99 protein-coding genes and 9 tRNA genes (2 of these 108 only partly in view) are annotated in these 115,343 nt (G+C 37.9%); 26 read left to right on the top strand and 82 right to left on the bottom strand.

The features are described from left to right. From ALLST_RS11145 to ALLST_RS0108205, 3 genes are all read right to left on the bottom strand, one after another. Window positions 1-795: the 5' portion of a trypsin-like peptidase domain-containing protein gene (locus tag ALLST_RS11145; RefSeq protein WP_019893679.1), read on the bottom strand. It extends 519 nt beyond the left edge of the window; 795 of the gene's 1,314 nt are visible here — the first part of the coding sequence; the start codon lies at window positions 793-795; its stop codon lies off the left edge, out of view. A 33-nt stretch (window positions 796-828) separates the two neighbouring features. Beyond that, window positions 829-972 carry a transposase gene (locus ALLST_RS11835; protein WP_211215134.1) on the bottom strand — a complete coding sequence of 48 codons (144 nt, stop codon included), beginning with the start codon at window positions 970-972 and terminating at the stop codon, window positions 829-831. 687 nt (window positions 973-1,659) lie between these two features. Next, a complete protein-coding gene (locus tag ALLST_RS0108205; RefSeq protein ID WP_019893684.1) occupies window positions 1,660-2,358 on the bottom strand; it encodes a hypothetical protein in 699 nt (232 codons plus the stop codon). A gap of 271 nt (window positions 2,359-2,629) precedes the next feature. Between ALLST_RS0108205 and ALLST_RS0108210 the strand changes: the two genes are divergently transcribed. Next, the gene (locus tag ALLST_RS0108210; protein ID WP_019893685.1) at window positions 2,630-3,235 is read left to right on the top strand and encodes a helix-turn-helix domain-containing protein; all 606 of its coding nucleotides are present in this window, start codon (window positions 2,630-2,632) and stop codon (window positions 3,233-3,235) included. 176 nt (window positions 3,236-3,411) lie between these two features. On the opposite strand, the gene ALLST_RS0108220 is transcribed toward ALLST_RS0108210, so the two are convergent. Then, a complete protein-coding gene (locus tag ALLST_RS0108220; protein WP_019893687.1) occupies window positions 3,412-4,602 on the bottom strand; it encodes a MupG family TIM beta-alpha barrel fold protein in 1,191 nt (396 codons plus the stop codon). A gap of 310 nt (window positions 4,603-4,912) precedes the next feature. Here ALLST_RS0108220 and ALLST_RS0108225 point away from each other — a divergent pair, with 310 nt between their 5' ends. After that, entirely contained in the window at window positions 4,913-5,704 is a 792-nt protein-coding gene (locus ALLST_RS0108225) for a threonine/serine exporter family protein (RefSeq protein ID WP_019893688.1), read from the top strand. Window position 5,705: 1 nt separating this feature from the next. After that, a complete protein-coding gene (locus ALLST_RS10560; protein ID WP_019893689.1) occupies window positions 5,706-6,314 on the top strand; it encodes a threonine/serine exporter family protein in 609 nt (202 codons plus the stop codon). Window positions 6,315-6,388: 74 nt separating this feature from the next. On the opposite strand, the gene ALLST_RS0108235 is transcribed toward ALLST_RS10560, so the two are convergent. The 8 genes from ALLST_RS0108235 to ALLST_RS0108270 form a co-directional block, all read right to left on the bottom strand. Further along, on the bottom strand, window positions 6,389-7,720 hold the full coding sequence (locus ALLST_RS0108235) for an MATE family efflux transporter (protein ID WP_019893690.1): 1,332 nt from the start codon (window positions 7,718-7,720) through the stop codon (window positions 6,389-6,391). Between the two features lie 228 nt (window positions 7,721-7,948). Continuing rightward, window positions 7,949-8,776, bottom strand: coding sequence for a histidinol-phosphatase (locus ALLST_RS0108240; protein ID WP_019893691.1), 828 nt, complete (start codon window positions 8,774-8,776; stop codon window positions 7,949-7,951). A 170-nt stretch (window positions 8,777-8,946) separates the two neighbouring features. After that, window positions 8,947-9,789, bottom strand: coding sequence for a DegV family protein (locus ALLST_RS0108245; RefSeq protein ID WP_019893692.1), 843 nt, complete (start codon window positions 9,787-9,789; stop codon window positions 8,947-8,949). A 237-nt stretch (window positions 9,790-10,026) separates the two neighbouring features. After that, window positions 10,027-11,280: a glycoside hydrolase family 140 protein gene (locus tag ALLST_RS0108250; protein ID WP_019893693.1), complete on the bottom strand. Its 1,254-nt coding sequence runs from the start codon at window positions 11,278-11,280 to the stop codon at window positions 10,027-10,029. Continuing rightward, window positions 11,255-12,757, bottom strand: a complete 1,503-nt coding sequence (locus ALLST_RS0108255) for an FGGY-family carbohydrate kinase (protein ID WP_019893694.1) — start codon at window positions 12,755-12,757, stop codon at window positions 11,255-11,257. Before ALLST_RS0108255 ends, ALLST_RS0108250 begins: the two co-directional genes overlap by 26 nt. Next, complete coding sequence (locus tag ALLST_RS0108260; RefSeq protein ID WP_019893695.1) at window positions 12,754-13,680, bottom strand: transketolase family protein; 927 nt, start codon at window positions 13,678-13,680, stop codon at window positions 12,754-12,756. Before ALLST_RS0108260 ends, ALLST_RS0108255 begins: the two co-directional genes overlap by 4 nt. Beyond that, window positions 13,677-14,495 carry a transketolase gene (locus ALLST_RS0108265; protein ID WP_019893696.1) on the bottom strand — a complete coding sequence of 273 codons (819 nt, stop codon included), beginning with the start codon at window positions 14,493-14,495 and terminating at the stop codon, window positions 13,677-13,679. Before ALLST_RS0108265 ends, ALLST_RS0108260 begins: the two co-directional genes overlap by 4 nt. A gap of 21 nt (window positions 14,496-14,516) precedes the next feature. Then, the gene (locus ALLST_RS0108270; protein WP_019893697.1) at window positions 14,517-15,917 is read right to left on the bottom strand and encodes an L-fucose/L-arabinose isomerase family protein; all 1,401 of its coding nucleotides are present in this window, start codon (window positions 15,915-15,917) and stop codon (window positions 14,517-14,519) included. Between the two features lie 148 nt (window positions 15,918-16,065). On the opposite strand from ALLST_RS0108270, the gene ALLST_RS0108275 reads away from it, so the two are divergent. Further along, window positions 16,066-17,064: a LacI family DNA-binding transcriptional regulator gene (locus ALLST_RS0108275; protein WP_019893698.1), complete on the top strand. Its 999-nt coding sequence runs from the start codon at window positions 16,066-16,068 to the stop codon at window positions 17,062-17,064. Window positions 17,065-17,159: 95 nt separating this feature from the next. Here the strand turns inward: ALLST_RS0108275 and ALLST_RS0108280 are convergent, their stop codons facing one another. From ALLST_RS0108280 to ALLST_RS10570, 7 genes are all read right to left on the bottom strand, one after another. Beyond that, window positions 17,160-17,984 (bottom strand): PRD domain-containing protein, encoded by an 825-nt coding sequence (locus ALLST_RS0108280; RefSeq protein WP_019893699.1) that lies wholly within the window; start codon window positions 17,982-17,984, stop codon window positions 17,160-17,162. A gap of 123 nt (window positions 17,985-18,107) precedes the next feature. Next, on the bottom strand, window positions 18,108-19,553 hold the full coding sequence (locus ALLST_RS0108285) for a family 43 glycosylhydrolase (RefSeq protein ID WP_019893700.1): 1,446 nt from the start codon (window positions 19,551-19,553) through the stop codon (window positions 18,108-18,110). Further along, window positions 19,553-20,011 carry a PTS sugar transporter subunit IIA gene (locus tag ALLST_RS0108290; protein WP_019893703.1) on the bottom strand — a complete coding sequence of 153 codons (459 nt, stop codon included), beginning with the start codon at window positions 20,009-20,011 and terminating at the stop codon, window positions 19,553-19,555. Before ALLST_RS0108290 ends, ALLST_RS0108285 begins: the two co-directional genes overlap by 1 nt. Window positions 20,012-20,075: 64 nt before the next feature. Continuing rightward, complete coding sequence (locus ALLST_RS0108295; RefSeq protein ID WP_019893705.1) at window positions 20,076-20,999, bottom strand: alpha/beta hydrolase; 924 nt, start codon at window positions 20,997-20,999, stop codon at window positions 20,076-20,078. 21 nt (window positions 21,000-21,020) lie between these two features. Then, entirely contained in the window at window positions 21,021-23,528 is a 2,508-nt protein-coding gene (locus ALLST_RS10565) for a hypothetical protein (RefSeq protein WP_019893706.1), read from the bottom strand. A 74-nt stretch (window positions 23,529-23,602) separates the two neighbouring features. Then, window positions 23,603-25,027, bottom strand: coding sequence for a PTS transporter subunit EIIC (locus ALLST_RS0108305; RefSeq protein WP_019893708.1), 1,425 nt, complete (start codon window positions 25,025-25,027; stop codon window positions 23,603-23,605). Window positions 25,028-25,628: 601 nt separating this feature from the next. After that, entirely contained in the window at window positions 25,629-26,474 is an 846-nt protein-coding gene (locus ALLST_RS10570) for a glycoside hydrolase family 25 protein (protein WP_019893709.1), read from the bottom strand. A 291-nt stretch (window positions 26,475-26,765) separates the two neighbouring features. Between ALLST_RS10570 and ALLST_RS0108315 the strand changes: the two genes are divergently transcribed. After that, complete coding sequence (locus tag ALLST_RS0108315; RefSeq protein WP_019893710.1) at window positions 26,766-26,984, top strand: FeoA family protein; 219 nt, start codon at window positions 26,766-26,768, stop codon at window positions 26,982-26,984. A gap of 63 nt (window positions 26,985-27,047) precedes the next feature. Further along, on the top strand, window positions 27,048-29,048 hold the full coding sequence (gene feoB, locus ALLST_RS0108320; RefSeq protein WP_019893711.1) for a ferrous iron transporter B: 2,001 nt from the start codon (window positions 27,048-27,050) through the stop codon (window positions 29,046-29,048). Between the two features lie 435 nt (window positions 29,049-29,483). Here the strand turns inward: feoB and ALLST_RS0108330 are convergent, their stop codons facing one another. The 22 genes from ALLST_RS0108330 to ALLST_RS0108440 form a co-directional block, all read right to left on the bottom strand. Further along, entirely contained in the window at window positions 29,484-32,783 is a 3,300-nt protein-coding gene (locus ALLST_RS0108330; RefSeq protein ID WP_019893713.1) for a DEAD/DEAH box helicase family protein, read from the bottom strand. A 46-nt stretch (window positions 32,784-32,829) separates the two neighbouring features. Next, on the bottom strand, window positions 32,830-33,900 hold the full coding sequence (locus ALLST_RS0108335) for a restriction endonuclease subunit S (protein WP_019893716.1): 1,071 nt from the start codon (window positions 33,898-33,900) through the stop codon (window positions 32,830-32,832). 33 nt (window positions 33,901-33,933) lie between these two features. Continuing rightward, a complete protein-coding gene (gene xerA / locus ALLST_RS0108340) occupies window positions 33,934-34,902 on the bottom strand; it encodes a site-specific tyrosine recombinase/integron integrase (RefSeq protein ID WP_019893717.1) in 969 nt (322 codons plus the stop codon). Between the two features lie 43 nt (window positions 34,903-34,945). Beyond that, complete coding sequence (locus ALLST_RS0108345; protein ID WP_019893718.1) at window positions 34,946-35,407, bottom strand: hypothetical protein; 462 nt, start codon at window positions 35,405-35,407, stop codon at window positions 34,946-34,948. Continuing rightward, window positions 35,407-35,868 carry a DUF3990 domain-containing protein gene (locus ALLST_RS0108350; protein ID WP_019893719.1) on the bottom strand — a complete coding sequence of 154 codons (462 nt, stop codon included), beginning with the start codon at window positions 35,866-35,868 and terminating at the stop codon, window positions 35,407-35,409. The genes ALLST_RS0108345 and ALLST_RS0108350 overlap by 1 nt, the downstream gene beginning before the upstream one ends. A 16-nt stretch (window positions 35,869-35,884) precedes the next feature. Then, window positions 35,885-37,021 (bottom strand): restriction endonuclease subunit S, encoded by a 1,137-nt coding sequence (locus ALLST_RS0108355; protein ID WP_019893720.1) that lies wholly within the window; start codon window positions 37,019-37,021, stop codon window positions 35,885-35,887. A 48-nt stretch (window positions 37,022-37,069) separates the two neighbouring features. Further along, a complete protein-coding gene (locus tag ALLST_RS0108360; protein WP_019893721.1) occupies window positions 37,070-38,572 on the bottom strand; it encodes a class I SAM-dependent DNA methyltransferase in 1,503 nt (500 codons plus the stop codon). A gap of 832 nt (window positions 38,573-39,404) precedes the next feature. After that, on the bottom strand, window positions 39,405-39,710 hold the full coding sequence (locus ALLST_RS0108370) for a type II toxin-antitoxin system RelB family anti-toxin (protein WP_019893723.1): 306 nt from the start codon (window positions 39,708-39,710) through the stop codon (window positions 39,405-39,407). Further along, window positions 39,703-40,056: a type II toxin-antitoxin system RelE/ParE family toxin gene (locus ALLST_RS0108375; RefSeq protein WP_019893724.1), complete on the bottom strand. Its 354-nt coding sequence runs from the start codon at window positions 40,054-40,056 to the stop codon at window positions 39,703-39,705. Before ALLST_RS0108375 ends, ALLST_RS0108370 begins: the two co-directional genes overlap by 8 nt. A 502-nt stretch (window positions 40,057-40,558) precedes the next feature. After that, on the bottom strand, window positions 40,559-40,786 hold the full coding sequence (locus ALLST_RS10850; RefSeq protein WP_245553769.1) for a type II toxin-antitoxin system HicB family antitoxin: 228 nt from the start codon (window positions 40,784-40,786) through the stop codon (window positions 40,559-40,561). Window positions 40,787-40,867: 81 nt separating this feature from the next. Further along, window positions 40,868-42,175, bottom strand: a complete 1,308-nt coding sequence (gene guaA / locus ALLST_RS0108385) for a glutamine-hydrolyzing GMP synthase (protein WP_019893725.1) — start codon at window positions 42,173-42,175, stop codon at window positions 40,868-40,870. Window positions 42,176-42,440: 265 nt separating this feature from the next. Next, window positions 42,441-43,289 carry a nucleotidyl transferase AbiEii/AbiGii toxin family protein gene (locus ALLST_RS0108390; protein WP_019893726.1) on the bottom strand — a complete coding sequence of 283 codons (849 nt, stop codon included), beginning with the start codon at window positions 43,287-43,289 and terminating at the stop codon, window positions 42,441-42,443. Next, window positions 43,289-43,867, bottom strand: coding sequence for a type IV toxin-antitoxin system AbiEi family antitoxin domain-containing protein (locus ALLST_RS0108395; protein ID WP_026472860.1), 579 nt, complete (start codon window positions 43,865-43,867; stop codon window positions 43,289-43,291). The genes ALLST_RS0108390 and ALLST_RS0108395 overlap by 1 nt, the downstream gene beginning before the upstream one ends. Before the next feature lie 177 nt (window positions 43,868-44,044). Beyond that, entirely contained in the window at window positions 44,045-45,586 is a 1,542-nt protein-coding gene (gene guaA / locus ALLST_RS0108400) for a glutamine-hydrolyzing GMP synthase (protein ID WP_019893729.1), read from the bottom strand. 158 nt (window positions 45,587-45,744) lie between these two features. After that, window positions 45,745-46,296: a GNAT family N-acetyltransferase gene (locus tag ALLST_RS10580; RefSeq protein ID WP_019893731.1), complete on the bottom strand. Its 552-nt coding sequence runs from the start codon at window positions 46,294-46,296 to the stop codon at window positions 45,745-45,747. After that, complete coding sequence (gene tsaD, locus ALLST_RS0108410; RefSeq protein WP_019893732.1) at window positions 46,293-47,294, bottom strand: tRNA (adenosine(37)-N6)-threonylcarbamoyltransferase complex transferase subunit TsaD; 1,002 nt, start codon at window positions 47,292-47,294, stop codon at window positions 46,293-46,295. Before tsaD ends, ALLST_RS10580 begins: the two co-directional genes overlap by 4 nt. A 51-nt stretch (window positions 47,295-47,345) precedes the next feature. Next, the gene (gene rimI / locus ALLST_RS0108415) at window positions 47,346-47,783 is read right to left on the bottom strand and encodes a ribosomal protein S18-alanine N-acetyltransferase (protein WP_019893733.1); all 438 of its coding nucleotides are present in this window, start codon (window positions 47,781-47,783) and stop codon (window positions 47,346-47,348) included. After that, on the bottom strand, window positions 47,780-48,376 hold the full coding sequence (tsaB, locus tag ALLST_RS0108420) for a tRNA (adenosine(37)-N6)-threonylcarbamoyltransferase complex dimerization subunit type 1 TsaB (RefSeq protein ID WP_026472861.1): 597 nt from the start codon (window positions 48,374-48,376) through the stop codon (window positions 47,780-47,782). The genes rimI and tsaB overlap by 4 nt, the downstream gene beginning before the upstream one ends. A 2-nt stretch (window positions 48,377-48,378) precedes the next feature. Then, window positions 48,379-48,828, bottom strand: a complete 450-nt coding sequence (tsaE, locus tag ALLST_RS0108425) for a tRNA (adenosine(37)-N6)-threonylcarbamoyltransferase complex ATPase subunit type 1 TsaE (protein ID WP_019893735.1) — start codon at window positions 48,826-48,828, stop codon at window positions 48,379-48,381. Between the two features lie 119 nt (window positions 48,829-48,947). Further along, a complete protein-coding gene (locus ALLST_RS0108430) occupies window positions 48,948-50,372 on the bottom strand; it encodes a replication-associated recombination protein A (RefSeq protein WP_019893736.1) in 1,425 nt (474 codons plus the stop codon). A gap of 135 nt (window positions 50,373-50,507) precedes the next feature. Then, complete coding sequence (locus tag ALLST_RS0108435) at window positions 50,508-51,602, bottom strand: TFIIB-type zinc ribbon-containing protein (RefSeq protein WP_019893737.1); 1,095 nt, start codon at window positions 51,600-51,602, stop codon at window positions 50,508-50,510. Continuing rightward, window positions 51,602-52,375, bottom strand: a complete 774-nt coding sequence (locus tag ALLST_RS0108440; RefSeq protein WP_019893738.1) for a TPM domain-containing protein — start codon at window positions 52,373-52,375, stop codon at window positions 51,602-51,604. The genes ALLST_RS0108435 and ALLST_RS0108440 overlap by 1 nt, the downstream gene beginning before the upstream one ends. Window positions 52,376-52,605: 230 nt before the next feature. Between ALLST_RS0108440 and ALLST_RS0108445 the strand changes: the two genes are divergently transcribed. Further along, complete coding sequence (locus ALLST_RS0108445; RefSeq protein WP_019893739.1) at window positions 52,606-53,307, top strand: transposase; 702 nt, start codon at window positions 52,606-52,608, stop codon at window positions 53,305-53,307. Further along, entirely contained in the window at window positions 53,307-54,332 is a 1,026-nt protein-coding gene (locus ALLST_RS0108450; protein WP_019893740.1) for an IS3 family transposase, read from the top strand. Before ALLST_RS0108445 ends, ALLST_RS0108450 begins: the two co-directional genes overlap by 1 nt. A gap of 310 nt (window positions 54,333-54,642) precedes the next feature. Here ALLST_RS0108450 and tnpC read toward each other — a convergent pair whose 3' ends face one another. The 5 genes from tnpC to ALLST_RS0108475 all read right to left on the bottom strand — a co-directional run bounded on the left by tnpC (window position 54,643) and on the right by ALLST_RS0108475 (window position 61,889). After that, window positions 54,643-56,424, bottom strand: a complete 1,782-nt coding sequence (gene tnpC, locus ALLST_RS0108455; protein ID WP_019893741.1) for an IS66 family transposase — start codon at window positions 56,422-56,424, stop codon at window positions 54,643-54,645. 132 nt (window positions 56,425-56,556) lie between these two features. Then, entirely contained in the window at window positions 56,557-56,937 is a 381-nt protein-coding gene (tnpB, locus tag ALLST_RS10585; protein WP_019892745.1) for an IS66 family insertion sequence element accessory protein TnpB, read from the bottom strand. A gap of 261 nt (window positions 56,938-57,198) precedes the next feature. Then, window positions 57,199-58,503 (bottom strand): hypothetical protein, encoded by a 1,305-nt coding sequence (locus ALLST_RS11600; RefSeq protein ID WP_019893742.1) that lies wholly within the window; start codon window positions 58,501-58,503, stop codon window positions 57,199-57,201. A gap of 161 nt (window positions 58,504-58,664) precedes the next feature. Then, window positions 58,665-60,002, bottom strand: a complete 1,338-nt coding sequence (locus tag ALLST_RS0108470; RefSeq protein ID WP_019893745.1) for a transglutaminase domain-containing protein — start codon at window positions 60,000-60,002, stop codon at window positions 58,665-58,667. Between the two features lie 189 nt (window positions 60,003-60,191). Next, a complete protein-coding gene (locus tag ALLST_RS0108475) occupies window positions 60,192-61,889 on the bottom strand; it encodes a M3 family oligoendopeptidase (protein ID WP_019893746.1) in 1,698 nt (565 codons plus the stop codon). 166 nt (window positions 61,890-62,055) lie between these two features. Here ALLST_RS0108475 and ALLST_RS0108480 point away from each other — a divergent pair, with 166 nt between their 5' ends. Then, window positions 62,056-63,561 (top strand): carboxypeptidase M32, encoded by a 1,506-nt coding sequence (locus ALLST_RS0108480; protein ID WP_019893747.1) that lies wholly within the window; start codon window positions 62,056-62,058, stop codon window positions 63,559-63,561. A gap of 122 nt (window positions 63,562-63,683) precedes the next feature. Here the strand turns inward: ALLST_RS0108480 and ALLST_RS0108485 are convergent, their stop codons facing one another. The 12 genes from ALLST_RS0108485 to ALLST_RS0108555 form a co-directional block, all read right to left on the bottom strand. Next, on the bottom strand, window positions 63,684-64,295 hold the full coding sequence (locus tag ALLST_RS0108485) for a cytidylate kinase-like family protein (protein WP_019893748.1): 612 nt from the start codon (window positions 64,293-64,295) through the stop codon (window positions 63,684-63,686). Between the two features lie 228 nt (window positions 64,296-64,523). Beyond that, a complete protein-coding gene (gene pyrE / locus ALLST_RS0108490; protein WP_019893749.1) occupies window positions 64,524-65,204 on the bottom strand; it encodes an orotate phosphoribosyltransferase in 681 nt (226 codons plus the stop codon). 315 nt (window positions 65,205-65,519) lie between these two features. Continuing rightward, window positions 65,520-67,187, bottom strand: coding sequence for a C39 family peptidase (locus tag ALLST_RS11150; RefSeq protein WP_019893753.1), 1,668 nt, complete (start codon window positions 67,185-67,187; stop codon window positions 65,520-65,522). A gap of 245 nt (window positions 67,188-67,432) precedes the next feature. Beyond that, window positions 67,433-68,005: a formate/nitrite transporter family protein gene (locus tag ALLST_RS11155; protein WP_019893757.1), complete on the bottom strand. Its 573-nt coding sequence runs from the start codon at window positions 68,003-68,005 to the stop codon at window positions 67,433-67,435. Between the two features lie 8 nt (window positions 68,006-68,013). Further along, complete coding sequence (gene pyrF / locus ALLST_RS0108520; RefSeq protein WP_019893759.1) at window positions 68,014-68,712, bottom strand: orotidine-5'-phosphate decarboxylase; 699 nt, start codon at window positions 68,710-68,712, stop codon at window positions 68,014-68,016. A gap of 160 nt (window positions 68,713-68,872) precedes the next feature. Then, window positions 68,873-69,787: a dihydroorotate dehydrogenase gene (locus ALLST_RS0108525; RefSeq protein WP_019893760.1), complete on the bottom strand. Its 915-nt coding sequence runs from the start codon at window positions 69,785-69,787 to the stop codon at window positions 68,873-68,875. Continuing rightward, window positions 69,787-70,521: a dihydroorotate dehydrogenase electron transfer subunit gene (locus tag ALLST_RS0108530; RefSeq protein ID WP_019893761.1), complete on the bottom strand. Its 735-nt coding sequence runs from the start codon at window positions 70,519-70,521 to the stop codon at window positions 69,787-69,789. The genes ALLST_RS0108525 and ALLST_RS0108530 overlap by 1 nt, the downstream gene beginning before the upstream one ends. Before the next feature lie 3 nt (window positions 70,522-70,524). Next, a complete protein-coding gene (carB, locus tag ALLST_RS0108535) occupies window positions 70,525-73,734 on the bottom strand; it encodes a carbamoyl-phosphate synthase large subunit (RefSeq protein WP_019893762.1) in 3,210 nt (1,069 codons plus the stop codon). After that, entirely contained in the window at window positions 73,727-74,803 is a 1,077-nt protein-coding gene (gene carA, locus ALLST_RS10605; RefSeq protein ID WP_019893763.1) for a glutamine-hydrolyzing carbamoyl-phosphate synthase small subunit, read from the bottom strand. The genes carB and carA overlap by 8 nt, the downstream gene beginning before the upstream one ends. A 65-nt stretch (window positions 74,804-74,868) precedes the next feature. Beyond that, entirely contained in the window at window positions 74,869-76,149 is a 1,281-nt protein-coding gene (locus tag ALLST_RS0108545) for a dihydroorotase (protein WP_019893764.1), read from the bottom strand. Beyond that, window positions 76,146-77,057 carry an aspartate carbamoyltransferase catalytic subunit gene (locus ALLST_RS0108550; RefSeq protein WP_019893765.1) on the bottom strand — a complete coding sequence of 304 codons (912 nt, stop codon included), beginning with the start codon at window positions 77,055-77,057 and terminating at the stop codon, window positions 76,146-76,148. Before ALLST_RS0108550 ends, ALLST_RS0108545 begins: the two co-directional genes overlap by 4 nt. A gap of 331 nt (window positions 77,058-77,388) precedes the next feature. Then, the gene (locus ALLST_RS0108555) at window positions 77,389-78,384 is read right to left on the bottom strand and encodes a DNA/RNA non-specific endonuclease (protein ID WP_019893766.1); all 996 of its coding nucleotides are present in this window, start codon (window positions 78,382-78,384) and stop codon (window positions 77,389-77,391) included. 232 nt (window positions 78,385-78,616) lie between these two features. On the opposite strand from ALLST_RS0108555, the gene ALLST_RS0108560 reads away from it, so the two are divergent. The 3 genes from ALLST_RS0108560 (at window position 78,617) to ALLST_RS10610 (ending at window position 81,416) form a co-directional block, all read left to right on the top strand. Beyond that, window positions 78,617-79,444: a Cof-type HAD-IIB family hydrolase gene (locus ALLST_RS0108560; RefSeq protein ID WP_019893767.1), complete on the top strand. Its 828-nt coding sequence runs from the start codon at window positions 78,617-78,619 to the stop codon at window positions 79,442-79,444. A 261-nt stretch (window positions 79,445-79,705) separates the two neighbouring features. Further along, on the top strand, window positions 79,706-80,170 hold the full coding sequence (locus tag ALLST_RS0108565; protein ID WP_019893768.1) for a CBS domain-containing protein: 465 nt from the start codon (window positions 79,706-79,708) through the stop codon (window positions 80,168-80,170). Window positions 80,171-80,285: 115 nt separating this feature from the next. Beyond that, window positions 80,286-81,416, top strand: a complete 1,131-nt coding sequence (locus tag ALLST_RS10610; protein WP_019893770.1) for a transporter associated domain-containing protein — start codon at window positions 80,286-80,288, stop codon at window positions 81,414-81,416. A 44-nt stretch (window positions 81,417-81,460) separates the two neighbouring features. Here ALLST_RS10610 and ALLST_RS0108575 read toward each other — a convergent pair whose 3' ends face one another. From ALLST_RS0108575 to ALLST_RS0108610, 8 genes are all read right to left on the bottom strand, one after another. Beyond that, on the bottom strand, window positions 81,461-82,852 hold the full coding sequence (locus ALLST_RS0108575) for an MATE family efflux transporter (protein ID WP_019893771.1): 1,392 nt from the start codon (window positions 82,850-82,852) through the stop codon (window positions 81,461-81,463). Window positions 82,853-83,101: 249 nt separating this feature from the next. Further along, window positions 83,102-83,758 carry a glucose-6-phosphate isomerase family protein gene (locus ALLST_RS11160; RefSeq protein WP_019893773.1) on the bottom strand — a complete coding sequence of 219 codons (657 nt, stop codon included), beginning with the start codon at window positions 83,756-83,758 and terminating at the stop codon, window positions 83,102-83,104. Between the two features lie 18 nt (window positions 83,759-83,776). After that, window positions 83,777-84,346, bottom strand: a complete 570-nt coding sequence (locus tag ALLST_RS0108585) for an MnmM family RNA methyltransferase (RefSeq protein ID WP_019893774.1) — start codon at window positions 84,344-84,346, stop codon at window positions 83,777-83,779. 80 nt (window positions 84,347-84,426) lie between these two features. Next, complete coding sequence (gene rmuC / locus ALLST_RS10620; RefSeq protein ID WP_019893775.1) at window positions 84,427-85,407, bottom strand: DNA recombination protein RmuC; 981 nt, start codon at window positions 85,405-85,407, stop codon at window positions 84,427-84,429. Window positions 85,408-85,433: 26 nt separating this feature from the next. Then, entirely contained in the window at window positions 85,434-86,810 is a 1,377-nt protein-coding gene (locus ALLST_RS0108595) for a CCA tRNA nucleotidyltransferase (RefSeq protein WP_169336061.1), read from the bottom strand. Between the two features lie 127 nt (window positions 86,811-86,937). Then, on the bottom strand, window positions 86,938-87,735 hold the full coding sequence (locus tag ALLST_RS0108600) for an enhanced serine sensitivity protein SseB C-terminal domain-containing protein (protein WP_019893778.1): 798 nt from the start codon (window positions 87,733-87,735) through the stop codon (window positions 86,938-86,940). Continuing rightward, the gene (locus ALLST_RS0108605) at window positions 87,735-89,060 is read right to left on the bottom strand and encodes a TldD/PmbA family protein (protein ID WP_019893779.1); all 1,326 of its coding nucleotides are present in this window, start codon (window positions 89,058-89,060) and stop codon (window positions 87,735-87,737) included. The genes ALLST_RS0108600 and ALLST_RS0108605 overlap by 1 nt, the downstream gene beginning before the upstream one ends. Then, a complete protein-coding gene (locus ALLST_RS0108610; protein ID WP_019893780.1) occupies window positions 89,053-90,447 on the bottom strand; it encodes a TldD/PmbA family protein in 1,395 nt (464 codons plus the stop codon). The genes ALLST_RS0108605 and ALLST_RS0108610 overlap by 8 nt, the downstream gene beginning before the upstream one ends. Window positions 90,448-90,697: 250 nt before the next feature. On the opposite strand from ALLST_RS0108610, the gene ALLST_RS0108615 reads away from it, so the two are divergent. The 7 genes from ALLST_RS0108615 to ALLST_RS0108655 all read left to right on the top strand — a co-directional run bounded on the left by ALLST_RS0108615 (window position 90,698) and on the right by ALLST_RS0108655 (window position 93,622). Continuing rightward, a tRNA-Arg gene (locus ALLST_RS0108615) sits at window positions 90,698-90,774 on the top strand. 3 nt (window positions 90,775-90,777) lie between these two features. Beyond that, window positions 90,778-90,854 (top strand) — tRNA-Pro (locus ALLST_RS0108620). A 15-nt stretch (window positions 90,855-90,869) separates the two neighbouring features. Continuing rightward, window positions 90,870-90,946: transfer RNA gene (locus ALLST_RS0108625), tRNA-Met, on the top strand. A gap of 3 nt (window positions 90,947-90,949) precedes the next feature. Beyond that, window positions 90,950-91,026: transfer RNA gene (locus tag ALLST_RS0108630), tRNA-Ile, on the top strand. A gap of 1,233 nt (window positions 91,027-92,259) precedes the next feature. After that, window positions 92,260-92,493, top strand: coding sequence for a type II toxin-antitoxin system RelB family antitoxin (gene relB / locus ALLST_RS0108645; RefSeq protein ID WP_019893783.1), 234 nt, complete (start codon window positions 92,260-92,262; stop codon window positions 92,491-92,493). Between the two features lie 478 nt (window positions 92,494-92,971). Next, complete coding sequence (locus ALLST_RS0108650; RefSeq protein WP_019893784.1) at window positions 92,972-93,352, top strand: hypothetical protein; 381 nt, start codon at window positions 92,972-92,974, stop codon at window positions 93,350-93,352. A gap of 12 nt (window positions 93,353-93,364) precedes the next feature. Next, on the top strand, window positions 93,365-93,622 hold the full coding sequence (locus tag ALLST_RS0108655) for a hypothetical protein (protein WP_019893785.1): 258 nt from the start codon (window positions 93,365-93,367) through the stop codon (window positions 93,620-93,622). A 473-nt stretch (window positions 93,623-94,095) separates the two neighbouring features. Here ALLST_RS0108655 and ALLST_RS0108660 read toward each other — a convergent pair. Next, a tRNA-Phe gene (locus ALLST_RS0108660) sits at window positions 94,096-94,171 on the bottom strand. 1 nt (window position 94,172) lies between these two features. After that, window positions 94,173-94,249, bottom strand: a tRNA-Met gene (locus ALLST_RS0108665). A gap of 299 nt (window positions 94,250-94,548) precedes the next feature. Here ALLST_RS0108665 and ALLST_RS0108670 point away from each other — a divergent pair. From ALLST_RS0108670 to ALLST_RS0108680, 3 genes are all read left to right on the top strand, one after another. Continuing rightward, window positions 94,549-94,625, top strand: a tRNA-Pro gene (locus ALLST_RS0108670). Window positions 94,626-94,647: 22 nt separating this feature from the next. Continuing rightward, window positions 94,648-94,724: transfer RNA gene (locus tag ALLST_RS0108675), tRNA-Met, on the top strand. A gap of 5 nt (window positions 94,725-94,729) precedes the next feature. Then, window positions 94,730-94,820: transfer RNA gene (locus tag ALLST_RS0108680), tRNA-Ser, on the top strand. Window positions 94,821-95,143: 323 nt separating this feature from the next. Here the strand turns inward: ALLST_RS0108680 and ALLST_RS0108690 are convergent. The 10 genes from ALLST_RS0108690 to ALLST_RS0108735 all read right to left on the bottom strand — a co-directional run bounded on the left by ALLST_RS0108690 (window position 95,144) and on the right by ALLST_RS0108735 (window position 106,220). Then, a complete protein-coding gene (locus ALLST_RS0108690) occupies window positions 95,144-96,511 on the bottom strand; it encodes an MATE family efflux transporter (protein ID WP_019893788.1) in 1,368 nt (455 codons plus the stop codon). Between the two features lie 221 nt (window positions 96,512-96,732). Further along, window positions 96,733-97,491 carry an HAD-IIB family hydrolase gene (locus ALLST_RS0108695; RefSeq protein ID WP_019893789.1) on the bottom strand — a complete coding sequence of 253 codons (759 nt, stop codon included), beginning with the start codon at window positions 97,489-97,491 and terminating at the stop codon, window positions 96,733-96,735. 113 nt (window positions 97,492-97,604) lie between these two features. Further along, the gene (locus ALLST_RS0108700; RefSeq protein WP_019893791.1) at window positions 97,605-98,102 is read right to left on the bottom strand and encodes a dCTP deaminase/dUTPase family protein; all 498 of its coding nucleotides are present in this window, start codon (window positions 98,100-98,102) and stop codon (window positions 97,605-97,607) included. 17 nt (window positions 98,103-98,119) lie between these two features. Continuing rightward, the gene (gene rimO, locus ALLST_RS0108705) at window positions 98,120-99,406 is read right to left on the bottom strand and encodes a 30S ribosomal protein S12 methylthiotransferase RimO (RefSeq protein ID WP_019893792.1); all 1,287 of its coding nucleotides are present in this window, start codon (window positions 99,404-99,406) and stop codon (window positions 98,120-98,122) included. A gap of 179 nt (window positions 99,407-99,585) precedes the next feature. Next, complete coding sequence (locus ALLST_RS0108710; protein ID WP_019893794.1) at window positions 99,586-100,554, bottom strand: 3'-5' exoribonuclease YhaM family protein; 969 nt, start codon at window positions 100,552-100,554, stop codon at window positions 99,586-99,588. Further along, a complete protein-coding gene (locus tag ALLST_RS0108715; RefSeq protein ID WP_019893795.1) occupies window positions 100,551-102,515 on the bottom strand; it encodes a glycosyltransferase in 1,965 nt (654 codons plus the stop codon). The genes ALLST_RS0108710 and ALLST_RS0108715 overlap by 4 nt, the downstream gene beginning before the upstream one ends. 231 nt (window positions 102,516-102,746) lie before the next feature. After that, a complete protein-coding gene (locus ALLST_RS0108720; RefSeq protein ID WP_019893796.1) occupies window positions 102,747-103,793 on the bottom strand; it encodes a lysylphosphatidylglycerol synthase transmembrane domain-containing protein in 1,047 nt (348 codons plus the stop codon). Further along, window positions 103,780-104,853 (bottom strand): glycosyltransferase family 4 protein, encoded by a 1,074-nt coding sequence (locus ALLST_RS0108725; protein ID WP_019893797.1) that lies wholly within the window; start codon window positions 104,851-104,853, stop codon window positions 103,780-103,782. The genes ALLST_RS0108720 and ALLST_RS0108725 overlap by 14 nt, the downstream gene beginning before the upstream one ends. A 381-nt stretch (window positions 104,854-105,234) precedes the next feature. Then, window positions 105,235-105,633 (bottom strand): PTS sugar transporter subunit IIA domain-containing protein, encoded by a 399-nt coding sequence (locus ALLST_RS0108730; protein WP_019893798.1) that lies wholly within the window; start codon window positions 105,631-105,633, stop codon window positions 105,235-105,237. Further along, window positions 105,633-106,220, bottom strand: coding sequence for a hypothetical protein (locus ALLST_RS0108735; protein ID WP_019893799.1), 588 nt, complete (start codon window positions 106,218-106,220; stop codon window positions 105,633-105,635). The genes ALLST_RS0108730 and ALLST_RS0108735 overlap by 1 nt, the downstream gene beginning before the upstream one ends. A gap of 320 nt (window positions 106,221-106,540) precedes the next feature. Between ALLST_RS0108735 and ALLST_RS10625 the strand changes: the two genes are divergently transcribed. Beyond that, on the top strand, window positions 106,541-106,969 hold the full coding sequence (locus ALLST_RS10625) for a PaaI family thioesterase (protein ID WP_019893800.1): 429 nt from the start codon (window positions 106,541-106,543) through the stop codon (window positions 106,967-106,969). A 202-nt stretch (window positions 106,970-107,171) separates the two neighbouring features. Beyond that, a complete protein-coding gene (locus tag ALLST_RS0108745; RefSeq protein ID WP_019893801.1) occupies window positions 107,172-108,914 on the top strand; it encodes a hypothetical protein in 1,743 nt (580 codons plus the stop codon). Between the two features lie 108 nt (window positions 108,915-109,022). Here the strand turns inward: ALLST_RS0108745 and ALLST_RS0108750 are convergent, their stop codons facing one another. Both ALLST_RS0108750 and ALLST_RS0108755 read right to left on the bottom strand, forming a co-directional pair. Then, window positions 109,023-109,391 carry a BlaI/MecI/CopY family transcriptional regulator gene (locus tag ALLST_RS0108750; protein ID WP_026472864.1) on the bottom strand — a complete coding sequence of 123 codons (369 nt, stop codon included), beginning with the start codon at window positions 109,389-109,391 and terminating at the stop codon, window positions 109,023-109,025. A 143-nt stretch (window positions 109,392-109,534) separates the two neighbouring features. Then, window positions 109,535-110,311: an AIM24 family protein gene (locus ALLST_RS0108755; RefSeq protein ID WP_019893803.1), complete on the bottom strand. Its 777-nt coding sequence runs from the start codon at window positions 110,309-110,311 to the stop codon at window positions 109,535-109,537. Between the two features lie 283 nt (window positions 110,312-110,594). On the opposite strand from ALLST_RS0108755, the gene nrdG reads away from it, so the two are divergent. Beyond that, on the top strand, window positions 110,595-111,131 hold the full coding sequence (nrdG, locus tag ALLST_RS0108760) for an anaerobic ribonucleoside-triphosphate reductase activating protein (RefSeq protein ID WP_019893805.1): 537 nt from the start codon (window positions 110,595-110,597) through the stop codon (window positions 111,129-111,131). Between the two features lie 5 nt (window positions 111,132-111,136). Next, window positions 111,137-111,484, top strand: a complete 348-nt coding sequence (locus tag ALLST_RS0108765; RefSeq protein ID WP_019893807.1) for a hypothetical protein — start codon at window positions 111,137-111,139, stop codon at window positions 111,482-111,484. Between the two features lie 30 nt (window positions 111,485-111,514). On the opposite strand, the gene ALLST_RS0108770 is transcribed toward ALLST_RS0108765, so the two are convergent. Together ALLST_RS0108770 and ALLST_RS0108775 are read right to left on the bottom strand one after the other, a co-directional pair. Then, a complete protein-coding gene (locus ALLST_RS0108770; protein ID WP_019893809.1) occupies window positions 111,515-114,565 on the bottom strand; it encodes a heavy metal translocating P-type ATPase in 3,051 nt (1,016 codons plus the stop codon). 195 nt (window positions 114,566-114,760) lie between these two features. Further along, a protein-coding gene (locus tag ALLST_RS0108775; RefSeq protein WP_019893810.1) for an extracellular solute-binding protein crosses the window boundary here: on the bottom strand, window positions 114,761-115,343 show its 3' portion. It continues 1,328 nt past the right edge of the window; only the last 583 of its 1,911 coding nucleotides appear in the window; its start codon lies off the right edge, out of view — the gene reads right to left on this strand; its stop codon occupies window positions 114,761-114,763.

Here is a 115,343-nt window from a genome sequence, read left to right on the forward strand (position 1 = left end):
ATTAAAGACACCCACCGCTTTATTGTTGGCTAAAATCGGGGATCCTGATTGTCCGGGCACTCCATATACAGACAAAATCAATAACGATGGATTCATCATCTCAATTCGACCTGTTGATTTAGCCAGTGCGCGCCCATCAACAGGGGAGGTTGAAGAGAACAAATCACTTGTATAACCCACCATCTCAACATTTTGTTTAGGCTTTGCTGGCGAGGCTAATTTTAATGGCGTCGCATAGCGAGAAAGATCGATCTCTGTTTCGATAATTCCTAAATCTTCTTCATAATGATCATTGGCTTCAAAACCTTTGCTGATCACAATATCCATCGCACTATTCGCACTTGAAATCGTGGTCCCATCGGCAAATGTAATATCGATGCGTTTAACATAGCCACCTTGATTTTCGTGGTCATATAAACAATGGGCACTCGTTAATAACGTATGGTTAGACACAATAAAGGCGTTGCCATAGTAGGCAAAGGCGGAACTAGAATCGGAATAAACAAGTTCTAAAGAAACACAAGAATGGTATGGTGCAAGTGTTGGTGTAGTGATGATTTCCCGTTGATCCACAAATTCGAAATCTGCTTCATCTGTATATATGGCAGGCGGATTCAAAATATTCTCATCCAATTCGTCTTGTTGCGCTAAAGTCTTGCGAATCCCTTGTTCCTCGCCAAAGGAGGTCGGCTGCTCTTTTGCTTGAATGGGCATTGGAAGGACAAAATCCATACTACAAACTAGCGCTAGGACAATGGTCCATGAATATAATTTAAATCGTCGTATTGCAAACATATGATGAACACTCCTTTTCTTGTATTGCTCTATTCATAAAATTTTTAGGTTGCATAATCCCACTTCCTTTAGGAGGGGAAGGGAACAACCGATCTCTTGTGATTTGATATATCTTTGAATGGTCGCGTATGATACTTCTTCTATACTACAAGCAAAATATCCACCCGACCAAAATATATGTTTTTTCTAATATCTCTTGGAAAGAAAATTATTATATTTCTGCCACAAATTCTTCCATGATCGATAATCGAAATAAAATCTAAAATAGATCAATAATAATGTGAACAGGTATACGAACTGGGATCGATTTAGAAAACGAGTCCTATATGTTTTCAATAAAGTTCCTTATAGTTCGGAACCGATAAAAAGAAATAGCAGAAAAAGCAATGAAGAAATAGGTTGAATTCTTCGCTATAAAATGTTTGAGTCTTAGAAAGACCTCATGAAAATTTACAGGGCATGGTTATCTAAATCTCAACAAATTTTAGAGTCTCTAATTAAAAGGCATCAACTTTCATGCTTAGTCGATGCCTGCTAACGATAGTTAGTTTAAATGATTTGATTAGAAAAATTAACATAACTTAATTTGAGATTTTTTGTGAATAATTCAGGTTTTACATATTTCAAAACATGCGTTTTTTATAAATGTATAGCAGTTTGTCAATTATTCTTAGCAAACTTAAACAACAAATTGATAATAGATACTTCTTATTTTCGATTAGATATATTAAGGACACTAGAAAAATTCCTGCAATTGCACAACGAAATTTATATTTATTTATTTCTACAAAAATCTCTCCCTTAATTCTAAGATATTTTTGTAGATAAAAATCAATTATGATTAATACTGCAGTTATCAAAAGCTTAAAATGGTTTACTTCCATACCACCATGACCCTATCTTGTTATAACTATGGTACATCGTTTTATTCTTTACTGTAAAATTAACTTTGCTATCTTGATAACGATACGCTATTTGAGGCCATGATGCTTCACCAAACTGTACTGGATCTTTTGTTCGATACAATTTGTATGAAAAATTTCCTGAACAATAATATCCAGCCGTTAGAGAACCCAAACCAACAGCTCCAGCCCAATTGCTAATTACGCCTGCGATACTTGGTAAAGCAAGACCAGTAAGTGAAGCTACTGCAATTACTCCGCCAATTACTGTTGCAATAGCACTGATACTATTCACAACTTCATCAAAAGAAATGCTTTGAGTTGTCATATAAATAGGTGTATAAGCACCAGTTGCATGTTGGAGGTTGCTTTCTACTAAGCTTGAGTCAACAAATTGTTCAAATTTTAAATTGATATCTTTTCCATTTAAAGTGGCTGTTTTGTCTTTTCTGTCATAGACAAAAACATTTTTTTCACCTTTCTCAGTGAAAGATTCATAAATAATGAAATCATTATCAATATTTGTATTAAAAGTCATTGATTCCCCAAGGATTTTTAATTCTTCTGTTTTATTGAAACCAATAGCGTTTACTGAACTTTCTGAAACCGTTGAAATCATTGATAATGATAAACACAAAGCGTACATAAACATTTTTTTCATATAGATACATCTATCCTCCTTTATTCATTTATGTCCACGTGAAATACAAAGTGAAAATATCGTAAATAAAGCATTACTATTATTTATCATTTTATCATACTTATATTTGATTAAAAGTTTTGTTTCTATAATTGATAAACATTTTGAAACAAAAAAATAATTTTCGCAAAGTGTAAAAGTAAATTCCACTCAATAGACAGTGGATTTTACTCTTACAATCTATCATTCTGTGATTGTCTACCCCCTCTGTAACTTAACGGAGGTAACGATCATGGCTAAACAAGCACATCTCACTCTTGAAGAACGCAAAATCATTGAAGTTGGTTTAAACAACGGCTCCACTCGAAAATCCATTGTCGATACTCTAGGCAAAGACAAATCAACAATCTGTAAGGAAGTTAAAAGACATACCGTAAAAAAGCCATACAAGTCCTCATTCGGCCGAACAAAAGGAACTTACGATTGTATCCATATCAGCCAGTGTGGATTCAATCATTACTGTCCAGAGGCTTGTAAAGAAAAGAAAGTGCCTATCCCCTGCAAGAGCAGAGTTCGCGCGGTTGGTGTGTGTAATGGCTGCAAATTCCAAAGAACGTGTAAACTCGACAAGTGTTTTTACTCAGCCGAACAAGCTGACTCTGAATATAAATACACACTGTCAGACAGCCGGCTAGGCGTGAACATGACTTCATCACAAGCGAATCAGATGGCTGAAACTGTAAAAGAATGCCTGAACCGAAATGTTGCTCCTTATGTCATCATTCAACAACATCCTGAACTTGGAATCTGCGAAAAAACGCTTTACAACTACATTGAACAAGGCGTTCTTCCTGGTGTAATGAACCTGGATTTACATAAAAAAGTTTCATGGAAATAAGATTATAGAAAAATAGCGAAGAAATAGACTGAACTTTTCGCTGTAAAATGTTTGAAGTTTAGAAAGACCTCATGAAAATTTAAAAGCAAGGTTATCTAAACCCCAACCAATTTTAAAGTTCAAAAAAAGCCACACATTTGCGTGTGGCTGATCTTTCACTTTGCGAAAAATACTCATTATTTCACTTCTAAAGAGAACAAATCGTTTCCTTTTAATTCATCTAAGATAAAGAGTTCTTCGGCAACGATATGTCCAACTAAGTTTCTTTGACCATCGTTTTCCATCGGTTTCATGACGATTTGAACTTCACCACCATAATGACGGCAATTATCATTAACGATCACGACATCCCCTTTTTCAAAGAATGGTTTTTCGACTGGACGAACATCAATTGTTTTTCCTTTACATAAGAAGCGTGGGAAACGAGAACGTAACATATAGTTCAAAGAGTCCCCAGAAACGCTATGTAATGGGAAATCAAATAACATTTCTTTTTCCAGATCGCTGACGCCTTCTTCTAAAACCATTGTTAAAGGAATACGTGTTAAATCGCCAGAAGGTAAAATTTTTCTCACTGCTGCAAGCATGGCATCTTCTTCCACATTTGGATCATAAGATTCTAAATGGAAATAGATTTTATTCATCATGTTTTGAATTGCATCTAATTCTGCCTCGGAAGCAAATGCGTTTCCGATCAATGCTTCATCCACTGATTTTAAGGCAACCATATGTTTTAATTGCGTTTCAATTGGGATATTTCGATGTTCTTCAACTGTAGGTAATCCATCCGATACTGGCCATGGTCCATGTGTTCCTTTTTCTTGGGAGCTCATAAACATTGCTACTGGATAATCAGCAAGTTGGAGGTTTTCTTCTTTTACATCTTCTAATGCTGGGCAAGTATAACGTTGTGGATAGAAGTTATGACAAGTGCAAATGTTTTTAGGATTTCCTCCATTGGCAACGGCATTGTCGATAACACCTTTCATGTAGGTGTTGAATTCGATCATAATGCCTTCATTGTTATTGACGAGGATTGCATCCCGTTCGTCATAGAAAGGGGCATCCATGCGTAAAACATCGATTCCCATTTCTTTAAACACGGATAGGTCATCTGCTTTAGCACCCATCATTTCAAAGAATGCGGAATTGACATCTCCATCTACTTCAAAGCCATAGCGATGCGCAATTGTTGTGAAGTTTTTAAAGTAATTAATGATTTCTTCTTTGGTTCCTTGGACGGAGAATAAAGAAGTGAACGCTTTTGTAAAACCACGTTCGCTTGCCATCTTTAAATAAGATTCAATATCTTCTAAACTTTCTTGTTCTGGATATAAAGAAAGACCTAAACGAATTTTTTGACTCATATTCAATTTTCCTTCTCTTTCTATAGGTTCTTTTCTGCATCATCATTTCGATTTTGTTCCCTTTGTGATGCCTTGTTCGAACACTCATTGCTTTCAGTATAACGAACGAGCCTCTATATTTTAACCCCTTTCACCACAATCTCCATATACCGATTTTTTTATTTTTTTTAGCGACCCTACCTTTTATTCGTTCTTTCTTTTAGATGAAATCTCATTTTTGTTTACAATTCAGATACATATTTGGATTGAATTCCGTATAATTGATACGCACCAACGATTATTCAAATCGTGATTTTATGAGGGTTTTTACATGGAAATTTCTACACCAACTGCCTCTGAACTTGCGCGCACTAAAGCGCAAGAAGGGGTATGTGCTATTTTACGTGCTGGAACACTTTTAATGAGTAGTGGTGCAGAAGTCTATCGTGTGGAAGAGACGATGACCCGCCTTGGTCATGCGATTCCTGGCGTTGATTCCTGCATTGCTTATGTCACTGTTACAGGCATCATTTGTTCTATTGAATATCAAGGACAAACGGTCACCCGCATTGCGCGTATGAAAGATTCAAAACGCAATCTGTCCATCGTCAATGCGATTAATGATTTATCCCGCAAATCTGAACTTCATCATTATTCAGCAGCCGAGATTAATGAACATCTCAATCAAATCGATAACTTACCCAACTACTCCGACTTCACAACCGCTTTATGGGGTGCAATCGGGGCTGCCGGGTTTGTGATTTTCTTTGGAGGAACGCTGATTGAAATGGTCTTTGTCTTCGGAATCGGCTTAATTACCCGTTATTTATCGGTCCTTCTCGATCGATTAGCAATCAACCCTTTTATCGTCAATGCCTCTTTATCGCTCATCATTGCGATTCTTTCAGTGATTGCCCATCTCATTTATCCACCTTGCAATGTGAATACAATGATCATTTCCTCCATCATGTTGTTGGTTCCTGGACTGATGATCACTAATGCTTTACGAGACTCCGTTATGGGCGAACCACTCTCAGCACTTGTTTTATTAACAGAATCAGTATTAGTCGCTTGTGCCATTGCCCTTGGCGCAATTGCCGGCTTGTTTATCATGGGGTACTAAAATGGATGCGCTATTTTACCAATTAATCTGGAAAGGTTTGATCGGAGCACTTCTCCCTTCCATCGGCTTTGGCGTTTTGTTTAACGTCCGTGGCACTTCCTTATTATTAGCCGGACTAACCGGCGGCATTGGCGGATTCATGTATCAGCTGTGTTTGTATTGTGGCTTTAATGATTCCATTGCCAATTTCATCGCTGCTGTCGCTTTAAGTATTTGTGGCGAAATCTTTGCGCGAAAAATGAAAACAACTGTTTCAACATTTACTGCCGTTGCCTTGATCCCTTTAGTTCCTGGTGGTGGTGCTTATGAAATGATGGTCTATTTCTCGCAAGGAAATACTCTTGCCGGTTTAATGAAAGGCGTTCATGTCTTATCTGTTTCCGGCATGCTTTGTCTTGGCATTTTGAGCGTTTCAACAATTACCCGCTTTTTCTTCTATTCCAAAAGAAAACTCGCCACGACAAGTGAACGTCTACAACAAAAAATAGCTTTAGGACAAACAAAATCTAAAACATCCATGCAAGAGATCGAAATCCCTATCGATTATTCTTTGCAAAGTGATTTTGAACAAAAAGAGTTATTGAACCCCGACAAAACGACAAAACCTTAACGATTAATCTATACAAAAACGCCACTCTCTTCTATTGAAAAGAAGTGGCGTTTTTATTTGGATTCTATTTTTCTTTAGAAATAAGAATAGCGTTTTCTCATGCCAAAAAGGAAGGCTAGACTGACAACTAAAGCAAGTGCTTCGGCTACAACCGTTGCACTCCAAATTCCATTTATGCCAAATAATTGCGGCATAATCAAAATCGATCCAACTTGGAACACAAATGTTCGCAACAAAGAGATCAATGCCGAAACTGGACCGTTGTTTAAAGCGGTAAAGAATCCTGAGGCAAAAATATTCATTCCTGCCATTAAGAATCCTAAACAATAAATACGGATCGCCATTTCGCACATTTCCATCAAGTGATCTGAATACGAAACGAATATTGCACTCAATTGCCAAGATCCCATGTAAGCCAGACTTACCGTCATAACCGAGAAAATAGCGATCAACGAAATCGATTTGACCAATAAGTTTTTTAACTCTTTAGGCTTTTTCGCACCATATTGATAGCCAACGCAAGGGGCAATGGCCATCGAATATCCTAAAAAGACAGAGGCGAAAAGGAATGATAAATACTGAATGACGCCATAAACGACAACCCCATCCGGTCCTGCCATTTTCATCAAAGACAAGTTATATAAAAGAACAATTAAGTTCATCGAAACAGTTGAAACCATTTCGCTCAAACCATTAAAGCTTGCTTTCCCTAATTCTTTAAAGCGCCATTTAAATTTCGTGAAATGGATATCCGCTTCTTGATGTTTCCAAAACCACCAAGTTGGAATCGTTGCCCCAATTATCCAGTTCATTCCCGTTGCTAAAGCAGCGCCAAAAACGCCCATTTGGAAGACACCCACAAAAACGTAGTCCAAAATCATATTGGATAGCCCCGTAATAATCGTAATGCATAAACCTAACTTTGCTTTTCCTACAACAATCAAAAAAGATTGATAGCTATTCGATAAATACATAAACATTTGCATCGCCAACAATGGGACACCATAAGCAATACAACCGGGAATCAAATCTTCCGTTGCTCCAACTAAATGACAAATCGGAACAATCATCGCAATCGTAATCGCCGAAACGACAATCGCTAAAATGACTTCGAACACCATAATCATGGTGAAGTACTCACATGCTAATTCTTTCTTTTGTTCGCCTAGTGTTTTAGAAACAAGCGCTGTTCCCCCGGTTCCAAACATAAAACCGAATGCCCCAAGCAAACCAACTGCTGGCCAAATTAAGTTTAGTGAAGTAAATGCGTCTTTCCCTGCTAAGTTAGAAACAAAAAATCCATCTACGATCGTGTAGAGGGACATGAAGACCATCATCACAACACTCGGAAATGTGAATCGCAATAATTTCGAGTATGTAAAATGGTCAGAAATTTTAAGCTCCATATTGAGATTCCCCTTTCTTTCTTCATTTTGTGCTCTTACAAGATCTTCTTATCTAAAATCGAACACAAAATCAAGCCATTCAAAAATAGTCGCTTTCCTAGTCTAACATTTCCAACGATTAAGACAATCCCTAATTGTAGGCATTTTTACCTTATTTAAGCCTTAATCATAAAAAAGACCTGAATCAATCTAAACGATTTGCTTCAAGTCTATTTTGTTTTGTTCATTCTATTTTTCGTAGGATTCAATGGGTTCGCAAACAAATCCATCCTTCGTTAATTTCATTAATGAATGAAATCCCACTTCTTTAGCTCGTTGAATGCACTCATCCATTGCACAATCCAAATACTCGCGATTATGGCAATCTGTATCGATCACCAATTTAGCATGATGATTAGCCATATACTTTAACAGCTGAGGTGCAGGATAGGGAGTCAGACGATTTTTCCTAGCGATTGCACCAGTATTCATCTCGAAGATGAATCCTTGATCAATTCCTTTTTGAATCGCATGAAAGGCACACTCTAAATACCAAGGATCATCGAATTTAAAATAAGTTTCTTGTTCATTGAACTTTGTGATCAAATCAATATGGCCCACGATATCAAAATGTTGCTCATCCATCATATCTTCGATACTTTGATAATAAGCTTTGACCATTTTTTGAATATCGCCATCATAAAATTCATCCCGAATTTGTTCGAATATTTCCGGAGTCTCATCGATCGGAATTGCACGATCCCCTTTTTTCATATAATGGACACTGCCAATTTTATAATCGAAATCTGCATCTTCAAATGGCGCCATGCTGTCTTGTTCAATGCCTAAATAGATTTCGATTTGATCTTTGTATTGTTCTTTCGCCGCAAGAACTTCTTGTTTATATTGCTTTTGATGTTCTGCACTCATTGAAGTAGGAGCAAGGGGTTTATTCGTTCCGTGCCCCGAAAAACCAAGTGTTGTAAAACCTTTTGAAATGGCGCTCTGAACCATTTCTTCTACGCTGTCTTTGCCATGGTCCAAACAAGTATGGGTATGTAAGTTTTGTTTCAACATATCGCTTGTCCTCTTCTTTCTATGTATATAGAAAGTAACAAGTCCAAGCCCAAAACAAAAGTATTTTCATTTTGTTTTCTGAAATTTGTTACATTTTCGTCGTAAAAAAATCCGAAGAGAAACACATTCCCTTCGGATGATTCCCTATAAATTTATGAAATGAGCGCGTTTTACATTTCAATTGCTTGGAAGGCCATGCAGCCTTCACCACCATGAACCATAAACATCGCATCTAGTACTTGAACAACAATATTCATGTTTGGATATTTGGCTTGATACCAATCTTTTGCTTTTTGAGCGACTTGTGGATTATTGGCATGTGTAATATACAATGTCCAATTTTCATTCATTCCTTTTGATTCCAGGAAGCGATCAAATGATTCAAAAACTTTTTTCCAAGTCCGGGCAACACCATGTACTTTCAATGTACCTTCATCGCCAATAACAGCAAGAGGCATCACTTTTAATAAGTTTCCAGCAACGGCAGCAGATTTAGGTAAGCGTCCACCACGAACAACATGATTTAAATCTAAAACGCAAACACCACTTGCGACGTGTTTTGTCGCTTTCGTTAAAGCCTCAACAATTTGATCGAGTGTGCAACCTGCATCACGCATTTCTAGTGCTTTTAAAACCATATGTTGATGCGTTCCACAAAGTGTCGTACTGTCAAATACAGTCACTCGAGATGGGTCATCACAACTTTCTTTGGCCATCAATGCCGATTGATGTGTCCCCGACATTTTATCCGTAATTGTAATATCTAAAATTTGATCGTCTGGATTTTTTAAAATCTCATTATATAATTCCATCTTTTCACCAACAGAAGGTTGTGAAGTAGAAAGTTTAACTGCATCTTTTGTTAATTCAGTGAAATTTTTAGAATCAATTTCTTCGTAATCACGATAGCTGTTTTGGTCTGCTACGACATGTAAAGGTAAAGAGTTAAACCCTTTTTCTAGCGCTTGTTCTTGAGAAAATAATGAAGATGAATCCGTAATGATTTTAATCATAACTGTCCTCCCTGCATGAAATATATTCGTGGTTTTTATAGTCAATTGATCTAGTATTCAAAACTAGATATATCCTACCAATACATTGCATATTAAGCAAATGTAAAAAACGACCATAAAGAAAGAACATGCAATTTTCTGTCTTCGTGAACCAAACCCCAAAAAAAAGCACCCAATATCTTGGATCAAACTCCAGACTTGGTTGCTTTATTACTATATATAGGAATAAAAATAAAATTATTTTGAACTTAACTTACCGATATATAATGCATCCTCACTAAATGGATGCATAGAAATACAAGTGAGAAGTCCTTTTTTCTCTACAGACAAATCAGCTACATTTTTATATTTCAAATCAATTGCAATAAATTCATAGTCTTGATCTAAGTTCAAACGAACTCGTGTATTACAAGGGACATAGATCAGTAATTCCCCTTTTTGATCCTTAGCGACACGAATATCTGTTGTTGCATTATCCAACATATCTTGTCTTGGAGTAATGGAACGTTCTTTCATTATTCGTGCCAAGAAACCGTAATCCCACGCCCCAGGAAAACTCATTGCTTCTTGCCATGTTTTTGGTCGGTCAAATCCTTCTCCTAAAAGGGATCCAAACTCTTTTTTCGTCTTGTGCCAGCTGTAAATTCCCGCAGCTCCATAAGTTACCCCAGCGCTAGCTCCAGATAACACACTGACCCATGCAGCACGACGAACATCATATTGCTTCCATCGTCCATATTGATTTCCTGAATAACCCATTTCTTCATAACAAGGTTCTGAGTTGATCAAAGGTTTCACCAGTGGATATTCTTTTTGCATTTTTTCGCTTAACGAATATGGCATTGTTAAATCTTTTGCGTTATGACCACTTTGATAAAAGCGAATATCGATTAACTCTTCCAATTCTTTTGGAATGTAGGAATAACGTCCTTTAATATGCGTCGTGAACAAATGCTTTGGCGCAAGTTTTCTTAGTTCTCTAGCTGTTTCAATATAGTACTTTTCTGTTTGTTCTGATGGAAAATCAGTATCCCCACTCACAATATAGATTGGATCTAAATCGGAGAATGTTTCATGTACTTTCTTGACATATGGCTTGATAAATTCAAAAGGCAGAATTCCTTTTTTGAACATATTGCTTGCCCATGTTCCTGGGACGTAATTACACCACATCACGACAAGGGCTAATTCAAACCCTTCTTCTTTTGCTTGAAGAAGCATTTCTTTTGCGTGTTCGAAATAAGAATCATTCAAACACATTGGATCATCATCGATAAATGGTTTCCAATCTAACTCCGTTGCGGATGCATCCCATTGTGGAAGAATGTTAATTTGAAGGGTATTGAATCCCTGCATTTTTCTTTTTTCTAGATAATAGTCCCATTCTTCATCTGTGATATTTGTAAATGCGGACCAACAAGTATCTGCTAAGTAGAAAAACGGTTTTCCGTCTTTGAGAAAGTTTTTATGATCGTTTGTAATCGTCAACATGAAAAGCTCCCTTTTTCCTTTCTTTTTGAACTCTTTCAATAGCATCGTACCATCTTTCCATCCGCACTCTCCATAGTTCATTGGACATTCGAGGCACATATTCAATGTAATCTCGATGGACAAAAAGACGTTCTTTCGAATACAGACCTGCACTCATCCCCGCAAGATATGCAACACCAATTGCGGAAAGTTCTTCTTGTTTGCTGACACGAACAGTACTGCGTGCCATATCTGATAAAAACTGCATCAAATATTTATTTTTAGTTGGTCCACCATCTACTTTCACTTCCCGTAAAGGTAAATGACTATCACTTGCCATTGCATTAAGAATTTCTACAATTTGATAATCAATACTTTCTAATCCTGCTTTAACTAATTCTTTTTTTGTGGTTGTGCGACTCATTCCTGTTAACATTGCTCTTGCATTTTCGTTCCAATAAGGGGCTGACAAGCCCGAAAAAGCTGGAACTAAAATTGTTTCGTCATGAGGATTTGCTTCCAATGCGTATTGTTCAGATTGGGCACTGTTATCAATAAGTCCCAAATCATCTAACATCCAAGTAATCACTGCTCCACTATAGTTAATGTTTCCTTCAAAAACATAATTTGTTTGACCGTCGATTTGCCAAGCTAGGGAGGTTGTTAATCCTTGTTTACTTTCTTGATACTCACTTCCGATATTCATCATGATCGAGCTTCCCGTACCAAAAGTTGTTTTTACATTTCCTTTTTCATGACACCCTTGTCCAAATAAAGCCGCATGAGAATCTCCCATTACGGCATGAATTGAAACAGAATGAGGTAATACGCCATCTAAATCCGTCATGCCAAAATTGGCATTAGAATCACAAACTTCTGGTAACCATTTTGGATCGATTCCAAAACGTTGACATAATGAATCGGACCATTGCAGCTTATGAATATCAAACAATTGTGTTCTAGAGGCATTTGATACATCTGTCTTGAATTGACCTGTCAGTTTATAGACAACCCAAGTATCTATTGTTCCAAAATGAAGATCCTCTCGATTTTGAAGATCTAATGTATCTAAATACCATCGTATTTTACTAGCCGGGAAATATGCCGAAAGCACTAGCCCACTTGTTTTGCGAACTTGTTCTGCCTCCTCTTCACTGAAGTTTAGATTTTCCAAAGTCGAAGCAGATCGGCTGCATTGCCAAACGATTGCATCGGCTAAAGGCGTTCCTTGTCCATCAAAGAGAACAGTTGTTTCTCGTTGGTTAGAAATACCAATTGTCACAATATTTTCCGGATCAATTTTTGCTTTTTCGATCACATTTCGGCTTGATTCGATGACGTTATGATAGATCTCCTCTAAGTTATGAGAAACATAACCATTCTCATCAATCAGTTGTTTATGTTTACAATCTGCACGGGCGATGATTTGACCCTCTTGATCAAAAAGAACAGCTTTTGTCCCTTGAGTACTTTGATCAATGCCTAATACGTATTTCATAACGCATTTCTCACTGCCTTTTCAATGCCATCTGCATCTAAGCCATAATATTGAAATACCTCTTTATTCGTTCCTGAAATCAAATGTTCATCTGGCAAATAAATTTCAATCAGCTTTTTTGGTAAATGATGGCAAAGTGTTTGCGCCACGCGACTTCCCAGTCCACCATATTGCGAATGTTCTTCTACAGACACCACTAAATCAACATCTTTAGCTTGTTCAAGGAGTGTTGCTTCATCAAATGGTTTCAAACAATACATATCGATGACACCTGTGGAAATTCCGTCTTTGTTTAAACGCGCCGCTGCTTCTTTCGCATAGAAAACCATTTCGCCATTTGCGACAATTAAAACTTTACTTCCCGAACAAAGAACATTCGCTTTGTTAAGAACAAAATCAAGATTTCCTTCATATACATCTGGAGAAGCACTACGTGATACACGAATATACGCAGGTTGATCATCTTTGAGCAATTCTTGCACTAAACAACGAGTTAATTGAGCATCACTTGGGCTATAAACACGCATTCCTGTTAACGCACCCATTGCTGCATAATCTTGGCAAGAATGGTGCGTCATTCCTAGTGCACCATAGCTGACACCACCAGAAATCCCAATGAGTTTTACATTCGTTTGCGAGTAGGCAACATCGACTTTACATTGTTCATAACTGCGCGTCGTTAAAAAACTAGCTGGAGAAGCGGCAAACACTTGTTTATGACAAGAAGCAAGACCTGCAGCAATACCAACAAGGTTTTGTTCCGCAATCCCCACTTCAACAAATTGATTTGGATATGCATTTGCAAATGGAGTTAAACTTGCCGATCCACGCGAGTCGGAACAAGCCACGAACAGATTGGCATTATTTTGGGCTTCTTCGATTAATACATCACAGATGACTTGACGATTGCTTTGCGTACTCATGCTAATACCTCCTCAATTTCGGACATTGCTTGTTTATATTCTTCTTCACTCATTACTCCATGGTGCCATTTCACCTGATTTTCCATAAAGGAAACGCCTTTTCCTTTCACAGTATGAGCAATGACTAAAGTTGGTTTTCCTTTTACTGTTCTTGCTTTTTGATAAGCAGAAACTAGTTGACCGCAATCATTTCCATCTTGGACTTCGATTACATTCCAACCAAATGCAACAGCTTTATCGTGAACGGATGCAGTAGACATTACTTCATCCGTTGTTCCAGAAATCTGTAATCCATTTAAATCAAGTGTTGCGCAAAGATTATCGAGTTTATATTGGCTTGCCGCCATAAACGCTTCCCAGTTAGATCCTTCTGCCAGTTCTCCATCGCCCAAAACAACATAAGTGCGAAAATCTTTACGATCTCTTTTTGCTGCAATCGCCATCCCAACGGCAATAGATAAACCATGGCCAAGAGATCCAGAATTGATTTCAACCCCATTTATATCCGTGTTTGGATGTCCGATAAATGCAGATTGATACTGAGAGAATGTTTCAATCGCTTCACGACGATCAAAAAAACCTTTCATTCCTAGAACTGCATACAGTGCATCCGCACAATGACCTTTACTTAATAAGAAGCGATCTCGGTTATCATCTTTAAAATTTTCTGGTGTCACATTCATTTCCGCATTATAAAGAACATTTAAAATATCAATGACAGACAAATCCCCACCAATGTGTCCTGCCTTGGACAGCCACATCATTTCAAGAATATCTTTTCTGAGCTCATAGCTTTTTCTTGTCAATTCATTCATTTTCAATCCCTCTTTTATGCTTTATTCGCCACGGATATATGCACGAATTTCTTCTTCATTATCATCATAGAGATCAGCTTGAACGCCGATGTATTTACATGCTTCATATAAAACTGGAACAACATCCTTATGAATACCCACACAATGATGGATATAAGGGCCTTCTACGATTTTTGCTTCAAGACGTTTCCAATTTTTTACCTCAACCCACATGTACGTGCCTTTTGTATAAGGACCTTCAATCCCTTTAGCATTCCCCATTAACATGGAATATTCTCCATTATCGCCATCAAAGCGACATAGTGTTAATTCACCCAATTTTGCTGGTGCTTCAACAGCTCCTGGATGATCAAACGCGAGTGGGTATCCGATTGTAGGTTTACAAGAAGCACAAGAAATTGGCCATGGCCCACAATGCTGTAATAATTCACCGTTTTCATTATCTGGATGACGAACTGTCCAATCCGCAAAAAACGTCCGGTTATCGTTCATCCCCGCAGCTTCTGCCATGATCGCTGTAATTGCACCATGGATATCCGTTTCACAAACAACAGGGAATCCTTCTTCATTTAATAAGCTATTTGCGGCACATGGCATGATCCCGATCTCTTGTTGTAACGCATTCCAACACTGAATTGCGCCTGCACAACAGCCATATTGATCTGCTAGATGACGGATAGCCCATTTTAAACGTGCGATTTGTTCTAATGCTTCATCTTTCACTTGAACACAAAAATGGTCACGGCAGTATTCAATGATTTGATCCACTTCCTCTTGATCGGCTTTTTTCATCGTTGCTGTCAATTCTGCTAGTGGAATTGGTGAAAGTTGAATATTAAATCTTTCGAGTAATTCCCCTTCATTACACATCGTGCTCCAAAAATCGAATGGTCTTGGTCCAATTTGTAAAATACGAATATTACGGAACGCTTTAACTACGTTACAAACTGCTAAGAAATTTTTGATTCCCCGCTCAAATTCCGGATTCTCTAAATTGCAGTTGCAAAGATAAGTGAATGGCACTTTGAAGCGACGTAAAACTTTTCCAGTAGCAAACAACCCACATTGGCTATCTCGTAAGCGAATTCCTTTTTCATCCGGACGTTCATCGCGTGGTCCCCAAAGAAGCACAGGAACATTCAATTCTTTCGCTAATCTTGCCACCTCATATTCCGTTCCAAAATTGCCATGAGGAAAGAACAAACCATCAATTTTTTCTTCTTTAAACTTTTGCGCAATCGCAATTCGATCTTGATCATCATGGAGTAGTCCATCACTTGCGATATCATCAATGTCGACAAATTCAACTCCTAATTCCTGAAGACGATTTCGCGTTTTATTCGCGTATTCTTCCGCTGCTGGTGCGGAAAAAATTGAACGTCTTGTTGGAGCAAGTCCAATTCTTACAACTGCATGTTTCATCTTGGTTGTTTCCTTTCTTTTGAATAAATTCAATTTATTGTTCAATAATGTTTCGATATTTCTTTTTTTTATTTGCGATTTGAATACTGCTCTTCTATGATTTTCATGACATTAACCCACATTCATCTGAAAATAAGGAGTAATTTTCATGCGCGTCACTGCTAAACAAATTGCAAATAAACTTGGAGTTTCTGCTGCAGCGGTCTCTATGGCCTTGAATAACAAAGACGGCGTTAGCGATGTACTGCGGCATACTATAATCAATACAGCACGTGAAATGGGATATGACTTTTCGAGAATCGAAGCTAAACACAATCCATCAAAATCAATTGCTCTAGTCTTTTGTTACAAAAATTTCATTTTTGATCCGCCTTTTTTTAACGAGCTTGTCAAAAACCTGGAATTTGAACTTAAGAAATGTGGTTATAATTTGATCACCCATCGAATTCATGACGACGATAATCTTGAGTATGAAATTAAAGTGATTAATCAACTTCGTTACGCAGGAATTTTTCTTTTAGGAACCACGTTATCCTTACATGAACTAGAACCATTTTTAACCATCAAAGAGCCTATGGTTTTGTTAGATACATTTTTTTCTAGCATCGATTTGAATAGCGTGACAATCAACAATACTGCGATTGCTTTTAGTGCGACTGATTATTTGATCACAAAGCAACATTGCCAACCTGGCTATCTACAATCTTGCCAGCAGATTGTCAATTTCGAAGAACGCTCTTCTGGTTTCTATCAATGCATACGCAAACATCACTTTTCTCCCTCACAAAGCATCGTTCATTCGTTATCACCCACTATTGAAGGTGCTTATACTGATATGTTGAAATTGATCGATCAAAAAGCTCCACTTGCCTCTTGTTATTTCGCGGATAATGATGCGATTGCCATCGGAGCAATCAAAGCTTTTAAGGAACGTGGCTATCAAATCCCTGATGACATTGCGATCATAGGAATGGATAATTTACCAATTTCCTCTTTAATTGATCCTTCTTTAACGACATATCAAATTCCTAAAAACCACATGGCTTCTGTATCCGTTCAAATCTTGTTAAATCTAATACAAACCCATGACAAGAACACCACACGCGTCATGATTAATGGTCATTTGATTCGAAGGGAGTCTGCTTAGCCTTCCTTTCCCTTAAAAAAGGTAAAAGAAAACCCGAATCGACATAAAAACGCAATTATCTTGCTTTTTATGAGATTCGGGTGATGCCTTTTCAGTTACATTCCTTCACTCGCAATCATTCGATTGAGATGGATTAATAAGTAGAGCAATTCATCTTTAGAAGGTTCTACTTTTAACGCTGCTGTAATATATATTTTTAATTTATTTAATGTAGATTGAAGTCTAAGATTAGTCGCATAGACTTTATCAAACATCTTGGCATTTTCCACACTTGTTTTATTCAACGTATTGGTTCTTTTTAACAAATATTTCAAATGGGTAACAAAACGTGAATAGTTATATTCCTCACGGTCGATAATCATATTCAATTCACTTTCAATGATATCGGTAATGTCCTCAACAAAACGGTCAATTTCATTTCGTTCTGGATTTTTCACATCTTGACTCGCATTCACAAAGTGAAGGGCAATTGTCGCAGCTTCGCTTCGAGGAAGCTTTACTTCCGTTTTTTTACGAATCATATCTACAGCCCACATGCCCATTTTGTACTCTTTTTCATACATATGCGGTATTTCATGACTCATTGGGTTACTGAGAATCAGCCCCTTTTTCGTATTCTCTATCGCAAAATGAATATGATCACAAAGAGAGAACAGGAAGGAAGGTTTTACTTCCATTTTTAAATACTGTTGTCCTTTTTGTACAATCAAGCGGGTGATTTCAAGAACCTCTTCAGGAACTTCATCAAGTAATGAGACATAATGAGCAGATATGTTATAGAAAGTCTGATCAATATCTTTCAAAGCCACTTCGTGAGGCGTCTTTTCAAAACCAACACCCTTACCCATTACGATTACTTCGAATCCATTGTCATCTAAACAAACCGCAACGTTATTGTTAATATTGCGAATTGCTTTCATGTTCTTACACTCCTTCTATATTGAGATCATCTACAGGATACCGACTTGAGAAAGCGCTGTCAATGCATTATCTTAAGTTGATCAACTTAATTATTCACTATAATTTATGCTTTACTTAATTTTTTACTTAATTTTTGCCTTGAATACAATTTCAAACAAATCTAATTTGCCATCTTCTGCAGTTTCAAAATAGACTTCTGCTTTTGATTTAGAATATGGTTGATCTGCCCAGAACACAACAGGAATTGGGCTTGCTTGAATTTGAATGCTCGCAAACGGCTCGGCAGTTGGCGTGGCTTTTATGTACAATTTAGATTTTTGATTTGCTCGTACTTTCACACCGATATATGTATCCTGTTGCATTTCAAAATAACGATAACCAACTTGAGTCCCTTTAGCAAAACAAGAAACATAGCCTATTTTGTTTTCAAGGAGAATTTGAGGCCGGCTCAAATCTTTAAATTTTTCATCTTGTCTTCCAGCGCCATTCGGACCAACTAAATAACAAGTAATGTAGGCTGGATAACTTTGCGTCGTTGGAAGTGGTTTGCCATATAAGCCTTGACTCGTCATCATCGCCTGATCAAATGTTCCGTCAGGATTACGGTATAGTCTTTCTGCGACTCCTTGTCGCTGATATTGCGTATCTTTCGTATGACGATGGCCAAAAACATAAAAATCATTTCCTATTTTTTCAATAGATCCATGGTTGTTTCCATAATCGAATTGAGGTTCTTCACTAACCCCTAGATTTCCGTTGGAATGTAACACACCTTTATATTCGAAACCACGATCAGGATAGCGCGACATTGCATAGCAGAGTTCATGACCATTCGAGCTAGAATAAATCGCATAATACCAGCCATCGAATTTTCTCATTGATGAAGCCTCAAAAAACTCATGTCCTTCAAAACCAGTTCCTGGAGCATTCGATTCTCCTGGAAGTAGAGGTTTTGGATTCCCTTTAATCGTCAGCATATCTTCTTCAAGCTCAGCAACCATACTTCCCTTTGTATTTATAGCAAGTTCTTCTTTAATTCCCTCTGCTTTCATCTTCGCTTGAATCCGTTTGGCTACTTCTTGTGTAAAAGAGAATCCAGAATAGAGATAAATCTTTTCATCATCATCTTTAAAAACCCCTGGATCGAAACAATTCGTATCCCCTTCGCGATCGGACCATTCGGTTCCATCTGGATAATGTACGGTTCCGTAATATGTAAATGGTCCTTCAGGACAATCAGCGCTTGCAACAGATATATATTTAGAATCATCCAACCCATAATACAAATAATACTTACCTTTGTTTTCAACCACGTCTGGTGCGAACATTCTGCGTTTTTTTGTTTCATTGTGTGGATCATCTTTGGCATCATACGACATACCATGGCAAGTCCAATCAGACAAATCTTCTAATGGTGCCGACCATACAGTATAGTGAGCTTCACAATAATTATCCCCACCATATCGATCGTGCGAGCCGTAGATATAGAGTCGATCATTAAAAATATGCGGTTCACCATCTGGAACAAATTCCCATGATGGTAAATATGGATTATAAATTGGATTCATCACAATATTTTTTCCCCTGTTACACATTTTCTTTCATCCACTTCAATCGCTTTATCATAGCCTGCTGTCATAACGACCATTGTAATTAAATTGTAACCTGCTTCTTCCATTGCTTCTTTATCCACTTGAACCAATGGTTCGCCTGCTTTAACTTTATCTCCTTGGCTGACGAAAATTTCAAATCCTTTTCCATTCAAATTAACAGTCTCCAGGCCAATATGGACTAAACACTCCACTCCATCTTTATTTTTAATTCCCACTGCATGTCCTGTTGGAAACATCGTGACAATTCTGCCAGAAATTGGAGCACAAATTGTATTGGATGAAGGTTTAACTGCAAATCCATCTCCCATAAGTTTCATAGAAAACGTTGGATCTGGTACTTGTTCGATTGGAACTAAAGTTCCATCCACAGGACTAACCACTTTGAATTCTTCTTTTTTAAAAAAATTAAACATAAGTTTTTACCTTCCTTGTCGTTGTTCGATTGTTGGTCTCAAAAATGATTGTTCATTTTTCTTTCTATTTGTTGAAGGGTGAATCCTCGTGCGGTGCTGGAACTCCTTTAGAGCATTCTCCATACATATTTTCCGGACGATCGATATAAGGTGTTAACCATTCTTCACATAAATCAAACCATGTTTTGACATGACTGTTTATATGGGAATCTTTCCGTGCTGTTGTGCGATCAGAAAGAGCAAGTCCGTGTTCCCCTCGCTCATAAATATGCAATTCAAATGGAATGTTTTCTTTTTCCAAACCACATGCTACTTCAAGTGCTTGAGCAACCGGAACCAACTGATCTTCACCCGTGTGCCAAATAAACATCGGTGGAGTGGTCTTTTGATTAAAGTATTGAACAGGATCGAATGCTTTCACCACTTCTTCATCTGGCTGATCACTACCAAATACACGTTCATTACTCGTCAGACCATTTTCAGTTCCTCCAAATCCCTTATCTCCTGGTTTGGAAACTGGGAACTGGGTTGCGCCATAGCAGTCGATACACAAATCGACTTTTCTTTGTTCTGGGGTTGTATTTGTTGCCTCATTAAGCCATTCCTGATGCCATCTTGAAGCAGCACTTAGAGCCAAATGGCCACCCGCTGAGAATCCACAAACGATTACGTTACTCAAATCAATATATTCTTCATCGCCATGTTTTCTTAACCACGCAATCGCTTGCATTGCATCAATCAAAGCTTGATGTGGCACATTTTGTACGCGATCGTAGCTTGTATACCAAAGAACTGCCGCATGCAAGCCAATGGAATTGAATTTCAAAGCAATCGGTTCTGCTTCACGATCAGAGGTGAACGCATATCCACCACCTGGGATGACTAAGACAACTGGCCGTTTTTTGTTTATATTATATTCTTTTGAATTCCACAAAAAGTAAGTTTCTAAATACGCAGTATCGTTAAGCACAATATTTTCATGTTTCATTTGCATTATCCTCCTATTCACTTATTCAACCGCAAAAATTGCAATTTCATCTTGGATTCCTACTGGATCCAATGCGATGAATTGCGAGAACGAATCTCGTTGTGCTCTCGCTAGAGTATTGATCACATCAATTCGAATATGATTGATGCCTTGTTTTGCACTCTGAGAAAGATCAAATGTATAGGGTGGAACAATTTTCGTATCGACTTGTTGACCATTCATCCAAATATCGACAATTTCACTAACCTCTCGTAGATCGATCGCAATATTCGTCTGATCTAAATCTAGATCAAATTCATAGCGGATTGTCCCTGAAAAGTTTTGTAGAAGTTTAGACAAATCTTTCAATCCATTCTCTATTGTTAAAGTTGTAAATTCACATTCGGTATACGCTTTTGTTTTGATCTGCAGATTTTGAACTTGAACATCTATCTGATCTTTCAACTTTCCTGCTTTTTGTTCAAAATTTGTATTCTCCATCGTTGCCAATACCACCAATCCATACGGATCAACATGCAACTGGACGATTTGAATTCCTCCTTGTTGTGTTGATTGAATTGGATATATTTTATTGTTCATCGCATCATATTGAACTAAAGGTTTAATTGTTGAAATTTGAATGGTGCAATCGATCGGTTGATCTAGGCTTGTATTTTGGAATACATACAAATCTCCATCTTCTTGCACTTGATGCATAAAACTTAAATGGTAATTTGGTTGATCCAATTTAACTTCTTTATAGTTCTCAAATTCTGTTGCTAGTGTGTTTAAATCTTCTTTTTTAACTCGACGAACTAAATGCCGGTTGGTTGAAAGCCATTGTTTGATTTGAGGCGAATGTCCATCACAATCCAAAACGAGTAGCACGTCATAGTCATAGCCATTGATTGTATAGATGTTGTTTTGCACTTTTGCCTGGAACAAGTGCTGTTCGCTAATAATATCAGCGCCAATTTGATTGTTTTCTAAGACTTTAAGCACAGTATCCAACTGCATCGTTTCGCCATTCCATTCCGCATCTGCCGTATATAAAACCCCTACTTTGGCATAAGAGTAGCCCGTGCTCATTAAAGCGCATAAACGAGAGGCATATTCACTCCATTTATGGAAATACGGATATTGCGGGTTGTTTCCTTGTGCATAAAAATGAGGTGGGCAATCCCAATCCGGGAATGCTTTAGGATCAAATGCATGAGGAACAATCCAATTCACGCCATGAACGATCATGTGATCCGTAATCCATTTCATCATTTTCAAACCTTCAACCCAGCCATAAGCGCCAAAGGCTTCACACATTAAACGCTTGTTCTTTCTTGGATCCAATTTAGCGCAACTTGCTCCAAGCTTTAATAATGTGTAGTGATAAAAACTACCATTAGCTCCACCTGTCGCAAATGAAGTATGTTGATAATCCATTCCCGGCACGATTTGACCGCCAATAATATCCACACCCGCATAACTTTGACCTGATTGTGCTTTAAAGAAATGACCTGGTCCATAACCCAATCGCTGATGTGCATGATTATCTTCAATTACATGGCCGATATAATCAACATGATGTTGCGAACACCAGTTGCCAATTCGTTGGCTAAAGTGTTGCGCATATAGATCAGTCACAACATCCATATAAAGAGCTCGATTGATTCCAACTTTTTTGCCTTTTCCAAAAAACAAATCAATTAAATCTTCCCACGCAAATCCTCTATGCATCAATTCTTGTTCAACCAGGTCGTTCCATGGCAAAGGCATATCAGTTCGGCCTATGATGTTTTCATTTCCTTTTGCATTTCCAAAACGAGGCTCATCACTGAAGAATCCTTCAATTGTTTTTCCAAATTCATGCCCATAGCGCTTGAAGTGAGGTTCATAAACTTCTTGAATCAAACAATCCACTGCGTCAGGATTCATCATATCCAAATGATCTTTTGTAGCATCTTCTAATCCTGCAAATGTACGAAAGAAAATAAACAAACTCACTTCACTTGCCGAATCGACATCCAACGTCAGTAAACCATTGTCGACTTGATCCGTAACATCCATTACAGAGGTTGGATCATATGCACCAGATTTAGAAACATCATGGCGTGTCTGTAACACTTTAAATAAAGTATCATTAACATGGCGTTTATCTTTCATCATCGTTCTGCCATCGACAAAAGGCTCAATAAATACTTGAGAATGATTCATACTGACTTTGAAATCCAAGCGTCTCATAGCCAAATATTGCTTTTTATATCGATCTGGAACTTTATGGTTCGCACTTCCTGTTGGAAATGTCACATCATCTAAAATCCAAAATGTCATTCCTTTTTGTTTTGCTTGTTCTAGGATAAAATCTACAGTTTTCCACCAACCCTCGCCGACAAAATCCGGGTGAGGCCGTGATTCAATGCAAAAATGATTGATCTTTTGTTCTTGCATCTTGATCAAATAGTCTTCAAGTACTTCTTTTGATTCACCATGTTGCCAAAAGAACGGGTAAATATTGGAAGGATTTGTTTGATTCAAGTTCTGTTGGATTGATTTCACGTTATTGTCCCTTCTTTCTGAATGGAAAATAAGGTTCAAGAAAATTCTCGAACCTTATTTCTATTTAAATCGATTTAAGCTGCCGCTTTTTTGTTTCTTTTGAAAGAGATTTTTTTGCCGTCATCAACAAAACCGATAACCAAACCTACAGCTAATGCAACAACGAAAGCAACTGCACAAGCGATTGCGGCGTTAATGAAGTTAGAACCAGGTCCACCAGCGTATTGTAAAATAGTCAAGAAATTAGATGCACCTAATGTGTAAACTGCAACACCCATTAAGCCACCAACTAATCCGCCAGCAAAACCACCAACAATTTGGCAAATCATCGCTTTTTTATTGACTAATAATTCAGTGAATAATGTTGGTTCAGAAATACCACCAACGATAAGTGTAATTGCATTCCCTGCAGCCATTTCTTTTTGTTGACCTTTAGTTCGTAAGAAGAAGGCAACTGTCATTCCCATTAAAGCGTAGTTAGCGATATTTGATCCTGCCAAAACAACTGGATCAAATCCCAAAGTTGAAATATTAATTAAAGCAATTTGAATCACTGCGATATGCATTCCAGTAGCAACCATAAATGGCCAGAATGCAGCAATAAGAGCAACAGCAAGTGGGCCAGCAGCAGAATATAGCCAAGAAATTAATGAAGAAAGACCCATACCAATAATGTTACCAATTGGCGCTAATGCACAAAGCATTAATGGTACCATTACAACTAAAGTGCAGAATGGAGTACCAATAACTTTGATGCTTTTGAACATGTGTTTTTGGAAGAAACCAAATACATATTTGAAAACCCAAATTGTGATAAGCGTTGGCAAAATGCTATTTGCATAGTTGTTTAACTGCATTGGGATTAATCCAAATACTTTAAATGGTTCTCCCGTAGTTACGATATTGATAATGTTTGGATCAACAAGCAACAACCCCAGTAACAAAGCGAGAGCAATATTAGTATTTAATTTTTTTGCACATCCATAAGCCGCAAAGACTGGCATAAAGTAAAGTCCGGCATTTCCGACAATATAAAGTGTTTGCATTAAAGGATGCGTTTCCGGTAAGACATTCATTAACGATGGTCCAAGGATAGCGTAGAACATCTTAAAGAACCCTGCACCCATCATGATTGGTAACAATGGCGCAATAGATCCAGAAACATAGTCCAGCACTTTATTTGGAATTTGTTTTAACGTTAATTTTTCTTTTGGAGCATCTAAATTTTCATCGATAGCATCAGCAAGACCTACTCCAGCAACCGAGCAGAATTCTGGATATACATCAGATACATGTTGACCAATGATGATCTGAAATTGTTCTCCAGAGAATTGTGCACCTAACGCACCTTCAATTTTTTTCACCGCATCGATATCGACTAAACTTTTATCTTTTAAATTCAGGCGAAGACGAGTCATGCAATGAACAGCAGAGACAATATTGTCTTTACCACCAACGTTAGCAATGATTTGATTGCTAAACTCAGTATATTTACCCATATTTTCCTCTTTCTAATTTCCAGCCCATGTTGGGCAATTATATTTTTATTTCATTCTTTAGAACAATTTGCTTAAAAAAGTTTTTATCGTTCTCGCTGGCGCCTTGCAATCCTGGATAAAAATAAAAACCTGATCTTTGTTGAAAGCACAGTTATTCTGTCCCTTTCAACAAAAATCAGGTTAAGCCTTTTCGTTACAATCCTGTTTTATTGAATAAAATAATAAATCATTTTTAAATCTCTTCAGCAACGCTCAGAAGTAACTAACAAGCTAGCCTTCCGCATTTCATTCTTGAAGACACATTTAGAATATCTATTTACGAAAGCGTTGTCAATATCCATTTAAACAAATATTTTTGATTCTGCTTTGGCCGCAAAGTGTAAAGAGGTGACAAGTTTGTACTACCTCTCTCCACAACGCCTACATAGGAGTATGTTAAAGTTCAAGCTATTTACCAGTTCTCACTAAATCGTATTCAAGAGGATTGTTCAAACCAGGTCTATCCTCTTTTCTTTTCTCCTACCTATTCAACGTCAAAAAAATCCTAGACAATCAAGAACACCACTTCTTCATTGTTCTAGGATTCATTTTTGTTTTCTATTTATTGAGCTTGAAAATCTGTGCGCATTAAATTCAAATCCACATGATGATCATCAATTCCCGGAATTTCTCCTGTATCTGAATATTGCCAAATATCTAAATCACAATACTGCGGTGATTCAGTTTCGTATTCTGCATACCAAATTGGCCATCGTTCGGTGAGTCCCGCACTTTCATAGATCGGATACAATTGTGGATTTGCATAAAGCATCCCTTTGTATCCATTCTGTTCAATATGCTCTAAAAATCTTTGCGCTTGTAAAATGAGTTCTTCATTACTTAAATTATGACCTCGCGCCTCTGGATCTGCTGGTAATTCAAAATCATAAACAATCGGCAATTCTAAAGGCATGCCTTGTAGTTTGGATAACACATAATCTGCTTCTTCGATCACTTCTTGTTCGGTTACTGCTTGAGAAAAGAAATAGACCCCAACATCCATCCCGACGGATTTTGCGCCATTTAAATTTGCGGCAAATGTTTCATCTTCATAGATTTCACCTGTCACATACCCACGCGCACCTACACGAATAAACGCATATTCAACTTGTGCTTCTTTAACCGTTTGCCAATCAATCACTTTTTGAAATTGCGATACATCAATTCCAAAGCGCGTTAACTTAGCGAGATCTTCTGTTGAACAAGCTTTTTGATATCCTGCTTCGACAAGGGATTGTTGTTGTTGTTCTGATTGCGGAAGTTGGGCTGGTTCATGTTTCAAATCAAACACCCATCCCACTGCAGAAAACAAACCATAAAGCATAAAAACAGGGATACTCATCACCAGCAACAATCGTCCAATTTTGATATTTCTTCTTTTTTTACGTCTACGTTTAGACTTTGCCATTTAAGTTCTCCTGTCTTTTAAATTTCAAAACTTTGTTTTCGAACACAATTATGGATATTTTAGCCGATTTAAATTCAATCACAAAGTTCATCTCGCCTAAAACCTCAGACAAATCGACAAATCAAAACGAAATATAATCCCTATAGTCTTCATAATAATCAAAAGCACATCGACTCCATCTTCAACTCGAGATCTCATTTAACTTCATTATTGGTATTGACAACCCCTATTAAAAAGATGTATCATGCCTGCAGTTAGATTAGACTAACTGCTAAACTTAAAAACGAGGTGATGATTGTGAAATTAATAGATGCTATTGAAGGTCAGGAATATGTAATTCAAGATATCGAAACAGATGATGAAGAATTAGATGCTTTCCTATTTTCCTTAGGATGTTATAGTGGCGAAACAATAACAGTTGTATCCCATATCAAAAGTGGATGCGTAGTTTCTATTAAAGACGCTCGTTATACAATCGACAACCAACTTGCCGATGCAATTGTGATTTAATCACAATTATTTTTTTGGCCATTAAGTTAGTCATAACTAACAAGAGAAATGAGGAGGGGCAACATGAGAATTGCACTTACTGGCAACCCAAACTCAGGAAAAACCACAATGTACAATGCCTTAACCGGCAGTAACGAAAAAGTGGGAAACTGGGCTGGAGTCACTGTTTCAAAGAAAGAACAAAAAATTAAAAACGCTTATTGTAACAACCAAGAATTAATCGCTGTCGATTTACCTGGAGCATATTCAATGTCTCCATTCACAAGCGAAGAAAGCATCACGAGTACTTATGTCAAAAAAGAAAATCCTGATGTCATTATCAATATCGTAGATGCAACGAATTTAAGTCGAAGTCTATTTTTCACAACCCAATTATTAGAACTGGGCATCCCTATGGTTGTCGCATTAAACAAAAGTGATATCAATTCCAAGAAAGAGACAACAATCAATGTTGCAGAATTATCTAAACAATTAGGGTGTCCTGTCATTGAAACGATCTCTACGTCCAAGCAAGGTTTAAATGAGTTGATTCAAGCTGCTACAAAACAATCCACTCAAAAACAAACAGCTCCCTTTCATCAAAAAGAAATTGATTTAACGAATAAAAACGAAGTCGAAAACGCAGACCGAGAACGGTTTTCTTTTGTAAATGATATCGTCAAGAAAGTCGAACACCGAAAGATTCAAACAAAAGATAAAAACATCAACGATAAAATCGATGCGATCTTAACGAATAAATGGCTCGGTATTCCAATCTTCGCTGTTGTAATGTATCTCGTTTTTGAAATCTCTCAAGTTTGGATTGGTACTCCAATCGCTGATTGGCTAGTTGCCTATTTAGAAATGTTCCAAGCTTGGGTTGGTGACTTACTGGCCAATGCAAATCCATTATTATCCGCATTATTAGTGGACGGTATTATCGGTGGTGTAATTGCCGTTATTGGATTCTTACCTCTTGTTATGGTGATGTATTTCTTAATCGCTCTTCTTGAAGATTGCGGTTATATGTCAAGAGTTGCGGTTGTCCTCGATCCAATCTTCAAAAAAGTTGGATTATCCGGTAAATCCGTTATTCCTTTCGTCATTTCAATTGGTTGTGCTGTTCCTGGAATTATGGCCAGCCGTACCATTCGTAACGAAAGAGAACGTCGAGCGACAGCAATGTTAGCCCCATTTATGCCTTGTGGAGCAAAAATCCCTGTCATTTCCCTATTTGCCGGTGCCTTCTTCAATAATGCCGGTTGGGTAAGTACACTCATGTATTTCACTGGGATTGTTCTCATTTTCCTTGGGGCATTATTAATCAATAAGATCACAGGATATAAAGCAAGAAAATCTTTCTTTATTATCGAGCTTCCTGACTATAAAATCCCTTCTTTATGGCAAGCTTTTAAATCCATGTGTAACCGTGGATGGGCCTATATCGTAAAAGCCGCGACCATCATCTTATTGTGTAATACTGCCGTGCAAATTATGCAGACATTTACTTGGAGCTTCACCGTAGCTGAAACTGCAGATGCTTCTATTCTTGCTACAATTGCTACTCCATTCTCTTATCTCTTATTCCCAATTGTTGGCGTATTAAGCTGGCAACTTGCTGCAGCTGCAGTAACTGGATTTATCGCAAAAGAAAATGTTGTAGGGACTTTAGCCGTATGCTTTGTCGGTCTAGAAAACTTAATTGATACAGAAGAACTTGTTTTAATGCAAGGTGCTGGTCAAGAAGTTGCGGGTATTATTGCCATCACAAAAATAGCCGCATTAGCTTACTTAATGTTCAACTTATACACACCACCATGCTTTGCAGCAATCGGTGCGATGAGATCCGAAATGAAAAGCTCTAAATGGGTTTGGGGCGGAATCGGATTACAATTCGGTGTTGGATATACAGTTGCTTATTTCGTTTATACAATCGGAACCTTATTCACTGCTCCAGAAACATTAAACACAGTAGGTGCTTTAGTTGGTTTATTCATCGTTGCTATTTTTGTCATCACTATTTCCGTGTTGATTAAAAATGCGAACAAAAAAGTAAAAGAAGAATATGCTTTAACAAGCAAATAGGATTGTGACATTATGTTAGAAAATTTAATCATCATCCTGATCGTTGCCGTCATTGTTTGTTCAATTTTGTACTATTTGAACAAAGCAAAAAAGCAAGGACATAAGTGCGTTGGCTGCCCTTATGGCAAACAATGCTCTAAAAAATGTTGTTCTTCAAAACAACAATAATCCCCCAATAAACAATTCCATTTCCATAATCAAACGTTATTTCTACAAGTCAAAATTTATATCTAGTCGTCCGAAGGAGTTTTCTCCTTCGGATTTTTTGATTTCGTAATCAGAAAAATCTTGTTGTAAGTCATGTTTTACTCAGCATGTCAGGCAAGCTAATCATGCGTCATTTAAAACGACAGAAAGAAGCAGCATTAAAAAACAGCGAAGAATCCATCTAAATTCTTCGCTGCACATATTTCCTATACAATACGCTTTAAAAATTTATTCATCACCAAGGGCATTTTTGTTGATACTATTGATTACACTTTGAATGCCACTCCACAAGGTAATGTTATCGCCAAATAGCTCAACAACATTTCCTTGATCAGTAAAAGGAGAATCTTGTAAAACAGACAAATCTTTCATCATTCCGTTACGCACAATGAACTCTACAATTTGGTTTACAAAGTAGATTTGATGGCTGTTCATTTCTCTTTCATCCAAATATTTTGAGAACGCCTCTTTTGCGGCATTCATATCCAAGCCCACAATTTCGCGTACAAATTCACCTAATGGTTTTTCTCCCACTTCGGAATAATAATCTTGTTTGGTCCCGAGCTGATTCCAGATCATGTCTTCGAGTGCATCCATATCCGTTTCATCTAAAGGTTTATTTTCCTTTAGTTTCAAGATCACTGGATTATTTTCCTGATGTTCTTTGATATAGAATTCAAGCTTATCTTTATAATTTTGTAAATCATCATTTTCTAATTCCGATTCATGCCAATCGATCGATAAAATATCGTCCTCATAATCTGTTTCATAAATTCTTCCTTGCTTAGGAATATATTTGATCAAATCACGAAGACTCTTTCGAATGATTTCAAAATCATCCAGGTCACTTTCTTCTACATAATTTGTATGCAAGATTTTCTCTAGAAGTGGTGACTGCGCTTGAATTTCCGGAATATTAGCAACACTCGCAATCCCCTTCACTTTTTTTACCAAATCGGTTTTATGTCTAGAATATTTTTTCTGCATTAAATGAGCCAATTCAATTCCATACATTAATGCATCAAAACGCTCCGCATTGATCTCATCTTCATCCGGTTTAATCAATGGTGCAAGTTCATTTTTTACATCTATACAATTTTCATAAGTCAAACCATTATAGTTTTCTGGCTTCGAATATAAATCTACATATTTGATGTGTTGTCTAACATCAAACTTTTTCTGATCCAATTCTTTTACCTTGTCCACCATTTCTGCAACTAATTGTTGTCTCCATGCTTTGAGCTCTTCGGTTTGATAAGCCAAGTCTTGCAGTTTATAGGCAATTTGGAATTTCAAATCAAAGATTGCTCCCTGTAAAGCGATCGTATTCGCATAGGCTTTACCTTTATTCATTCTGAAAAATTCAAAGTTCCCACAGAAATCAAAGATATAAAACTCTTTTTTATCCTGACCATCGATCAGTCCCGGACATAAGCGCGTTCCTCTTCCGATCATTTGCCAGAATTTTGCTTTACTCATGACCTTTTTAAAGAAGACAAGATTAACGACTTCCGGAACATCAATTCCGGTATCGAGCATATCGACAGAAATTGCAATCTGTGGTAGTTTGTTTGCCTCCGAAAACTCATCAATAGCACTTTGGGCATACTTGATTTGATTGTCGATCACTTTTGCATAACCGAGCAACTCCGGATATTCTTTATTGAATACCTCCAGTATTTTCTCAGCATGCTTATGGTTCTTGGCAAAGATAATCGTCTTTCCTATTTTTTGGCCATAATTGATTTTGATCCCATAATCAAAGAGAATCTTCAATACTTTTCTAATCGTATCTTCATTAAATACCCATGTATTCAATGCAGAAGATTCGATTGATTCCGGCAGATTCCCGTTTTCATCCGTAAAGGTATTTTCATATTCTTCTTGTTCGTCTTCAGACAATTGATCCCAGGCAATACCTTGCGATATAAACTTCAAATTCGTCTCAACTGAAAGGAAATCAACTAAATATCCATCTTTTACCGCTTGGGCAAGTTCATACCCATACGTAGGATCGCCATCATTGAGTTCAAATAAAGAATATGTATTTTTATCAATTTCATCTTTAGGCGTAGCCGTCAGACCGACAATTGGCGCATCAAAATAGTTAAAAATATCTTTGTACTTGTTATAAATCGATCTGTGCGCCTCATCACAAATGATCAAATCAAAGTGACCACAAGTGAATAATTTTTTATCCTCATATTGAACATCATCAATGCATCCAATCATCGTTTGATACGTAGAAAAAACGGCAGACGCATTACAATTTGTCTTATCTTCCACTAAGTTTGTCGTCGATAAGTCGGGAAGCATATTGCCAAAACTTCTTTTTGCTTGGGTAACTAATGAATTTCGGTCCGCCAAGAATAAGATATTCTTGATCCAACCTTCTTTTAAAAGTACATCGACAAGGCCAATGACTGTTCTTGTCTTACCAGAACCCGTTGCCATAACGAGTAATGCTTTTCTTTTATTTTTTTGATCGAAAGTTTCACAAGTCGCACGAATTGCTTCTTCTTGATAGTATCGACCCGCAATATCTTTGTTGATATTGATAAAATTCAAATGAGATCGCGTTCTCATTAAATTGAAATACTTTTCCAAGTCTCTCTTTGAATAAATCGAAGACACTTTTCGTTCTGGATAATGATTATCGATAATTCTTGTCTCGAAACCATTCGTCAAGAAAATAACCGGTCTGCGCCCATATTGTTTTTCTAAAATATCGGCATATAAAGTCGCTTGTTGTCTACCTTTGGAAGGATCTGCGCATGTTCTTTTCGCTTCAACAACTGCTAACGGTTTTTGCATGTCATCATACAAAACATAATCCGCATATCCTACTCCTGATGAATTTGGCATTCCTGTCAGGCGAACTTCATTGAGCCAGTCTTTATCTTTTACCCATCCCGCATCCATCAGCAATGCATCGATAAATAATTCTCGTGTGCTATATTCAGATAAATCTAGAGGTTTTGTGACATAAGTTTCTTGTTGTTGTGCCCTACGCTTACTCAGTTCTTCTTTTAAAGATTTATTTTCTTCAATCAATGCCTTCAAATCAATTTCCGGATTTGCTTGTGGAACAGCTAGCACATCATCTTGTTCTAGAAGCATTGGATCAAATTCTCGTTCTTCATAATCGCTTCCATAACAATAGGCAATCCAGTCTGTGAAATAGAAGAGGTACTTCAGGCAGACTTCTGCGATTTTTTTAGCCTTTTCTCCACTATTATGAGCCGCATCATTTCCATAGGTACGAATGAATTCCAAACGTCTATATAAATCCCTATCAATAATGTTTCTAAATGAATCACAACTCATTAGAGTATGTAAATTGTCTTTATAAGGAAGTGTTAATTCATCATCAACGGAATACATCCACTTAATCGCTGCTTCCATCGCCCTACGACAATTCATAATGCAAGTATTGCTGTCGATCCTATATGTTTTTTCCGCAACAATCGCTATATCAATAAAACTTTTAAATTCATCTTCTTTTTTCAAGTAATCAAAGTTTGTCATAGTGCACCTCACTTTCCTTATTTATTCACATTTATATCCCATTACATTATATCCTTGAAACGCTAACTTTTGATTTGTAAGTTTCTATAACAAATTCCGCGAATTGATTTTGAAGTTCTATTGGTGGAACAATAATCTTTAATTCACTAAGTATTTTCAGATTTATATTTTTTTGTGCTGACTCTGGAGCTTGTGCTTCAAGTATTTCTTGAAAGAATGAAAACCAAAAATGAATAAATATATTATTAGTTTTCTTATTAGCAATAAAACCCACTACGCTATCAGGAAAACAAGCATCAAATTCCAATATAGCGGTCTTGGCAATATTAGCCGCAATTGTAATACAAAGAGTCCCTTTATCCCACATTTTACTCTGCTTTAAGCCTAGCTCTGAATAGGTAGAATTATATGAAGAAATATATAATTCAGCATTAGCTATATCGCCTGTCTGAATCAATGGATAGTTACCACCTAATAATTTAGGGTCATTCCTTGGTCTGTGTTTAGATACACCACGACCAAACTCACCCAAATCAGGCAAAGTTGCTTCAGGTTGATCATAAGAGTTTAATACCGGATCTCCAAACATCTCGACAAATCGACTCTTAACTAAATTATCCAATTTGGTAAGTTGCTGTTTCCGATCCTCTATAGCATCTTTTGCATATGCCAGAATAGAAGCCACTCTTTTTTGCTCTACTAGTGTAGGAAATGGTACTTCAATATTATCAAAATCTTTTTTTACAATATGCTTCATAGTTGCCCCGTGCATCTTAGACAACATATTTTCAAGATTATATTGAACTGCATAAACAAAATATTGTTTGTCCACCTCAACTTTGTCGAATACCACTTTAAAAATATGCTGATTCAACAAAGCTTTACCTCTATCCCAAATATGCACACCGAGGCTAGCGGACCATGAGATGAGGACATCACCATCATTAATTTCAATTTTTGCTGGGTAGTCCCCTTTATAATAATTCTGTTGATAACTTGTACCCGTCAAATCTTGAATGCGTACGATAGGCAAGCCTTCCTTGCACCAATCGTCAGGTTTGAAAGCATAGCCGTTTATATATGTAGCTATATCACCCAGTCTTTTTGTTTCTACCATTTATCCCCGTAAATCCGAATTCGTTTTTCGATTTTACGCAATGAATTTTTGATGAGACATTTTTACATTTGCTTGATTTACAATTGCATATTGCATGGTTGTATCAATCTGAGAGTGACCCAAGAGTCTTTGTACTTGCTCAATTGGCATACCTTTATCGATTGCTCTTGTTGCCATTGTTCTCCGAAATTTATGAGGGTGTATTTTCCCCATATTTAGCTTTCTTCCAAGTGCGCGAATTCGGATTTCCACTCCACTAATTTTCAATCGTTCATGTGGTGCATCTAATGTGACAAAAAGAGCGGGATTATTATCGTTTCTCTTACTTAAATAATTTAACAAATGAATTTTAGACTTAGCATCGAAATATACTTTGCGTTCTTTATCGCCTTTACCAAATACAACGCATTCTCGTGCTTCAAAATCAACATCAGATATATTCAGATTTACCAACTCACCAACTCGTATCCCTGTAGAATACAGCAAATCAATCATTGCTAGATCTCGAGGACATTGACAGTTATCCCTTATCAATTCAATAGCCTCGTCGGATATAATTTCTTTTACAGGTTGTTTCGTTTTAATTTTGTGAATTCGTCTCATTGGACTTTTTAAAATATAGTCTTCTTCTTCAAGCCACGAAAAAAAACTAGAAATATTTCGTCTTACATTATCCACTGTCGCTTTACTGCAATTATTGATTTTTTGATACTCAACAAGATATCTTCTAATCTCTTCTGTTGTTATCTTTCTCACAGGAGTTTTAATAATTTGAAGCAGTCTAGCTACTGTTGCACTATAGTATTGGATCGTTCGTTCTGAACACCCTTCGATACGTTTTGCATCTAAGAACAGCTGCAAGTATTCATCATTTGATGTTTCTTCTTTTTGTATTGTATTTTCCGAAAATGTCTGAAGTAAAACTTCCTGTAATTTCTTCATCTGTGAAACATTCAAATAATCCGCCATCTCGTTAATAATCATTACAATTTTCTCTTCCATGTTGATACCTCTTCTATCGATATCAACATCCTACACCTATTATTTAAATCACCTTTTTTTCTAAGTAACACTCGAGCAGATATGATGGATTTTCGTAATACATACTGCTGTTATAATCATCAATTTTGTCACTGAGAAAAGAGTTATAAACTTCGATTAGCGCGTCGATCACATCAATTTTTTCGTATTCTGCTACAGCTTTTATCAATCTCTTATATACTTTTCCGATGTCCCAATGGGATGGTATCGAGTATTTGCATTCTTTGACATTATCAAATGTTCCTAAAGGTATTTTTGCTTCTTGAATAAAATCTTCACTTATGCGATCTATATTATCGCTATGGTAAACATCCGCTAGTTCATAAATTTTTGAGATATTTTCTTTGCTCAATGCGTTGACTATATCTTTTCTTCTATTTTTCGTCACTCTAGCTATGTAATCGATCAAGGAGCAGGTAAAGAACAGATCGTTATCTTTTGTAGATTCTCTTCCAATATCTTGCATTACACAACCTCCTCAAACCCTCTATAGTTCAAGCATTTTAATGCTTCTTTCGTACAAAAATTGATTTGATGTGTCGGATACTTAAATTTTGCCAATACCCAGAATTGTTCTCTTGTTATGCTTCCATCCATATAATCGGAGATGTAATTATAAATTTGATCATCGGCCATTGCTCCAATCACAATATCGTATGTATGTGTCTTTCCACTTCTACAATCTATGATGAAATCTAACCATTCATCTGTCATTTCTCGGAATTCTTTTATTCGTAACTTAGAATTCAAGCGAACATCATAAGTGGATACAATTTTTGTATCATAACGTTTAGCCCATCTCTGCGCCTGTTCTTTGATGATGGTGCAATAAAATCCGTTTCCAAAGTCCTTTGTATTTCTTCCAATTCTAATTTCTGGGTTTTTAACTGGAGTATATCCGCCATGGTAAACCGTCATTATCGCCATTGAAATACTCCCTTCATTAGCCAAAATATTCTTGCATCAGACTATCAAAAAGCAATTGTGTTTTATCTAAAGCTGCTTGAATTGCAACTTTTGATTTGTCTACTAGGGCAACAAAGTCTGCAAATTCATTCTGCAATGTAAAAGGCGCAAATGGGACTTCAAAATTTTTAATCTTTGAGAGGCTGAGATTTTTCTGACGAACGCCTTGTCTTTCCTGCAAGAAAATCGGTTTCATAATATCAAACAAATAGTATAACCAAACAACGTTATATCCCTGCTTTGGATTTAAATTTGCACATGCTTGGTTGGAGCTCGAATCCTCAGTTAATATTCCCATTTTTAAGGCTGCCGTATCGTACATTCCAATCATCAAAGTCCCCTTGTTAAATAATTTTGCAGATGATTGTTGCAGTGCTGTCTCAGAAATATGTTCTAATGAATCTGGTAGATATAGTGAGTTTAATTCACCAGCACTATACCAACGAACACTCCCTTCAAAATACTCTAATTTTGCTCTGGTCGGTGTCCCACCACTTGTTAACACACCAATTTCCTCAACTTTTACCAAGTTGCTTTTATTATATTTTGGATCACCAAACATCTCGACAAATCGACTCTTAATTAATTCATCTAACTTTTGAAGCTCATATTGATAAGAAGAAATAATATTTTTCATCACATCAATAATTGATGATATACGTTGTTGTTCTTCTAATGAAATATCTGGCAATTCAAGTGATGAAAGAACATCTATTTTAATCCCTTTGATAGTTGCTCCTCGTGCTTTTGAGTTTAAATACCTGTTTTTTCCTTGAAGAAATTTGCATAAGTATTCTTTATTCCAAATATTTTCGTCAATACCAATAAGCGAAATAATGTCTTGGCTAGTTGACATGTCGACTGTATTAATCGCAACTTTTCCCACCCCGACTCGAGTACCTACCATAACTGAGAACGCCGGGACTATTTTCGCTGCACTTTCCATAATGGCTTTTTCGGTTATCCAATCAACAGCATTTGATTCATCAATATTCCCGCCATTTAGTGCTATTGTTGTAATCCATGGAATCTTACCGTTGAAATATTCTGCATTTCCCTTTGCTGGTGTTCCACCAGATTGAAATTTACATATTTCACCTAATTTAACTCCCATACTTTATCGCCAAAAATCCGAATTTACCATTCAGATTTTTCCTCCTTTCTATCCTTTTAGAAGCGCTTTGAGTTCTTCTAAATTCTTCTCAATTTCTTTGTTTAACGCTTCAATATCTGCAAGAATTTCACTTGTAGGTGGATATTCTACTTTTTCATAAACAACTTCTTTGTATTTATTGATAGAAAGATCGTAGTCATTCTCCACAATTTCTTGTTTATCCACTAAGAAGCTTTGTTCTGTTCTCTTTCGTTCTACTTCTTGATCTAAGTGATTAAATCTTTCGATAATATCTGGAATATCATTTTCATTGACTGGGGATCTCTTATCGTCTAATGAATATCCATCAGCTTTCATATCGTAAAACCAGACTTTGTCTGTTCCACCATGGCCTGTTTTCGTAAAGATTAAAATTCCTGTGGATACTCCGGCATAAGGTTTGAATACCCCAGAAGGCATTGAGATGACTGCTTCTAGTCTATTGTCTTCAATAATGGCTTGTCTGATTTGTTTATGGGCTTTACTGGATCCGAATAATACGCCATCTGGAACAATGCAGGCGCATCGGCCACCAATTTTTAACATTCTGATAAATAAAGCTAAGAACAAGAGTTCTGTTTTCTTTGTTTTCGCGACTTTCAACAAATTAGAAGAGACTGAATCCGCATCTAATGTCCCTTTAAATGGTGGGTTAGCTAGAATTAAAGAATATTGGTCTATATCGCCATTTTGGTCAGATAAACTATCTCGATATTCGATGATTGGAGATTCTACCCCATGCGTCATCATATTCATTGCGCCAATACGAAGCATCGTTCTGTCCATGTCAAATCCATGGAACATATGTTTCATATAATGTTCTCTATTTTCTTTATTCATCAAAATGTCGTTACGACATGTTTCTCTTAAATAATCACTTGCACCAACTAAAAAACCACCTGTACCACATGCTGGGTCACAAATTGTTTCTTGTGGAGTTGGTTTCATCAACTCCACCATCATGCGAATAATGTGTCTTGGTGTTCTGAATTGCCCGTTTCGTCCGGCTGTAGAAATCTTAGACAATAAATATTCGTATACATCACCACGAATATCAATTCCTGTGGATTTTCCCATTAGGGCATAAATGTCATCTAAAGAAGAAACAACTTTCGATAAGACAAGTGGTGTTGGTAATTTAAAGATCGCATCGTCCATATATTTTGAATACGCACTATTTTTGTCTTCGTGTAGGTTCTTAATAAATGGAAAGACCCATTCTTGAACGGTTTCGTACATTTTTGTTGCGGGTAAATCTCTAAATGTAGACCATTTTAATTGTTGTCCATCAATTGTTCTTTCCCCGATCATGACTTGATCTGAAAAAATACTTTTGAATGGCAAACCTAACATTGCACATTCTCTTGCGTTTTTATTGTCTGTATCATCCAAGTCATGGATGAACATTAAATAAGTAATTTGTTCAATGACTTCAAGAGGGTTGGTTAAGCCACCAGCGGCAAACACATCCCATAAACTATCAATTTTATTTTTTAATTCACCTGTAATCATTACTCGTTCTCCTCATTCCTCATAGATGAAACTGCTCTGTTCTCACTCCATTAAATGATTTCATACTTTAAATCGCTTTTTTACTCATATTTGGATACCTCTTCATTATTTGGCTTTTTGTGATTTGATCCATATTCTTTCTGATTTGTTCATACCAACCAAAAATACTCATCTGCTCTATTTCATCATCTGCATCTTCCAAAAGAAAAGCGCACAAAAGCCCAAAATAAACATAGATAGTATCTCGATCTCAATGACATCATGAATGTCACAATCGTAGACATTGCATAGTTTTGTCATATTTTCTAATGTAATCCAAACTTCAAGCAGTTAAAATCCAGTTTTTGTTTTCTAAAAAAATCAAATACTGCAATGATCTTAACTAAAGATTTAAATCACCATTCTAATTTTGAATAATCATACTTATAATAGACCATTTCTATCTGAACTCATATGAGTACTTTCACTTATTAGTGAATTCTCCTGATAGTTCGTTGTTCAATGAACATGATTTTTTGTATTTATCGTGTTCAATAGATTGGGAGCTTATCACATCTCGATTGAGTTATTTCAAGTATCTACTAAAAGGGAACTTATCATCCCTTCGGATTTTTTAATTCAAAAGACAAATCCCAAACAGTTTTACTTAGAACCATAATAATTATCAAATTGGATATTTTCTAATTACAAGAGTGGTGAGGCTTATCTTCCTGTTTACATTAGGCAGCAATGCAGTACCGATTGGAATCAGCGAAGTAAAAAAAATAGGACCACAAATGGCCCTTCATATTATCTTCTATTTATATTTTGCACTTATGCATTAAACGCAAAATTATCTTATTGACACTTTTTCCTTTTGATCAAGAGGAATAAACTCAAGTTTTAATCGCATTCCCATCCCTGCAGCTAAACGTTTCAGCATTTCTATACTTGGATTTCTCGTTCCATTTTCAATTCTGCTGATATCTGCCTGAGTAATGCCCGTTGCCTCGGAAAGATCCTTTTGTGTCATTTTTAAACTTTTTCTTGCCTCGATCATTGCATTGATAATGTCATATTCAGGCTCAAGTGCATCATACTCTGCTTTCAGTTCAGGATCTTTTAACAATTGTTCCTTATAATCATTATAATTAACCATGTCTATATCTCCTTTCGTAGTCTTTCTTATAATTGATTGCTCTAGCAATTTCACTCGGAGGTGTTTTTTGAGTTTTCTTTACAAATCCATTCGTAATGACCGCTTTGTTCCCAACAAAGAAGAAATAAAAAACTCGTGTAATATCTGAACCTTGCTGTGTCCTCAATTCAAAAATCCCATCCTTTATAGCTTTTGAATAAGGAGACCTCAAGTCATTACCATGTTGTTCAAGTAAATCAATCGAACGGATCACTCTAGCAGTCATTTTCTTATCTAATTTAGAAATAAACTCTGCTACTGGGCAATCCCCATTTTCTTTACTATAAAATTCAATGCATATACTCATTGCCTTTCCTCTAACTAAATTGTATGTTGCATACGACATATTTGTCAAAAAATTATGATCACTTTATGCATTTCACCAAATCGTATCTCGTATCATGATCACACTAAACATATAAAGAACTTACTTACTTCCTAAAATCATTTTAAAAACCATCTTTAAAAGCACCCAATAGATGTCAAAAATCGTTATCAATATCCGTAGTTTTCTCATCTCCTTTTCTGGTCCATTTTTCGTTTCCATTATTTAAGTTTTTACATTCGTATTAACAACAGTCGATAATATAATCAGAAACACCTTTTCATACATCCAAGGAAATTTGCTCATTCATCAGTTATTCCATGATAGATGTTACCGCTCGTATAACTGCGGCTACTTTCTTTATAAACATTTACTTAGAAAATTTTTCATCATTTCTAGAAAGAAGATATAGAGAATTCTGATCTATGCTCATTCCCTCTCTTTGAGCATGTTCTGCTAGAGATCTACGCAGATTTTTTGAAATTCACAATTTAAACTGCCCAGAATAATTTTCTAAACTATCTGGTTTATGTATCTCGACACCTTCATCTAACGTTACTTCATCCCATGCTTTTTTGGCACCCAAGGCATTTTCTAACGCGATCTCTATTGTTTCACCGCAAGTTATGTAGCCGGCAACTCTGGATAAGAAACCACAAATCCGTCTTCTTCTTTGTCTTCTACAATTTTCATGCGATAGGATATCATGCATCTTCCACTCTCTATAAAACACAAAAAAAAGCCCCGGAAGGCCTTATATAAGGTTTTCCGAGACTTGTAAAACTATTTTAACTTATTCCCACTCAATTGTTCCACATGGTTTTGGTGTTAAGTCGTAACATACGCGGTTAACACCTTCAACTTCGTTTAAAATTCGGTTAGTAATTTTATTTAAAATCGCAAAATCAATTGGTTCAATTGAAGCAGTCATTGCATCAATTGTATTCACGGCACGAATGATAACTGGGTATTCAAAGCAACGAGCATTGTTTTTAACACCAACAGATTTAAAGTTAGGAACGATTGTGAAGTATTGCCATACTTTTTGATCTAATCCAGCATTCGCAAATTCTTCACGAAGAATCGCGTCAGATTCACGTACTGCTTCCAAACGATCTTTAGTAATTTCACCTAAACATCTTACCCCTAAACCAGGTCCTGGGAATGGTTGACGGAATACCATATCATGAGGTAAACCTAATTCTAATCCACACGCTCTTACTTCATCTTTAAATAAGTAGTAAAGTGGTTCAACTAATTCAAACTTCATATCTTCAGGTAATCCACCAACGTTATGGTGTGATTTTACAACTTTGGCAGTTTTTGTACCTGATTCAACAATATCAGGGTAAATTGTTCCTTGCGCTAAGAAATCAATACCTTCTAATTTACGTGCTTCTTCTTCGAATACACGAATAAATTCCGCACCAATAATTTTACGTTTTGCTTCTGGATCAGCTACACCTTCTAATTTTGATAAGAAGCGTTCGCTTGCATCCACATAAACTAAGTTAGCATCTAATTGGTTTTTGAATACTTCTACTACGCTTTCGGATTCACCTTTACGCATTAAACCATGGTTTACGTGAACACATACTAATTGTTTACCAATTGCTTTAATTAATAATGCTGCAACGACACTACTATCAACACCACCAGATAATGCTAATAATACTTTCTTATCGCCCACTTGTTGACGGATCAATTCTACTTGATCTTCAACAAAGTTTTTCATGTTCCAGTTTGCTTCAGCATGGCATTCATCAAAAATAAAATGTTTGATGATTTCTTTCATTTCAGCTTCATCACTTGGCCATTCTTTTAATGTATTTGCACATTTTGCTTGCGCATAATCAACAGCCAATACAGGTAAACCTAATTCATACACAAAATCATTAACCGTAATTGCTTCACCGTTAACGATATTTAATGGGCCGCCGTTAATAATAATCCCTTTAACGTTATTTAATTTATTAAATTCATCAGCAGTAATATCATGTGCTTTGATTTCACTGTAGACACCCAAATCACGGATAGCACGTGCTAATGTTGTGTTCTCACTATTGCCTAAATCTAAGATTAAAATCATATCTTGCTTCATAGTTTTTCCTCCAACCAATGATTACCATTAAATAATATATTAAAAAACAAAATTTTAAAATTTATATTCATTATTCGAATTCAATTTTGTGTACTTTTAAATCCATGCAACATATACATTATATGGTTATTTATACAATTATTTCCTGTATTATTTTATATCCCAAATCATTTATGTATATTATATACTCATTTTGGAGTCACTGTGAGTACATATTGAGTACAAACCATTTCATTCTAACAATACATACAATTAAAATATTGTTTCACTCAATTTCTAACATTTGACTCATCAATTGTTTTATTATTTCTAAATTTGTAGAAAACTCAATATGACTCGCATATTTATATTTGCGACAATAATTCTTCCATAAATTCTGCAATGTTGAATCTTCACTTATTGAGCATAATATTTCTTCATAATGCTCTAATACAGAAAGTGTCTCTCTTTTTCTACATGTTTTATCAAATGCCAATGATAAATCATTATAGTTTATTGAACCGTTATAACGATCAAATAAAGTCGTTACATCATAAAAATCACGCATACGTGTATTTAACAATCCTCTAGAAAGAATTGTTTGGATTTTTTCTGCAAGTATTGTCTCTAAATTATATGACCACAGTTGTATTGATTTGTCTTCCAACAACAACGGATATTCATATCTTATTTCTCTAGGTGTAATCACATCACCTGTTGATATATCTATTTTGATTGGCACTATTAAATTTTCTAATTTTGCATCCATATGAATTCTTATTCCTGGATACTCCATATTGTCCATGATGTCAGATACATCATTTAAGATAAATTCAATGTGATCATCAAGAGAAATATCTTTAATTTCATTTACAATCCTTGTGGTTTCTTCTTTGGTTAAATCAAAATTACGTATTGTTGTATCAATATCCATAGTCGATCGCATCGATATACCAATCATAGAAGTAACCAAAATTCCTCCCTTAACAATGAAATCGTCTTTATATTTAGAATACGTTATTCTTTCAAGAAAACGCTCCATCATATAAATACGTAACAAAGTTATAGGATCCGATCCATTTTGTTTGGCAACATTTTTAATTCTACCTTTTATTTGTGCTGGAGTTAGATACATTACAATAAAACCTCCATATATTGTCTAATTATCTTTTCAATTCGAAATGCTTTTGCATACACCATTAAACGATTAAGATCCTTATCACTTCTTTTTAAATAAGTTTTAATCGCCATATTAAAATCCTGAATTTCGAAATTACGTCTACTTCTCACTAAATCACAAATTGTTCTTTCCAAATCATACATTGGGATTTCATGGCCAAATCGATTTGTGATTGTAGTCTTTCCTAAATCTAAAAGTTCCTTTTTAACTGTATAAACCTTATAACCAGAGTTTGTTAAAGCAGAAGGGTTATATCCACTATAAATTGTAATGCAATGCACAAAAGGTTCTCGATCAATCAGACCATAATAATATAAGGCATCATCATGAGAAATAACTCCTTTTGGGCAACGCTGTGACAAAACATAAGCTTCATCTTCCAACACATCTTTTGAAATATAAATACCTGGGCCAACTTTTTCCATACAATTCCTTTTTATAAAATTATAAATAGACTGTCTCGATACATTCGCATTCTTTAATTTTTTAACATTCAAAACCTCATTTTTTTTAGAATCCATTACTCCTTCCATACTCTCACCGCCTTTTACATTCTTGCTAATATTATACTTTATATTAGTAAAAATGTAAATCGACTTCAATTTATTTAATTATTCATATCCAATAATTTATGTGTTCATTTTGTACTCACGGTCAAAAACAGCATATAAAAAAAGTCCTTATATAAAGGACTTTTGATGTTTATTGAATTATTCGAACTCAATTGTTCCTGGGGGTTTAGAAGTAATGTCGTAAAGTACGCGGTTTACGTGAGATACTTCGTTGATGATACGATCAGAAACACGTCCTAATACATCAAATGGAATTTTAGCCCAGTCAGCTGTCATTCCGTCGATTGATGTTACCGCACGAATGGCTACGGCATAGTCATATGTTCTCTGGTCACCCATAACCCCTACAGAACGCATATTGGTTAATGCAGTGAAGTATTGCCAGATGTCTTCTTCTAAGCCAGCTTTTGCAATTTCTTCACGTAAAATAGCATCGGATTCACGAACGATTTCTAATTTTTCGTCTGTGATATCGCCAATGACACGGATTCCTAAACCTGGTCCTGGGAATGGTTGTCTCCAAACCATTTCGTGTGGAAGACCAAGTTCTTCACCAAGGGCACGAACTTCGTCTTTGAATAATGTATTCAAAGGTTCAATCAGTTTGAATTCCATATCTTTTGGTAAAGCCCCAACGTTATGGTGAGATTTAATTGTTTGTGCGGAATTTGTTCCGGATTCAATGACGTCAGTGTACAGAGTACCTTGCGCAAGCCATTTTACGTTACCGTCTTTGACAATTTTCTTTGTTTCTTCGTCAAATGTATAAACGAATTCGTTACCAATAATTTTACGTTTCTGTTCTGGATCACTAACTCCTGCTAGTTTTTTCATGAAACGATCTTTCGCATCAATTTTAACTAAATTGATGTTCATATTGCGTCCGAATGTTTCCATTACAGATTCAGCTTCGCCTTTACGTAACAGACCATGGTCAATGAACATTGCGATTAATTGATCTCCAATTGCTTCATGTAAAAGTGCAGCAACGACAGAGGAGTCAACTCCACCGGAAAGACCAAGTAATACTTTATCTTTACCAACTTGTTCTTTGATTTTTTGTTTTTGTGTTTCGATGAAGTCATGCATTGTCCAGTTTGCTTCGGCTTTGCATACTTTGAAGACGAAGTTTTTCAATACATCATTTCCATATTCGGAGTGACGTACTTCTGGGTGGAACTGTAATGCATATAAGTTCTTTTCCACGTTTTGAACTACCGCAAATGGGCAAGTTTCACTTTTGGCGATGAATTCAAAACCTGGAGCAAGTTCACTAACAAGGTCTCCATGGGACATCCATACAGTTTGTTTTTCTGGAAGATCGTTAAATAACAAGTTATCTGTTTTTACTTCAATTTCTGTACGTCCGTATTCTTTATAGTTACTGGATACAACTTTCCCGCCAAGGTTATGCATCATCATCTGCATTCCGTAACAAATCCCTAATACTGGAATTCCGGATTCATAAATTGCAGGGTCGCAATGTGGTGCATTTTCAGCATAAACAGAATTTGGACCACCAGAGAAAACAATCCCTTTGACATCGCCAAGAGCTTTGATTTCTTCAAGGGTCATCGTATTTGGGTGAAGTTCGGAGTATACACCGAATTCACGAATTCGTCTGGCAATCAGCTGGTTGTACTGAGAACCAAAATCCAAGACAACAATTTTATCTGGCATCTATTACCTCTCTCATCTTTCTACTCTCATCTTTCGATGATTTTTTATTTCATCATGCCTTGCGTTTTTTTGAAAAGTATCACTTTGGATAAACGACTTTTCGTTTAAAACAAGTAAGGATGATTGAAATTCTCAATAAATTCTTCTTTCTTATCAAACTAATCAACGTTTGTTTCAAAGTTTTTTCTAACTTCAGCAAACGTTTTTCGCCATGGTGTTGTCGTTGGGTTAATCACTTTGACTAACCACGCCACATCATGAAAAGCGTCATGTTTAAATCCTGCATTTTTTAATAAACCGAATTCTTCAAAACCATGTTTGGCTTGATAAGCAAGACTTTCTTGATTGGTTGCGGTTGTACAACTAATCAATCGACAAATACCCATTTCCTTTAAAATCGCCTCGAGCTTTTCATATAAAACATGCGTTAAGCCGTAATGATTTCCTTGGGCAAAATAAATCGTCAATTCTGCATCATATTGATATGCATCTCTTGCTAAAAACTTATGGGCATAACCAAATCCGATAATTTTGCCTTCATATTCAGCAACTAAATATGGATAAGACTTTGCCATCGCAATTTGTTTGGCACAAAACTCTTCATAGTCAGGACATGTCCATGAAAAATTCGCTACAGAATGCTCAATATAATAACAAAAGATCGCATAAACTGCGTCTAAATCTTCTGGTTTTAAAAATCGAACCGTCATTGTATTTCCATTCCTGCATCTGCCCCTAAAGACAAGTCAGATCGGCGACCATTGTTCCATGCAATTTCCCCGGCAATCGCAATCATCGTCGCATTGTCCGTACAACATTTCATCGGTGGCACGTTGAAATCCATATCTGGATGTTGAGCGGCAAGTTCTTGGACTTTTTCGCGCAGTCTGCTGTTGGCAGATACGCCCCCGCCGACGATCATTTGTTTAACTTCCGGATGATTTTTGATCGCTTTACGTACTTTTGAGAAGATTTCTTCTAATGCTGTTTCTTGGAAAGAAGCGGCTAAATCTTCCATCGTCCACGTTTCATTTTGTCTTTCCATGCGTTTAACAAACTGTAAAACACCCGACTTCAAACCCGAGAACGAGAAATCATATTCTCCTTGGGCTTTTGGCTGAGGAAGTTTATAAATAGGTTTTCCCAGTTTGGCGAGTTTATCAATTTTAGGTCCTCCTGGATAACCAAGGTTTAAAACACGAGCAACTTTGTCATATGCTTCTCCAATCGCATCATCTTGTGTTTCCCCTAAAACATCAAAGCTATTTTCATCTTTCATATAGATCAGTTCGGAGTTTCCTCCAGATACTAATAAAGCTAAAAGTGGAAATTGTAATGTTGTGTCGAGTTTATTGGCATAGATATGTCCGGCCAAGTGGTTTACACCTACGAGTGGAATATTGTAAAGCATCGACAATGTTTTCGCGGCTTGCACGCCAACATGAAGACAACCGATCAATCCTGGTCCTTGCGTCACGGAGATCAAATCGATATCATCCCATGTCAGTCCCGATTGACGAATGGCCTGATCAATGACAACCGACACATTTTCAACATGTAGACGGCTAGCCACTTCCGGTACAACACCTCCAAATTGAGTGTGCGTATCAATCTGGGAAGAGACGATGCTCGATAAAACTTCTGTTTGATCTTTGACTACGGCAGCAGCTGTTTCATCACAACTACTTTCAATCGCAAATACTATCATTTCTTCACCTATTTCTTTTACCTATCGTTTTTGCACGATATTGATTTCTATTTAAAAGCCTATCCCCATCAAAATTGCATCTTCGCCATCCGAATAATAGCGTTTGACTACATTGATCGGGCTAAAACCAAATTTTTCATATAAAGCAATTGCTGCTTGATTGGACTTACGCACTTCAAGTGTCATCGTTTCACACTCTTGGGCGCGAGCGATCTCGATTAAATGCTTTAATAAGATAGAACCTTTATTTTGTTTGCGATATTGTGGAGCAATCGCAATATTCGCCAATTGGGCTTGTTCAAAGGTAATCCATAAATGCGCATAGCCAATCATCGTTTGATCTTGATCATCGATGAAAACATATGGCGTTGAAAAAGGATTTCCTTCTAATTCATAACGTAAAGAATCTAAAGTCCAAGGATCACTAAAACATTGTTGTTCCAATGCTTCAACTTGTTCGAGATCCTCTAATCGCATCGTTCGAATCATACTTTATAGCTATCGTTTTCTTTCATATACGCCGGAACGAGAGCATGAACGTTTTCTACAGCTTGGGCAAGTGGCAATAAATCGGCAACGTTTTGCACAAAATTGCTTGCCTTTGCTACTTGATCTACCAATTCTCCTTCGCCATATAATTGACCTGGATGTTCATCCAAGAAGCTTGTTACTTCTTCAATTGGTAAAATTCCCATCCAAGTTGTGTTTCCCGCTTCAATATGTCCGACATAAGCACGGCCACCTCTTGCATCTAAAATGACATTTGCTTGTGGTACAACGCCGGCATACAGTTGTAATGTTGAAATTGTTTTGACTGTCACATCGGCTTGTGTTCCTAATAATTTGGCGGTTGTCATCGCTAGGCGAAGTCCAGTATAAGAACCTGGACCATCGGTAATCACAACTTCTTGAATATCAGCTAATGTCCAGCCGACTTGATCCAATAATGTTTGTAGTTCTACAAACATCGTTTCACTTTGTTTTTTAAACGCTTCTTTGACGACGCTTGCTACAACTTGACCATCTTGGCATAAAACCAAAATCAAGTTTTTCCACGCCGTATCCATAAACAAACTTTTCACGTTTATTCCCATCCTTCCAACACAGCTTGTGCATTTTTACCGGTTGCTTCCATGATCACTTCTCGTGAAGTCTCACCAGTTTCGCGAATTGAGATCGCAATGTGATCCGCTGGGATTTGTTGGGCAATGTAATTTGACCATTCCACAACACACAATCCTTCTTCAAAGCATTCTTCAAAACCAAGATCTTGGTTGCCATCTTCTAGACGATAAGCGTCCATGTGGTAAAGCATGCTGCCATCTTGTGTGCGGTATGATTTCATAATTGTAAACGTTGGTGAATTAATTGTTCGTTTAACCCCTAACGCTTTGCCAAAAAAGCGTGTCCAGGCTGTTTTTCCGGCCCCTAGATCGCCATCGAGCGTGATCGTCATCGTTTTACCTTTTAAACGATCCGCCATTTTTTGGGCAAAAGCTTCTGTATCTGAAAGGGAATTTAAAATCAGTTTCATGTGTTTAATTCCTTTCTCTTCTTCATGTGAATATTGATCTTTTTATTTTAAAGTTAAATCTTAAATTTGTTGATGAGTAATGATAAAAGCACGCTTCAAGCGCTTTCGCATATTTCTTATTAATGCAAATTTTCTTTTTTCTGTGGTGCTTTTCCTTGTAAACGATCTTGGCGCAGTTGTGCTTTAATCGCTTGGATTTGTTGCATGCGTCTAGCGACCTTCGCTTCACTGCCTTGATCGCCCGGATGATAATAGCTATGTCCAATTAATTTAGATGGTAAACAATCCATATCCGTCATGCTGTATACATAATCGTGCGAATATTCATAACCTTGGTTATAGCCAAGATCCTCCATCACTTTTGTCGGTGCATTGCAAATCTGTAGTGGCACTGGTTCTTCAAATGTATCTCGCACATCTTCTAATGCCGCAAAATAAGCTGTTTCTAATGCATTACTTTTAGGCGCTAGCGCAAGATACGTGACGGCATGAACTAAATGGACGCTGCATTCTGGCATTCCTAAATAAGTGCACGCTTGATAAGCCGCCACACAAATTTCTAAAGCGCGTGAATCGGCCATTCCCACATCTTCACTGGCCATGCGCACTAAACGCCTTGCGACATAAAGAGGGTCTTCGCCCCCTTCTAAAATTCTTGTTAGCCAATAGATACAAGCATTCACATCACTATTGCGCATTGATTTATGTAAAGCGGAGATCAGATCAAAATGAGCATCTCCCTTTTTATCGTAAAGCAATGTTCGTTTTCCTAAAACTTGTTTGATCATTTGATCGTCGACATGAATTCCCTTGACATCTTCGATAGAATTCAAAATGATCATTTCTAATGTATTGAGGGCCAATCTTGCATCACCATGGGCATATTGAGCAATCGCATACAGTTGCTGTTCACTGATCTGAATCGTTTTATGAGCAAACCCTTTTGGCGATTCAATCGCTTTTTTCAATAGAGCTTCGATATCTTCGATCTGCAACGGTTTTAATACGCAAACGCGACATCTAGAAAGCAAGGCCGAGTTCACCTCAAAGCTAGGATTTTCCGTAGTTGCGCCAATAAGGACGATGCTTCCTTTTTCGACATAAGGTAAAAAAGCATCTTGTTGCATTTTATTGAAGCGATGAATTTCATCGATAAACACAATCGTCCGCTCCCCCGATTTGCGCATCATTTCGGCCTCGGACATCACGGATTTAATCTCTTTGATGCCTGATTGGACAGCCGAAAAATTGATGAAATGACTTTTCGTTTGCGCCGCAATGATACTGGCTAGTGTCGTTTTGCCTACGCCAGGTGGGCCCCAGAAAATCATGGAGGGCACAATATCTTTTTCGATCATATTCCACAATAAAGATCCTGGCGCAATCAAGTGTTGTTGACCAAAATATTCTTCCAAACAAGATGGGCGCATACGATCGGCTAGTGGACGCAAAAGGGTAGATCTTTCCTCAATCTCGTCAAGTTTTTGTTGATTTGGCTGTGATAGATTCTCATCAAAAGAATCGAATAAAGAAGTCTGTTTCATATTTCTTTCCATTATACGGCAATTTAAAAAAGGATGCTTACCCTTGTTGATCTGCAAATCGCTCAAGTCATTTTTAAGCGTAAAAAAAGCCGTTTTTCGGTTTCTTCCCTACTCACGGCTTGTTCTATTTTTTCTTTATAACAGCATAAATCCCGCAAAAATCAATGCTTCAATCACCACACAAGCCAATAGCGAGCGCGTAATGAAATAGCGGTTGCGTTTTTTCTTGTCGATGGGAATATTGCCGACGATTTTACCCGTTTGACCATTAATGGCGATCAGCTTATCTTCATCATGGTCATAATCCATAAATAACAAGTAAACCGGACATAACGTATAGTTTGCCCCTTGTAAGACTGGTTTAATTTGTGCATTCGTGATTTGCAACATTTCATATCCAGCCATCGTATCCGTCATCGATTGTTGATACGTCACTTGGGCTCGTTCATTTGAGACTTCAAATGTCTTTCGTTCATCTAAATCATAACGTTGGGCTAAAAAGCCGGGTAAATATCCGGGATTGTACTGCACCATTTTTGAATAATCGAATGGTTCAAGCGCATCCATCGCATCCTTTGGCGTTTTGGAAGAAGCGATCACCGGAATTCGATCAAATGCTTGTTTGCCTTTGCGATCAATTTGGTAAACAAAGTGATCGGTAACGATCCAATCTCCGATTGTATGCGTCATTGTACGTTCCCCTTGCGCTTGAATAAATCCTGAAAGATTTAAATCAAACATCCAGAACGGTAAGTAAATGCCTTTGATCTTTTCGATCACATTTGCCTTGGAATATTCTGGTGGATAGAACGGTTTTGTTTGGATATATTGCTCGTAAAGATCCTCGATTTGTTTTTTATCCACTTCAAAAGGGATCACCATTTGCGGTTTAAATTTCCCACTTGCTTGTTGGTCAATCACCATTGGTGTTTGGCAAAATACACATTTTGAAGCGATTGCATCTTTATCCGTCACTAATTCCGCTCCACAATGCGGACAAGAGAAAACGACTAAATCCTCTTGAATGTCCGTTGAATCATCCGTCGCTTGCGCAAACCCTGCATCTTTTGCCTTACGTCCTTGATCTGCATCATGGTCATGATCATGAAGATTGGCGTGATCGGCGTATTCATCCATTTCATATTCTGTTCCACAAAATGGACAGCGCAGTTTGCCTAGTTCTGGTTCAAAGCGAAGTTCACCACCACAGACTTTACATTTATATTCCATTAGAAATGACCTCCACTTCCCACGTGGCCGCCTCCGCCACCTCCACTAGAGCTACTACTTGTATCAGCTTTAGGAACGGGCACACGAGTTTGATACGTCCGGATGAGTTGCTCATCTTTTGCTTCTAATTGAACGGGATCACAATAATCATCCGCTGTAGTTTTCTCTTTCTTATCTTGATGAAGATGCATTTTTGAATAAGTCATCATTGCCGCAATTAAAACAGCAAAGACAATGCCAAAGATGGACATCCCCATATAGAGTCCCTTGTTGAGTATGATATTGGTAAAAAATCCATATTTTTTAGTCGCTTTTGCGAGATGACGATCTACACGATTTAAAAAAGTATCCATCGATTCGCCAAATTCCTCATCCGCTAAATCATCCTCGACAGCGGAACTAATATCATCTGTATCTGATTGATCAAAATACTTTAAAGTTTCCGGTCCATAACCATCTACCCAATACGAGCGGTCGGACATATCGATGCAATAGCCAATATAGCCATCGGCAAAATTTTGTTCGCCATAACTTTCAATATAGTCTCTGGCATATACATCCGAATCGCCGACATAGTAGGTCGTCAACATCAAAACATTGATGTCATAATCTTGCGCAATTTGATTTGCTTTTTGATCCAATTCTCTTTCTTCTTCGCTTGTTAATAAGTCTGCATCATCGATCACATGGGAGGTTGCCGCTTGGATTGGCATTGGCCCCACAAATAAGACCATGAGCATCATCGAAAAAATAAGGGTTAAAAATCTTTTCATACTTCGTTATCTTTGCGATTTGAATCTTCGCAACTTTCTGTTTCCATTATAAGCAAAACCTATTTTAATTTTATGAAGTTTAGAAAAATGTAATTTTTCTCTTTTGTTATTTTTAAAAATAAGGGCGTGTTCTTCATCTAAAAAAACTCTTTTTGTCTTTCTGATAAGCTCCCAATCTATTGAACACGATAAATACAAAAAATCATGTTCATTGATAGGGGGCTTTTCTTATGGGAAGAAAATCAATATATTCTCAAGAATTTAAAATGAAATGCGTTCAAGATCATATCGATGGTTTACCTTATTCACAGATCATTAAAGAGAATGGACTTTCTAAAAATGATTTAAAAATGCTTAGAACATGGGTGACTAAGTATCTTCGAAGTGGATCATCTGCTTTAGAATCTGTTTCTACTAAATCAAACTATTCGGATGATCTTAAACAAATGGCTGTTCAAGATTATTTAAGTAATGAGGCATCTTATCTAAAGATTGCCACTAAATATGGAATTTCATCTGAAAGTGTTCTCCGGAATTGGGTATTAGCGCATAATATTGGTTTGCAGACGGAGGAAACCAACATGAAACGCAATGAAGTCGAACAAAAAACACTAAAAAGAAGGAAAGCTAAGAAATTTTCGCTAGCGCAGAAAGAGGAAGCGATTAAATGGTGTATTGACCATGACCGTAATTATCACGAAACTGCGGATAAATACGGATGTTCTTATCAGCAGATTTATTCTTGGTGCTCTAAAGCAGAAAACAAAGGTATTGAGGCGCTTGAAGATAACCGTGGCAAGAGAAAATCACAGGAACTTTTGAGTAGTAAAGAACTGCTGTTAAAGGAAAATGAACAGCTCAAGAAAGAAAATGAAATGCTTAGAAGGCAGGCTGAACTGTTAAAAAAATTGAATCTGAAAGGAAGGTGGTGATGGGAAGATTGCCAAAATGGCAGCGCATAGCAGAACAACAGAAACTACGCATTCGCAAATATGAAGTGATTAAAGAATGCCATGAAGAAAACAGATGGAGCATCAAATGGATGTGTCAAGTTCTAGAAATCAGTAGAGGATCATATTATGCCTGGTGTAACCGAAAAACTTCAGCTAGAGAACTGGAGAACACCAAGTTGCTTGAAACAATCCGCACTATACATAGAGAGAATAATGGGCTTTTTGGATATAGAGAAATGACTTTGTATTTGAAGAACGAATATGGAATTAAAGTAAACTCAAAACGAGTTCGCAGACTTTTGCGTCTAAATAATCTTCCTAGTAGTTACAGAAGAAAAGCAAGATACCAATGGAGAAGATCAAGGAGAAGATCTAATCCTGATCAAACTGCTGAAAACGTATTGAATCGTAAGTTTCAAACAGATTATCCAAACCAGGTGTGGTGCACAGATGTGACAGAAATCAAAGTACCTGGAACATCAAAAAAAGTTTACATCAGTACAATCTTAGATCTATACGACCGATATCCTATTGCGTGGAGTTTCAGTGTAAATAACGATAGCCAGATGGTTTCAGAGATGATGGAAAAAGCTTTTATGAAATATCCTGAAGGATGCAAAATTTTTCATTCCGATCGAGGAGTATTCTACACAAGAGCTGCATTTCAGGAAGATTTGAAGAAACGTGGAATTACGAGTTCAATGTCCCGCGTGTCCCGCTGCATTGATAATGGGCCAATGGAAGGTTTTCAAGGACATATTAAAGATATGTGTAGGGTATTACACCCCAACGTGCGCAGTGTATCCGAAATGAAAGAAGCTTTGGAGATGACATATCAGTTTTATATAGATAAGTATCCGCAAGCACGGTTTGAGGGAAAAACATCGGGTCAAATCAGAAAAGAAGCGATATCAGGGATGATTCGACAATATCCGATCAAACAGAATAATCGTATTAAGCAGTTCTGGGCAAAGATTGAAAATAAAAAGAGTCAAAACGCATAATGAGCCACTTAGAAAAGCGATAATTAAATATTGAAAAAGGTGGAGTGATTTAAATCACCTTCGGTGGGACCAGCCTACGCGGCTGGAGCGCGGCTCGCTCTGCTCTAGAAGTGGATTCCTTCCGTAAGCCTACTCGCACTATAGCCTCTCACAGAACCCGGTACCTGCCAAGGCACGCTACGCTTTTCTCCTTGTCAGGTACCGGAACCCGTGAGATTGTTTCGTTGCGAGGTAAGCGTCAAATGAATGACGTGTGTTATTAGAATAAAAGGCGCTGTATTCTGTTTGTAGCTAAACAGAATACAGCGCCTTAATTATTTGACTGAAGATATAAGTTTTCAGGAAGATTTTTAGAGTATGGAACTAACTCTTCCACTACTTTCTGTGGAATTTGCTCTTCTTTGTAATACTTCAATGTATTCAAAACGTGTTCTAGGTACATGAATGGGTTTAATCCATTCATTTTAGCTGATTCTAGCAGTGTCATATACCCAGCAGCCGATTCTGCTCCGCTGACACTGTTCGAGAACAAGAAATTCTTTCTTGCGATCACGAAACTCTTTATTTTTCTTTCGGCTAAATTATTATCGATCGGATAAATGCCATTTTCTATGTATCTCGCTAATTCTTCTTTACGCTCCAAGAAGTATGTTGCAGCTTTATGGGCTTTCGTTTTCTCTTCGAATCCTTCTGCTACAATTTCAACTTCTTGCACTAACTTTTCAAAACGAGGATTGCTTAGCTTTTTTCTAGCTTGTGTTCTCTGTTCAGTTGAACAATCGGAAAAGTTATTCTCGATTTGATACAGTTCTGCGATTTGTTTTAAAATGGCAACTAAACGATTTAAAGACTCATGTTCTTGAAGGAAGGCTTGAGCTTTTTCCGGAATATCATCGGAATTTTTATACGCATTCAAAATCTTTTTCAATTGGGCATAATCATCCCTACAGTTAACGGCATCATAAAAGTACCGTCTTGCATGTGCCAAACAAGATAGTTTTGTGCATCCTGGATAGGATCTGTAGCCTTGCAGTCCATCTGTCATGAGTGCGCCGGTAAAATCTGTCCCAAGCATACTTATGATAAATTCTTTTTTTCGACTTTCATTGAACTGGTAAAGAACCATTTGTTGTTGTGCATATTCTCCACTAACTCCACAGATCATATAGGAAGTCGATCGGTCTTTTAAGGCAAGACACTGTAGCGGTGTTTCATCCATATGGATGACATTTTGCTTCACTAGATCCTGATTGATCTGTTCGCAGATGGGGATTAGATATTGTTCATAGCACGTCTGTAAAATATTACTCATTGTCTGTCTAGACAGATCTACTCCCAAAGCAGAGGCGTCCTTTTCAAGGCGGTATAACGGTGTGCCCATCATGAATTTTTCATAAGCGAGTCCGGCAACAAGAGAAGTTGTGGCAATGCTCTTGTCAATGAGATCTGGTTCTTTCGGTTGAGCTTTGATGATCATCGATTTTCCGTTTTCATCTGTACATCCTGCCGGACAAACCTTTTTTTCCAGTTTGATTTTTCTGATTAGGTATTGAGCTGGTTGGTATTCAATAACGGTTTTTTCCGAATAATCTAAATGGGACATCTTTCTGCCACAGAATGGGCAGAGAGTGTTTTCATCGAGTTGAATAACATCGATGATATCGGGTTCGTGGTTTCTGCAGTCTTTTCTTGGTTTGTTTTTCTTAACGGCATCTAGCTTTTTCAGATCGTTTAATTGGTTGTCCAACTTTTTTCGATGATTTTGGACTTTAGCTAAAACTTCGCGATACTGTTCTTCAGTAATCTCACAGGCTTCACGTTTTTCGTTCAAGAATTCGATTGTGTCTTTTTCCAAATCAGTTGGTTCTAAGGTATCTAAGTCAAAGAGTCTGAGTTGAATGTTTTCAGTTTTTGCGGCAAAAAGAGCGTTTTGGAGATAATTATTGAGCTCTTTTCTGCCTTGAGATTCGCAGACTGTATCAATAAGTAAATTCACGACATCGTTTTTGTCCATGTCTTTTGTTTGTTCACGAATCTGAGTCGCTATGTTAGTTCGGATTTTTTGTTTAATTTCAGGATCTATTCTTACCATAACTGTATTATATCTTATTTATGCATAATATGAAACTTAATAAGATATTATATTAAATTTAAGTATGTTAAATATGTGTTTTTTCATATGTATATAGTTCTTGTCAAAAACCCAGCAGAGTGGCCTGCTGGGTTAAATGTATTTTGGTTTTTGAGGTAAAAATTGAGGGTCTGGCACAATTGTCATTCCGGATAGTAGAGCTTGTAACTGTGATGAGCTGATTGTTTGATATTGATTTATTTCAGTAAAAGGCCATTTTAAATGAGATCTAGCTAGACGTTTATAGACCAACCAGTAACCATTGCCATCATGGAGGATTCCTTTCATTTTATCTTTGGTTCGGTTAGTAAAAAGATACAAAGAACCATCCGTTGGATCTAGGTGATAAATTCCCTGAATGATAGAAGCATAACCATCAATCCCTTTACGAAGATCGGCTGGGTTATTCACTAGAATAATGTTTTTGACTTTGGAGAAATCTATTCCAAGATCTAAATAGCCGAAATCATTCATAATAAAAAGCCCCCTGAGATAACTGATCGAATTATCTCAAAAGGCTATTCATCTTAATACCCGTCATTCATTTGACGCTTACGTTGCGAGCGAGGCGACGGAAGGAAATAAACACCTACACTTTATTAAAAAAGAAGATCTGTCCATTTAAAATGAATCAGATCTTTTATATAAATAAACTATAATTTTTTTATTTTTCCTGTGTTTAATTGACGGGTAGCGTCACATTCCTTTCGTTGGACAAAAAGAGTTTTCATCATTTTAAATTTCGCTTCGTGGCCAGAACACTAAGTTTGTTGGCGGTGTATCATAGAAAACATTGATCGTGTCGGTATGACAAACGTAGTAATAATTTCCAATTTTTTCGTATTTCGCATTGCCATTTTCAACTTCCATGTCCCATTTAAAATCCATGATTCTCTCACTTGCGGCGCGGAAGTAATGCGTATGTTTTAAGATTTTTCCATGCATAAGGTTTTGGGCGGCATTGCCGACTGTCATTTCTTCATAAGCATTGGATGGATCTTCACTATACAAATAGCTTGTTGTATCCCCTTGGAATGAACTATCCACTACAACACCAGCAACTGCTTGGATTTTCACCCGTCCAGTTTGAGTTCGATAATACAAAGCCGCTCCATCTAAACGGTTATTGTTAATCCCTGCTGCCAATTGAATTCTTTTTCGCGCTGGATAAAATGCCAAAACTGATCCTGGTTGCATATCTTGCGTCAAAATTGTCGTTTCATTCACGTTTGAATAACCCACCAAGCGGCCATTTTGGAATAAGAACACGCGATTGCCAAACTGTTTGGACAAAGAATTGATTAATGTTGTGAGTTCATTTCCTTTTTCTAAAAGGGAATCCATCGTCAATTCGCCTTTTTGTTGAAGAAGGGAGTTACGATAATCTGTCGCTAATTTTTCAAGTTCATAGGCTACATTTTGTGTTGGCGCATCTACGGCCAAGCCATACCAGCCAATACCTTCTAATTTCCAGCCGAGTTGGCCAAGTTGTTTATTTTCATTGGCATCACTTGTATAGTTATGCGAACCTGTTTTCGCATTAGGGTTATATTGGCGATAAATTGGAACTGATTGTTGTGAAGCATCTGCTGAATACCAACCGACACCTTCAAGTTTCCAACCCACACTTTGTAAAACGTTCACTTCATTTTGATCCGTAGTGTAATGGTGATCCCCGGCATTTTCGTTATATAAGCGATGAACTGGATAATTTGAACTTTCTGGGGCATACCAACCAATTCCTTCAAAATCCCAACCGGCTGCAATCAATCCATCTTTTTCATTACGGTCTGCGGTATAGAAATGTTCTCCTGAATTTGGGTTATATAAACGGAAAACCCCAACCCCACTTGCTTGGGTTAAATCGGCAGGAGAATTAGGATCACGATTGCTGATGACAATATCACTTTCTTCGATCCATTCTTCTGATTCAGCGATTGTTTGGGTTTGTACTTCTTGTGCAAAAACAGGCACGTTCAACATCATCGTTGAAGTCAAAAACGCGAGTGTTAATGCAGACATTTTTTTATTGATCTTCATCTCAATTCTCCTAACTCATTTATATGCCTGATTTTAAAAATTTGTTTCTTCAAGAATACCTTGTTTTTTAATTTTTCGATAATAATTAGACTCCATTGGCTATCATTTTATGATTGTCTATGTATTTTGCACATTGAATCGGATCATTGACTCAAAAATCTCTATTCATTCCAATCTAGATAAATCGCAAAAACTCCGGTTTGATCTTGCTTCACACTTTGCAAAGTGTCCCAATTGAGACTGTCATCATAAAGGGCATATTCATTGAGCACCTCACTGGCAATCTCTTGCATCCTTTCAAAAACCGCTGGATCAACCACTTTAATGTTTACCCATCTTGAAGAATGATCATTTAATTCCATCCACAACCAATCTCGCGCTTGGTTTTCTGTCTGGATGACAAGACCATTTCGATAGAACACATTTGCATCCAAAGCATTTTCCTGCGGCAAATCTGGTGCTAACAACAAGCTCACTTCGGCACTGCGTAATTGCATCATGTCTTGCCAGGTCAAATTCGTGAATGCCTCTTTCAAACCCGAAAAATCGGCCTGTTCATCGTGATCTAAACTGACTGGATCGTTATATGTCACATCCGTGTAATACCAATGACCATCAATTTGAATCGCATTCCATGCATGGCGATAACCTGAATCCCATTGCATGATTTGTTGGGCATTTAAAGATTGCAGTTGGCTCATTCCTTGTTGATAACCCGCCTTGTCTTCATATGCACTGCCCGTAATCACCACGCAATCCATTCCTAAGCCATCCGCTAAATATTTATAGGCTAGTGCATAGCCATCGCAAACGGCTTGTCGTTCCACAAGTGCGCCATACAAATTATGCTCATGCGCTGCTTGGGGTTGATACGTGATGGTATCGACTAAATAATCGTTCATCAACACGGAACATTCATATTCACCACGACCATGCCAATCTTGAATAATCGAATTTCGTAATTGGCGTAGTTGTTCAATGCGTTGCGGTATCGTTAAACCATCATCATATTCAATGTAGTTTGGATGGAAGACTTTCACTTCTTGGGTCAGGGGTGAGTATTCATAATTTTGTTGATCAGCCAAAAAGAACAACTCCGGATCCGCTAATTTCAAACGCTGATATAATTCCGAGATTTCATCAAGTTGAATTGGCTGGTTTAACTCGATTTCGCTTTGCCCCGCTTTCATGCCATCTACAAGTGTTTGAGCGACTTGTTTTTGGGCATCACTTAAATTTCGTATGTAAAGATCGTTTTGATAATCCAATATTCCCACTTGTTTGGCATCCACTGCAGTAGGCTGGTTTTGCGTTGCTTGTTCAAAACTTACCTGTTCACTGGGAATGATCGCTTCTTGTTGTCCAGAATTTTGATCCAAGAGTGCGGCAACGAAAGGAATTTTCTTGAAAAACAAGCCAACGCCTACAATAACGAATAATAAGACAAACAAACTGATCCGTTTGACCGTTCGTTTTAACCTTCTTTTCTTTTTCTTCATTGGCTTCTCCTTTCTCTTGCGCGTTTTGACTTTGCGTTATGAATCGTAATGATTTCTTATTTCCATTTTATACGATGATCCAAATAAGAGATCCTAAGAATTTTGAATGATTTTCTAAACATCTAAAGCCAAAAAAACGCGAAGGATCACAAATAGATCACGCTTCGCGTTTTACTTCAATTTCAATGCTTATTCTTCAACATCGTGTGCTTCAAACCATGCTTTGACATCTTGCATCGTCTGTTTTAAGCATCCTTTTTCAAAAGGAACGATATTTTTAGAAATTGTGACGAGTTCTTTAAACGTTTTCGTTCCTCCACATTTAGCCATTGCGACATAATCATCAAAGACTGTTTCATCATGACGTTGCATGCGACTCCAAATCTGTAAAGCGACGACTTGCGCTAATGTGTAATCGATATAGTAGAACGGCATCATAAAGATGTGCAATTGGCGCATCCACCAGCCACCGCGTTCAAGAACGTCGATATCTTGGTAGTCTTTTTGTGGTAAGTATTGTTGTTCTAATTCACGCCAACAAGCCATTCGTTGGTCATGATTCCATGTTGGATGATCGTATACTTCGTGTTGGAAATGATCGACTAAAACACCATACCCTAAAAACTTAACCGCGCCTTCAAGATGTGTGTAATAGTATTTAGCCGTGTCTTCTTCAAAGAACAATTCCATCCATGGCCAAGTTAAAAATTCCATTCCCATCGAGTCAATTTCAGCACTTTCATTGGTTGGCCAAACTAAATCATAAGGGAAAGCATTGCGACTCAACCACGCTTGAAAGCCATGCCCTGCTTCGTGGGTTAACGTTTCAATATCGGCATTTGTTCCATTGAAATTTGCAAAGATGAAAGGCACACCATAGTCTGGTAATATTTCACAATATCCGCCGGCTGCTTTTCCTGGTTTCGCATTTAAATCCATCAAGTTTTGATCCACCATGCCTTCAAAGAAAATACCCGTTTGTTCAGACAATTCTCGATACATCTGCAAAGCGCGACGAACGAGTTCTGGTTCATCATATTTAGGCTGCGGGTTTCCGGATTCAAATGTGATTTTTTCATCCCATGCTGGTAAAGTTGGACCTTCATATCCATGACGTTTAGCTTGCGCTTGATACAGTTCCATCGCAACTGGAACGACATCTTCGAGTACATTTTGACGATATTGTTCAACATCATAGCGATCATAATCTAAACGCAACATGCGTAAATAACCAAATGGGGTAAATGTTTCATAGCCCATTTTATTGGCAATCTTGGTGCGCACTTGCACAAGTTGATCAAAGATGTCCCCAATTTCTTGTTCATGATCGGCAAACCATCCCCAATACGCTTTATGTGCTTGTTTGCGCATATTTCGATCAGGATCGGACATATACTTTTCAATGCTCGCTAGCGTATGCACTTCATCATTGAAGTCAATTTGTGCAGATGCGATCACATTTTGATAACGGCTCGCTAGTTTATTTTCTTCTTGTAAATCTTCAATGATCGCTTCCGACATTACTTTTTGATTAAATTCATGAATCATAAACCAAGTTTTTGGTACATCGTTTTCGAGTTGTTGACGATAAGGTGAATTCAAAATCACTTGATCAATCGCATGAATCGCATTATCTACGATTGGGCTGATTACATCAAAATAGTCGCATTCTTGTGTATAAAACTCATCTCTTGTATCGATGGAATGACGAATGTTAGCGAGTTGCATTTGTGTTTGAAAATGCTTTTCTAGTTCAATGAATTGTTGAAACGTGTTAAAAAATGCTGCATAGTCTTCTGCCTGTTCGAATTGGTGTAATAACTCTTGCAAACGGGTTAAAACTTCATCTTTATCCGGGCGTTGATATTTAAATTCTAAAAAGTTCATCTTGTTTCCTTTCCTCATTTCGATTGTTGTGATCGATCTATTGTTTTTAATGTATCAAATAAATCTTCAAATAGGCCAATTGTATTCTTCGTGTTTGACAACTGTGTCGTTTTTTTAAACATTCTTTCGACCACATGATAAAATGAGCCAAATAGGAGGATTAACGATGCCTTTACACTTTGAACCTTTTTATCAAAATCTCATCGATACTTTAGCAGCGTATCACCTCGCTTATTCCACGATGGCTACCGATCAATTAACGATCGCTCCTAAAAAAGGGGCACCTCGCGTGAATCAAGCGTTAGCTTTACTCGCTCGTGCCGCTTTTGAAATCGAAAATGACCCAGAAAACATCGCAAAAATTCGCGATTATGCCCAACGTTTACCGCAAAGCAGTTTAGAAAAACAAGAAGTTGAATTACGTTTACGTCAAATCGACGATCAAGAAGCAATCCCTGCTGATTTCTATCAAGAACTCATTCAAACTCGCGCCGATTCTGGGGTTGCTTGGCATGAAGCAAAAGAACAAGCCAACTACAAATTATTCCAACCCCATTTAGAAAAGGTCATTGCGAATACGTTAAAAGCGCAAACGTATTCCCCTCGTTATAACGGAACAAACAGCTACGACCTTGCCCTTGACGCCTATGAGGCAGGCATGGATCAAAAACAATATGATGAATTTTTTGCGGTGATCAAAGAAGAACTCATCCCCTTTATTGCCAAAGTCCAAGCTGCCCAACCCATCGATACGACAAAAATGAACCAAGTCATCGATGCTGAACGCCAAGCAAAATTTGCGCAAATTGTCATGGATTATTTACAAGCCGATCCCGAACGTGTTTATCTTTCAACGACAGAACATCCTTTCACGGAATTTTTCTCCAACAACGATGTTCGTATCACGACTCGATATATTGAGGATAACTTCTTAGGCGGAATTCTATCGATCGTTCATGAATACGGCCATGCTTTATACAGCCTCAATGCCAATCCCGATTATGATAAAACGATGTTTATCGATGCGATTGGTTCTGGTGCCCATGAAACCCAATCTCGATTCTTGGAAAACCACATTGGTCGCTCCAAAGCGTTTTGGTCTTATTTATACCCCACCCTCATCGAACATTTTCCAGAATTTAAAGACACAAGTCTTGATGAACTGATCGCAATGATCAATGCCTCGAGCGCCTCTTTAATTCGAACAGAAGCCGATGAATTAACTTACCCATTACACATTTTGATTCGTTATGAAATCGAAAAACAAATGGCAAATGGAACGTTAGATTATGATCATCTACCTCAACTTTGGGCTGACTTATATGAACAATATCTCGGCATTCGCCCAAGCAATGATCAAGAAGGGGTTTTACAAGACATTCATTGGTCTGATGGCGGAATTGGTTACTTCCCAACTTACGCTTTAGGTTCAGCCTATGCTGCACAACTTTATGAAGCGATGGAAAAAGAATTCGATGTTGATCAGGCACTAGAAAATGGACATATTGAAAAAGTAGTCAATTGGTTAAAAGAAAACGTTCAACAATATGGAGCACAAAAAACAATGCGCCAAATCGTTGAAGAAGTTTCTCACAAACCATTTGATCCCCATGTTTACACGAACTACCTCAAAAACAAATACACAAAACTGTATCATTTAGAAGAACAATAACGTGAACGCCAAGCAATCCTTTATGGATTGCTTTTTTGTTGGTCCATAAAAAAATCAGCTCTAGAATAAAATCTAGAGCTGATCGAGGAAATTTATAGAACTAATTCATGAACACAAGTGAATTAGTCACCATCTGTATTTCTTAATCCTGGAGTGTAGTTTTTAGCTGCTTCCACGATTACATCGACTGCCGTATCAATTGGAATTCTTCCTGTATCGATACAGAGATCGTAATAGAATGATTTTCCCCATTTACGACTTGTAAAGTATTCGTAGTGGGCTTTACGACGTTTATCTTTATCTTTTAAACGTTTTTCAATTGGGACGTCTGTTTCGCCATATTCATTGATAACTCGGTTTTTACGTGCATCATGATTCGCATAAATAAAGCAACTCATTGTATTTGGATCATTTCTTAATAAATAGTCAGCACAACGACCAACGATAACGCAGTTTCCTTGTTCAGCTAAATTCAAAACAACACGGCTTTGTGCTTCAAAAAGCTGTTCGTTTAAGTTAAAACCAAAACTACTACTTGTAAAGACAGCAGAGAAACGTCCTTGTTCTTCGCCGTTTTCTTCGATAAATTCTTTGGCAAATCCGGTTTCTGTCGCGATTTTGTCAACTAAGTTCCAGTCATAGAAGCTATATCCTAATGCTTCTGCAACTTTGCGCCCAATTGTTCGTCCACCAGAACCAAATTCGCGGGTGATTGTAATTACTTTCGCGCTCATTATGAACCTCTTTCTAAGAAACCTTTAATCTTTTGGGTAAGGATTATTTTCTATATCCATTATACATGATCCGCACGTGAAGATCGCTATTTAAGAAAAATTTTACATAGATTTACGAAAGCGTTCTTTCAAAGTGATTGAGAAAATTCCAAACAGAATCAAAAAGAGAGACATTGATCTGTTCTCGAAAAAAAACGGGCTTGGCCATATTCCAAGTCCGTTTTCTTGTTAGATGTTGAGTGGTTTATCGCTTGCACCGTATTGTTCGTAATAATGTTTGAGATCTGCTTCAAGTTTTGCGTCTAACATATCACGTTGACGTAAGCTATCCACGATTTCAGGAACAGAAACAATTGCGGCTGTTGGGAATCCGTATAATTCGCTCACTTCTGCAAGTGCTGATTTATCGGATTTACCTTTTTCGGCACGGTCTAAAGAAACCATCAAACCTTTGATTTCAACGTTTGCAGCGTTTCTTACTTTTGGTACAGTTTCTTCCATTGATTTTCCTGATGTTGTCACGTCTTCAATCATGATCACGCGATCTCCATCTTTTAATTTTGTTCCTAAGAAACTTCCTTTATCTGCACCATGGTCTTTTTCTTCTTTACGGTCACTGCAGTAGCGGATTTCTTTTCCGAAAAGATCGTAGTAAGCTTCAGCTGTTACAACAGCTAATGGAATTCCTTTATAAGCAGGTCCGAATAATACATCGAAATCATCGCCATATTGATCATGGATCGCTTGGGCATAGAATTCTCCTAATTTACGTAATTGTTTACCTGTTTCGTATCCACCCGCATTCATGAAGAATGGAGAAATACGTCCAGATTTCAGTGTAAATGTTCCAAATTTTAAAACTCCGCATTCTAGCATGAAGTCAATAAATTCGTGTTTATAACCGTTCATTTCGTTTATCCCTCTCTGTTTATTCTTGCATTTCGTTCGTTAAATTTTACCACAAATCTACTCGCTCTTATTCTTTTTTGAGATTTCTTCTCGAATCCCCAAGAATACTCCAGCAATTGCGCTGATGACCATCAAGATTGTGATCAAAGTGACAAAAGGTTTTTGATTATTCATAACTCTTCTTCCTTTCGCATCGTTGTCTTTATTGTAGCGAATTTTTTAAGGATTCTTGCAGATTTCTCACTTCTTTTTTGGCGCTGATCAAAAAGACTTTCCGCTATGTGGAAAGTCTTTGAAATTGTATTGAATTCAGATTTACCATTCAATTTCAACATGGATATCGTCGCGCAAATAGCCCCATGTCAAATTGATTTTTGCTGGTTCAAATTCCGCATTACATCTCATGATCGTGTCGAGATCAATGGTCCGGTTGTTGTTGACATAAAGAGGATCGTGGACTTGCACATTGCCATTTTCATATCCATACAACAAGATTTCATGATAAAATCGCGTATCCGGATTGAGTTGGCTACGGGCATTTAAAGTAAAGCTAACAAATCCTCCGGATTTAAGTACTTTTGTGATTTCCATTTGATCTAAATAATCCCCACGAGCTTGTATGCCATAGTGCTCGGCAGCCCACATCACACCATCGCCTTTCGTGCCAATTGGGATACCATTACCAAATGTTCCATTAATTTTCCCAACACTCTTTAAGGCATAGGCGATATCTAAAGGCGAGTAAGGACGATTGTTGATTCCTTCATATGCCATTGCTAGAACAGTTGGCACACAACCGATATGTCTAAATGTCGTATCGCCAAACCAAACATTTCCCCAACGCGGATCTGTTTGGAAATAGTGCGGAACATTATAGACTTGCGTGCGAATGACAACACCATGATTGTCAGTGGTGTATACAACATTATTAACTCGAACATCGCCACGAACGGGATTGCCAGCTTTGTCATACATCCGCATCGTTCCGCTTTTATCGATTTTTGCGATTACATTGCTTGCTGCTTGATCACCAAATACGGAATCTGAGCTGTTATAGATTAAATACCCACTCGTATGATCGAAAATAAAAGATTTGTTGCCAATTTTTTGACTTCCATATAACGCTTTGCCTTGGTCACCATAATAGCGAGCCTGTTCGCTATTTGGCACTTTAACAAAGGCATTTTTAATTTTTCGCTTGGTGGTGGAATCAAAGTAATACCAATCCCCATCGTAATAAGCTTCTCCATAAGAAGGAGTACCTGTTTCGTCATACCAAATGTCTTGACCATATTCATTGACGATCATATTCACTTTCGGAACATAGAAACTTAATCCTTCTTGTTTCCAACCCATGTTGGCTAATGCGTTGTACTCATTATCCGATCGGGAAAAATGGTGGGCACCGGCCGCTGTGGCATTGGGGTTATAAGCCCGATAAATCGGTTTTCCTTCTGTTCCTTTTTGCGCATACCAACCGATTCCTTCTAACACCCAACCGAGCTGGATTAATACGTTTTTCTCATTTTCTTCTCTCGTATAGTGATGGTCTTGCGCATTGGGGTTATATAAACGATAGACCGGTTCAGCGAGGGGATCATCGGCTTTTAAAGAATACCAAGAGACTTTTTCATCGATCCATCCCCCACGGATTAATGCTTTTCTTTCGTTTTCATCTCTTGTATAAAAGTGTTCCGATGTACGCAGGTTATATAAACGGAAAACACGCTCATACTTTGCGGATATTTCGCTATATGCTTTTGGTTCTGTAGAATGGAACGTAATATTTTCAAATAATTTATCGCTCTTTTCTTGGAAATAGTTGGATTCATCAATAAAATCATCAAAATCCCATTCATTCATATCTGGAATGTTTTCTACATACTGACCTTTTGAAGCTTCTATGTTTTCTTGTGCCATCAGTGGCATCGTTTGGGATAAACACATCGCAATAGCCAATAAGCTTGTCGCCATTTTTTTCATGTTTTGGCTCCTTTCTTTAACATCCAATCCAATGATTCGATTCAAAAATTAAATCATATGTGTATTTTACACATAAAGAAGAAAGTCTCTTAAAATATTTATTTCAATTTTTTCGATCTTTTCTATTTTTAAATATTTTTTCTTTTGATGAAACAGTTCTTTCAAGCAAATCTTACTCTTAGTATACGTAAGAAAAAAAAGAGAAACGTGTATCAACATTTCTCTTTTCCTTCATCAATTTTCATTTAGCGTTTTACATGGAGATCAAATTGTGGATGATCGAGTAACATTAAGCGACAAATCACTGCGCCTACTGCATTTCCCAAAACAATCCACACTAAATTCCAACTCCAAACCCAAGCTAAGCCCATATAAGCCAAATCTGCAATCGAGTGTTCAAATCCACATAGGATAAACACTGTGACGCATAAAAAGCATCCTGCTTTAAAGCCTTTCGACCAACTATAGACGGCTAAAAACATTAAGACCCCACAAAAGCAACCGTTAATGAATGCCATGTACCAAGGTAATGCCGCTTTTGCTTGAGCGATCGTTGTTGCTGCTTCAATAATGCCAGTATTCCAACGAAGCAAGCCACAAACGACTAAAGCCCCAATGGTATTTCCAGCAAGAATTTTCAGGTAAGGTAAATCTTTTTGACCAAACCAGCCGATTTTCCCAGTGAATAAATCCAGTTCAAATAGGCAAACAAAACACAACGCAAATCCGAATAAAATTGCACCTAATGGCTTATCTGCTTTGACAAACAAATAAGACGCCATCGCAATTAAACCGCCAGCGCTAATTGATTTTTTCATAGGTTTCCTTACTTATTCATCTCTGCTTCAATCATTGCATATGTTTTTGCTGGATCTTCGGCTTTTGTGATTGAACGGCCAACAACGATATAGTCACTACCCTGTTCGCGTGCAAATGCAGGAGTTGCCACACGTTTTTGGTCATCTTTAGAGTCAGAAGATAAACGGATCCCTGGAGTTACACAAAGGAATTCTGGTCCACATGCTTCTTTAATTGCTTTCACTTCGTGTACAGAACATACAACACCATCTAATCCTGCTTCTTTTGCTTTTGTTGCATAGCGAACTACAGAATCGATCACTGTTCCTGGAATTCCTTGTTCTTCGTTCATTGCTTCTTGGGAAGTAGAAGTTAATTGCGTAACTGCGATCAATAATGGAGTTTTATTGGATGTGCAGCCTTCTTTTAATCCTTCTTTTCCGGCTTTCATCATTTCAACACCACCAGCAGCATGAACGTTTGTTAAATCTACGCCTAAACGAGCGAGGTTTTTCATTCCACCTTTTACTGTATTTGGAATATCATGAAGTTTTAAATCTAAGAAGACATCGTGTCCTGCTTCTTTAATTTCACGGACAAGATCAAGACCTTCCGCATAAGTTAATTCCATCCCAATTTTAACTGTGATTGGGGAATCGAATTTTGCAAGAAAGTCCATAACTTCTTGACGGCTGGAAAAATCCAGGGCCACAATTGTTTTATTCATTGTATTTTCCTCCATAAATTTATTTTTTATTTCGTTACAGCTTGTTTATATCACAAGCCTTAAGCGAATGTTTTAAAGCTCTTTTTTTGATGATCGTTTTATTCATTTTTGCTTAAAAAAACTGTTCTATTTTTTCGAATAGAACAGTTTTGGATAGTCATTATTTTTGTGGTAAAGCTTTTCCGATCGCTTCTTGTACAGAATTTAAATTGTATTTTTCTAATACACTTGGCAACTCTTCGATCATTTTTGGACAAGCCCATGGATCAATAAAGTTTGCCGCGCCAACTTGAACGGCACTTGCTCCCGCATATAAGAATTCTAAAATGTCTTCTGCATTGCTGATGCCACCACAACCAATAATTGGAATATGAACAACTTGAGCAACTTGATAAACCATGCGTAATGCAATTGGTTTAATTGCTGGTCCCGAAAGACCACCCGTTACATTTCCTAATAATGGTTTTGCTGTACGTAAATCCATACGTAAGCCTTGAACGGTATTGATCATGACCAAACCATCTGCACCATTGTCTTGCGCTGCTAATGCCAATTCTACGATGTTTGTAACATTTGGAGATAATTTTACATAGACCGGTTTATCGGCATGTTGTTTAACCATAGCCACCGTTTTTCCTAATGCTTCAGCATTCGTACCAATAGCCATGCCGCCCACTGCAACGTTTGGACAAGATACGTTTAATTCGAACGCTTTAATGACATCTACACCTTTTAAGTGTTCAACGACATGCGCATAGTCTTCGATTGTCGATCCCGCTACACTAACCATCACTTCTGTATCGAATTGTTCTAAGAAAGGAAGTTCATGTTCACGGAAGTAATCAACACCTTTATTTTCAAGACCAATCGCATTTAACATTCCAGATTCTGCTTCTGCAATACGAGGCAGAGGGTTTCCAAAACGAGCATTCGGGGTAACTGATTTTGTGACCATTCCCCCAAGTAGGCTCAAATCATAGATGGATGCAAATTCACGACCATTTCCAAAACAGCCGGAAGCAGGGAGAACCGGATTTTTTAAATTTAATCCTGGAAGTTTAACGGATAAATCCATTACAATACCACCTTTCCCATCGCAAAGACTGGGCCGTCTTCACAAACGCGAACTGCGTCACCTTCTACCGTTTTCATCACGCAACCTAAGCATACGCCAAATCCACAACCCATGCGGCTTTCTAAAGAGATATAGCCATCTTGATATGTGTTTTGAATCGCGCGAAGCATTGGCAATGGTCCACAACTGCAAACAAATGGACAAGTGATGTGATTGGCTTTGATACCATCTAAAACAGTTCCTTGAACCCCCATTGATCCATCCATTGTGCAAATCACAGGAGTGATGCCGAGTTCTTCAAATTCTTTTTGATAGAACACTTCATCTTTTGTATTAAAGCCTAATACAACATGAACTTTTGCGCCCAAATCTTGATACGCTTTGGCTGTCAATAACATTGGTGGAGTACCCACACCACCACCTACAATTAATACTTCTTCTTTCGCTTCGATCGGATAACCAGTACCCAATGGGCCAAGGACACTTAAAGCGTGCCCTGGTCGCATGGAAGAGAGTTTGTCGGTTCCTTTGCCTAATACTTTATAGACAATTGTGAGTACGTTTCCTTCAACCCAAGAAACGGAAATTGGACGTCGTAAATAGAAGTTAGGAACAGTGATTTGAACGAATTGACCTGGTTTAGCCAATGTTGCAATTTCTGTTTCTAATTCCATTTTAAATACATCTTGAGTCAGCGGTGTATTCGATAAAATTTTCGCTTTGGATTCGATCATATCTTATTTCCCCAGTTCATTCATAGAAATCATTGAGAATGAAATTGATTCAAGAACTTTCATCAAAGCATCTGCAGTATCTAAAGCAGTCATACAGAAAATGTTATTTTCAGAAGCGACACGACGGATGATAAATCCATCATCTTCATTTTTCTGAGATGTACGAGACATTGTATTCACTACATAATTGACTTTTCCCGTACGGATGATGTCTACAACGTTTGGTACATCGGAATTTTCTTCGATTTTTGCAGCATCGTGAACGAACAAGCCGTTTTCACGTAAGAATTTTGCCGTACCTGGTGTTGCATATAAACCATATCCGATATTTGCAGCACGGTTTGCAAGTTCTAAGGCTTCTTGTTTATCGCGATCCGCAATTGTAAAGAGGATATTTCCGTGTGCTGGAACTTTGATTCCTGCAGCAACTAATGCTTTATATAATGCTTTTTCTAAATTGATATCAGAACCTAGTGCTTCCCCTGTGGATTTCATTTCAGGTCCTAAAACCGTATCCACACTGCGCAGTTTTGCAAAAGAGAAGACTGGCGCTTTAACAAATACACGATCTTGATCTTCTGGACGGTAACCTGGCGTTACACCTTGTTCTTCTAAAGAGTGACCTAATACTGCCATTGTTGCTAAATGAGACATTGGTACGCCTGTGATCTTGGATAAGAATGGCACAGTTCTAGAAGAACGTGGGTTAACTTCAAGGACATAGACTTGATCGTTAGCATCAACGATGAACTGAATGTTGTAAAGACCGATAAAGCCGAATCCTTCCCCAATTCTTGTTGCATAGTCGATGATTGTGTCTTTAACGTCTTGAGAAATTGTCTGTGTTGGATAAACGGAGATGGAGTCACCAGAGTGAACACCGGCACGTTCGATATGTTCCATTACACCTGGAATATAAACGTGTTTTCCATCCGCAATCGCATCGATTTCTAATTCTTTTCCGACGATATATTTATCGACAAGAATTGGCGCATCGTGGCTAATTTCTTTTACGGCATTTGCCATGTAGATGCGTAATTCATCATCGTTATGAACGATTTGCATTGCACGACCACCAAGAACATAAGATGGACGAACGAGTACTGGATAGCCAATACGTCCTGCAATATCTAATGCTTCTTCAACTGTTAATGCTGTTTCACCTTTTGGTTGAGGGATGTCTAGTTTATGTAACATCGCTTCAAATTCATGACGGTCTTCCGCTAAGTCGATGCTTTCAAGACTCGTTCCTAAAATTTTCACACCGTGTTCAGCTAAAGATGCAGCAAGGTTAATCGCAGTTTGACCACCAAATTGAACGATGACACCTTCTGGTTTTTCTAAATCGATAACTTCCATAACATCTTCTGTTGTTAATGGTTCGAAATACAATTTGTCAGAAATTGTGAAGTCAGTTGATACCGTTTCTGGGTTGTTGTTGACGATGATTGCTTCATAACCAGCATGACGTAATGTTTCTACGCAATGCACTGTCGCATAGTCGAATTCAACACCTTGCCCAATACGGATAGGTCCAGAACCTAATACAACGATTTTGCGGTTGTTAGAAGGCACACTTTCGTTTTCTTGCTCGTAAGTAGAGTAGAAATAAGGTGTTGCACTTTCAAATTCTCCTGCACAAGTATCCACCATTTTGTAAACAGGAATGATGTTGTTTTCGTGACGTAATTCATAGATCGCTTTTGCCGTTGTGTTCCAAGCTTTTGCGATCATGCTGTCGGAGAATCCGTTTTTCTTTAATGTCAGCAATGTTTCTGGATCCATTGGATGTTCATTCATTTCTTGTTCTAAGCGGAAGATACGATTTAAATGCATCAAGAAGAATGGATCGATTTTACATGCTTTATGGATTTCTTCAACGCTAACGCCTTCGCGCATCACTTTTGCGATCGCAAAGATTCTTAAGTCGCTGTTCGTGCGAATCATTTCAAATAATTCTTCACGACTCTTATCTTCTAAATCCTGTAAGAACAAGTGATCCACTTTCATTTCCAAAGAACGAACGCCTTTTAAGAACGCTTCTTCAAATGTACGTCCGATGGACATGATTTCCCCTGTTGCTTTCATTTGGGTTCCTAAATGACGGTCTGCATTTGGGAATTTGTCAAATGGGAAACGAGGGAATTTTGCAACAACATAGTCAATTGTTGGTTCGAAGCAAGCATAAGATGTTTTTGTTACTGGGTTTAAAATTTCGTCTAATGTTAAGCCCACTGCCAATTTTGCGGAAATACGCGCAATTGGATAACCTGTTGCTTTAGATGCTAATGCAGAAGAGCGGGAAACACGTGGGTTTACTTCGATAACAAAGTATTTAAAGCTCTTTGGATCTAAAGCTAACTGCACGTTACATCCACCACAAATGCCTAAAGCACGAATGATTTTTAATGCAGCAGAACTTAACATGCCATTTTCACGATCTGTTAATGTCTGAACTGGAGCCACAACGATAGAGTCACCCGTATGGACACCAACTGGATCGACGTTTTCCATACTACAAATCACGATGGAGTTGTCGTTGGAGTCACGCATTACTTCATATTCGATTTCTTTATAACCAGCAATAGATTGTTCGATTAAGCACTGGTGAACTGGAGAAATTTTAAGTCCAGCGTCACAGACTTTGCGTAATTCTTCTTCATTATCCGCAAATCCACCACCTGTTCCGCCAAGGGTATAAGCAGGGCGAACAACAACTGGATAACCTAATTCTTTGCAATATTCAACTGCTTGATCCACTGTGTGCACGATGTCACTCTGTGGCACTGGTTCATTGATTTCGTTCATCAAAGAACGGAACAATTCACGGTCTTCTGCTTTTTGAATCGCGTGTAAATCTGTTCCCAGAATTTCAACACCGTATTCTTCTAAGATGCCATCTTCAGCTAATTCAACAACTAAGTTCAATCCTGTTTGTCCACCTAATGAACCTAAGATTGCATCTGGTCTTTCTTTATAAATAATGCGTTTTGCGAAATCTAAAGTGATTGGTTCGATATAAACTTGGTCAGCAACAACTGAATCAGTCATGATCGTTGCTGGGTTGGAGTTAATCAAGATAACTTCATATCCTTCTTCACGTAAGGATTGGCAAGCCTGAGTTCCGGCATAGTCAAATTCAGCCGCCTGACCAATTACGATTGGACCAGACCCGATAACGAGAATCTTTTTAATATCGTCTCTTCTAGGCATTTTTCTTGTTCTCCTTTTCTGTAGTCATCAAACGGACAAAGGCATCCATTGCACCTGTGCCGTCAGTAGATGTTGGTTGGAACTGTAAGCCAAATACTGGATAAGTTTTATGCGCAACACCTTCACAAGAATTATCGTTCAATGCTTTATGCGTCATTACTAAATCTGTATTGGCTAAAGAATCAATATCCACCGCATAGCCATGGTTTTGGCTTGTAATTTCTACATGACCATCACTTAAGTGAACAACTGGGTGGTTGCTTCCGCGATGTCCGAATTTCAATTTATATGTTTTTGCTCCGCAAGCTAAAGAGATGAGCTGGTGACCTAAACAAATTCCAAACATTGGAACTTGGCCCATCAGTTGACGAACTGTTTCAATTGCTTCTGGAATATCTGTTGGATTTCCTGGACCATCTGTTAAAACAACACCATCTGGGCAGAAACTCATAATTGTTTTTACATCTGTGTTCCATGGCACAACAACGATGTCTAAGTTCAATGCTGCTAAATCACGAATAATGCTTAATTTGCTTCCGAAATCCATCACAACAACTTTTAAGCCACGGTTTGGTACGGAGTAAATGCGTGGTGCACTCACTTGTTGTACTTGATCGTGCATTTCTGGTGTTTTGCGAATTGTTTCAAGCACTTCATCGATATTGGCATCCGCATTGCACATCATGCAACGCATTACCCCTTTATCGCGAATACGACGCGTGATCGCACGAGTATCGATATCATAAATGCCCGCAATATTTTCCTGTTTGCAGAAATCATTCAAAGAAGAATTTGCACGCCAGTTGGAATAATCTTCACAAAGATCTTTAACCACCAAGCCGAATACGCTTGGTACAAGATTTTCCCAGTCATCGCGGTTCATGCCGTAATTTCCAATTAATGGATACGTCATCATCACGATTTGTCCACAATAAGAACTGTCTGTCAAAATTTCCTGGTAGCCCGTCATTGCCGTGTTGAATACTAATTCACCGACTTTGAAGTTGTCTGAACCGAACGCTTTTCCTTTCCAGACGCTTCCATCTTCTAAAACAAGCAATCTGTCCATAAGTTTCTCCTCCCTTACGTTATTGATATTTCTATTCCGTTATTTTTTCAGTAAGTGTGGCCCACTTACTTTTGTTTTGTATAGACCGGTTTTCCTTCAAACCAAGTTTGTTTGATGTCGACAACGCTCTTCCATCCCGCAAATGGTGTATTTTTTCCCATGGATTGGAATGTGTCTGGATCAATTGTGACATCTGCATTTAAATCAGCAATGAAGAAATCTGGACGGTAGCCAATTTCAAGCTTGCCGCATTTTTCTAAACCGAATCGCTTTGCTGGCTTTTCTGCCATCCAACCGATCAGCTGGTTGAGTGACCAGCGTTTTTGGTTTTCTACAAATTCAGTATAAAGCAAAGGGAACGCAGTTTCTAAGGCAACAATGCCAAATGGTGAAAGTTCCATCGGACGTGTTTTTTCTTCCATCGTATGTGGAGCATGGTCATTGGCAATAAAATCGAGATCGCCATTTTCCAAACCTTCAATTAAGGCCATTCGATCTTCGTGGCTTCTTAATGGTGGGTTCATTTTCCACATTGGCCCTTTGACATCTTTATCTTCTAATAATAAGTGATGGGCTGTAACTTCCCCAGAACAATCTGCGCCTTGTGCTTTTGCGGCATGCAAAGCTTGCACGCTTTCTTTGGCTGAAATGTGATCCGCATGATATTTCAAACCATTCGAAATGACCATGACGAGATCGCGTTTTAATTGTTCACTTTCACAAGCACTTGGAATTCCGATCCAACCGTTTTGTGTAGCATATTCACTTTCGTGAACGGATGCTTTTTGTTTACGGTACACCATATCTTCAGTATGACATGAAAACATGACATCGGCTTCTTTGGCTCTTTTCATGGCTAATGCCATGACTTCTTCACTTTGAATGCCCACGCCATCATCACTAAACCAATGAATGCCTAATTCTTTCAGTGCGCGATAGTTTGTCGGCACTTTTCCTTGTTCATCATTGGTAATCGTTCCAAATGGAAAGACACGCACGTTTGCATGTTCTTCGATATTTTTTAAGTAACGTTCCATCACATCTGCAGTCGATGGGAAAGGTTTTACGTTTGGCATCGCAAAGATCGTCGTATATCCACCAGCAGCGGCAGCCATTGTTCCTGTCGCAATCGTTTCTTTTGTTGTATAACCTGGATCACGTAAGTGAACATGGGTATCCACTAAACCAGGAAGGACGGCTAAACCTTGGCCATCTACCACTTGCCAATCTTCTTGACGTTCAATTGTTGGGGCAATCTCTAAAATTTCGTGTTCATCAAATAACATTTCGCCATCCATCAAATGATGTTGATAGAAGATTTTCGCGTTAGTAATTAGTGTTTTCACTCTTGTCCCTCTCTAACAAAAGGTGCTACACCTAATGCTTTTTTAATCATCGCTTTTCGTACTAACATTCCATTATGCATCTGTTTGAAAATACGGCTTTTTTCGCTTTCGACTAAGTCCGTATCGATTTCAACACCGCGGTTGACTGGTGCTGGATGCATGATGATCGCATGGTCTTTCATGCGGTTATAACGTTCTTTTGTTAGTCCGTATTGGCTCAAATATTCATCATCGCTTAATGACTGAAGTGTTGCGCCACGTTCTTTTTGGATTCGTAAAAGCATGACAACGTCTGCCCATTCAATTGATTCATCGAAATCACTAAATGGATAGCCTTCGCGTTCCCATTCTTTTGGTCCGGAAAAACGAACATTGGCATTGAAACGTTCAAGTGCTTCTTTGTCACTTGCTGCAACACGAGAATGCGCAACATCTCCACAGATCAACACATTGATTCCATCGAAATGACCAAACTCTTGGTAAATTGTCAATAAATCCAATAAGCACTGGGATGGGTGATTTCCTTTTCCATCTCCGGCGTTGATGATTGGAATATTGATTCCTTTTAGTTCATTGAAATATTCATCTTGTGGATGGCGAATCACTAACAATTGATAGCCAACAGACTCGAACACCTTTACTGTATCGTATAACGTTTCTCCTTTTGTTATAGAAGAAGATTCCGCTTGGAAATCAACGGTCTTCAATCCTAGTTGTTTTTCAGCACTTACAAATGAATAGTGAGTGCGCGTCGAAGGCTCAAAAAAAAGATTGGCTGTAAGTACCTGAGCACTTTCAGGTAACTGCCAATCCGAATGAGAATAGGAAAAAGCCTTCGCATCATCAAGGATTTCAAGGATCTCTTCGTTCGTTAGATCCTTCATGGTTAAAAGTGATTTTTTATTCATATCCAAAACCCCTTCTACTTATGCGCTGGCGCAATTTTAAGAATATAAATCATATTTTGTCCGTCTGTTTTATCAGCAGACTTCTAAATCTTCCGTATTATATCACTTACTTTTTGAAACACAATAGAGATTTATGGTTTAAAAAACGATCACTTTTTCAAACTCTTACATATCGAAAACTTTACACATAGTCGACAGACAATCATTTCTTTTCAATCCTAAAAAGGATGTTTAATAACACATTTTGTATATTTTGTGATTTTCAACTTTCGATCCTATAAAAAAACGCATCACGAGCTAAAAGGCTTATGTTTTCCAATTTCCCTTTTGTTTATGGATTACATCTTTGACATGGCGTATAGCCTTGGGCAATTAAACTTTCTTTCGATTCATGAACATCTTGTCGATTTCTTTTTGACATATCATCGATCGAATCGCAGCTTGGATCATGAAATTTATGCGATCTGATATTTAAAACATAATCCTTAGCTTGCCCCTCCGTTGCGGGTGTTTGACCTTGACTCGTATTCTGCCCTGCTTCTTCTAGCCAGTTCTCTCCTGTTTGATAATCGATACAAATGCCAGGTTGAACATTATAACAAAACACGTTAAAGGAAAGACCTTGCCCATTGTCCTCTACGGATTTTGCTTGCATCAACACACCATTAGCCACTAAGTTATCACCATCAAACATCGGTGTAACTTGGTACATCACATGTTTATTGGTCTTGCGAATAAAATCTAACGTCTTACTTTCAAAAGGCTGCATCCCTTTGATATTCATATAACGCGTTCCGGTCATTAAGTTTTTCGGATTCGCATTTTGACCTGACAAACTAAAAGCAATCAAATGGCATCGATTGTAAAGCGCTTGGCCATCTTTGATACAGTCATAGCGGTTTTGTTTCCACCCCGTTGGATGAATACTCGAAATATCGCCACGTTCTTCTTCTGGCAAAATTTCTTGTCCCAAGCTTCCATAAGCCATTGTGACTCGTCCGAATTCATCTAATTCAAAATAGTGTTGGAACGCACTTGTTGTTTGTTCATTTTCTTCAAAATAAGGAACGTTGTTATTGATAGCAACATAGGGTTGGCCACTAAATTCTGGAATATCGGCCAGGGTGATCGGCAACTTGGCAGGATTAGGTTGTTGTTGTCCTTCTTGTTGCGCCACGCTTGTCGTGCTTTCTTCAATTTGGATTTGGCTATTGGCTGACAAACTGATCGCACTCGATGCCATTGGATTGGCACTACAACCAACAAGAGTCAAAATTAAAAATAGATTGAAAAAGATATTTGAGATTCGTTTCCACTTTTGTCTCATGCAAATTTCTCCTTTCCATCACTTGGATTGGGCAAATGGATCTTGAATTTTTTCTCCATCCATTCACAATTGATTCCTGATTATGATAACAAGTCCCCATTATAAAACGAACTTTGACCCACCATCTAGCTATAGCTTGCAGATTAATTTTGGATCAGTCTTTACCGTATAGATCACAATCGCTAGACTACTGTTACGACGCAAAACAAATGAAAATTCAAGGAGACTTTCTATGGAATACAATTTAAAATCCCCTAAACTCATTGCTGCCGATATCGATGGCACTTTTTTACGTCCTGATCGTACTTACGATCGTCCTCGCTTTGAAAGAATTTTAAAACGTATGCACGCTAAAGGCGCAAAATTTGTCGTTGCTAGCGGAAATCAAATCGCTCTTTTAGAAAATTTATTTCCGGGTTTTGAAGGCCAAATTTCCTACGTTGCCGAAAATGGTGCATTGATTCGCGATGAACAAGAAGTGCTCTTTGCTGGAAATATGGATCCTTATGCCATCAAACGCGTATTAGAAGTGCAACGTCAACACCCTGAAATCCAACTCGTTTTATGTGGGGTTAAATCTGCTTATTGTCAACGTGGACTGACTGATCCTCGATTTTTCGATTTCATCAATCAGTTCTATGGACGCCTCGCTTGGGCTGATGATCTGCAAACGATTGATGACCAAGTCCTCAAGTTCGCTTTACTCGTTCCGGAAGAACAATCCCTCCAATATGTTGATTTATTTAAACAAGAACTTGGCGGACTGATTGAAGCAACGGATACGGGCTTTGGCTATATCGATTTAATTGTTCCCGGTTGTCACAAAGCTTCTGGTCTTCAAAAATTAGCCGAACGTTGGAACATCGATCCACAAGACTGTGCTGCTTTTGGTGATGGTGGCAATGATATTGAAATGTTGAATTATTGTGGATTAAGTTTTGCGATGGCCAATGCCAAAGATTCCGTTAAAGCTGCTGCCCAATACGTATGTAAATCTGATGCTGAAGATGGCGTACTTGAAGTCTTAGACCAACTGTATCCAGAAGAATCACATATCTAGCAATCATTAAAAAATTGAATTCTTTGAGATCTTTTTTCGACATTTTGCCAATGATGTCTAGAAGATCTCTTTTCTTTTTAAAATGTTTTTCTTGGATAAATTGTATTGCAACATATTCTCTAAAATGCCCATTTGTATTTCTTAATGATTTCGAAATGACCTTTAGAAAAGTTTAAGCAATACAGTTAAATTCCCATAAACTATTGACGATTTATTCATATTCTTTTTTTACAATAGAACCATAAAGTAAGAGGTTATTCTATGAACCAAAATGTTGTATTTTTCTTGAAATTTAAAAAAGACCTACAATTCTATTATTCTTCACTTTCCCTTTTAGATGCCCTGAACGCTATGAAAAAACACGGCTTTACGGCAGTTCCTGTAATCGATCACGCAGGATGTTATATGGGAAGTGTCACCGAAGGTGATTTCTTGTGGTTTATTTTACAAAACGGAAACGATCCCGCTTTGTTAGAAAATACTCAAGTCAAACAATTAATCCGTGAAGGTTTTATGCCAGCAGTGAATATCGATGTTTCATTAGAGGAATTATTAGAAACATCTTTCCATCAAAACTATGTCCCTGTTGTCGATGATCGCAATAAATTTATTGGCATCGTAACTCGTCAATCTTTATTACGTCATTTCGGAAATTCCAGTCCAAAACTTGTGACAACTTCTTCAAAACCGCTCGACGCGATGTCAAGACAATCGCTAAACGGATAATTCTTGGATCACTAAACAAAAGAATTTTTACTCGCGACTGGTGAGTTGCGAGTTTTTTATTGCTTGATATGATGAACAAAATGAATTCAAATACTTTAATGTGAAAGGTCTACATATGCATGATTTTCTATTTTATGGTTTAACTGCTTTATTGATCGGTTTCGATCTTTATGTCTGGCAGATTTGGAAATTTGCCAAAAAGAAGACTAAAGCCATCGCCCTCTATGTTGCGCAATTGCTGCAATGGCTTGCCGCTCTTGCGCTAGCAAGCATTCTGCCTTCTACTTGGTGGAACTGGATCACTTTGCCTAATTTGAAAATTTGGCAAATCCTCATTCTATTTTTCTGTCTTGAACTAGTTCGCTTACTTTTATTGCCCTTGTTTAAACAATCGCCAAGTGAAACAACAATGTCCCGTTTTCATTCAATTTTGAAGATCTTCTTCTTTTGGATGCAAGATTCAATTGAGCAACCTACCGAAGAATTAGAACTGTTATCCGAAACGATTAGTGAAAATGAAGAACAACTCGAAGTAATCGAAAATGCCCTCGATCTTGGCGAAACAACCCTTGGTGAAATTTGTACACACCGCTCGGATATGGTCATTCTTTCTTTAAAAGATGAACCTTCAAAATGGAAAAAGACAATTCTTGCTCATCGTCATACGTTCTATCCCGTAACAAATGAAAGTGATGATGATGTCATTGGCTTTCTCGATACGCGTGATTACTTTAGGATGCCTGGATTTGGCAAAAAACAAATCCTCGATGAATGTGTCGACAAACCTTTGTTTGCGGCTGAAAACACAACCGCCGATGAATTATTGCGCATCATGAAAAGTCGCAAAAAATACATCGCAATCGTTTTAGATGAATATGGTGGTGTTGTCGGCCTTGTTACCTTACACGACATCATTGAAGAGTTATTAGGAGAATTATCCGAAGAAGAAGAAAAACGCCAAGCAGATATTGTCAAACTCCCTCGCGGTTTATGGCGCATTAGTGGTGAAGCCAATTTAAAAGATGTCTCCAAAGCATTAAATATGAATTTAGAATTAGATGACTTTGAAACCTTCTCGGGCTATGTCATCGGTTCAATGGGGTATATTCCTGAAGATGGTACACAATTAGAAGTTCAAATCGATCACTTAATGATTCAAATTAAACGAATTGCCGGACATCGCATACGCCAAGCCCTTGTTCATAAAATCGATGAACCAATCCCTAACCCAAACGAACCCCACTAAATAAAAAGGCGAATCCTTTTTGCGATTCGCCTTTTTATTTAGTTTTAAGCTAATTCTTTTTGTATTTCTTGTTTCTTGGCATCCATCTTTTTAAATGCGCGTCGAATAAAGAAAATGGAAACGACAACAGATAAGAAATCCGCAATCGGTTGCGAAAGAAGCATTCCTTCAATGCCTAAAAATAACGGTAAAACGAAAACCAAAGGCATAAAGAAGATGATTGTACGTGTCATGGATAAAAAAGCCCCTTTTCCTGCTTGGCCAATTGCAGAAAAGAAGTTCGAGGACAGCCCTTGAATTCCTTGAATGCAAATACAAGCCATATTGACACGTAACATCAAGACGCCAAATTGAATATACAACTCGTCACCTTGACCAAATAACTCAATGAGTTGGACAGGGAAAAACTGAAATAACAACATTACGAGTGTTCCCAATACAACAACTGACGACATTGCTAAAAGCACACATCGTTTAACCCGATCATATTGTCGCGCTCCATAGTTAAAACCAATGATCGGTTGGGTCCCTTGTCCTAAACCAACTACAGCAGAAATATATAAACCATTTAATTTAAATGCCACTCCCGAAGCCGCAATCGGAATATTCGCCCCATAAATCGACATTGCTCCATAATACTTGAATAAGTTATTCAAAACGATTTGAACAAACAAAATGGTGACTTGGTTTAACGAGTTGGCCGCTCCAACTGCTGCAATTCGTTTTAGATAATGAAAATGCATCTGATAGTGATGCTTTTCTAAGTGAATTTGTTTAAAGCGAGGAATATAGAATAGACACACAACAAGAGTTGCCATTTGTCCGATAATGGTTGCCCATGCTGCTCCTGCCATTCCCCAGTGAAAAACAAAAATAAATAGCGGATCGAGAATACAATTGACAATTGCCCCTACGATCATGCTCATCATTGAAAACGTTGGTGCGCCATCCGCACGCGCGAGTTGTGATAAGCCATTGGATAAAATCAAAAATGGCATGCCGATTAAAATGATTTGCGAATAGTCATGAGCATATTGATAATTTTCTGCCGTTGCGCCAAATGCCGGTAATAAAAGAGGCATCAAAAGTTCAGCAAGAACAAGATAAATCAGTCCCGCAACGAGCATAAACGTTAAGCCAGCGCCGACCGTTTTGGCCGCTTCTTCTTGTTTCCCTTCTCCTAAAAGCAAAGAGTAATTGGCAGCTGAACCTACTCCAAGTAACAAAGCAATTGCTAAACCAATTGTCGTAAAAGGGAATGCGACCGTTGTTGCCCCATTTCCTAAATAACCAAGTCCCTGGCCAATAAAAATCTGGTCCACGATGTTATAAAGTGAACTGACCAACATCGCCACAATAGAGGGCAAAGAGAAACGAAAGAGCAGTTTCGAAATTTTCTCGTATCCTAGTGGATTGTCTTGTCTAGTTTGTTCCATTTTATGCCTCCTTTTTTTAGTTCAATTCGTCATACATGAATTTAGACTTAACTGCCTAAAATCCGTGTTGTGAAGTTAAAATAAGCTAAATTCCAATCATTCGCAATTGATTGTTTAAAGCCAATCTAAAATATTCTTGTAAATCTCACACTGTTTCGGACAAGATCTTTTAAGATCGCAATAAAAAATCCCCTTTTAGTGACATCTCGATTGAGTTATTACGAGTGTCCACTAAAAGGGAACTTATCCTCAACATGAAGCTTTTTCTGTATTCGCATTGAGTAGGCGTAAACATTCTTCAGGACTAAAATCGCTTGGGCGGTTTGGTTTTTCTTCTAAATCCACCAACATTGCAATTTCGCCATCATCATCATATACATGACAAGGGAAAAGTCGTAGTTTTCCACAATCTAATTTAAATCCTTCTTTTCCCGGTAAACATAGCGATAACATCAATGGTTCATCACTGATGTTAATCACGCGACAAGCCATCATTGGGGGAATGCGATAAAACGAACCTTCATGTAGTTCGTCACACCAACATTCGCCTTGTTTCGAGCAATACATGATGAGGCCTTCACCTTTCATACATAACAAGTATTCTTCAGTTTCCTCATTAATATGAAAGTGTCCTTTTGTGCAAAAATATTGATCCTTGATCTGGCCAGGATAAATTTTGACTTGACCCCAAGTCAATTCACCCTGATCACTAATCGTTTTTCGCATGATGTGTTCATAAATAATCGTGTCCGGGTTCATATCTGGATCTTGTCGTTTGAAATAGTCCGTATCTTTATAACGGATTGTCGTTTTGGGCGCTGCACTTTTACGCAAGCGATTGTTCCATTGTGAAATTAGCTCTGCTTTTAACTCAGCTATTGAAGAAAAGTAATTATTCTCATTCATCTTTATCATCTCAAATCATTATTCATTACTTATTTTTTCAAGGCAAACTAAACTTGGAGAATTCGATTTAAATGGATGTCGCATTTCTAATACGTGAAGGTTGGTTTGTTCCTGTAGCCAATCCATCAAGACCTCTTTTTCTTGTTGGCCTTCTGGATGAGGATAAAATACCAAAGCAATTCGCCCTTTTTTGCGCAACAACCTAACACTTTGTTCTAGCGCTCGCAAAGAAGAGTTTGCTTGTGTGGCAATTCCACTTAAAGTTTTTGGATCAAAACCATAGTTGAAAATCATAGCATCGATTTGACCCTGATAAGCGCTAAGATCGTGTTCGATCCTATCGTGGGAATGACAATATCCAATCACGTGGGGGACTTTTTGAGATTTAAGTGCAATTTGTTGATTGAGTTTGTTTTGAAATTGCTCAAAAAGGTCGGATTGAATTTCATAATAGAACACCCTACCCACATTTTGTTCGATAAAAAAGAGGGTGTCGCGCCCGCGTCCTAATGTCCCATCTACACAAATCGCTTGGGAATGAAGGATCGGCTTGAGAAAGTCATGTGCAAGTTGGGTCATTGCTTGCATGAATGTCTCCTTTCTAGTCTGCTTGTGCAATCTTAGTTTACTCTTTTGATAAAGTTCGTGCCGTTAGGATGAACATTTTTTTATTCTGACTTTTGATCCTTTTGGACAATAAAACCAAAGTCATAATCGTTTTCTTCTTCACTCGCATCCGGGAACGCCAAGCGACCAATCGTCATGCGCAATCGTTTTGCGAGTTTAGATAATTCTTCATTTTGTTTTTCCAGACTAGTTAAAGTTCGTCCTGTTTTTTCGGCTTGTTCGCAAATCGCATCTGCTTGGAGCTCTAATACTTCCAGTTGTTTTTCGATTTGTTCCAGGTTTTTAGCTCGATAGAAATTTCGAGTCGAAGCCAAAAGTGTAAAGACAACTCCCGCTAGTGTCGTTGGCGATACGAGCATGACGTGTTGTTGGATCGCAAAATCCATCAAGTCTGAACCTTTTGAACAAAGCCATGAAAAGACGCCTTCATTAGGGATAAACAAAATGGCCACATCAATCGTTTCTTCGTTGATATATTTAGACGCTACATCAACAATATGTTTTTTGATATTGCGTCGCAATTCTCTTTCATATTGATCCGCGTGTCCTGGTTCTTCGACCATCTTTGTGTAGTTTTCCATAGGGAATTTAGAGTCGATACACAATACTTGATCACTGCCCGGTAAATGAAAAGCGCCATCACTAATCTTGCCGTTTTTTAAGTGATATTGCGTTGCATAAATATGTGGGGAATCTCCTAAGTAGGTACGAATAATACTTTCGAGCTGATATTCACCAAAGTTTCCACGTCGTTTCGCATTGGTCATCACTTGGGTAATCGCTTGGATTTGCGTGGTGAGTTGACGGGAATTTTCCAGGGAAAGTCCCGTTTGTGTTTGCATTTTTTCGATTCTAAAATTGAGCTCTTTCATCGTTTCAAAATTGACGCGAGCCATTTCATTTTCTTGTGCGAGTTTTTTTGTCAAATGACTTTGTTGGCGCATCACTAAATAGATGCCAAAGACGATGACGATCAATAATAAGATCACTAAAATCATCAAAATCCAACTCATGTTCTCCATATTGATCTCCTTTCTTTTTACCAAAATTATTGATTTTTTCTGCCTTGGAGCATCACTTGCACTAAGGCTAATTGTTCTTGGCGATTCATATTTCGATCTTGCATGACAACTTCATATAATAACTGTTCCAAAATTATCCCAATCTCTTTTCCTTGTAGACCGAATTCTTTTTTCAGATCATTGCCATTGACCAATAAATCTTTCGTACGCATAGGCAAAATGCCTTGGCGTGATTGATCATAGCGGGCATAACTTTCTAGGGCTTTAAGACGATCATGTTGAGAATGCGCCATAATGTCCCCGTATTGAATCGCAAAAAGATGCTTCGTTTCTTCTGCATTCAAATCTTTATCTACATGTAACCAATAAAAGCTTTGCGGTGTTGGTTTTAGAAAAGTATCGTGCAAGGCGATGAGTTTGAAAATTTCGTTACTCATCTTTTTAGGTAGTTTTAATTTTTGCGTAACTTCTTGAGCAATTTTAACAGATTCTCTTTCATGCTTTTTGAAATGATCCTTCCCGTTATACGTTTGTTTCACTTTTGGTTTTCCTAAATCATGTAACAACAATGCCCATAAACATACCGGTTCTTTATTTTGTAGCGCTGATAAAGCATCTAAAGTGTGATGCAAGACATCCGTATAGTGATAAATGGAGTTTTGTTGCGTATGTAAACAAACATCTAATTGCGGAATCCACGGCTGCAAAAGTAATGTCATCTGATCGAGAATTTGTGGCGAATTGGCTAAAATTTCTTCCACTTCTGACACGATACGCTCAACTGCAACGTTTTGGGCAAGGGGATAGAGGGTATCGATTGCTTGTTTAGTTTTCGCCTCTATTTCAAATTGATAACGCCCGGCAAAGCGAAATGCGCGAAACATTCGCAATGCATCTTCACTCATGCGTTCAAAAGGATCACGCACGGCGCGCACGATTCCTTCTTGTAAATCGTGTTGACCTTTAAAGGGGTCAATTAAACCTTCTTGCGCATCCCAAGCCATCGCATTGATCGTAAAGTCGCGTCTAGCTAAATCTTCTTTGACGTCATTTACAAATTGGACAAAATCAGGATGGCGATGATCTTGATATTGTCCTTCACTTCTAAACGTCGTAACTTCAATTTGTTCTCCTTGTTCGATAACCGTAATCGTGCCATGGGCGATTCCGGTTGGAATGGCATGCGCAAATAAATCCAAAACTTCATTGGGGGTCGCGTTGGTTGTGACATCAAAATCATGAGGAATTCGCTTCAATAACAAGTCGCGAACACAACCGCCAACTAAATACGCTTTAAAGCCGGCTTGTTTGAGTTTTTCAATGACTATTTTCACGCCAATAGGACAGGACGATTCAAAAATAGGCAAGTCGATGTTTGGATTCGAAATTGAATGATTGTTCATGTGCATCTTGTCCTCCTTAGCGTGTTTGTATTTTTCTATTGTAGCGTGAACCTCTTGCTTTGAGAGCAAAAAAGGGCAGGAGTTTTTCCTACCCGTATTTTTTTCTTGTTCTTATTGAATGTCAAACTTAGTTAAACATCTTTGTATAAATTGGCATTGTTGTCTTTTTGACATTTTCCCCAATTTCCGTATCCGCAAACGTGAATTCAATGTCACGACCTTGTGCAAGCGGACGAACGACATCAGAGATGCGTTGGAAAACGCCTGTATCTCGTTCTGCAACATCTACAATGATAAACCAGTTTGCTTTGGCGTTTTCTGGTTGGTCTTCAGGATGATTCAGTTCTAAACGTTCTTTTAAATATAACGCTTGGATCGCTGGTTCATGGAAACCATAAGAAATGAGTGCTGCTTCTAAATCTTGTAAATTTCCTTTTGGATCTTGTAAAAGAAGTTTTTCTTTTTCGGATTTTAAAATAGGTTTCAGATTCGAACGTACTTTTTGAGCAAATTCCATCAAAAGATCTGTTGGGAATGGCATATCGACACCTTTTGGGTCGATCACAATGCCGTAAATTTCTTCTTTAGCGCTCATTAATAAAGGCATGTATTGCACCATTCCTAATACGATGCAGTTTACACCTTTTTCGCCATAGAGTTTTTTCATTTCTTCTACGCTAGTAAAGAAAGGGAATAATTTTAAACCATTTTCATTTGTGACAACCATTGGCATCACTTTTGTATCTGGTTCAAAGTGTAATTGCCCCTTTTCATCTACTTCTGGTTCTTTGTCCCATTTTGCTGGAATCATAATTTTAGTATCTACTAAAAGCGATGCCACCTTGATTAAATTTTCGTCCCGATTATCTTCACGCAGGCGTTCAAGTGCCTCGCGAAGGATTTCATTATTGAAGTTGAAATCCATTATTCATTTCCTCCAATTGCGGCTTTATTAAACAAAATCGATGGACTTGTGATGGAGCGTAATTGCCACTCTAAATCATCTCCCACTGCTTGCACATCATTGAGCAGTTCTAAAAAGTTGCCGGCAACAGTAATCAATGTTAAAGGTCGAACTTTTTTACCCTCTTGAACGAGATAACCTTTTGCTTGTAAAGAGAAGTTGCCACTCACAAAGTCGACTCCCGCATGCATTCCTTGTAAATCAGTAATGACAACACCGTTATCCATCTTTTTAAGTAAATCATCAAAGGATGCCTCTCCTTGTTGAATATATAAATTCATTGGAGAAACTCCTGTTGCTCCCGCGCCACTTTTAAAGCCGTTTCCTGTCGATTCGGCATTCATTTTAATTGCTGAACGAGTATTATGCAAAATTGTTTTGAAAACACCTTGATCAATGAGTGTTTTCTTATAAGTTGGGTGACCTTCGTCATCATAATTTTGCATATGAATCGCATCTAAATTTCGAGGATCATCAATCATTGTGATCTTGTCGGAGAATACTTTTTCATTCAAACGAGTCGCAATCGGGGAAATTCCTTTAAAAATCAAATCCCCACTAAACATTCCCGCAAAGCAAGACAATAAAGTCGACATCGCTTCTTTTTCGAAAATGACTGGACAAGTTCTTGCCGTACAAGATTTAGCATTTAATGTGCTGGCGACTTTATCAATTAGTTGTTGTACAAAGCCTTCAACATCAAAACTTGCTAAATCATAAACAGGACGAACGAGATAGCCATCTCGTAAATCTTCCCCTTCAACCATCGTAATATCCGCTACGACAGCTTGCATTTGATATCCATCTTGTACTTGAACACCCAGCGAATTGGTTAATTCACTTTCATTTCGAACACTTTCAAAACCTAATTGATTGACCATCTTGACGCGCGGATCAGCCGCCAATAAACGTTGTTCTAAATCGGCTAAAAACGCTTGAATAGCGGATGCTTCTGGTTCAATCCATACTTTATTGGAATGTTCTTCTGTTGTTTCCATGACTCCGACAAAAATATCTTTTTCTGAATCTGAAACATATTGTGCCGTATCACGAAGTTGCGTGAGCGTTTCGATCATTTTGTCATCATCAACTTTTTCCAGTGAAACGGAAACGATCTTGCCTTCCACTAATGCCCGAAAAGACGTATAGAGGATTTTGGAATTCACAAACGTATCCATTTTTCCTTCAAACCAAGTCAGTTCTCGCGAAACGGTACGTGCCGTTGTGATTTCTAATCCTTCCATGCCTAAATCCAAGGCAACTTGCATCCATTTTTGTTTATTCATTATCCGTTCCTCCTACTGTAATCGAAGAAACACGAATAGTTGGCTGACCTATATTCGTCGGAATCGATCCAGACACTGAACCACACATGCCTTGCGCTAATGCGAGATCATCACTCACCATGTCGATATTTTTCAAAATTTCAGCGCCACTACCAATGAGCATTGCTCCAATAACAGGATCAGTTACTTGCCCATCTTCGATTAAATATCCTTCATTCACGCCAAAGTTAAATTCCCCAGTGTTTGGGTTCACTGAACCTCCGCCCATTGAACGGCAATATAAACCAAATTTAATATCTTTAAACATATCTTCTCGTTTATCTGTTCCTGGAAGTAAATATGTATTCGACATTCGGCTTGTTGGTTCATATTTATACGATTCACGACGAGCTGAACCTGTTGATCTTTCATTCATACGACGACCATTGAGGCGATCGACCATATATTGCGTTAATACCCCATCTTTAATTAATAGACGGCGTTGTTGTGGGTTTCCCTCATCATCCATGTTTTGGCTTCCCCATTGACCTGGCAATGTTCCATCATCGACCGCATTGACTTTTGGGGATGCAATTTGTTGGCCTTTCTTCTCTGAGAATACAGACAGATGTTTGGCTACACCGGTTGCTTCTAAAGAGTGACCACATGCTTCATGGAAAACCACTCCGCCAAAGCCATTATCGATAATGACTGGCATTACGCCACTTGGTGCTTTTTTCGCTTTTAATAAAACACAAGCAATACGGGCAGCTTCTTGACCAATTTTGAGTGGTTCATTTTGTCCAGAGAAATATTCTAAGCCCGCACTTGCTCCTGGACCGGTAAATCCTGATTGGACATTATCGCCTTCTTTCGCATACGCACTAACGCCCATGCGCGTGCGAATTCGTGTGTCCGCTTTGAACAAGCCTTCTGAGTTTGCGATTTGTACATCTTGGACAATCGAGCTTAATACGGCATTGACTTTAAAAACACGTTCGTCATACTCCATCGCACCTTTTACACAATCATGCAAAAGATTGATCTTCACTGTATCGCTGGCTTGTTGTGGGTTGTCGACAATAGGAGAAATATTAGGGACCACTTCTCTTTCGTTTAAAACAACAGTAGTTCCTGTTTCTTTTTTTCCTAATGCATCTGCTAAATCATGAACAATCGCTTCTAAAGAATCCATGTCCATTTCATTTGTATATCCATAAACAGAAGAAGTTCCTTGATAAAGACGAATTCCAGCTCCTGCCCGGACTGTTCGATTTACGTCTTCAACATTTTCGTTCACCAGTGAAAAGCGTTCACTGTGTGCTTCTTCTTCAAAAATTTCCGCAAAGTCTGCATTGGACTGCATTGCGAGTGTTAATAACATTTCAAGTTGGGTTTTCTTTAACATCTTGTGCCTCCAATCTAGCTTTTTTATTATATCAAATGGCAGATTGATGCCATAGTTTAGCGTCTTGCTTATTCTTAGATCAATTTTTTGAAAAATTTTTAAAGCTAAAAAAGCGATAGGTATCGTCATTTTAAAAAATCAGCAAAATTTCTTCAAAAAAATTTAAATTTTCGCTTGCTTTTTTCTCCGTTTCTGAATATTATAAACAGGCAATCGCGGCAAGGCGGTTGGCAAAGAAAAAAATTCAAATGCGCCCTTAGCTCAATTGGATAGAGCGTCTGACTACGGATCAGAAGGTTGTGGGTTCGACTCCTGCAGGGCGCGCCATGTCGGGACGTAGCACAGCTTGGTAGTGCACCTGGTTTGGGACCAGGGGGTCGCAGGTTCGAATCCTGTCGTCCCGACCATTTTTTGTTTCTTTTGGCTGGATAGCTTAGTTGGCTAGAGCATCCGGTTCATACCCGGAAGGTCGTGAGTTCGAGTCTCACTCCCGCCACCATTTGGACCCTTAGCGCAGTTGGTCAGAGCTGCCGGCTCATAACCGGTTGGTCGCAGGTTCGAGTCCTGCAGGGTCCACCAAAAGAACACAAATAATCCCGGATCATCCGGGACTTTTTTTATTTTCTCTTTTCTATATCTATTATTCCTGATGCAGCAGACAAAAAAACGCTTTTTGAAATTCAGATCGTCAATAAGCTAAGATTTTGATGTTCAAGGCATAGTCTTTTGAGGTAGCAGGAAGATAAAAGGAAGAAGCTGGTTGTATTTCCACTTTTTGGAGCGATAACACAACCAGCTATAAAAATTTCTGAATGTCAAGCAGACTTAACTGAATGACATTGATCGTGATAACTTCCTTTATAATTTAGCTATAAGCCTAATATTAGACTTAGAATAGGCCTCTTTGTAAGTATAACCACTACAGATAAAATAATAATAATGATATCTAGAATAATGAACGGACTAATGGATTCTTTTTTTAAAAGGACGAACGCTTCTACGGAAAAATATATAACCGATCCAATAGCTAGCACATAAGTCGAATTACTTCCCAAGAAATTTGCGCTTATCCAAAACGAAACGAACAGTATTCTTAAGAAGATTAGCCATTTCTTTTCCATAATTATTTATCCAACTTTCGTATAAACAGCTCTGAAACAAGTTAGTGAACGACGTGGCTCACACCCTAATCAATCCATTGTTTATGCTTTCCAACTCTTCAATTGAATTTATTTCCTTTAATTCTAAATTACCTGAAGAATAGCACCATATCGCTACGATCACAAAAAAACATAATACTTAGTTTTTTAGGTAAGTGCTTCATAACTGCTCCTTTCTTGCTTTAATTATATATCAAGCAAAAAACTCAATCATCTATTAGATAGGACGATTTCTTTTTATTCTATTCTTTAATATTACGTTTTAGGCTTTTTTCTGTGTTTATTATAAAATTAAATTACACCAATAAAAATGGATAAAATAACAAGAGAGACCCACATGCGTGGACACTTAACTTAAATTGACCCATTTTAATGGACACTATTTAACAGTGTTCATGCTTTAGTGGCATTGTGCTGGTCTTCTTTTCTTGAGTTTCCTCGGGTGCAATTCTGATTCTGCATACAGATTGACTGCCAGGAGGTACTCACTATGAAGAAAAAATTTTCCCCAGAACAAATTCTCAACTCTCGATCACTCTGTATTTTTTTTGCTTTTATCATTCCTTTTTCTTCCAGCAAAATCTTTTTAACAAAAAGGACCAGCTGCCTAAAAACGGTATTATAGGTAATACCTGCTCTAAGGAGGAGCATTATGAAAACAATTTCTTTGAAAATAACCGACGAAGATGCAAAACTTATCCACGATTATGTAGCAATGAATAACTTAAGTCTGTCTGAATTTATTCGCGAAACGGTCTTAGATCGAATTGAAGACGAATTGGAAATATCCGAAACTTTTGCCACGGAATTGTTGCAGGCCAAAGAAGAAAGCATAAACGGAAAATCATATACTCTTGAAGAAGTTCGCACGGAGCTGGGAATTTAATATTTCAAATTAAACTGTCGCATCAAGCAATAAGAAATCTCGAAAAGATGGATAAAATCAGTTCAAAATTGATCATCCATCGGATCAAAAAGAACCTAGTTAATTGTATAGATCCAAGAATACATGGCAAAACGTTGAGTGGTAATCTTAAAGGATTTTAGAGGTATCGCACTGGAGATTATCGACTATTTGTCGACATTCAAAACGATGTATTCATAGTCGAAACAATTAAACCCGCCCACCAAAAAGACATTTATCAACAAATCCCCTAAAAGCAATCTACAAACGATTGCCACCCAGACAATATTAATTCTGTAGAGGATGAAGAGGCAGTTTTCCACTAAAGATTAAAACCTTTCCAAGATACATGCATACAAATATATACGAATGTAATCAACGAACAACTAGAGTCGCTTGGATCAGTCTTCCATTTTAAAGATTACTAGTCGTACAAGTTGTTCAAAGAAAGGCACTTTTTATGAAAACGCCTCCTCAATACATCAAAAACCTAAAAAACAAAATTATCACAGAAGAAATGTTAATCAACTGCCTATACAGTTCAAACAAAAGAGCAAAGAACCATCGTGACAAGGCCAGTGAGTACAGAGACTATTTTAGAAGCAACCGTTTTGCGTACGATAAATACAGCAACATAGAAAAATTCAATTTAAAGAAAGAAGAATACTATCGCCAAAAAGATGTTCTCTTGTCCATCATCCAGCCTACCTGCATACACAAAGAACATTTTGGATACGAAAAACGCCGTATTTATGATTTCGAATCTAACTATCATAAAAAGAAGAAGAAATTCATTTGGGAAAATTGTTTTTTCGACGAAAAAGAGAAAAAAGAAGTATAGTTTGGCGATATCTTGGATTACAGCAAACCAATTTATCATTACTACTTATTCTATGACTTAAACGGCACAAAAACTTTCCATTCTCCAATCAACGAATCCGAAATCGAAGACTATGATTTAGACATTGTTGATATTGATCTCAATCAAACAGAAGGACACGAAATCGACAAGTTAATTTCCAATCAGTTTGTTAAAAAATTTATTTCGCCGATCAAATCTGGAGAGTACACCTACATTCCAGGAAAACAGATCGAGCAATCCAACGAATAAAGGCGAACCAATAACATAAAGATTCTTGATTTTTATTGAAATTCGATCTAGCATTTTTTAAACAGAGCATATATGACATCTTAGGGAAATTGGAACTCTATAGAATTCATATATGCTTTTTTTCATTTTTATAAAACGTTTTGCTTTCCTGATAATTTTTTCGTCAATTACCAAGCATCTAAAGGTAATGAACCTGTAACCGCCCAGTCGTACTAACAGCTTGGATTCCCAACTTTTAATCCTAATAAGTACCGCCATTTAAAGAAAAAAGGTCTTTGGGTCTGATAGACATTTCGCTTATGGTATTGGAGAGACATCACCTGCCACTATACAAAAATAAATAAAATCATAAAGATAGAAGATCGGTCACTCTCCCCCTCTAAAGAAAGTGGAATTCCGCACCCTCCAACTGGATTTATACAAAAAAAAGACGAAGTAGCAACTAGGTTAACTACTTCGTCATTATTTACCAATGGTGGTCTCTGTCGGAATCGAACCAACGACACAAGGATTTTCAGTCCTTTGCTCTACCTACTGAGCTAAGAGACCATGGTTGCGGGAGAAGGATTTGAACCAACGACCTCCGGGTTATGAGCCCGACGAGCTACCAGACTGCTCTATCCCGCGATGTTCTTGTTTATATTAACAGATCCTTTGAACAAGTGCAAGTGTTAATTTCACTTTTTTTCATCAGCCCGTTTATCGATGAATTGTTCTTGGAACTTGCCTCGTTATAATAACAAATCTTTGCAGAATGTCAAACATTGATTTTATTTTTCTTTCACCCTTTTTTAACATCCCTAAGACCAGGGTTTTGATTCTATTTTTATGTCGTTCATCCCTTCAAGAAAATTGTTTTTATTTTTGTATTGTTTTTTTGAAAGTGTTTGTTATAATCTTTCATGCATTAGGAACAAATTGCACATCGGGATGTAGCACAGCTTGGTAGTGCACTTGCATGGGGTGCAAGGGGTCGCAGGTTCAAATCCTGTCATCCCGACCATTTCAATCTTTCTAATATATTTGGCTAGGTAGCTTAGTTGGCTAGAGCATCCGGTTCATACCCGGAAGGTCGTGAGTTCGAGTCTCACCCTAGCCACCAAATATGGAGAAGTACCCAAGTGGTTGAAGGGTCCGGTCTTGAAAACCGGTAGGTCGTGCAAGCGGCGCCAGGGTTCGAATCCCTGCTTCTCCGCCACTATAAAGATCCACGTCATGATCATCGATCATGGCGTTTTTCTTTTATTCTCTTTTTTGCTTTTCACCTTATTCATGCAAAATCCACCTTTATATTCACCATTAAACAAACACATTCCGTTCAATTCGATGATTGTGCCTTTTTTAGCCTTTTCCCCTTCATTTCTTCTCTAATTCAAACCCAAACAAGACTATTCGTTTTCGCGCGTAAAAAGGCGTAATTTGCACGTTATTTCAATCGCATGATTTATTGTCACCAAATTAAAAAAGCCCTTGAATCACCATTTGTTTTTCAAACAGTTCTCCAAGGGATTAAATCTAGTTTTAGGCTTTTGTTTTATCTGGTAAGTTGTTTTGAAGCTTTCTCCAATGCACAAGCGCATAAGCAAGTCCTGCCCCTTCCGCAACGAGATAAGCCCACCAACATTGTTGAATGCCAAACGTCATCGCAAATACCCAGACTAAAGGTAATAACAAGATAATTTGGCGAATCAAAGTGATGACTAAAGAATCTTTGGGTTTTCCTGCTGCTTGATAAGCTGCACAAAGCACCATCGTGATCGCCGCAAAAATCATACTTAAGCTCACAATTCGTAACGCTGGCGTCGCAATCGCAAGCATGTTTGCATCGTGACCAAACAAAGTCAAAAATTGCGAAGCGAACAATTCAAATAAAACTGTTCCACATGCTGCCACTACTGTCGCAATGAGTAACGAAAAGCGAATTCCATCCAATACACGTTGTTTATTAGCTGCACCATAGTTATATGCCGTAATCGGGATTAGTGCGTTGGTGATACCAGAAACGATCATATAGACAATCTGCTGCAGTTTAGAAACGACATTGAATGCCGAAATAGCGACTTCACTAAAAACACCCAATACGGCATTCATCGCTAAAGACATAAAGCTCATAATCGACTGCATCAAAATTGCCGGAATTCCTACTTGATAAATTTCTTTGATTAAGTGGGGCGACAATTTAAATTGTGTCGGGTGAATGTCGAAAATATGAATTTTCTTTTGCACAATCCAGATGCCCGTGAGCATTGCGATAACTTGTCCGGTTACTGTTGCAACCGCTGCACCTAAAATCCCCATCGCTGGAAAGCCAAACCAACCATAAATGAAGATCGGATCAAGAATAATATTTATCAAAGCCCCAACACCTTGCATGATCATATTACCCATTGCATCGCCCGCTGCTTGTAAAATTCGCTCATATGTGATTTGGATAAAGACGCACGTGCACATTAGTGTACAAACGCGCAAATAAATCACTCCTTGAGCAATAACTTGGGCCGATTGTGTAAATAAGCCCATAAACCATTCCGAGCCAAACCAGCCAAGCAAAGCGAACACAAGTCCATTCACAATAGATAAAAACAAGCCATGTAAAACAATTTGGTCTGCTTTTTGTTTTTGTTTTGCACCTAAGCTTCGCGAAAGTACCGTATTAAAGCCTGCTGCCGTTCCGACCGCAAATGCAACGATAATCGTTTGAATTGGATAACAAAGTGATACCGCAAGTAATGCTTGGTCGGAGTAGTTGGCTACAAAGACACTATCCACAAAGTTATATAGCGCCTGAATTAACATTGAAATCGCAATCGGAATCGACATCGATAATACCAATTGGCGAATGGGCATTGATTCCATTTTATTGCCCGTCATTTGTTTTGTTTGTTCCATTCTATCTCCCTTCGTCACTTCTTCTTCGAGAATCTCCTACGCTTTAACGAAGAGTCATGAATTTTTTCAGCTCAATCCACCCAAATTTTTCTGATCGGATTGAGGCCTCGTTCGATTTTATCGCTTTAATTTGAAGAGTCAACCGATTTTACAGAAGCTTCAAAAAGCGAATTCCCCATAAAAAAATGTCACACCAAAAAGTAATGTGACATTTTCTTATCTTAATTTTGCGTTTGGATCACGTAGTCTAATGCTTGCGCAATGTTCTCAACAATACGATCAGCACTATTTTGAACCACTTGTGGAGAAGTCGGAAAAGTAAACGACAAATCCGTCTGTTCTAACATTGACTGATCATTATAGGAATCCCCAATTGCACAAGTCATGCCGCTTTGATGCGTCAGTTCTAACATTTTCTTTACACCAAAACCTTTGGTCATTCCTTTAGCCATAACATCTACAAACTCGGCATTGGCAGCAATTTCCAAACCTGGAACTGTCCGTAAATATTCTAAATATTGTTGTCCTTTCGGGTTATCCGCGCGAAATGAAATTTCAAATACTTCATCTGCTTCCATTTCATCAATCGAATGAATGCAACGCACACCTTCAAAATCATCAAATTCGCCAACATTCAGGACATACAGCTCTTTTTCAGCATGGAAAACTAATTCAAGATGTTTTCCATGTTCAAAAGCCGTCCGAAAAACATCTTCAGGAATATATTGTTTAAACAAGGCATTTCCATTGCGATCTAGAATACAAGCTCCATTGGAGTGAATTCTAAAATCAAATTGGACTTTATCCTTTAACTTCACTTCCACATCTTTCCACATCGCCGTTCCCCGACCAGTGACTAATCCAAATAAGTTTCCTGTCTTTTGGAAGTTTTTAATTGCTTCAACATCTACTGATTGAATCTGTTCTTCGCGATCGTGAAAATATAATGTCCCATCAAAATCCGTTCCAAAAATAATCATTCGTTCTGTTCTCCATCCAATTTTCATTTCCACTGTTATTGTCGATCTACTTTTCGTTTCCAGTATTTTCAAAGAGCTACAGTTGCTCACGTTTTCATTTTTGACAAATCGAACTATTTGTTCGAACTGCCTAAACGACCCTCACCACGTAAGGAAGAGATCGCTTTGAGCTGTTCATAAGAAATTTCTTCTTCTTCAAGTTGCGGCATTCTCAACAGCACCCCTTGAGCGCATGCCTTTTCATATGGATACGCGATGAATTGCGCTTTTTGTTCTTCACTCAATTGCTCGAGCGCTTCTTTTTTGATGATTTTTAAAGGTTTATCATTCACGTTTGTGATCGGAATTAAATATTCGCCACGATATCCCGAATCCATCACTCCGGCGCGAACGGACATTCCTTTAACCCCTGTACTGCCTCTTTCTTTGATCACCATGACATATTCTGGATCAAAGGCACTCGCAATCCCGGTTGGGACAATCACTGTATGTAATGGTGGAATTTCCAGTGCATCTTCTTCAAAACAAGGATATAAATCATACCCCGCATCTTCGAGGCGACGTGAGGGCACGATGGCATTTTCTTTGATTTTTGCCCAATATAATTTCATGTTTTAGGCTCCTTTTCTTATTCGCAAATCCCGATTAAATCGTATTGTGTTGCATCGGTAATTTTCACATTGACAAATGTTCCTAATTCAATTGGCTTTTCACTCGTAAAGATGACTGCGCCATCTACATCATCCGGTGCATCCCCAAAGGAGCGACCGTGATAACGATTCGCAAACGCTTCTTTTTCTTCGACCAACACTTCTAAAGTCGAACCAATTCGTTGTTTATTGTTTTCTAAGCTAATTTGTTTTTGAATACTCATTAATCGATCCAAACGTGCTTGAGCCACTTGTTCATCGACATCCATTTCTAAATTTGCGGCTGGAGTGTCTTCTTCTTGTGAGAACACAAACGCACCTAAACGATCCCAACGTACTTCTTGAATAAAGTCGATCAATTCTTCAAAGTCTTCATCTGTTTCTGTTGGGAACCCAACGATAATCGTTGTTCTTAAAACGGATTGCGGGAACATTTCTCGAATTGTTTTCGTGAGCGCTAAAACATCTTCTTTTGTTCCACGACGATTCATTTTCTTGAGTAAACGATTGTTGGCATGTTGCATTGGAATGTCGAAATAAGGCACAACTTTTGTGCTTTCTTTCATCGCCTGCAACAATTCTGGTTCGATTTCATCTGGATACATGTATAAAAGACGAATCCAATGCACGTTTTCAACGTCTTCTAATGCTCGAAGTAATTCGGCCATTTTGAGTTGACCATAATTGTCCAAGCCAAATTTTGTCGTATCTTGAGCGATTAAAGTAATTTCTACCGCTCCTTTATCGGCTAAAAATTGCACTTCTTCTTTTACGTCTTCGATAGTCTTGCTGACTTGTTCGCCACGAATGAGCGGAATTGCGCAGAAGGCACAATGGTTAGAACAGCCATCACTGATTTTGACATAAGCGCTCCATGGATTGCCGGAAACTGTGCGATCCGCTTTGCAGTAAGGAACAACTTGATCTTGTTCTAATAATTCTTTTAAAATCTGTGGCAATTTATCGTAATCGCGAATGGGCACAACTGCGCTAATTTCTGGAATTTGTTCGCGCAATTCTTGTTCATAGCGTTGCGCTAAACAGCCAACAACGATGATCTTTTGCGCATAACGTGTCATTTCAAAAATGGTTGAAATACTTTCTTCTTTAGCGGGATTGATGAATCCGCACGTATTGATGATGATCGCTTCCGCTTTACGAGGATCGCCTACTAAAACGTGACCTGCTGCTTTGAGCATGCCCATGATTTCTTCTGAGTCGACGAGGTTTTTGGAGCATCCTAGTGATACAAATCCTACTTTCATTTTCGTTCTCCTTATTTACAATTTATTCGATAATACATAGCTTGTATTGGTTTTTTGCTTGTTTATGGAACGAGCTTTCCATTGAACTATATTATACAAAACCACGCAAAAAGGGACGTCACCATGCGTAAACATCCCCTTTTTTTCATTTTGTTCTTCTCATGTAACTCAATCATTTTCTATTGATTGGTTTCAAGATTCTTTTTGATCGGCTGATTTTCTCGATCTTCCCACGTCTTGCGATAAAACATGCGTCCATCTAGCGCAAATTGTTTAGGTCCCATTGTCCCTGGCGCTGTTTCATTGAGCGTTTCGTGAATCATAAATAGTCGTGAATCAAGATTATCCAACAATGTAAGGACTTCTGCTTCCGCAATCATCGGTAAAACCGGAGATCCGTAGTCATATTTGCCGTGATGGGAAAGAACCATATGTTTTAACAACATCACTTCTTCACTATTTTCCACATCAAGAGCGACAGCTACGCGGTCAATCAAATTGCTCGCCATCGAAATATGGCCAAGTAAATTTCCTTGAACAGTATATTCAGGCAAAATTGGATCGGAATATTCAGCAACTTTCGCAATATCGTGAATGAGAATTCCCCCGATCAACAAGTCGTAATCGAGCCATTCATATTGTTTTAAAACAGAGAGAGCCAATTGGGCCATAGAAAAAGAATGCCAAGCTAAACCACCTGGAAAATTATGATGGTTACGTACCGCTGCTGGGTATGTAAAATATTGTTCTTCATTCATGGCAATCAACTCTTTCACGACATCTTTGATCACCGGATTAGTCATATGTGCAATCAGTTCATAGACATCGCGTTTGAGTTTTTCATGTTCAATTGGTGCATTGCGCACATAGTCGATTGGATTGCCCTCGATTTGTTTGAGCGAGCGAACGCGAAGTTGCCAAGCGTTGCGATAGCGAATTAAATCGCCGCTTGCTTCGACGATCATGCCCACTTTCCAAAGTTTGGCTTCTTCTTCGCTGACATTCCAATATTTTGCATCTAAACTCCCCGTACAATCTTCCAAAATCAAAGAGATATACGGTGCGTTTTTGGCCGTTCTACCCACATCTGATTTTGTAATCAAACAAGGCAGTACGACTTTTCCTTCTTGTTGTAAATCTTGTATCATAGCGTCTCACTTTCCATGAGTTCATCAATTTCATCACGACTAAACCCTTGCCGTAAACAATACGTCCGAATTTTCATCTTCTGGGTTTCTGGATCTTTGCCGCCATACATACGGCGTGCTTTTTTATAGGCGCGAAGCAATTCTGTTTGATCGTGATCTTCTGTAAATTCTAATTCTTCGGCTGCTTCTCTTGCCTCATCTGGTGTATAGCCATTCAATACGAGTTTCGACATAATCATCTGGCGCTGACGACGTACAGATTGCGCTTTTAGTGATTTTGCCAGGCGTTTAGCCATTTGTTTAGCATTCACCAATTCTCTTTCCGGACTTAATTCTTCACAAGCTTCATGAATATATTCTAGAGAAATTCCAGCATTATATAATTTCTTTTCCACTTGGCGTTTGGAATAGCCCACCGATTGATAATAGTCTGCTTTATCCATCGCATATTGACGATCATTAATCCGATTGGAGGCTTCTAGTTCATCGGCTACTTGATTGGCGACCATTGCTGGCGCTTCTAGTTTGCGAATGCAATAGTCAACGACTTGGCGACGCGTCATATCGCGATTAACCAAGCGCTGCATCACCCGATACATACACCAATAGAAACTATATAAGTCTAAATAACTCTTAACCATATAGACATCTAGTTTCGTATGAACAGCAATTTTCCATTCAAAGAAATCATCTAAAGGCATGATGATTTTCACAGGCTCTTTTGAAGAATCGACATCTAACGATAAAAACGCAAAATCGCCCGCAAATGAGATTTTTTCAACTTCATAGGTTTTTGAATAATCATCAATCGCTTGAGCGTACACACGCTCTACAGCATACGCAAATGTTTCTGCGGTGAACGGTAAAATCTTTTCGCGACATTTTTGTTGGCATTGTTCTTTTTGTTCCATCGATAAAGCTTTAAATTGCTCAACCTTTTCTAACAATTCTTCTGCTGAATCAAAATAGAATCCCGTTTCCCCTTCGAAAAGCAATTCTTCTAATACTTCATCCCGACGCCCGAAGACCATCTTGCCACAGGCCATCGCTTCTAAATAGGTCATTCCTTGCGTTTCGGATAAAGAAGCCGAAACAAAAGCATCAAAAGCACTATAAAAATAAGCAATGTCAGCCGGTGCTGCTTTCCCTAAAAAGTGAACGCGATCTTCCACATGTAAAGAGGTCACTAAATCTCGATAATAGTCTTCATCCGGTCCGGCCCCCACAACGGCTAAGTGTAAATGTGGATCTTTGCTTATGGCCATCGCCTGAATTGGCATATCTAGCGATTTTTCTTTCGCTAAGCGGCCGATGAAAACTAAAATAGTCGCTTGTGGATCGGTTGTAACGCGATTGCGAATGTCTTGAAGACGTGGATCTTCGAGGTTCACTTCGGTAAATTTATCTAAATCCAACCCCGTTGGCACAACATAAATCGGCGCCAACACGCCATAATCAAGCAACGCTTCTTTCGTTTTTTGGCTTGGAGCAATAACAGCTTGCGTATTATTACAAACCGTACGACTTGCGGCTTTGATCGCATCAACGGATACTTTTTCAATTCCCGCATATCCTCTTGGGTTAATGTAATGGGTGTAGTCCGTAAACATCGTATGATACGTATTCACTAAAGGAATACCAAGATTATGGGCAAGATGTTGGCAATAAATGCCGACACCAAAATTCGTCTGTAAGTGCATCACATCGAGATGCATCGCTTCAATATAAGATTTCGTCCGGATATTAATAGGGGATGAAACTTTGTAGCCGTAAAAGCTTTTAATTTGAATACCCGGAAAACGCAAAATATGATCTTGAAATTCAACATTCACTCCGGCATGATTCGTAATCACAAATACTTCATGTCCTGCTTTGGTTAAAGCATTCTGCAAAGTGACTGTCGAGCTAACTACGCCATTGATATCTGGAAGATAGGTGTCTGTAACTAATCCAACTCGCATGCTCTTTCTCCTTATCTAGTCGTTCTATTTTGATTGAGAACGGGAATATTTATAGAAATAATTCGGGATTTTCCCTTATTGTTTGATCTTTTATTCGTCCATCTTTAGATGTAGTTTGGCTGATCTTGCTCTATTTTTCAACACAACCGCTTTTCTCAATAAGAAAACCTGCCCATGATCGTGCTAAAGTAAAGAGCACAAAACAGGCAGGCTAGACTCTTCATTTTCTAATTAGTCAATTTGTGATTGGACAATCTTCTTTTTGCGATCTTCACTATTTTTGAATAAAAGGAAGACTAGCGCTCCGGTCATAACTGGCAAGTAATACGAAGAAAGTCGCCATAATAATAATACTGCACCCGTCAATGGATCTAACATGGCGGTAAACAGCATTGCGAAGAACATCTCTGTTCCTCCGCTTGCTCCCGGTAAAGGAATAAATGCATTGGCCATCGTTACAAAAGAAGCTAAAGCGATTGTGTCAATCAATTTATTCCAAGGCAAAGCAATTCCCAATGCTCGACTGACCACAAAAGGAAGCGAAAAATATAACGTTAAACGGACAACATTGACCAAAGCAACCTGGATAATTAATTTCCAGTTATGCGATAAGCGTTTAATTTCATGGGTGAAGCCACGAACTTTTTCACTCCAAATGGTCACTTGTTGTTCTGGGTTGGCAATGATATGGAGTTTCCCTAAAATTTTAACGCATTTTTCCGATAGCCATATATACAGATTTGGACATAATGCCATCGTATATAACGCTAAAATTACAACAACATTCACGAGATAACCTACTGCAACAAGCCAAACCCAAGCGTTTAAGTCGACATATTGCGTAAATCGCAACACAAATAAAATGGTGACATAAATCATCATTGTCGTTTGATAAATAATGAAATCCGCCCATAATAAGCTCAGACCATCACTATAGGAAACGCCTTGCTTTTTCAGTACATATACTTGTCCAAACTGACCCCCAGTTGAAGAAGGAGTCACCCCGGCAAAGAACGTTCCTACAAATGCGACAATAATGCCCCCTAGTGGAGAATATCCTTTTTTATATTGTTTTCCTAATAAAAAATAAGCGACGCCAACTACAACATTGATCAATAATCCCCAAGAAACAATTAAAATCAATGATCGAAATGGCATTGATTGGATTGCATCAACAATGGCGACAAAGTTATCTTTTAACGAGAAGTACATGGCAATAGCGGTGATCGCTAAAATAACGAGAATATTTAAAACATATTTCTTTTTACTCGACTGCATCGTCTATTTCCTTTACGTCTTTAAACTTCTTTTCCCAAGATTCAACGTAAAACTTTTTCCACATGTCCAAAACATGTTCTTTTGAATAGAAGTTGGAAAGCTGTTCGCTTTTTTTACTCCAATATTTATAATTTTGCGTATCGTCCATTAACATTTGAATAATATGGGCAAAGTCGTCATTATTTTCGCCAGTTTGATAGCTATCAAACAAAATATCTTGATATAAATCCAGATTGCGACAAACGAGCGGAATATTGAAATTAATCGCTTCTAAAATCGTCATCGGGAATAGTTCGTTAAACGATGGAATAAATAAAACATCTGCCATGTTATAAATATTCACCATATCCTCGCGATCTACAATTCCTGTAAAGGTCACATTTTTAGGTGGGTTTTCCATAATCGCTTTTAATTCATCATATCCTTCTGTCATTGGACCAAAGGAGAATCCTCCTGCCCAAACAAATTGAATATGCGGCAACATGGTTGCTGTTTTGACAAAATCTTGAACGCCTTTTCGCGTCTGAACTTGGCCACACCCTAAAACAACAAATGCATCTCGATCAATTTCATAACGATCTCGCCATTCATTTCGTACTGTTTTTCCTAATGGATGAAATTTTTCTTTGGAAACAAAGTTTGGTATATACGTAATTTTATCGCGATCGATGCCATATTTCACTAATTCATCTATAAAAGATGGATTAACAACGACGAGTTGGTCCGCAAGATTGTAAAAATCAATGATATATTTATTGATCACCGGTAAAAGTGGTTTAGGAAATTTTAAAGATTCCGTCACAGTCTCCGGTAAAAAATGACAGTAAGCAATGTTAACCGAATTTTTTCTTTTCATTCGCAACATGAAGCCTGGATCAATTGTATGGAAATGTTGAATATCTGGATCAGAAGCCCATTTATTAATAGTCACCTCGAATAAATCCGATGCTCCGGTTTGAATCAGATTCACTTGTTCTTCATAAGCGCTTCCTACACCTTGACCGGCGACGGCACCAGCACTCGAAAACATTGCAATCTTATATTTTTCTTTTGGATTCATCGTTTATCCCTCCACACCCTTCATTTTGAGCAATTTTAGCATTCTCATTATGCACGGTAAACCTATGCCTCTTTACACTTTTGAAAGATGATCAAATTTTTGATTTCCTTTAATTTTCTTTAATCAAGATGTAAGCACTTTTTATGATTCGTTTGTTGTTGTTCATTTTCATATAAGATCTTCATTCTCGATTCATTTTCTAAAAAGAGTCAATGATTTTCCCGCCCTTCAACATACAACTCTGCTCTAAAGATCACGCATGAAGTGCCCAACTTCATCTTCCCAGCCATTTCCTTGTTGTCCTCTTTTTGAATAGAGAAAAAAACGACATTGCACTTACACAATATCGTTAATCTCATTTTGATCTATTTTTTTGATCGTTTAAGAACCAAAGAAAATCAAACTTGATTTCGTTTGCGCTCCTAATACTTTCATTAATTCCTCATCCGTTTCTACTTCATCTTTGTACGCTAATGCCGCCATTACCGTTGGTACACTTGCACCAGAAACGAAGAGCATTCGATTCAACAAGTCTCTTTTTTCCAAAACGAGCCAAGCTTCTTGCGAAACACTGCTCGTCGACAAATCACTGAGCAACAACAAGGAGTCTTTGTTGTAGACCGTATTACAAACAGATTCGAAATTCCGGCGAAATTTCAAAACATCCGTTCCATCTAAGGCGAATGTATCTGCATCCGCTTGACCATTCGAAATCGTCAATGCACTTTCCAGCAAAGCGGGTCCAAAGTTCCCCTCGCCAAAAAGAACAAGTTTTCTCATTATTGTCCTCTTTCTTGACGAGCTTTAGCACGACGTTCTTTTCTTGATGTATGTGCAGTTTCTTTACGTTCTTTTTTCCATTCTAGCCACAATTCTTGAATTTTCATGGCTGTATTTTTGGCAACTGGCATTTCTTTAGACTGTGTCAAAAACAACATACTTGTTTTAAAGAAGCCTTTTTGAACATCCACGTTACGCACGTTTTTGAAACGGATCAATTGATCTTCAAAAACAAATGCATCCTCAGTCGCAATAATTTGGCCATCCATGAGTGCTTCTCCTACCATAGCGAGAGCGAAAACACCTAAACCGATGTAGACCATTCCATTTGCCAATGCAGAGGATCCTGTGATTTTTGCATTTGGACTCATGAGAAGGAAAACACCCACACCAAAACCGACGAGTAAAACAAGGACATAAATCCATACTTTAGTCATGCTCATTTTAATAACTTTTGCATTCTCATGTGTTTTTAAGAAACGTTCACGCAATTGACGCGCCGCAAAATAGATTTTCCAGTTGGAGTAACCAACAAAGCCACCCATCCCGATTAGCATCAGCGCGATCACCCAATAAAAAATATCCATACTTCCTCCTATACTCAAACTCTTTACGCCTTTTTCGTATTTCTTGTTCAAGAGTTAGATACAATCTTTATGTGAATAGATCGTTTATCGTTTTTCATTCGCTATCGATCTAGATATAATATTCTATCGAAAAAAGAATAATAGATTAAGAATCTTGAAAAAATTGAAATTATGCTTACTGATTGTAACGAATTTTAAAGAGTTTTCCCCACAATTCGCTCTAAAAAGTTAAAATACATCCTCGCAAGACTGAGATTCGATACATTACTGATCCTTTTTATCTTTTCTTGTCCATACTCAAAAAATAAGGAGAAACTCATATGTCCCAACCTTTTCAAGAACTTTACGATCGTGTCAATATTTATAACGAATTTTTAAAAGACTCTGAAATGCGCATGCAGTTAATCGAAGAAAACCACGTCATCGCCAAACTAAATGCCGATCAACGCTTATTAAACTTCTATGGCTACATCCATGGTGGTGCAATTTATTCTTTAGCCGATACAGCTTGTGGAATTTGCGCCATGACCAATGCTCCTGATGCAGTAACGCTGAATGGTTCATTAAACTTCATTCACCCAGGTCGTGCGGGCATGCTGTATGCCGAAGCGAGAACACTTCACTCCGGTCGAACGACTGGTGTTTATGAAGTTCGCGTATACGACGAAAACGATGAAACGATCGCAGCTGGTACATTTACGATGTTCTTATATCGCGATAAAAAACCAAGCGCCAACAACAAAAAATAAGTCATTTTTGATCCGTGAATCGCTTTCTCTTTTTCAATCCGCTCTATTCCGTATAGGACGCCTTGGCTTTTTGTGCTTAAATTGACAATGCTCAATTCAACTCACTAAAATAAGGATGATAACGACTTTTTTGATCACATGCAAAACGCATAAAAAACTCACTTTCTTGCTTGGTCAAGAATTCAGAAAGGTACCAAAGATTATGAAAAAATCAAAACGCCTATTATCTCTTGCCTTGTCGATGTGCATGGTCGCAACTCCTGTATTTGCTACCCCTATCTTTGCTGAAGATCACGCTCAGACAAGTAACTCCTCTAATCATCAGGAAGCAACAATCAACGATGTTCAATTTGTTAAAAACGAAGCCGACAAACACTTCGTTCTCGACAAAAACACTGGTGTGATAACTAGCACATTTACAGTGAAGAACAATCTGAAAAAAGATCTTGTCTATACATTAGTTTGTGAAGCATCTCCTGCAACTCCATTCACAATTACGGCATCTGATAAAGTCGCAGTAGAAACAGATACAACAGTTGACGTGCAAGCAAGCGCCGAAGATACAAACAATGAATCTTCTGCTACAACTAAATCTGTCAACTTAACGATTCCACATGACAAAATTCCTGCTGGTTCAAAAGTTACTGTAACCTTCAATACAAAAGATATTGATTTTACCAAAACGACATTAACTCTCAAAGCTGGAATCCATCTCCAAGGAGAAGAAGGTCAACAATTGATCAATGAAACGCTAACTCCTGATCAAGATCATCAATTCAGCTTCTCCACAAACTGGGATCAAGCCAACAGTGTTTGGACACTCGATATTCTTCCACCAATGGAATACATCAAAGGAAATATCGCAACCCAAACTCCTGCTGATGAAACAAAAGAATCTGTAAAAATCATCCAAGAAACAGAAAAAGTTGAAGATTCTACAACTTCTGAACAAACAACAACTGAATTTGATTTTATCCATGAAGATGATCAAATGGATGCACCTCTCGCTTTGAATCCAGAAATAGCGAAAGATGAAAACATCTCTTTAATCACTGTTGAAACAAAACCAAGTGCTTTTGAAGAATTGACTTCTTTAACACTCGGTCAAACACAAATCGATTTAACAAAAGCTAATCTTTCCCAAATCGATTTAACGAACATCTCTCTTGAAGATTTAGACATCAATCAATTCAACGAACTTGCAAGTAAACAAGGTTTATTTGATCAAGGTGTCATGTACTTAAAATCCCCTGAAGGCTATCAGCTCTTCGTTCGTGATTCGGCATTAGAAAACTTCTCCAATACCGATACAATTCGCGCTGTATTTAGCGTTAAACGCGATGCGGGAAAAGTAGATATCACAACAACAGCACTCAATCAAGATGTTCACAGCAAAGAAACATTCACCATTGAAACGGCTGAAATGCCTTATACTCCAGGAAATCCAAATGACGTAACATTCAAAGCTTCTCACGATTATTCTCACGAAGCACAAACTTGGACTGTCAAAATTACATTATCTGATCGCCCAAGTGAATTCGTTTTAGGCTTTGATCAAGTTGAAGGATCAGCTTTACAAAAACCAACTTCTTTCACAATCGATGGCGTTGCGATTAATCCTGACGTAAAAACTTCCATGTCCGGAAGCAAATTAAAAAGTGCAACAGTTACACTTACGGAAGAGCAACTTAACAAAGTCAAAAAAGACTCCCTTGTTCAACTTGTCTTCCCAATTGATGGCAGCAAAGCCCAATCCGAAAAAATCCAGATGGATGTGAATACCGGAAACATGAAGAAATCTTTAAGTGCTCGTTTCTCGGTTAAAGCAGGAACTCCACATACATCAACGGAAACAAATATGTGGTCAATGGTTGGCTTACTCGTTGGTGCTCTTGTTGTTCTAGGTGCAGTCTTCTTCGCTCGTAAAAGAATCACTAAAAAATAATGCGTTTTAAACGGTCACTCTTTAAAAGTTGGCCGTTTTTTTTACGTCCAAAAGTGCAAATTAAAAGGCAAGCCCGCCTGCTTGCCTTTTTTGATCTTTTATTTTTATCTATTTTTTGAGTTCGTTTAAACGTGCTTGAACGTGTTGTGCGATTTCTTCTAATTCTTCTAAAGATTCAGATTTAGAAATATATGCTTTTGTTACATCAAGTGCTGTTTTTTCGCTCAATGTGCCAATTAAATATTCACTCTGTTCAATGATTGGTTTAAATGTTCTCGTTAATGCATTTTTGCTGTAAGTAAATCCAGCAACTTCTACATAACCAAGAGTTAAGAGTTTTTTTAATACGATTTGAATTGTATTTTTGCTGAGTTCTGGTGCAATTGCAACAACTTCAGCAGCGGAAAGTGGTCGTTCACTATTCCACAGAATGGTCATTATTTGACTTTCACGTCTAGTCAAGCCATTAGGTATCATTTGTTTTCCCCCTATGTCATTATTATTTGTTTTAAACAAATCCTTCTTCATTCTTATTCTAATTTGAAATGTATTCAGAAACAATCTAATTGCATTTATATTTTAAAAATCATCGTTTTTTAAACTGCTTAGTCACTCAAATCTTATGGAATTGTATTTTTTTCTATCAAGTTTACTAATGAGAGTAAAATTTTACCGGTCCCTTTAAAAATTTGTACCCGCTTAATTGCTTGTGCAACATCCGATTGTTCTTCACTTACTGAAAACTCAAGTGTTTTTGACCAGGCCATTGCATGATCCCCTTCAACGCGAAGCTCATCTTGTTCAATTTCAACTAATACGAGTTGTGAGCTCAAACAAGGAATGCGAATTGCTACAATTCCCGGTCCAACAAATGAGATATATTGAAGCTCTTGATTGGGATTGTGCGTAGATGGAATTGACGTTGTCAATTCGCATGAAACTTTAATTTGACCTTCACTCGCTTCAAATCGATCTCGATCGCAGATCAATCCTTCTTGCCAATCTCGCATGTTGACAAGCATTAAATGGTCTGCAATAGGTTTGAGGGCAATCGTTCCATTGCCTTTAATGCGGATGAGTCCTGAACGGCTATTTTCTGCTTTATTGAGAATAGGCTTTAAATTAAAACGACTACTTTCTTCGGGAATGCTTGAACATTCGCCAACCATCCACGAAAGTGAATTTTCACCCAAGGCAATTTCACTATCCACAAGTTGAGCAATAAGTTGCCGTTTTTCATGACGAAGCATATTTTCGGCCCAAACGTCCATCACAGATGCATTCGTTTTGGAGAGTTTGGTTTTCGGTGTATCTTGCACTTCTAGTACGGTAAACAGTCCGGCTTGTGCGCTGACTTCTACATTCTCATTACTTTTTAAGTTGTAAATTTTATACATCTATCCGTTCTCCTTTCTTTTTCAATTTCATTTTGCGAGTGCATGGATTCAAACTTTCTAAATCCATTCGTTATCTTTCTGTTTATTTTAATATTTTAATCATAAAATTGATGACTAGCGAAAAAAAAGCACAGATAAATTTTATTTTTTCTTTCCTCAACGCATTCGCAAAATCATCCGCTAGATTTTGACCATTTGTTGCAAATGGCTACCAATGAATTTGATTTCGCATAAAATAAAACCTATGATTGTGACATTAGCGACGAAAGGAAGGAATCCAATTATGAATTATGGTGAAATCAAACACTTTGATATCGCAAACGGAAATGGTGTACGTGTTTCTTTATTTGTTTCTGGCTGTTTAAATCATTGTAAAGGCTGCTTCCAACCTGAAACATGGAATTTCGATTACGGAAAACCTTTCACAAAAGAAGCGGAACAAGAAATATTAACGGCGCTTTGTCCTTCATACATCCAAGGATTAACCGTTTTAGGTGGAGATCCATTCGAGATTGCCAACCAAGAAACAGTTTGTTCTTTATTAAGCCTTGTCCGAAAACAATTCCCCGATAAAGATATTTGGGTTTATACTGGTTATATTCTTGACCAAGATTTATTAGAAGGTGGCAAATGCCATACGCCTTGGACTGACGAAATGTTGTCCTATATCGATGTTTTAATCGATGGCCCATTCGTTGAAGAATTAAAAGATTTATCTTTACAATTCCGTGGCTCATCTAACCAACGCTTGATTGATGTGCCTCAATCATTAGCTGCCCAAGACATTGTTTTATTCGATCCATCTTTCTTTAAACAGTAAATCAAATGCCGGATCAGCTCAATAATCGAGAATATCATCAAATTGTTCGGGGAATGAAAGATGCCAGAGAACTATTTGATGGACAATACTATAAAGAAGCTTTATTGGCATTACGCAAGCCTTGTCGAATTTTAGAAAATCAGCGTTGTGTGCATCGCATTCAAGCTCTTCTCTATATTCAACGAGCTGAAGTCTATATTGCTTTAAATCGTGATCAAAACGCTATTCATGATCTCAATCATGCTCATGAGATTTTAGATCTCTTAAGCGATCAAGATGAAACTGTTCGCAAACAGATTCGAACGTTTCAGAATCAAATTGATCATCGTACATCAAACTCAATTAACGATTAAAAAAAGCGCGAATATTCGCGCTTTTTTTAATTAATCGATCGCACTAACAGAATAACCTGCTTCCGTAACGGCATGAACAAGTGTTTTCACATCAATGTTTTCGCCTTCCACAACCGCATTGGCTTGTTCTAGATTCACGACTACATTTTGTACACCCGCTACGGCTTTTAATGCTTTTTCTACACGAGCTGAACAATGAGGGCAGCTCATTCCTTCAATTTTTAAAATCATCTTTTGTCCTTCTTTCTGATTGTTCAAATTGTCTAGCCCTGTTTGAATTTGGCTTGCAATTTGTTTTGGATCATTTTCATCTTGAATACTAAAGGATAAAACTCCTTTTTCAAAATCAATTACCCGCCAGGCACTTTCCTGATCCAATTGTTGCCCGAGAATATCTTTGAGCACTGCTTGATCGAGTAAGTGAGGATTTAGATTCAAATCAATCGTTTTCCAGTATTCATTTTGAATCGTTGGATAACCCAGTTTTTCCAACAGATTGGCAATCGTTTCGACTACTAGCGGCTTTTTGCTGGCCACAAATGCACTTTCTTGCTCAAGGTTGACTTGCACCTGACAAACGCCATCCAAAGCTTCTAGCGCCTTGCTCACGCGTCCTACACAATGCATACACATCATGTCTGTCACTTTAAACAATGCCACTTGAACGATAGGCTCGTTTCGCTCTGGTTGAAGACGATCAACTTCTTGCAATGTATTTTCCAATTGTTGGATTGGTTCATGAATGACTTTCATATCGCTGATTTCACTTTGCGCTTGGGCGATTTTCACGTCTGGCAAAATCGCTTTAAATCGGCGTAAACGAAGTGCATTTAAGCAAACAGTTATGGATGAAAGCGACATTGCTGCAGCACCAATCATTGGATTCAAAACGAGATAAGGCACGAATAATCCCGCTGCAACTGGAATACCCAGTGTGTTATAGAAAAATGCCCAGAATAAGTTTTCCCGAATATTGCGAATTGTCCCTTTCGATAGTGCAATCGCATTGACGACATCGAATACGTTATCTTTCATCAAAACAATGTCGGCAGCATCGATTGCAATATCCGTTCCGGCCCCAATCGCAATGCCCACATCAGCGCGCATCAATGCAGGAGCATCGTTAATGCCATCTCCCACCATTGCCACTTTGCGTCCTTGCTTTTGCAGATCGCGGATAACTGCTTCTTTATCTGTCGGTAAAACATCAGCGATCACATCACTGAGTTCTAGGTCTTGAGCAATCGCTTTAGCAGTTTGGGCATTATCTCCAGTCAACATGATGACTTCAACGCCTTGTTTGCGCAATTCATGAATCGCTTGTTGGCTCGTTTGGCGAATTTCATCTGCCACATTAATCAAACCCACTAATTGACCATCAAAGGCAAAATATAAAGGAGTGGTCCCTTCTTGTGCAGCTTGTAAAGCTTGCTGATCGGCTTTTTCATGAATAACAATGCCTTGTTCTTGCATAAAGGCTAAGTTTCCTGCCACAACTTTTGTTTGGGCAATCGTTGCTTTTAAGCCCCGGCCTCCTACAATTTCAAACTCAGTCGCTTCGATTAAATCAAGATTCAATGCTTGAGCTTGTTCGAGAATAGCTTGGGCAAGGGGATGTTCGGAGCCCGCTTCCGCGCTTGCTGCAATCTTGAACAATTCCATTTCATCGATTGCCTCTGAAAATAATACAACCGATCGTACCGCCGGTTTTCCTTTGGTAATTGTGCCCGTTTTATCGAGAACAACGGTTTGAATATGGGCGAGAGTCTCCAACGCACTTGCTGATTTGACTAAAATTCCATTTTGCGCTGCTTTACCTGTCGAGACCATAATCGCTAGTGGGGTAGCCAATCCTAATGCGCATGGACAAGAAATGACTAACACCGACACGGCGCAGTTGAGCGCAAATGTGAAGTCTTGTTTAAAAATCATCCAGCCCACAAAGGTCAACAAAGAAAGCACCAGCACCGTCGGTACGAAAATTCCTGATACACGATCCGCTAAACGGGCAATTGGCGCTTTAGAGTTCCCCGCCTCATCGACAAGAGAAATAATTTGCGCCAAAGTTGTATCGCTACCTACTTTTGTTGCTTGAAAAATAAACGAGCCATTGACGTTCGTCGTTGCCGACAGAACTTCATCGCCGGTTTTTTTATCGACTGGAATCGATTCTCCCGTGAGTGCTGCTTGATCGACTGTCCCTGTTCCTGAAACAACAATTCCATCTACAGGAATCGTTGCGCCCGGAACGATTTTGATCAAATCTTTGGCTTGTACTTGTTCTACCGGAATTTCTACAAATGTATCATTGCGCTTAACCCATGCCGTTTTGGGGGCCAGCTGAACAAGCTTGGCCAAAGCATCACCCGTTTTCGATTTCGAACGCGCTTCTAAATATTTTCCTAACGATACTAAAGTCACAATCATCGCGGCACTTTCGAAATACAACATATCCATCGAAGAATGAATGAGTTCATGATTCATCGTGCCATAGCCATAAGCCATCTGCATCAATCCGGCAAAGCCATATAAATACGATACCGAAGAGCCAATTGCGACTAAAGAATCCATATTCGGATTGCGATGATATAGCGTTTTAAAGCCATGAATAAAGAAATCTTTTTGGATGACCAAAATAATCGTTGAAATCAACAACTGAAAAATGCCATCGATCATCATCCATTTCATATCCATCAAGAAAGTAAAGATTCCCCACATCGGTAACATCGAAAAGCACATTAAAATCGCTAATAAAATAAGAGATGATACCAAAACCCGAAATCGGTGTTTCATATCTTCTTGGATGATGGCTGAACGCCGATCGAATTCACTTTTCGCATCATTTGTCTTGTTTGTATTTTGATGAGTCGGTTGTTCTTGAGCTTGATAACCTGCCTTTTTTACCGCCTCAATAATCGTATCGACATCCGTTTGATTGGGATCAAATTCCACTTTCATCGTATTGGATAATAAAGAGACATCGACACTATTCACTCCCTCAATTTTCACAACAGCGCGATTGACCGCTGCTTGGCAAGCAGCACAAGTCATTCCTAAAACGTCAAACGTTTCTTTTTCCATACTCGCTCCTTTCAATTGTATTGTCATAAAGCCGCATTGCGGTTTCTTATTTTTAAATGTTATTCATGACTAACTATCTACTTTTCCCGCGGCTTTCGCAATTTTTTGGCTTGATTTTTTTTGATCTCCTTATTTTCTATTAAAAAAAGCGTCAATCTCATCACAAGAGATCAACGCTCTAAGAAAAATCAAATATTAGTTAGAATTGGAGGCTACAACTTTGATTCGGCTCCAATAATCCGCAATCGTCTTACGGCTATCTGGATTGTATTCAAACACTTCATCTAAATCATGACCTTTTCGAAAGGAATAGGACTCATAACCTTCAAATTCGCCTTGGGCAAGTTCTTGTTTAGCTTCAAGGTTTGTTGCTGTATAGCCGACATAAGAACTGTTCATCATTTGAGCTTCATAACTCGCTGCATAGTTAATAAACTCATACGCTAATTCGACATTCGTTGCCGATTTTGGAATACACATTCCATCGACCCAAATGTTGGTTCCTTCTTCTGGTAAGAAAAAGCCCATTTGTTCGTTTTCTTGGCTGACATAAGTCGCATCTCCAGAATAAATCAAGCCGAGTGCTTTTCGCGCATTAGCCATGTTATCGATGATTTCATCCGTTACAATTTCTGGCTTCATCGTTTTTACGATTGTTTCTAACCAAGTATATGCTTCGGCTAATTGTTGTTCATCACTAGTATTCATCGAATAACCTAATGATTTTAAAGCTGTCATAAATTGGTCACGTTCTGAATCATATAAATAGATATCGCCC

The organism is Allobaculum stercoricanis DSM 13633, from assembly GCF_000384195.1.
Classification (GTDB): domain Bacteria; phylum Bacillota_I; class Bacilli_A; order Erysipelotrichales; family Erysipelotrichaceae; genus Allobaculum; species Allobaculum stercoricanis.

Coding starts and splice junctions, on each gene's coding strand:
- ALLST_RS0108205 (WP_019893684.1), bottom strand. CDS start 2,358: ATGAAAAAAATGTTTATGTACGCTTTGTGTTTATCATTATCAATGATT.
- ALLST_RS0108210 (WP_019893685.1), top strand. CDS start 2,630: ATGGCTAAACAAGCACATCTCACTCTTGAAGAACGCAAAATCATTGAA.
- ALLST_RS0108220 (WP_019893687.1), bottom strand. CDS start 4,602: ATGAGTCAAAAAATTCGTTTAGGTCTTTCTTTATATCCAGAACAAGAA.
- ALLST_RS0108225 (WP_019893688.1), top strand. CDS start 4,913: ATGGAAATTTCTACACCAACTGCCTCTGAACTTGCGCGCACTAAAGCG.
- ALLST_RS10560 (WP_019893689.1), top strand. CDS start 5,706: ATGGATGCGCTATTTTACCAATTAATCTGGAAAGGTTTGATCGGAGCA.
- ALLST_RS0108235 (WP_019893690.1), bottom strand. CDS start 7,720: ATGGAGCTTAAAATTTCTGACCATTTTACATACTCGAAATTATTGCGA.
- ALLST_RS0108240 (WP_019893691.1), bottom strand. CDS start 8,776: ATGTTGAAACAAAACTTACATACCCATACTTGTTTGGACCATGGCAAA.
- ALLST_RS0108245 (WP_019893692.1), bottom strand. CDS start 9,789: ATGATTAAAATCATTACGGATTCATCTTCATTATTTTCTCAAGAACAA.
- ALLST_RS0108250 (WP_019893693.1), bottom strand. CDS start 11,280: ATGTTGACGATTACAAACGATCATAAAAACTTTCTCAAAGACGGAAAA.
- ALLST_RS0108255 (WP_019893694.1), bottom strand. CDS start 12,757: ATGAAATACGTATTAGGCATTGATCAAAGTACTCAAGGGACAAAAGCT.
- ALLST_RS0108260 (WP_019893695.1), bottom strand. CDS start 13,680: ATGAGTACGCAAAGCAATCGTCAAGTCATCTGTGATGTATTAATCGAA.
- ALLST_RS0108265 (WP_019893696.1), bottom strand. CDS start 14,495: ATGAATGAATTGACAAGAAAAAGCTATGAGCTCAGAAAAGATATTCTT.
- ALLST_RS0108270 (WP_019893697.1), bottom strand. CDS start 15,917: ATGAAACATGCAGTTGTAAGAATTGGACTTGCTCCAACAAGACGTTCA.
- ALLST_RS0108275 (WP_019893698.1), top strand. CDS start 16,066: ATGCGCGTCACTGCTAAACAAATTGCAAATAAACTTGGAGTTTCTGCT.
- ALLST_RS0108280 (WP_019893699.1), bottom strand. CDS start 17,984: ATGAAAGCAATTCGCAATATTAACAATAACGTTGCGGTTTGTTTAGAT.
- ALLST_RS0108285 (WP_019893700.1), bottom strand. CDS start 19,553: ATGAATCCAATTTATAATCCATATTTACCATCATGGGAATTTGTTCCA.
- ALLST_RS0108290 (WP_019893703.1), bottom strand. CDS start 20,011: ATGTTTAATTTTTTTAAAAAAGAAGAATTCAAAGTGGTTAGTCCTGTG.
- ALLST_RS0108295 (WP_019893705.1), bottom strand. CDS start 20,999: ATGAAACATGAAAATATTGTGCTTAACGATACTGCGTATTTAGAAACT.
- ALLST_RS0108305 (WP_019893708.1), bottom strand. CDS start 25,027: ATGGGTAAATATACTGAGTTTAGCAATCAAATCATTGCTAACGTTGGT.
- ALLST_RS10570 (WP_019893709.1), bottom strand. CDS start 26,474: ATGGCAAAGTCTAAACGTAGACGTAAAAAAAGAAGAAATATCAAAATT.
- ALLST_RS0108315 (WP_019893710.1), top strand. CDS start 26,766: ATGATTGTGAAATTAATAGATGCTATTGAAGGTCAGGAATATGTAATT.
- feoB (WP_019893711.1), top strand. CDS start 27,048: ATGAGAATTGCACTTACTGGCAACCCAAACTCAGGAAAAACCACAATG.
- ALLST_RS0108330 (WP_019893713.1), bottom strand. CDS start 32,783: ATGACAAACTTTGATTACTTGAAAAAAGAAGATGAATTTAAAAGTTTT.
- ALLST_RS0108335 (WP_019893716.1), bottom strand. CDS start 33,900: ATGGTAGAAACAAAAAGACTGGGTGATATAGCTACATATATAAACGGC.
- xerA (WP_019893717.1), bottom strand. CDS start 34,902: ATGGAAGAGAAAATTGTAATGATTATTAACGAGATGGCGGATTATTTG.
- ALLST_RS0108345 (WP_019893718.1), bottom strand. CDS start 35,407: ATGCAAGATATTGGAAGAGAATCTACAAAAGATAACGATCTGTTCTTT.
- ALLST_RS0108350 (WP_019893719.1), bottom strand. CDS start 35,868: ATGGCGATAATGACGGTTTACCATGGCGGATATACTCCAGTTAAAAAC.
- ALLST_RS0108355 (WP_019893720.1), bottom strand. CDS start 37,021: ATGGGAGTTAAATTAGGTGAAATATGTAAATTTCAATCTGGTGGAACA.
- ALLST_RS0108360 (WP_019893721.1), bottom strand. CDS start 38,572: ATGATTACAGGTGAATTAAAAAATAAAATTGATAGTTTATGGGATGTG.
- ALLST_RS0108370 (WP_019893723.1), bottom strand. CDS start 39,710: ATGGTTAATTATAATGATTATAAGGAACAATTGTTAAAAGATCCTGAA.
- ALLST_RS0108375 (WP_019893724.1), bottom strand. CDS start 40,056: ATGAGTATATGCATTGAATTTTATAGTAAAGAAAATGGGGATTGCCCA.
- ALLST_RS10850 (WP_245553769.1), bottom strand. CDS start 40,786: ATGCATGATATCCTATCGCATGAAAATTGTAGAAGACAAAGAAGAAGA.
- guaA (WP_019893725.1), bottom strand. CDS start 42,175: ATGAAGCAAGATATGATTTTAATCTTAGATTTAGGCAATAGTGAGAAC.
- ALLST_RS0108390 (WP_019893726.1), bottom strand. CDS start 43,289: ATGTATCTAACTCCAGCACAAATAAAAGGTAGAATTAAAAATGTTGCC.
- ALLST_RS0108395 (WP_026472860.1), bottom strand. CDS start 43,867: ATGGAAGGAGTAATGGATTCTAAAAAAAATGAGGTTTTGAATGTTAAA.
- guaA (WP_019893729.1), bottom strand. CDS start 45,586: ATGCCAGATAAAATTGTTGTCTTGGATTTTGGTTCTCAGTACAACCAG.
- ALLST_RS10580 (WP_019893731.1), bottom strand. CDS start 46,296: ATGACGGTTCGATTTTTAAAACCAGAAGATTTAGACGCAGTTTATGCG.
- tsaD (WP_019893732.1), bottom strand. CDS start 47,294: ATGATAGTATTTGCGATTGAAAGTAGTTGTGATGAAACAGCTGCTGCC.
- rimI (WP_019893733.1), bottom strand. CDS start 47,783: ATGATTCGAACGATGCGATTAGAGGATCTCGAACAAGTTGAAGCATTG.
- tsaE (WP_019893735.1), bottom strand. CDS start 48,828: ATGAAACTGATTTTAAATTCCCTTTCAGATACAGAAGCTTTTGCCCAA.
- ALLST_RS0108430 (WP_019893736.1), bottom strand. CDS start 50,372: ATGAAACAGACTTCTTTATTCGATTCTTTTGATGAGAATCTATCACAG.
- ALLST_RS0108435 (WP_019893737.1), bottom strand. CDS start 51,602: ATGGAATATAAATGTAAAGTCTGTGGTGGTGAACTTCGCTTTGAACCA.
- ALLST_RS0108440 (WP_019893738.1), bottom strand. CDS start 52,375: ATGAAAAGATTTTTAACCCTTATTTTTTCGATGATGCTCATGGTCTTA.
- ALLST_RS0108445 (WP_019893739.1), top strand. CDS start 52,606: ATGGGAAGAAAATCAATATATTCTCAAGAATTTAAAATGAAATGCGTT.
- ALLST_RS0108450 (WP_019893740.1), top strand. CDS start 53,307: ATGGGAAGATTGCCAAAATGGCAGCGCATAGCAGAACAACAGAAACTA.
- tnpC (WP_019893741.1), bottom strand. CDS start 56,424: ATGGTAAGAATAGATCCTGAAATTAAACAAAAAATCCGAACTAACATA.
- tnpB (WP_019892745.1), bottom strand. CDS start 56,937: ATGAATGATTTCGGCTATTTAGATCTTGGAATAGATTTCTCCAAAGTC.
- ALLST_RS11600 (WP_019893742.1), bottom strand. CDS start 58,503: ATGAAGATCAATAAAAAAATGTCTGCATTAACACTCGCGTTTTTGACT.
- ALLST_RS0108470 (WP_019893745.1), bottom strand. CDS start 60,002: ATGAAGAAAAAGAAAAGAAGGTTAAAACGAACGGTCAAACGGATCAGT.
- ALLST_RS0108475 (WP_019893746.1), bottom strand. CDS start 61,889: ATGAACTTTTTAGAATTTAAATATCAACGCCCGGATAAAGATGAAGTT.
- ALLST_RS0108480 (WP_019893747.1), top strand. CDS start 62,056: ATGCCTTTACACTTTGAACCTTTTTATCAAAATCTCATCGATACTTTA.
- ALLST_RS0108485 (WP_019893748.1), bottom strand. CDS start 64,295: ATGAGCGCGAAAGTAATTACAATCACCCGCGAATTTGGTTCTGGTGGA.
- pyrE (WP_019893749.1), bottom strand. CDS start 65,204: ATGAACGGTTATAAACACGAATTTATTGACTTCATGCTAGAATGCGGA.
- ALLST_RS11150 (WP_019893753.1), bottom strand. CDS start 67,187: ATGAAAAAAATGGCGACAAGCTTATTGGCTATTGCGATGTGTTTATCC.
- ALLST_RS11155 (WP_019893757.1), bottom strand. CDS start 68,005: ATGAAAAAATCAATTAGCGCTGGCGGTTTAATTGCGATGGCGTCTTAT.
- pyrF (WP_019893759.1), bottom strand. CDS start 68,712: ATGAATAAAACAATTGTGGCCCTGGATTTTTCCAGCCGTCAAGAAGTT.
- ALLST_RS0108525 (WP_019893760.1), bottom strand. CDS start 69,787: ATGGATTTATCCGTTAAACTTCCAGGATTAAATTTAAAAAATCCGGTT.
- ALLST_RS0108530 (WP_019893761.1), bottom strand. CDS start 70,521: ATGATCGAATCCAAAGCGAAAATTTTATCGAATACACCGCTGACTCAA.
- carB (WP_019893762.1), bottom strand. CDS start 73,734: ATGCCTAGAAGAGACGATATTAAAAAGATTCTCGTTATCGGGTCTGGT.
- carA (WP_019893763.1), bottom strand. CDS start 74,803: ATGGACAGATTGCTTGTTTTAGAAGATGGAAGCGTCTGGAAAGGAAAA.
- ALLST_RS0108550 (WP_019893765.1), bottom strand. CDS start 77,057: ATGAATAAAAAATCACTTTTAACCATGAAGGATCTAACGAACGAAGAG.
- ALLST_RS0108555 (WP_019893766.1), bottom strand. CDS start 78,384: ATGAGACAAAAGTGGAAACGAATCTCAAATATCTTTTTCAATCTATTT.
- ALLST_RS0108560 (WP_019893767.1), top strand. CDS start 78,617: ATGGAATACAATTTAAAATCCCCTAAACTCATTGCTGCCGATATCGAT.
- ALLST_RS0108565 (WP_019893768.1), top strand. CDS start 79,706: ATGAACCAAAATGTTGTATTTTTCTTGAAATTTAAAAAAGACCTACAA.
- ALLST_RS10610 (WP_019893770.1), top strand. CDS start 80,286: ATGCATGATTTTCTATTTTATGGTTTAACTGCTTTATTGATCGGTTTC.
- ALLST_RS0108575 (WP_019893771.1), bottom strand. CDS start 82,852: ATGGAACAAACTAGACAAGACAATCCACTAGGATACGAGAAAATTTCG.
- ALLST_RS11160 (WP_019893773.1), bottom strand. CDS start 83,758: ATGAATGAGAATAATTACTTTTCTTCAATAGCTGAGTTAAAAGCAGAG.
- ALLST_RS0108585 (WP_019893774.1), bottom strand. CDS start 84,346: ATGCAAGCAATGACCCAACTTGCACATGACTTTCTCAAGCCGATCCTT.
- rmuC (WP_019893775.1), bottom strand. CDS start 85,407: ATGGAGAACATGAGTTGGATTTTGATGATTTTAGTGATCTTATTATTG.
- ALLST_RS0108595 (WP_169336061.1), bottom strand. CDS start 86,810: ATGAACAATCATTCAATTTCGAATCCAAACATCGACTTGCCTATTTTT.
- ALLST_RS0108600 (WP_019893778.1), bottom strand. CDS start 87,735: ATGGATTTCAACTTCAATAATGAAATCCTTCGCGAGGCACTTGAACGC.
- ALLST_RS0108605 (WP_019893779.1), bottom strand. CDS start 89,060: ATGAATAAACAAAAATGGATGCAAGTTGCCTTGGATTTAGGCATGGAA.
- ALLST_RS0108610 (WP_019893780.1), bottom strand. CDS start 90,447: ATGTTAAAGAAAACCCAACTTGAAATGTTATTAACACTCGCAATGCAG.
- relB (WP_019893783.1), top strand. CDS start 92,260: ATGAAAACAATTTCTTTGAAAATAACCGACGAAGATGCAAAACTTATC.
- ALLST_RS0108650 (WP_019893784.1), top strand. CDS start 92,972: ATGAAAACGCCTCCTCAATACATCAAAAACCTAAAAAACAAAATTATC.
- ALLST_RS0108690 (WP_019893788.1), bottom strand. CDS start 96,511: ATGGAACAAACAAAACAAATGACGGGCAATAAAATGGAATCAATGCCC.
- ALLST_RS0108695 (WP_019893789.1), bottom strand. CDS start 97,491: ATGATTATTTTTGGAACGGATTTTGATGGGACATTATATTTTCACGAT.
- ALLST_RS0108700 (WP_019893791.1), bottom strand. CDS start 98,102: ATGAAATTATATTGGGCAAAAATCAAAGAAAATGCCATCGTGCCCTCA.
- rimO (WP_019893792.1), bottom strand. CDS start 99,406: ATGAAAGTAGGATTTGTATCACTAGGATGCTCCAAAAACCTCGTCGAC.
- ALLST_RS0108710 (WP_019893794.1), bottom strand. CDS start 100,554: ATGATACAAGATTTACAACAAGAAGGAAAAGTCGTACTGCCTTGTTTG.
- ALLST_RS0108715 (WP_019893795.1), bottom strand. CDS start 102,515: ATGCGAGTTGGATTAGTTACAGACACCTATCTTCCAGATATCAATGGC.
- ALLST_RS0108720 (WP_019893796.1), bottom strand. CDS start 103,793: ATGCAGTCGAGTAAAAAGAAATATGTTTTAAATATTCTCGTTATTTTA.
- ALLST_RS0108725 (WP_019893797.1), bottom strand. CDS start 104,853: ATGAATCCAAAAGAAAAATATAAGATTGCAATGTTTTCGAGTGCTGGT.
- ALLST_RS0108730 (WP_019893798.1), bottom strand. CDS start 105,633: ATGAGAAAACTTGTTCTTTTTGGCGAGGGGAACTTTGGACCCGCTTTG.
- ALLST_RS0108735 (WP_019893799.1), bottom strand. CDS start 106,220: ATGGATATTTTTTATTGGGTGATCGCGCTGATGCTAATCGGGATGGGT.
- ALLST_RS10625 (WP_019893800.1), top strand. CDS start 106,541: ATGTCCCAACCTTTTCAAGAACTTTACGATCGTGTCAATATTTATAAC.
- ALLST_RS0108745 (WP_019893801.1), top strand. CDS start 107,172: ATGAAAAAATCAAAACGCCTATTATCTCTTGCCTTGTCGATGTGCATG.
- ALLST_RS0108750 (WP_026472864.1), bottom strand. CDS start 109,391: ATGATACCTAATGGCTTGACTAGACGTGAAAGTCAAATAATGACCATT.
- ALLST_RS0108755 (WP_019893803.1), bottom strand. CDS start 110,311: ATGTATAAAATTTACAACTTAAAAAGTAATGAGAATGTAGAAGTCAGC.
- nrdG (WP_019893805.1), top strand. CDS start 110,595: ATGAATTATGGTGAAATCAAACACTTTGATATCGCAAACGGAAATGGT.
- ALLST_RS0108765 (WP_019893807.1), top strand. CDS start 111,137: ATGCCGGATCAGCTCAATAATCGAGAATATCATCAAATTGTTCGGGGA.
- ALLST_RS0108770 (WP_019893809.1), bottom strand. CDS start 114,565: ATGGAAAAAGAAACGTTTGACGTTTTAGGAATGACTTGTGCTGCTTGC.